The sequence below is a fragment of the Pseudomonas sp. Irchel s3f10 genome, from assembly GCF_900187515.1.
Taxonomy (GTDB): Bacteria; Pseudomonadota; Gammaproteobacteria; order Pseudomonadales; family Pseudomonadaceae; genus Aquipseudomonas; species Aquipseudomonas tensinigenes.
The window spans coordinates 1-113,358 of sequence record NZ_FYDZ01000014.1 but is presented as its reverse complement, the minus strand read 5'-3'; the positions used below and the strand labels follow the sequence as shown (position 1 = coordinate 113,358).

Annotated in this window: 105 protein-coding genes (1 of these 105 only partly in view); 48 read left to right on the top strand and 57 right to left on the bottom strand. The window is 60.0% G+C overall.

Annotation, left to right across the window (positions count from 1 at the left end):
- The 4 genes from CKW17_RS24170 to CKW17_RS24155 form a co-directional block, all read right to left on the bottom strand.
- A protein-coding gene (locus CKW17_RS24170) for a DUF2491 family protein (RefSeq protein WP_095122200.1) crosses the window boundary here: on the bottom strand, positions 1-294 show its start. 357 nt of this gene lie to the left of the window's left edge; the window shows 294 of its 651 coding nt (coding positions 1-294); it begins with the start codon at positions 292-294; its stop codon lies beyond the left edge, outside the window.
- A 200-nt stretch (positions 295-494) separates the two neighbouring features.
- Positions 495-1,193 carry a PspA/IM30 family protein gene (locus CKW17_RS24165; protein WP_095122198.1) on the bottom strand — a complete coding sequence of 233 codons (699 nt, stop codon included), beginning with the start codon at positions 1,191-1,193 and terminating at the stop codon, positions 495-497.
- Between the two features lie 17 nt (positions 1,194-1,210).
- Positions 1,211-1,879, bottom strand: a complete 669-nt coding sequence (locus CKW17_RS24160) for a YjfI family protein (RefSeq protein WP_095122196.1) — start codon at positions 1,877-1,879, stop codon at positions 1,211-1,213.
- Between the two features lie 145 nt (positions 1,880-2,024).
- Positions 2,025-2,579, bottom strand: coding sequence for a cysteine hydrolase family protein (locus tag CKW17_RS24155; protein ID WP_095122194.1), 555 nt, complete (start codon positions 2,577-2,579; stop codon positions 2,025-2,027).
- Positions 2,580-2,680: 101 nt separating this feature from the next.
- Here CKW17_RS24155 and CKW17_RS24150 point away from each other — a divergent pair, with 101 nt between their 5' ends.
- The 3 genes from CKW17_RS24150 (at position 2,681) to CKW17_RS24140 (ending at position 5,817) form a co-directional block, all read left to right on the top strand.
- Positions 2,681-3,682, top strand: a complete 1,002-nt coding sequence (locus tag CKW17_RS24150; protein ID WP_095122191.1) for a GlxA family transcriptional regulator — start codon at positions 2,681-2,683, stop codon at positions 3,680-3,682.
- A gap of 280 nt (positions 3,683-3,962) precedes the next feature.
- On the top strand, positions 3,963-5,072 hold the full coding sequence (locus CKW17_RS24145; RefSeq protein WP_095122189.1) for a DUF3182 family protein: 1,110 nt from the start codon (positions 3,963-3,965) through the stop codon (positions 5,070-5,072).
- Positions 5,062-5,817: a S9 family peptidase gene (locus tag CKW17_RS24140; protein ID WP_095122187.1), complete on the top strand. Its 756-nt coding sequence runs from the start codon at positions 5,062-5,064 to the stop codon at positions 5,815-5,817. Before CKW17_RS24145 ends, CKW17_RS24140 begins: the two co-directional genes overlap by 11 nt.
- Positions 5,818-5,910: 93 nt before the next feature.
- Here CKW17_RS24140 and CKW17_RS24135 read toward each other — a convergent pair whose 3' ends face one another.
- The 4 genes from CKW17_RS24135 to CKW17_RS24120 are packed head-to-tail and all read right to left on the bottom strand — an operon-like array spanning position 5,911 to position 9,888.
- A complete protein-coding gene (locus CKW17_RS24135; RefSeq protein WP_095122186.1) occupies positions 5,911-6,900 on the bottom strand; it encodes a lysylphosphatidylglycerol synthase domain-containing protein in 990 nt (329 codons plus the stop codon).
- On the bottom strand, positions 6,897-8,171 hold the full coding sequence (gene clsB, locus CKW17_RS24130) for a cardiolipin synthase ClsB (RefSeq protein ID WP_095122184.1): 1,275 nt from the start codon (positions 8,169-8,171) through the stop codon (positions 6,897-6,899). The genes CKW17_RS24135 and clsB overlap by 4 nt, the downstream gene beginning before the upstream one ends.
- Positions 8,168-8,965 carry an endonuclease/exonuclease/phosphatase family protein gene (locus CKW17_RS24125; RefSeq protein ID WP_095122182.1) on the bottom strand — a complete coding sequence of 266 codons (798 nt, stop codon included), beginning with the start codon at positions 8,963-8,965 and terminating at the stop codon, positions 8,168-8,170. Before CKW17_RS24125 ends, clsB begins: the two co-directional genes overlap by 4 nt.
- On the bottom strand, positions 8,962-9,888 hold the full coding sequence (locus CKW17_RS24120) for a DUF72 domain-containing protein (RefSeq protein ID WP_095122180.1): 927 nt from the start codon (positions 9,886-9,888) through the stop codon (positions 8,962-8,964). Before CKW17_RS24120 ends, CKW17_RS24125 begins: the two co-directional genes overlap by 4 nt.
- Positions 9,889-10,233: 345 nt before the next feature.
- On the opposite strand from CKW17_RS24120, the gene CKW17_RS24115 reads away from it, so the two are divergent.
- Complete coding sequence (locus tag CKW17_RS24115; protein ID WP_095122178.1) at positions 10,234-12,327, top strand: mechanosensitive ion channel family protein; 2,094 nt, start codon at positions 10,234-10,236, stop codon at positions 12,325-12,327.
- Positions 12,328-12,444: 117 nt separating this feature from the next.
- On the opposite strand, the gene CKW17_RS24110 is transcribed toward CKW17_RS24115, so the two are convergent.
- Positions 12,445-16,731: a DEAD/DEAH box helicase gene (locus CKW17_RS24110; RefSeq protein ID WP_095122176.1), complete on the bottom strand. Its 4,287-nt coding sequence runs from the start codon at positions 16,729-16,731 to the stop codon at positions 12,445-12,447.
- Positions 16,732-17,040: 309 nt separating this feature from the next.
- On the opposite strand from CKW17_RS24110, the gene CKW17_RS24105 reads away from it, so the two are divergent.
- Both CKW17_RS24105 and CKW17_RS24100 read left to right on the top strand, forming a co-directional pair.
- On the top strand, positions 17,041-17,925 hold the full coding sequence (locus tag CKW17_RS24105; protein WP_034155952.1) for a sugar nucleotide-binding protein: 885 nt from the start codon (positions 17,041-17,043) through the stop codon (positions 17,923-17,925).
- Positions 17,918-18,850 carry an NAD-dependent epimerase/dehydratase family protein gene (locus tag CKW17_RS24100; RefSeq protein ID WP_095122174.1) on the top strand — a complete coding sequence of 311 codons (933 nt, stop codon included), beginning with the start codon at positions 17,918-17,920 and terminating at the stop codon, positions 18,848-18,850. The genes CKW17_RS24105 and CKW17_RS24100 overlap by 8 nt, the downstream gene beginning before the upstream one ends.
- A gap of 467 nt (positions 18,851-19,317) precedes the next feature.
- Here the strand turns inward: CKW17_RS24100 and CKW17_RS24095 are convergent, their stop codons facing one another.
- From CKW17_RS24095 to CKW17_RS30625, 8 genes are all read right to left on the bottom strand, one after another.
- On the bottom strand, positions 19,318-20,016 hold the full coding sequence (locus CKW17_RS24095) for an OmpW family protein (RefSeq protein WP_077574716.1): 699 nt from the start codon (positions 20,014-20,016) through the stop codon (positions 19,318-19,320).
- Between the two features lie 221 nt (positions 20,017-20,237).
- Positions 20,238-20,756, bottom strand: a complete 519-nt coding sequence (locus CKW17_RS24090) for a DUF3299 domain-containing protein (RefSeq protein WP_095122223.1) — start codon at positions 20,754-20,756, stop codon at positions 20,238-20,240.
- 11 nt (positions 20,757-20,767) lie between these two features.
- Positions 20,768-22,033: an ABC transporter permease gene (locus CKW17_RS24085; RefSeq protein ID WP_095122172.1), complete on the bottom strand. Its 1,266-nt coding sequence runs from the start codon at positions 22,031-22,033 to the stop codon at positions 20,768-20,770.
- A gap of 1 nt (position 22,034) precedes the next feature.
- A complete protein-coding gene (locus CKW17_RS24080; protein WP_095122170.1) occupies positions 22,035-22,745 on the bottom strand; it encodes an ABC transporter ATP-binding protein in 711 nt (236 codons plus the stop codon).
- 158 nt (positions 22,746-22,903) lie between these two features.
- Positions 22,904-23,503 carry a DUF2796 domain-containing protein gene (locus CKW17_RS24075; RefSeq protein ID WP_095122168.1) on the bottom strand — a complete coding sequence of 200 codons (600 nt, stop codon included), beginning with the start codon at positions 23,501-23,503 and terminating at the stop codon, positions 22,904-22,906.
- A 158-nt stretch (positions 23,504-23,661) separates the two neighbouring features.
- Entirely contained in the window at positions 23,662-24,228 is a 567-nt protein-coding gene (locus CKW17_RS24070) for a hypothetical protein (protein WP_095122166.1), read from the bottom strand.
- Positions 24,225-25,172 carry a CHAP domain-containing protein gene (locus CKW17_RS24065; protein WP_095122164.1) on the bottom strand — a complete coding sequence of 316 codons (948 nt, stop codon included), beginning with the start codon at positions 25,170-25,172 and terminating at the stop codon, positions 24,225-24,227. The genes CKW17_RS24070 and CKW17_RS24065 overlap by 4 nt, the downstream gene beginning before the upstream one ends.
- A complete protein-coding gene (locus CKW17_RS30625; protein ID WP_256586291.1) occupies positions 25,169-25,750 on the bottom strand; it encodes a PAAR domain-containing protein in 582 nt (193 codons plus the stop codon). Before CKW17_RS30625 ends, CKW17_RS24065 begins: the two co-directional genes overlap by 4 nt.
- Before the next feature lie 125 nt (positions 25,751-25,875).
- On the opposite strand from CKW17_RS30625, the gene CKW17_RS24050 reads away from it, so the two are divergent.
- Complete coding sequence (locus tag CKW17_RS24050) at positions 25,876-26,232, top strand: hypothetical protein (RefSeq protein ID WP_016984106.1); 357 nt, start codon at positions 25,876-25,878, stop codon at positions 26,230-26,232.
- 112 nt (positions 26,233-26,344) lie between these two features.
- Here the strand turns inward: CKW17_RS24050 and trxA are convergent, their stop codons facing one another.
- The 3 genes from trxA to CKW17_RS24035 form a co-directional block, all read right to left on the bottom strand.
- Entirely contained in the window at positions 26,345-27,217 is an 873-nt protein-coding gene (trxA, locus tag CKW17_RS24045; RefSeq protein WP_095122163.1) for a thioredoxin, read from the bottom strand.
- A gap of 186 nt (positions 27,218-27,403) precedes the next feature.
- Positions 27,404-28,057 (bottom strand): methyltransferase, encoded by a 654-nt coding sequence (locus tag CKW17_RS24040; RefSeq protein ID WP_095122161.1) that lies wholly within the window; start codon positions 28,055-28,057, stop codon positions 27,404-27,406.
- The gene (locus tag CKW17_RS24035; protein ID WP_095122220.1) at positions 28,054-28,518 is read right to left on the bottom strand and encodes a YbaY family lipoprotein; all 465 of its coding nucleotides are present in this window, start codon (positions 28,516-28,518) and stop codon (positions 28,054-28,056) included. The genes CKW17_RS24040 and CKW17_RS24035 overlap by 4 nt, the downstream gene beginning before the upstream one ends.
- A gap of 128 nt (positions 28,519-28,646) precedes the next feature.
- Between CKW17_RS24035 and nrdR the strand changes: the two genes are divergently transcribed.
- From nrdR to CKW17_RS23975, 12 genes are all read left to right on the top strand, one after another.
- A complete protein-coding gene (gene nrdR / locus CKW17_RS24030; protein ID WP_176470114.1) occupies positions 28,647-29,111 on the top strand; it encodes a transcriptional regulator NrdR in 465 nt (154 codons plus the stop codon).
- Positions 29,108-30,238, top strand: coding sequence for a bifunctional diaminohydroxyphosphoribosylaminopyrimidine deaminase/5-amino-6-(5-phosphoribosylamino)uracil reductase RibD (ribD, locus tag CKW17_RS24025; protein ID WP_095122159.1), 1,131 nt, complete (start codon positions 29,108-29,110; stop codon positions 30,236-30,238). The genes nrdR and ribD overlap by 4 nt, the downstream gene beginning before the upstream one ends.
- A gap of 47 nt (positions 30,239-30,285) precedes the next feature.
- Positions 30,286-30,951, top strand: a complete 666-nt coding sequence (locus CKW17_RS24020; RefSeq protein ID WP_095122157.1) for a riboflavin synthase — start codon at positions 30,286-30,288, stop codon at positions 30,949-30,951.
- Positions 30,952-30,967: 16 nt separating this feature from the next.
- On the top strand, positions 30,968-32,059 hold the full coding sequence (ribBA, locus tag CKW17_RS24015; RefSeq protein ID WP_095122155.1) for a bifunctional 3,4-dihydroxy-2-butanone-4-phosphate synthase/GTP cyclohydrolase II: 1,092 nt from the start codon (positions 30,968-30,970) through the stop codon (positions 32,057-32,059).
- A 91-nt stretch (positions 32,060-32,150) separates the two neighbouring features.
- Positions 32,151-32,627: a 6,7-dimethyl-8-ribityllumazine synthase gene (gene ribE, locus CKW17_RS24010; RefSeq protein ID WP_003228649.1), complete on the top strand. Its 477-nt coding sequence runs from the start codon at positions 32,151-32,153 to the stop codon at positions 32,625-32,627.
- A complete protein-coding gene (gene nusB, locus CKW17_RS24005) occupies positions 32,624-33,124 on the top strand; it encodes a transcription antitermination factor NusB (protein ID WP_039761889.1) in 501 nt (166 codons plus the stop codon). The genes ribE and nusB overlap by 4 nt, the downstream gene beginning before the upstream one ends.
- Positions 33,125-33,142: 18 nt before the next feature.
- On the top strand, positions 33,143-34,108 hold the full coding sequence (gene thiL, locus CKW17_RS24000; RefSeq protein ID WP_095122153.1) for a thiamine-phosphate kinase: 966 nt from the start codon (positions 33,143-33,145) through the stop codon (positions 34,106-34,108).
- Positions 34,105-34,608 carry a phosphatidylglycerophosphatase A gene (locus tag CKW17_RS23995; protein WP_011336134.1) on the top strand — a complete coding sequence of 168 codons (504 nt, stop codon included), beginning with the start codon at positions 34,105-34,107 and terminating at the stop codon, positions 34,606-34,608. The genes thiL and CKW17_RS23995 overlap by 4 nt, the downstream gene beginning before the upstream one ends.
- A gap of 36 nt (positions 34,609-34,644) precedes the next feature.
- The gene (locus tag CKW17_RS23990) at positions 34,645-35,382 is read left to right on the top strand and encodes an ABC transporter substrate-binding protein (RefSeq protein ID WP_095122151.1); all 738 of its coding nucleotides are present in this window, start codon (positions 34,645-34,647) and stop codon (positions 35,380-35,382) included.
- Positions 35,383-35,627: 245 nt separating this feature from the next.
- Positions 35,628-36,245 (top strand): GTP cyclohydrolase II, encoded by a 618-nt coding sequence (gene ribA, locus CKW17_RS23985; RefSeq protein WP_016984117.1) that lies wholly within the window; start codon positions 35,628-35,630, stop codon positions 36,243-36,245.
- Positions 36,242-36,661, top strand: coding sequence for an MFS transporter (locus CKW17_RS23980; RefSeq protein ID WP_095122149.1), 420 nt, complete (start codon positions 36,242-36,244; stop codon positions 36,659-36,661). Before ribA ends, CKW17_RS23980 begins: the two co-directional genes overlap by 4 nt.
- Positions 36,661-37,461, top strand: a complete 801-nt coding sequence (locus CKW17_RS23975) for a cobalamin-binding protein (protein ID WP_095122147.1) — start codon at positions 36,661-36,663, stop codon at positions 37,459-37,461. The genes CKW17_RS23980 and CKW17_RS23975 overlap by 1 nt, the downstream gene beginning before the upstream one ends.
- A gap of 113 nt (positions 37,462-37,574) precedes the next feature.
- On the opposite strand, the gene CKW17_RS23970 is transcribed toward CKW17_RS23975, so the two are convergent.
- The 5 genes from CKW17_RS23970 to CKW17_RS23950 form a co-directional block, all read right to left on the bottom strand.
- Positions 37,575-39,461, bottom strand: coding sequence for a TonB-dependent receptor domain-containing protein (locus CKW17_RS23970; protein WP_095122145.1), 1,887 nt, complete (start codon positions 39,459-39,461; stop codon positions 37,575-37,577).
- 139 nt (positions 39,462-39,600) lie between these two features.
- Positions 39,601-41,499: a 1-deoxy-D-xylulose-5-phosphate synthase gene (gene dxs / locus CKW17_RS23965; protein ID WP_095122144.1), complete on the bottom strand. Its 1,899-nt coding sequence runs from the start codon at positions 41,497-41,499 to the stop codon at positions 39,601-39,603.
- Positions 41,500-41,590: 91 nt separating this feature from the next.
- Complete coding sequence (ispA, locus tag CKW17_RS23960; RefSeq protein ID WP_095122142.1) at positions 41,591-42,478, bottom strand: (2E,6E)-farnesyl diphosphate synthase; 888 nt, start codon at positions 42,476-42,478, stop codon at positions 41,591-41,593.
- Positions 42,475-42,717: an exodeoxyribonuclease VII small subunit gene (locus CKW17_RS23955; RefSeq protein WP_003228627.1), complete on the bottom strand. Its 243-nt coding sequence runs from the start codon at positions 42,715-42,717 to the stop codon at positions 42,475-42,477. The genes ispA and CKW17_RS23955 overlap by 4 nt, the downstream gene beginning before the upstream one ends.
- Positions 42,718-42,829: 112 nt before the next feature.
- A complete protein-coding gene (locus CKW17_RS23950) occupies positions 42,830-43,975 on the bottom strand; it encodes a Fic family protein (RefSeq protein ID WP_095122140.1) in 1,146 nt (381 codons plus the stop codon).
- Between the two features lie 278 nt (positions 43,976-44,253).
- Between CKW17_RS23950 and CKW17_RS23945 the strand changes: the two genes are divergently transcribed.
- Genes CKW17_RS23945 through CKW17_RS23920 form a run of 6 tightly spaced genes read left to right on the top strand, consistent with a single transcriptional unit; the run spans position 44,254 to position 54,435 of the window.
- Complete coding sequence (locus CKW17_RS23945) at positions 44,254-45,045, top strand: YfaP family protein (protein WP_095122138.1); 792 nt, start codon at positions 44,254-44,256, stop codon at positions 45,043-45,045.
- A 34-nt stretch (positions 45,046-45,079) separates the two neighbouring features.
- Positions 45,080-46,792, top strand: a complete 1,713-nt coding sequence (locus CKW17_RS23940; RefSeq protein ID WP_095122136.1) for a DUF2138 domain-containing protein — start codon at positions 45,080-45,082, stop codon at positions 46,790-46,792.
- Positions 46,777-47,427: a DUF1175 domain-containing protein gene (locus CKW17_RS23935; RefSeq protein WP_095122135.1), complete on the top strand. Its 651-nt coding sequence runs from the start codon at positions 46,777-46,779 to the stop codon at positions 47,425-47,427. The genes CKW17_RS23940 and CKW17_RS23935 overlap by 16 nt, the downstream gene beginning before the upstream one ends.
- Entirely contained in the window at positions 47,424-51,998 is a 4,575-nt protein-coding gene (locus CKW17_RS23930) for an alpha-2-macroglobulin (RefSeq protein ID WP_095122133.1), read from the top strand. Before CKW17_RS23935 ends, CKW17_RS23930 begins: the two co-directional genes overlap by 4 nt.
- 1 nt (position 51,999) lies before the next feature.
- A complete protein-coding gene (locus CKW17_RS23925) occupies positions 52,000-53,619 on the top strand; it encodes a DUF2300 domain-containing protein (protein ID WP_095122132.1) in 1,620 nt (539 codons plus the stop codon).
- A 3-nt stretch (positions 53,620-53,622) separates the two neighbouring features.
- Complete coding sequence (locus CKW17_RS23920; protein WP_095122130.1) at positions 53,623-54,435, top strand: YfaP family protein; 813 nt, start codon at positions 53,623-53,625, stop codon at positions 54,433-54,435.
- Positions 54,436-54,459: 24 nt separating this feature from the next.
- Here CKW17_RS23920 and CKW17_RS23915 read toward each other — a convergent pair whose 3' ends face one another.
- From CKW17_RS23915 to CKW17_RS23850, 15 genes are all read right to left on the bottom strand, one after another.
- Positions 54,460-54,894, bottom strand: coding sequence for a hypothetical protein (locus CKW17_RS23915; protein ID WP_007910907.1), 435 nt, complete (start codon positions 54,892-54,894; stop codon positions 54,460-54,462).
- 62 nt (positions 54,895-54,956) lie between these two features.
- The gene (locus CKW17_RS23910) at positions 54,957-55,463 is read right to left on the bottom strand and encodes a hypothetical protein (protein WP_256586290.1); all 507 of its coding nucleotides are present in this window, start codon (positions 55,461-55,463) and stop codon (positions 54,957-54,959) included.
- A gap of 178 nt (positions 55,464-55,641) precedes the next feature.
- On the bottom strand, positions 55,642-56,817 hold the full coding sequence (locus tag CKW17_RS23905; protein WP_095122125.1) for a diguanylate cyclase: 1,176 nt from the start codon (positions 56,815-56,817) through the stop codon (positions 55,642-55,644).
- 207 nt (positions 56,818-57,024) lie between these two features.
- Positions 57,025-58,110 (bottom strand): macro domain-containing protein, encoded by a 1,086-nt coding sequence (locus CKW17_RS23900; RefSeq protein WP_095122123.1) that lies wholly within the window; start codon positions 58,108-58,110, stop codon positions 57,025-57,027.
- A 64-nt stretch (positions 58,111-58,174) separates the two neighbouring features.
- Positions 58,175-58,852, bottom strand: coding sequence for a restriction endonuclease (locus CKW17_RS23895; protein ID WP_305883400.1), 678 nt, complete (start codon positions 58,850-58,852; stop codon positions 58,175-58,177).
- Between the two features lie 60 nt (positions 58,853-58,912).
- Positions 58,913-59,095, bottom strand: a complete 183-nt coding sequence (locus tag CKW17_RS30675) for a winged helix-turn-helix domain-containing protein (RefSeq protein WP_305883399.1) — start codon at positions 59,093-59,095, stop codon at positions 58,913-58,915.
- 504 nt (positions 59,096-59,599) lie between these two features.
- Positions 59,600-60,346 (bottom strand): helix-turn-helix transcriptional regulator, encoded by a 747-nt coding sequence (locus tag CKW17_RS23890; RefSeq protein ID WP_095122121.1) that lies wholly within the window; start codon positions 60,344-60,346, stop codon positions 59,600-59,602.
- 223 nt (positions 60,347-60,569) lie between these two features.
- Positions 60,570-61,097, bottom strand: coding sequence for an inorganic diphosphatase (ppa, locus tag CKW17_RS23885; protein ID WP_003205933.1), 528 nt, complete (start codon positions 61,095-61,097; stop codon positions 60,570-60,572).
- Between the two features lie 112 nt (positions 61,098-61,209).
- Positions 61,210-62,022 carry a zinc-dependent peptidase gene (locus CKW17_RS23880; RefSeq protein WP_095122119.1) on the bottom strand — a complete coding sequence of 271 codons (813 nt, stop codon included), beginning with the start codon at positions 62,020-62,022 and terminating at the stop codon, positions 61,210-61,212.
- A 4-nt stretch (positions 62,023-62,026) separates the two neighbouring features.
- Positions 62,027-62,677, bottom strand: a complete 651-nt coding sequence (locus CKW17_RS23875; protein ID WP_007910892.1) for a DedA family protein — start codon at positions 62,675-62,677, stop codon at positions 62,027-62,029.
- Positions 62,678-62,905: 228 nt separating this feature from the next.
- The gene (locus CKW17_RS23870; RefSeq protein ID WP_095122117.1) at positions 62,906-63,367 is read right to left on the bottom strand and encodes an N-acetyltransferase; all 462 of its coding nucleotides are present in this window, start codon (positions 63,365-63,367) and stop codon (positions 62,906-62,908) included.
- 115 nt (positions 63,368-63,482) lie between these two features.
- Positions 63,483-64,316: an ethanolamine ammonia-lyase subunit EutC gene (gene eutC / locus CKW17_RS23865; protein WP_371850967.1), complete on the bottom strand. Its 834-nt coding sequence runs from the start codon at positions 64,314-64,316 to the stop codon at positions 63,483-63,485.
- Positions 64,313-65,707, bottom strand: coding sequence for an ethanolamine ammonia-lyase subunit EutB (locus CKW17_RS23860; RefSeq protein ID WP_095122112.1), 1,395 nt, complete (start codon positions 65,705-65,707; stop codon positions 64,313-64,315). The genes eutC and CKW17_RS23860 overlap by 4 nt, the downstream gene beginning before the upstream one ends.
- A 52-nt stretch (positions 65,708-65,759) precedes the next feature.
- The gene (gene eat, locus CKW17_RS23855; protein WP_095122110.1) at positions 65,760-67,211 is read right to left on the bottom strand and encodes an ethanolamine permease; all 1,452 of its coding nucleotides are present in this window, start codon (positions 67,209-67,211) and stop codon (positions 65,760-65,762) included.
- A 179-nt stretch (positions 67,212-67,390) separates the two neighbouring features.
- The gene (locus tag CKW17_RS23850; protein ID WP_016984137.1) at positions 67,391-68,911 is read right to left on the bottom strand and encodes an aldehyde dehydrogenase family protein; all 1,521 of its coding nucleotides are present in this window, start codon (positions 68,909-68,911) and stop codon (positions 67,391-67,393) included.
- Between the two features lie 301 nt (positions 68,912-69,212).
- Here CKW17_RS23850 and CKW17_RS23845 point away from each other — a divergent pair, with 301 nt between their 5' ends.
- The 4 genes from CKW17_RS23845 to CKW17_RS23830 all read left to right on the top strand — a co-directional run bounded on the left by CKW17_RS23845 (position 69,213) and on the right by CKW17_RS23830 (position 73,647).
- Positions 69,213-71,126 (top strand): sigma-54-dependent Fis family transcriptional regulator, encoded by a 1,914-nt coding sequence (locus CKW17_RS23845; protein WP_095122108.1) that lies wholly within the window; start codon positions 69,213-69,215, stop codon positions 71,124-71,126.
- A 265-nt stretch (positions 71,127-71,391) separates the two neighbouring features.
- Positions 71,392-72,741, top strand: a complete 1,350-nt coding sequence (gene mpl / locus CKW17_RS23840; RefSeq protein WP_095122106.1) for a UDP-N-acetylmuramate:L-alanyl-gamma-D-glutamyl-meso-diaminopimelate ligase — start codon at positions 71,392-71,394, stop codon at positions 72,739-72,741.
- Positions 72,738-73,370 (top strand): flavin prenyltransferase UbiX, encoded by a 633-nt coding sequence (gene ubiX, locus CKW17_RS23835; protein WP_095122104.1) that lies wholly within the window; start codon positions 72,738-72,740, stop codon positions 73,368-73,370. The genes mpl and ubiX overlap by 4 nt, the downstream gene beginning before the upstream one ends.
- The gene (locus CKW17_RS23830) at positions 73,363-73,647 is read left to right on the top strand and encodes a YceK/YidQ family lipoprotein (RefSeq protein WP_095122102.1); all 285 of its coding nucleotides are present in this window, start codon (positions 73,363-73,365) and stop codon (positions 73,645-73,647) included. Before ubiX ends, CKW17_RS23830 begins: the two co-directional genes overlap by 8 nt.
- Before the next feature lie 107 nt (positions 73,648-73,754).
- Here the strand turns inward: CKW17_RS23830 and CKW17_RS23825 are convergent, their stop codons facing one another.
- The 3 genes from CKW17_RS23825 to CKW17_RS23815 all read right to left on the bottom strand — a co-directional run bounded on the left by CKW17_RS23825 (position 73,755) and on the right by CKW17_RS23815 (position 76,719).
- The gene (locus CKW17_RS23825) at positions 73,755-74,396 is read right to left on the bottom strand and encodes an oxidoreductase (protein ID WP_095122100.1); all 642 of its coding nucleotides are present in this window, start codon (positions 74,394-74,396) and stop codon (positions 73,755-73,757) included.
- A 27-nt stretch (positions 74,397-74,423) separates the two neighbouring features.
- Entirely contained in the window at positions 74,424-76,151 is a 1,728-nt protein-coding gene (locus CKW17_RS23820) for a C13 family peptidase (protein ID WP_095122098.1), read from the bottom strand.
- Between the two features lie 112 nt (positions 76,152-76,263).
- Positions 76,264-76,719: a MaoC family dehydratase gene (locus CKW17_RS23815; protein WP_007909575.1), complete on the bottom strand. Its 456-nt coding sequence runs from the start codon at positions 76,717-76,719 to the stop codon at positions 76,264-76,266.
- 194 nt (positions 76,720-76,913) lie between these two features.
- On the opposite strand from CKW17_RS23815, the gene CKW17_RS23810 reads away from it, so the two are divergent.
- From CKW17_RS23810 to CKW17_RS23800, 3 genes are read left to right on the top strand one after another with little or no spacing between them, the layout of a single operon-like run.
- Complete coding sequence (locus CKW17_RS23810; protein ID WP_095122096.1) at positions 76,914-77,276, top strand: CidA/LrgA family protein; 363 nt, start codon at positions 76,914-76,916, stop codon at positions 77,274-77,276.
- Complete coding sequence (locus CKW17_RS23805) at positions 77,276-77,992, top strand: LrgB family protein (protein ID WP_034153757.1); 717 nt, start codon at positions 77,276-77,278, stop codon at positions 77,990-77,992. Before CKW17_RS23810 ends, CKW17_RS23805 begins: the two co-directional genes overlap by 1 nt.
- Positions 77,993-78,002: 10 nt before the next feature.
- On the top strand, positions 78,003-78,593 hold the full coding sequence (locus CKW17_RS23800) for an LON peptidase substrate-binding domain-containing protein (RefSeq protein WP_095122093.1): 591 nt from the start codon (positions 78,003-78,005) through the stop codon (positions 78,591-78,593).
- A gap of 156 nt (positions 78,594-78,749) precedes the next feature.
- Here CKW17_RS23800 and CKW17_RS23795 read toward each other — a convergent pair whose 3' ends face one another.
- From CKW17_RS23795 to CKW17_RS23780, 4 genes are all read right to left on the bottom strand, one after another.
- Positions 78,750-82,247 carry a calcium-binding protein gene (locus CKW17_RS23795; protein ID WP_256586289.1) on the bottom strand — a complete coding sequence of 1,166 codons (3,498 nt, stop codon included), beginning with the start codon at positions 82,245-82,247 and terminating at the stop codon, positions 78,750-78,752.
- 118 nt (positions 82,248-82,365) lie between these two features.
- Complete coding sequence (locus tag CKW17_RS23790; protein ID WP_095122089.1) at positions 82,366-84,129, bottom strand: hypothetical protein; 1,764 nt, start codon at positions 84,127-84,129, stop codon at positions 82,366-82,368.
- A 635-nt stretch (positions 84,130-84,764) separates the two neighbouring features.
- The gene (locus CKW17_RS23785; protein ID WP_095122087.1) at positions 84,765-86,081 is read right to left on the bottom strand and encodes a bifunctional DedA family/phosphatase PAP2 family protein; all 1,317 of its coding nucleotides are present in this window, start codon (positions 86,079-86,081) and stop codon (positions 84,765-84,767) included.
- A 68-nt stretch (positions 86,082-86,149) separates the two neighbouring features.
- On the bottom strand, positions 86,150-86,845 hold the full coding sequence (locus tag CKW17_RS23780; protein ID WP_095122085.1) for a DNA-3-methyladenine glycosylase: 696 nt from the start codon (positions 86,843-86,845) through the stop codon (positions 86,150-86,152).
- A gap of 177 nt (positions 86,846-87,022) precedes the next feature.
- Here CKW17_RS23780 and CKW17_RS23775 point away from each other — a divergent pair, with 177 nt between their 5' ends.
- From CKW17_RS23775 to CKW17_RS23715, 13 genes are all read left to right on the top strand, one after another.
- Complete coding sequence (locus CKW17_RS23775; RefSeq protein WP_095122083.1) at positions 87,023-88,294, top strand: glutamate-5-semialdehyde dehydrogenase; 1,272 nt, start codon at positions 87,023-87,025, stop codon at positions 88,292-88,294.
- Entirely contained in the window at positions 88,263-88,985 is a 723-nt protein-coding gene (nadD, locus tag CKW17_RS23770) for a nicotinate-nucleotide adenylyltransferase (protein WP_095122081.1), read from the top strand. Before CKW17_RS23775 ends, nadD begins: the two co-directional genes overlap by 32 nt.
- A gap of 72 nt (positions 88,986-89,057) precedes the next feature.
- Positions 89,058-89,552 carry a ribosome silencing factor gene (rsfS, locus tag CKW17_RS23765; RefSeq protein WP_016986117.1) on the top strand — a complete coding sequence of 165 codons (495 nt, stop codon included), beginning with the start codon at positions 89,058-89,060 and terminating at the stop codon, positions 89,550-89,552.
- A 9-nt stretch (positions 89,553-89,561) separates the two neighbouring features.
- Complete coding sequence (gene rlmH / locus CKW17_RS23760) at positions 89,562-90,029, top strand: 23S rRNA (pseudouridine(1915)-N(3))-methyltransferase RlmH (protein WP_003185785.1); 468 nt, start codon at positions 89,562-89,564, stop codon at positions 90,027-90,029.
- Positions 90,030-90,039: 10 nt separating this feature from the next.
- Complete coding sequence (gene mrdA / locus CKW17_RS23755) at positions 90,040-91,935, top strand: penicillin-binding protein 2 (protein WP_095122079.1); 1,896 nt, start codon at positions 90,040-90,042, stop codon at positions 91,933-91,935.
- Between the two features lie 31 nt (positions 91,936-91,966).
- Positions 91,967-93,070 (top strand): rod shape-determining protein RodA, encoded by a 1,104-nt coding sequence (rodA, locus tag CKW17_RS23750; RefSeq protein WP_049802149.1) that lies wholly within the window; start codon positions 91,967-91,969, stop codon positions 93,068-93,070.
- A gap of 17 nt (positions 93,071-93,087) precedes the next feature.
- On the top strand, positions 93,088-94,098 hold the full coding sequence (gene mltB / locus CKW17_RS23745; RefSeq protein ID WP_095122077.1) for a lytic murein transglycosylase B: 1,011 nt from the start codon (positions 93,088-93,090) through the stop codon (positions 94,096-94,098).
- Positions 94,098-95,108 (top strand): septal ring lytic transglycosylase RlpA family protein, encoded by a 1,011-nt coding sequence (locus tag CKW17_RS23740; RefSeq protein ID WP_095122076.1) that lies wholly within the window; start codon positions 94,098-94,100, stop codon positions 95,106-95,108. The genes mltB and CKW17_RS23740 overlap by 1 nt, the downstream gene beginning before the upstream one ends.
- A 187-nt stretch (positions 95,109-95,295) precedes the next feature.
- Positions 95,296-96,453, top strand: coding sequence for a D-alanyl-D-alanine carboxypeptidase family protein (locus CKW17_RS23735; protein ID WP_016986121.1), 1,158 nt, complete (start codon positions 95,296-95,298; stop codon positions 96,451-96,453).
- Positions 96,454-96,538: 85 nt separating this feature from the next.
- Positions 96,539-96,814: a DUF493 domain-containing protein gene (locus CKW17_RS23730; protein ID WP_095122074.1), complete on the top strand. Its 276-nt coding sequence runs from the start codon at positions 96,539-96,541 to the stop codon at positions 96,812-96,814.
- Positions 96,814-97,461 (top strand): lipoyl(octanoyl) transferase LipB, encoded by a 648-nt coding sequence (gene lipB / locus CKW17_RS23725; RefSeq protein ID WP_095122072.1) that lies wholly within the window; start codon positions 96,814-96,816, stop codon positions 97,459-97,461. The genes CKW17_RS23730 and lipB overlap by 1 nt, the downstream gene beginning before the upstream one ends.
- A 25-nt stretch (positions 97,462-97,486) precedes the next feature.
- A complete protein-coding gene (lipA, locus tag CKW17_RS23720; protein WP_161986515.1) occupies positions 97,487-98,485 on the top strand; it encodes a lipoyl synthase in 999 nt (332 codons plus the stop codon).
- A gap of 172 nt (positions 98,486-98,657) precedes the next feature.
- Complete coding sequence (locus CKW17_RS23715) at positions 98,658-99,608, top strand: LD-carboxypeptidase (RefSeq protein ID WP_095122070.1); 951 nt, start codon at positions 98,658-98,660, stop codon at positions 99,606-99,608.
- Between the two features lie 115 nt (positions 99,609-99,723).
- On the opposite strand, the gene CKW17_RS23710 is transcribed toward CKW17_RS23715, so the two are convergent.
- The 5 genes from CKW17_RS23710 to leuS all read right to left on the bottom strand — a co-directional run bounded on the left by CKW17_RS23710 (position 99,724) and on the right by leuS (position 105,824).
- Positions 99,724-101,046, bottom strand: coding sequence for a lytic murein transglycosylase (locus CKW17_RS23710; protein WP_095122067.1), 1,323 nt, complete (start codon positions 101,044-101,046; stop codon positions 99,724-99,726).
- 61 nt (positions 101,047-101,107) lie between these two features.
- Complete coding sequence (gene arfA / locus CKW17_RS23705) at positions 101,108-101,272, bottom strand: alternative ribosome rescue factor ArfA (RefSeq protein ID WP_016986126.1); 165 nt, start codon at positions 101,270-101,272, stop codon at positions 101,108-101,110.
- Between the two features lie 175 nt (positions 101,273-101,447).
- A complete protein-coding gene (holA, locus tag CKW17_RS23700; RefSeq protein ID WP_095122065.1) occupies positions 101,448-102,485 on the bottom strand; it encodes a DNA polymerase III subunit delta in 1,038 nt (345 codons plus the stop codon).
- Between the two features lie 39 nt (positions 102,486-102,524).
- Positions 102,525-103,130: an LPS assembly lipoprotein LptE gene (gene lptE, locus CKW17_RS23695; protein ID WP_095122063.1), complete on the bottom strand. Its 606-nt coding sequence runs from the start codon at positions 103,128-103,130 to the stop codon at positions 102,525-102,527.
- Positions 103,131-103,217: 87 nt separating this feature from the next.
- Positions 103,218-105,824 (bottom strand): leucine--tRNA ligase, encoded by a 2,607-nt coding sequence (gene leuS / locus CKW17_RS23690; RefSeq protein WP_095122061.1) that lies wholly within the window; start codon positions 105,822-105,824, stop codon positions 103,218-103,220.
- A 254-nt stretch (positions 105,825-106,078) separates the two neighbouring features.
- On the opposite strand from leuS, the gene CKW17_RS23685 reads away from it, so the two are divergent.
- Both CKW17_RS23685 and CKW17_RS23680 read left to right on the top strand, forming a co-directional pair.
- Positions 106,079-106,402, top strand: coding sequence for a hypothetical protein (locus tag CKW17_RS23685; RefSeq protein WP_095122059.1), 324 nt, complete (start codon positions 106,079-106,081; stop codon positions 106,400-106,402).
- A gap of 104 nt (positions 106,403-106,506) precedes the next feature.
- Positions 106,507-107,268 (top strand): YdcF family protein, encoded by a 762-nt coding sequence (locus tag CKW17_RS23680; RefSeq protein WP_095122057.1) that lies wholly within the window; start codon positions 106,507-106,509, stop codon positions 107,266-107,268.
- Positions 107,269-107,355: 87 nt separating this feature from the next.
- Here the strand turns inward: CKW17_RS23680 and lnt are convergent, their stop codons facing one another.
- The 5 genes from lnt to miaB all read right to left on the bottom strand — a co-directional run bounded on the left by lnt (position 107,356) and on the right by miaB (position 112,733).
- A complete protein-coding gene (lnt, locus tag CKW17_RS23675) occupies positions 107,356-108,879 on the bottom strand; it encodes an apolipoprotein N-acyltransferase (RefSeq protein WP_095122055.1) in 1,524 nt (507 codons plus the stop codon).
- A 17-nt stretch (positions 108,880-108,896) separates the two neighbouring features.
- Positions 108,897-109,736, bottom strand: a complete 840-nt coding sequence (locus CKW17_RS23670; protein ID WP_007909641.1) for an HlyC/CorC family transporter — start codon at positions 109,734-109,736, stop codon at positions 108,897-108,899.
- 5 nt (positions 109,737-109,741) lie between these two features.
- Entirely contained in the window at positions 109,742-110,236 is a 495-nt protein-coding gene (ybeY, locus tag CKW17_RS23665) for an rRNA maturation RNase YbeY (protein ID WP_095122053.1), read from the bottom strand.
- Positions 110,229-111,227, bottom strand: coding sequence for a PhoH family protein (locus CKW17_RS23660; RefSeq protein WP_008081076.1), 999 nt, complete (start codon positions 111,225-111,227; stop codon positions 110,229-110,231). Before CKW17_RS23660 ends, ybeY begins: the two co-directional genes overlap by 8 nt.
- A 177-nt stretch (positions 111,228-111,404) precedes the next feature.
- The gene (gene miaB, locus CKW17_RS23655) at positions 111,405-112,733 is read right to left on the bottom strand and encodes a tRNA (N6-isopentenyl adenosine(37)-C2)-methylthiotransferase MiaB (RefSeq protein ID WP_095122051.1); all 1,329 of its coding nucleotides are present in this window, start codon (positions 112,731-112,733) and stop codon (positions 111,405-111,407) included.
- 133 nt (positions 112,734-112,866) lie between these two features.
- Here miaB and CKW17_RS23650 point away from each other — a divergent pair, with 133 nt between their 5' ends.
- On the top strand, positions 112,867-113,196 hold the full coding sequence (locus tag CKW17_RS23650) for a DUF1820 family protein (RefSeq protein ID WP_003185742.1): 330 nt from the start codon (positions 112,867-112,869) through the stop codon (positions 113,194-113,196).
- The last annotated feature ends 162 nt before the right edge of the window (positions 113,197-113,358 follow it).

Here is a 113,358-nt window from a genome sequence, read left to right as displayed (position 1 = left end):
GACCGATTCGATCTGATCTTCACCGGTGACGTGGATTTGTAGCCAGAAATCCTCGTCGTTCATGTAATAGCGGTGCAGTTTGTTGGACTGGCCGAGGTCGACCCAGCCGTGGCTCCAGATCGCCTGATCGAAGGGCACGCGCACCGTGGTCGAGCCATCGAGCAGCAGCGCCAGGGTTGTATCGAACCTGACGGCCTTGCCCTGAGCCATGCCAAGTGGGCCACTGGCAACGGTCGGTGTTGGCGCAGCGGTCTGCCAGTTGCTGGTGCCCAGCAAGTCTTTAAACCATCCCATGGGTACGTTCCTTGAAGCGGGTGGAGGTGTTCGTCGGCGAAAAAGCGTGGCTAGTGTACCGGGCTGAGCGATCAACGACACGCCACAAACCATGTAGGAGTGAGCCTGCTCGCGATGGCGGCGGTTCAGACAACACTGAGGTTGAATGTTCCGGCCTCATCGCGAGCAGGCTCACTCCTACAAGGGTTTTGTGCAAATGCTTACTGAGCGGACTTTTGCTTCAGGCGCTCAAGAATCGCATTGGCGCTGCCTTCGTTCGGCGTAATGCCGGCGTCGCGCAGTTTGCGTTCCAGATCGTTGCCGGTCGAGGCGTCAGCCAGCTCGTCCGCAGCGCTGAGTTCAGCCGCGCGTTGCTGCTGCTTGGCTTGCAGGCGGTTCAACGTACCGACGGCAGTTTCCAGTTTGCCATTGGCACCGCCGCTGGCGATGGAGGCGCTGACCTGGGCTTTCTGCACGCTTTCGCGGGCCTTGGCCATGTCCACTTGCTGGCGCAGGCTCTTGATACGCGACTCGGCCTTGCTGATGTCTTTGCGCATGTTTTCGGCGTAAGTGCCGAACTCTTCGCTCTGCTTTTTCTCGACATCCAGCTCGTTGGTCAGGGTCGAAATCGCTTCGGCCACTTCCAGCGCCAGGTCTTCACGGCCGGCGTTCAGTGCCGAGACAGCCTTGGCTTCCAGATCCTTGATCTTGGCGTCGTACTCGCTCACGCGGTCGGCAGCCAGTTTGTGCTTGGCCATGATGGTGACCAGTTCGCGACGAGCGTTCGACAGCGCGCTGTCGGCATCGCGGATTTCCTGGTCGAGGATGCGCAGAGCCTGTTGGTCCGCGATCGCTTCGCCGACTTCATTGGCGCCGCCGCGCAGTGCGGTGAACAACTTGCTCCAGATGGACTGAGTCATTGGATATTCCCTGTTGATTACTTGAAGAAGTGTTCGAAGGCTTCGCTCGCGCGCTGCACGTTGTCGACCAGGGTTTTCACCTCGGTCACCACGTTGGTCAGGCTCGAGTCGGCGCTGAGGGCGCCAAACATGTTGTAAACGGTCTGCCCGTTCGGCATCGACTCGATACCGATCGACGACAGCGGGAACATTTCCCGGCTGCGCAACACGGCGTCGTTGAAGGCCGCTACGTCCGAGATCGAATCGATGTCCACCAGCACGGTGTCGACGATGATCTGCTGGCCGGCCAGGGCGATGTGAATCGGCAGACCGCCGAATTCGTTCATTTCCAGCTTGATGCTGGGTTCGGAGCTCTGGATCAGCGACAGCGTGATCTCTTGCGAAGCCACCTCGTCCAGGGCCTTGAGGGCGTTGAAGAGGCTATCGATGGTCCAGTTGTTGCCTGCGCTCATGTAATTCTCCGACATGAAAGAGCCAGCCAGAATCGGTTGGCGTAGCTGTTGCTCCATTTGCTTGAGCAAGCTTCGGTTTTCGGGAAGCACCCAAGTTTCGTGTTTCACATAACCGGCAGCGGCCAGGCCCGCGCGCATCTGCTTCATATAGAAGCTCGACGGTTTTTTCGCCGACGGTTTCGCGCGCTCCCCCTTGGGACTCTCTGATTTCGCGGTGGGGGAACGGCTTTTCATGGCAATGGCTCGGTTATGGACATCTCACGCGTGAGCCACACTACAACCAATTCAAAGTGCCATCAATGGCTCACGCGTGAGATTTTTATGACAGGCGAAAAAAGACCCGCGGCAAGGCGGGCCTGGTGTTTTTGCAGAATATTGCTTAATGCTGGGCGGTGAGGAATTGATCAGTGGATACCACGCTGGCGTAGGCGAAACCGAGCGCCGACATGAAAGCAGCGTGGACGTGGGCCGCTGGCACCGTAAGCCCATTGAATTCCAGGTCACGGCTGGCGCAAGCGTCGTGAATCACCGTGACGGCGTAACCCAGATCCGCCGCCGCCCGGGTAATGCCGTCAACGCACATGTGGCTCATGCTGCCGACCACCACCAGTTCCTTGATGCCTTGTTCGTCGAGGATGGCCTGCAGTTCGGTTTCGCGGAACGAGTTGACGAAGTGTTTGAGTACCACTGGCTCGTCAGCGCGGTTGAGCACTCTCGGATGCAGCTTGGCGCCTTCCGAACCCGGGGTGAAAAACGGCGCGTCCGCTGAGGTGAATTCGTGGCGAATGTGTATTACCGAATCGCCGGCCTCGCGGAACGCGGCGATCAGCCGGGCGGCGTTGTCGGCAGCGGCATCGGCACCGGCCAGCGGCCACTTGCCTTGGGGGAAGTAGTCGTTCTGGATATCGACTACGATGAGCGCTTGCTTGGCCATGGGTGTGTCCTCGATGTGTTGGCTGGAAGTGGCTTCAGTATTGGCCTTGTTCAGCGCTTCGAGGATTGGCCGCACCGACAATAGACAGGGGAAAACTGACAATGGGCGCAGAAAGGGCTGCCATCGCTGAACTGGGCGTGCTGATCTATCCCGGCGCGCAGATGGCAGCGGTGCACGGTTTGACCGATCTGTTTGCGGTGGCCAACCGGATTGCTGCCGAACATCAGGCCGCGCAGTTGCCGGTGCTGCGGGTCAGTCACTGGCAGGTCGAAGGTGATCAGCCGCCAACGCGCACTTACGCCAGTCATGCGGGTGACGACAGCGCTTTGCTGGCGGTGCTGATTCCGCCATCGATCGGCGGGTTCTCGGCGGCGCAAGCGCCGGCCAGCCTGATGCAATGGTTACGCGATCAACATGCCCGCGGTGCGACGCTGGGCGGGGTTTGCGTAGGCTCGCTGATGTTGGCCGAAAGCGGTCTGCTCGACGGCCGCAGCGCCACCACCCACTGGACCTCGGCCAAGGCCTTCGCCGACCGTTACCCGAAGATCAAGCTCAAGGCTGATACCCCGATTGTCGATGACGGCGACTTGATCACCACGGCCGGATTGATGGCGTGGTCGGAACTGGGATTACGTCTGGTCGACAGGTTGCTCGGGCCGAGCATTGCCACCGGCACCGCGCGATTTCTGGTGATCGAGCACAGTGACAGCGCCAGTGAGTGCGGCAGTAACTTCGCGCCGATTCTCGGGCATGGCGATGCGGCGATTCTCAAGGTGCAGCACTGGCTGCAAAGCACCGGTGCGACGGATGTTTCGCTGACGGCGATGGCCGAGCGGGCCGGGTTGGAGGAACGCACGTTTCTGCGCCGGTTTCGTGCGGCAACCGGGTTGAAACCGACCGAGTACTGCCAGCATCTACGGGTGGGCAAGGCGCGGGAGATGCTCGAGTTCAGCAATGGCACGATTGATCACATTGCCTGGACGGTGGGCTATCAGGATCCGGGCGCGTTTCGTGCGATATTCAAGAAGATCACCGGGCTGGCGCCGAGTGATTATCGGGCACGGTTTGGTGTGTCCCCGATCCCGAAAGCAACGAACATCTAATGTAGGAGTGAGCCTGCTCGCGATAGCAATCTGTCAGAAAACCGTGAGGTGACTGACCCACCGCTATCGCGAGCAGGCTCACTCCTACAAGAGACCGCACAAGGTTCGGGATCGTGCAAATTGCCGGGGTTTGGCGAGCGGTCGTGCAGATTGAAACAGGCGTGGTGCCAGTATGATTCTGGCAAGTTACTGATTGGACTAGGATTTTCGTAGAGCGGCCGTTGGCCTGATCTCTGCACCTCTCACCGCTACAGTCATCGAACCGATGGAAGGGGGACGCATGACCCCGACACCCCGCAGGAAAATCGTCGTTGCCCACTCGGTGCGCGCCGACGCACCGCAACATGAAGTACAGACCAACAAGTCCCTGGCGCGCTGGTTGGCGCAGATTCTCGGATGCAAATTCGGTGGCAGTTACGACCCGGACAAACATCGCGGCCGTGATCTGTATCTGCTACCGACGCAAACTATCGTCGGCGCTGCCTGCGCTCATCAACTCGGTATCACAGGCCCTGACGATTTGTGGGGTGGCTTTGTCGAGCACGATTTCATCTGCACTAAAGCCATCAGCCACGGTTTGCGCAGTCATCTGGCTCATGCGCCGCGAGGCTGGTCGCCGTTATTTTCCGAGCGCGTGCGTAACGTGGTCCTCGATGGCCTAAGCGTTTTTGCGCTGGAAGACGCGCGGCCCGCTGCCGAGCACTTGCTGTACAACGGCCCGATCCGCTTGAAGCCGGTTCACGCCTGCGCCGGTCGCGGGCAGGAAGTGATCAAGAGTCTCGACGCTTTCGACGAAATCCTTGCCCGCCCTGACATTGAAAAGCAGTTCAGCGAAGGCATGGTGCTGGAGCAGGACCTGAGCGATGTCGTCACCCACAGCGTCGGCCAGTCATTCATCGGCGACAAAATGCTGAGCTACTGCGGTGATCAATACTTGACCAAGGATGCCCACGGCGAAGAGGTCTACGGCGGCTCGAATTTGCTGGTGGTGCAGGGTGGGTATGAAGAACTGCTGAAGCTGGATCTGCCCGACGATGTGCGTCTGGCCATTGAGCAGGCGCAGGTTTTCGACGCTGCCGCCGATGAAGCCTATCCGCGATTCTATGCCTCACGGCGTAATTACGACATTGCCCAGGGCCTGGACAGCAACGGCAAATCCCGCAGCGGTGTGCTCGAACAATCGTGGCGCATGGGCGGCGCCAGCAGTGCCGAAGTGGCGGCGTTGCAAAGCTTCGTCAACGATCCGGGAATGCGCGCGATCCGCGTGTCTTCGGTAGAAACCTACATCGATCAGCCGCTGCCGGCGGACGCTATCGAGGTCTATCGCGGGCCGGCTGAGAACAGTGAATTTCTCCTCAAATATGTAACGGTCAAATCCTATGACGGCTAGAAGCGAAAGCATTCAAATCGACATTGATGATGAGCAGATGAGCGGGACATTTCTCAGTCCCAAATCGAAAGTCCCGGGGGTGCTTTTTGTCCATGGCTGGGGTGGCAGTCAGGAGCGTGATCTTGAGCGCGCCAAAGGCATTGCCGGTCTTGGTTGCGTGTGCCTGACGTTCGACTTGCGCGGGCATACCGGCGGCACCGGGATCCCGCTGACTCGTGTAACGCGCGAAGACAATCTGCGTGATTTGCTCGCGGCGTATGACCGCTTGCTCGCGCATCCGGCGCTCGACACCTCGGCGATCGCGGTGGTCGGTACCAGTTATGGCGGTTATCTGGCGTCGATCCTGACCTCGCTACGCCCGGTGCGCTGGCTGGCGCTGCGGGTGCCAGCGTTGTACCGCGACGAGCAATGGCACACACCCAAGCGTGAGCTGGACAAGGCCGATTTGCGTGATTACCGCAGCACGCTGGTGCGGGCTGACACCAATCGGGCGCTGCATGCCTGCTCGCAATTCACCGGCGATGTGTTGCTGGTGGAGTCTGAAACCGACGATTACGTGCCACACGCGGCGATCATGAGTTACCGAGCGGCGTGTCAGCAGACCCATTCACTGACGCACCGGATTATCGACGGTGCCGATCATGCGTTGAGCGAGCCGGTGTCGCAGCAGGCGTACACCTCGATTCTGGTGGACTGGATTACCGGGATGGTCGTGGGTGAGCGGTTGAGCATTATCCAATCCTGAAGATCAAAAGATCGCAGCCTTCGGCAGCTCCTACATTTGAAATGTATTCTCCCTGTAGGAGCTGCCGAAGGCTGCGATCTTTTGATCTTGATTCTAATGTCTGGGTTTCTTCTCTATTCGCAGCGCCTTCGCCTTGGCCTCAACCACTAAATACATCACCACCGTGATCAACAACGGCAGCAGAAAATAAATCGCCCGATACGCCAGTAACCCCGCCACCAGACTGCCACGTGAAGCCTCGTGTTGCAGCAGCGCCACAAACACTGCCTCCAACACTCCAAGCCCCGCCGGAATATGCGTGATGACCCCGGCAATCGCACTGATCAACAACACGCCCAGCACCAACGGATAATCCAGTTTGCTCGGCAGCAAGGTGAAAATCACCGCCGCCATCAGCGACCAGTTCAACGCGCCCAGCAGCAGTTGCAGGACCGCCATGCGCAACGACGGCAGATTGATTTCCACCCCGCGAATCGACCACTCGCGGCGCTTGGAAAACTGACACGCGGCGAGATAGCCGACGCTGATCAGCAGCAACAGCACGCCGATGCCTTGCAGCGCACTGCTGCTGATTTTCCAGCCCGGCGGCATCGTCACCAATCCGCTGCTGAACACCACGCCGGCAATGGTCATGTAGCCAAACCAATTGGTCGCCAGGCTCAAACCGAGGATCTTGGCGATGTTGCTTTTGCTCACCCCAAGGCGCGAATACAGCCGATAGCGCATGGCGATGCCACCCACCCACGCGCTCAGATTCAAGTTGAACGCATAGCTGATGATCCCCACCGGCAGAATCTGTTTCCAGGTCAGGTCCTGACGAATGTAAGTGCGGCCGATCAGGTCGAAACTGGCGTACACAAGAAAACTCAGCAGGGTCAGGCTGGCGGCGATGATCAGCGTACGGACCTTGAAGTCGGCGAGGGTTTGCAGCACTTCGGCCCATTCGATGCGCGTGGCGAACAGCGTCAGCAACACGATCAGTGCGAGGAAAAACAGCAAGGTCAACGGGCGCTTCCAGCGACTCCATTTCGAATGGCTGGCTGGCGCCGCATGGCCGCTCGGGTGCGCTTCGGAGTGGCTCATGGCGTGTTCCCTCGAAATGGCTTGAGCCGCGGTTTATGTGCTGGCAACCATCCGGCCATCGCCGGGAAATGCCGCAGAAAGTGGAACACCAGAAAACCCACGGTCATGTGCCAGATGCGCCCACGCGGCGACTTGCTGGCGTCCATGGCTTTGCAGTGGTTCTGGCTGAGGTCTTCGAGGCGCTCGAACAAGTGCTGATTGAACGCGCGGTCGCGGATCAGTACGTTGGCTTCCAGGTTCAGCGACAGGCTCAGCGGGTCGAGATTGCTCGAGCCGACCGTGCTCCATTCTTCGTCGACCAGCGCCACTTTGCCGTGCAGCGGGCGCTGGCAATATTCGTGAATCTGCACCCCGGCCTTGAGCAAATAATCGTAGGTCATGCGCGCCGCCAGTTTGGCCACCAGCATGTCCGGTTGGCCTTGCAGAATCAGGCGCACCTCGACCCCACGCCGCGCTGCATTGCGGATTTCACGCAGCAAGCGATAACCGGGGAAGAAGTAGGCGTTGGCGATCACCACCCGGCGTTTGGCACGGCGCAGTACCTGCAAATACACATCTTCAATATCGGAGTGGTGCTGGTCGTTATCGCGGAACACCAGACGCACCTGACCGTCGTGGTCATCGAAAGCCATCTCCGCGCGACGCTGGCGCCGACGTTGCCACCAGAACCGCGCACGGCCCGGCCGACCACTTTGCAGCAGGGCGAAATGATGGATGTCGGCGACCGCCGGGCCCTGAATTTCCACCGAATAATCCTGCTTGGCTTCAGGGCCGAAATCAGCGAGGTGATCGCCGGAAAAGTTGATCCCGCCAATAAACGCGATCAGGCCATCGACCACCACGATCTTGCGATGCAAACGGCGGAACCAGTTGGTGCGAATGCCCAGACGTTTCGGTGCCGGATCGAAGATTTGCAGATGTACGCCGGCCTCGCTCAGCGCGGTCAGATAACCGGTGCTCAACTCGCCGCAACCAAAGCCGTCGAGGCTGACCGTGGTGCGCACGCCACGACGGGCAGCGTCTATCAGAATCTCCTGCAACTCGGCACCGACCTTGTCTTCGAAAATGATAAAGGTCTCGAGGAGGATTTCACTCTTCGCTGCGCGCATCGCCTCGAACACTCGCGGGAAATACTCCTCGCCGTTCTCCAGCAACTCGACGCGATTGTTGCCCTGCCAGCGGTACTCGACATCAACATGGCCCGGCTCGCGTATCGGCGGGTTGATGGCGACCGGTTCCACGGCGGATTTTTCCAGCGGCGCGCTGCTCATAGTTCGATCTCTACCGATAAAGGAACGTGGTCGGAAAGGTGCGACCAAGGCCGGTTCGCCAGAACTTTCGGCTGGCTGGCCTTGAGGTTGCGCACGTAAATACGATCAAGGCGCAGTGTTGGCAGGCGCGCGGGAAAACTGCGCGCCGGTTTGCCCTGGTGCTCGGCGAACACTTCGCGCAGGCCGCAGGGTTTGAGCTGCGCATCGGCGCGCTGGCGCCAGTCATTGAAATCGCCCGCGACGATCACCGGTGCGTCGTCGGGCAACTCCGCCAAGCGTTGCATGAGCAAGTCCAACTGGGCATTGCGATGACTTTCGCGCAGGCCCAGATGCACGCAGATCGCATGCACTTCGGTGCCGTCACCCGGCAGGCGCAGCACGCAATGCAGCAGGCCGCGGTTCTCGTGGCCGTTGATCGACACGTCGAGATTGTCGTGACGGATGATCTGGAATTTCGACAGCAGCGCATTGCCGTGGTCGCCCTCCGGGTACACCGCATTGCGCCCATAGGCGAACTGCGGCCAGAGGCTGTCGGCGAGGAATTCGTATTGCGGCATCGTCGGCCAATTGTTGTAGCGCTTGGGATGTTGTTCGTGGGTGCCGTGGACTTCCTGCAGGAACACCACGTCGGCGGCGACGCTGCGCACCGCTTCGCGCAATTCCGGAAGAATGAAGCGTCGGTTGAGGGCGGTGAAACCCTTGTGGGTATTAACCGTCAGTACGGTGAACGTCCGCACGGACGGCGCGACGACCGAGCCTTCATCGGTGAAGCCGACCGGTTCTGGAATACTCATGCCAACACTCCTTCGCCAGCGGGTTCGCCGGGGGTGGTGGCGAGGTCTTTATCCAATTCGAAACGATGCAGCAGATCACGGGCGTCGTACGGCGCGCGGACTTTGATGTCGTTGTCGAAATAGCAGAACACTTCGCGGGATTTGCGTGCGCGTGGCTTCAAGCGTGGTGCGATCAGGTGCGCGTCTTTGGGTTGCTCGCCGTGGTGCCAGGCGTCGATGCGTTCGGCCCAATGCTTGAGGGCTGGCGCGGTGTAACCGCTGGCGTAGAGCTCTTCGGCGCCGTGCAGGCGCAGGTAGACAAAGTCGCTGGTGAGGTCTTCGCGGTACGGCCATTTGTCGGCGGTGTCGGCGATCACCAGTGCGGTGTTGTGGCGTTTCAACAAGCGCACGAACTCGGGGTCGATGAAGCTCTCGTTGCGGATTTCCACGGCATGGCGCAGTGGTTTTTTGCGCCAGGCTTTGATGCTGGCGTGGCCGTGCAGATGCGAATCGTGTTGATGGGCGAGGGTGGCGGCGGCTTCGGTGTCGTGGGGCAATAATGCGAGGAAATGTTCAAAGCGCTCAGGCTCGAACTTGAAGTTTGGCGGGAATTGCCAAAGGATCGGCCCGAGCTTTTCCTTGAGTTCCAGCACCCCGGAGGCGAAGAAATTGGCCAGAGGCTTTTCGATCTCGCGCAAGCGGCGAATGTGGGTGATGAAGCGCGGCGCCTTGACGCTGAAGACGAAGTCGTCGGGTGTTTCGGCGTACCACTGCGCGTAACGTTCCGGCCGTTGCAGGGCGTAGAACGATCCATTGATTTCGATGCTGTTGACCGCCCGCGAAGCGAACTGCAATTCGCGTTTCTGCGCCAGTCCCTTGGGGTAGAAGTCCCCGCGCCACGGTGCGTAGCGCCAGCCGGAAATACCGATGTGAATCGTTGCCATGCCGCCCTCCCGTCGAAAGTCCTCGTGTTGCCGGTATCTTTTGATGACTGCGGGCGGGCCGGGAAAGTTTCGATGGCGTTACGGACGGTCACGTCCAAGGCGAAGATCAAAAGCGCTCCCCCTCACCCCAACCCTCTCCCCCAAGGGGGCGAGGGGGAAGGGAGCACATCTTCATGGTTTTCAGGATTTGAGTTCGACTCCGGACTCTCAGGTCGGTGTAACAAGATCAGGCAACTCGGTCGGCTCCCTCTCCCTCTGGGAGAGGGCTGGGGTGAGGGTGCTCTTGAACTTGCTGTGCAATTACCGATCAGTTCCTTACAGGTTCAGCCAAGGGAGATCGGAGTTTTGGTCAAGTTCAGGATCGCCATTCTGCTGGGAGCACTGCTGTTTCTCGGCGCCAGTGAAATTGACGCCGCCGCATTGCCGGGCGTCCCGGCCACCACCGAAGAAGCGGCTAAACCCGAACCGATTGTGCAGGGCGGGCTGCTCGGCGCGATCAGTTCGAGCATCGATGATGTACAAGACAAACTCGATCTCAACGAACACCTGGTCGACGCCTGGCGCCTGCGCGCCGATCGCGCCGCCGATGAAGTCGACAAACTGGTCAATCAACCGTCGAATCGCTCGGGCTGGAGCGTCGCCGGGGATTTCCTCTCTTTGTCCGGCACTTGGCTCGGCAGTTTCGCGCTGCTCACCGTACTGGGCAGTCTGTTGGCCAAGCGCCTGCGCGAGGGCCGCTGGTTGCTTACCCGCCAGCGCAGTCAGGACCTGATTGGTTACTTGCTGCCGTACACCGTGCCGGCGCTGATCTGCCTGCCGCTGACCCTGTACGTCAGCCATTTTCTGCAAGCCTCGGTTGGGCGCGCGCTGGCGCTGTGTCTGGCCTACGCCACCAGCAGCGGCATCTTTTCCACCTCGATGTTGTTGTGCGTGGTGGTGATGTTCAACGTCGGCCATAAGCGTCCGGCGGCGCGGATCATTCGTGATTACTGCCCGCGGCCGCTGTTCCTGATCGGCTTCCTCGCGGCTCTCAGTGATGCGCTGACCAGCCCGCAGATCGCCCGCCAACTGGGCGGCAATATCACCAGCAGCGTCGCGGTATTCACCGGGCTGATCGCCTCGATCATTTTTGGCTTGCTGGTGATTCGCCTGCGTCGTCCGGTGGCACACCTGATCCGCAATCGCTCGCTGAGCCAGCGGCTGAAACAGCCCTCGTTGCAGGAGTCGCTGCGGATTTTCTCGGGGCTGTGGTATTGGCCAATCGTGCTGATGGTGCTGGTCTCGGCGGTCAATCTGATCGGCATCGGCGAGGACAATCAGAAAGCCCTGCGCTGCGCGCTGTTCACCACGGTTTTGTTAATCGGCACGGTATTCCTCAGTACGATCCTGCAGCACTTGTTCAAGTCACGGAAGGCCGAAGCGATCCAGCGCAGCAGCGCCTACAAGGAACGTTTTCTCAGCCTCTTGCATGCCTTGCTGCGGATTGTCATCGCCATTGCCTTCATCGATATCCTCGGGCGGATCTGGGGCGTGTCGCTGCTCGATTTTGCCCAGAGCAGCACGGTCGGCCGGGCGATCAGCAATGCGCTGAGCAGCATTGGCCTGATCTTCCTGGTGACGTGGTTGCTGTGGGTGGTGCTCGACACGGCGATTCAAGAAGCGCTGAAACCGCCGCTCAGCAAACGCGCAGCGCGGCAGCCGAGTACGCGGGTAAAAACCATCCTGCCGCTGCTGCGCAACGCGATCAAAATCATCCTCGTGGTGATCTGCGCAATCACCACCATGGCCAATCTGGGGATCAACGTCGCGCCGCTGCTGGCCGGTGCCGGGGTGGTCGGTCTGGCCATCGGTTTCGGTTCGCAGCAACTGGTGCAGGACGTGATCACCGGGCTGTTCATCATCATCGAAGACACGCTGTCGATTGGCGATTGGGTGGTGCTCGATTCGGGCCATGCCGGCACCGTCGAAGGGCTGACCATTCGTACCCTGCGTCTGCGCGACGGTAAGGGCTTTGTGCACTCCGTGCCGTTTGGTCAGATCAAAGCAGTGACCAACCAATCGCGGCAGTTTGCCTTTGCGTTTTTCTCGGTGCAGTTCACCTACGACACGGACGTGGACAAGGCCATCGAGTTGATCCGCGAAACTGGCGATTCGATCCGCGAAGACCCGTTCCTCAAGTACAACCTGCAAGGGCCGCTGGATGTGTTTGGCGTCGACAAGATGGATTTGAACGGCGTGGTGCTGACGGCGCAATTCCGCACGGTGTCGGGGGGGCAGTATGCGGTGAGCCGGGCGTTCAATCAGCGTTTGAAGAAGCTTGTGGATAACAGCCCGGTGGTACATTTCGCGCAGACTTATCCACAGCAGGTTTTGTTGCCAAAGCGGCAGCAGGAGGGTGAGGTCGTGGCGAGCGAGGTGCCACAGGAATCGCGGACTTGACTGCCGGGTTTTGAGGTGGGATTACCGACGCCATCGCGAGCAGGCTCACTCCTACATTTTGGAATGCGTTCCCCTGTAGGAGTGAGCCTGCTCGCGAAGACGTTAGCCCAAACACCCTCAATGCCGGATCAATTTGCTGCGCACCAGCTCCATGCCGATCTGATCCAGCTCCAGCCAAAACTGCTGCTTACCGGCAATCTCCGCCGCCGCCGGCAACCCATCGCGATACACCAACCGATTGCTCACCAGCGCCGGCACTTTCACCCCCGGTAACAACGTCCCGGCCAGGTTCAGCGGATCCACCCCACACACCGCTACCAGACTGCCGTCATGCGGCCGCCGCCGTACTTCGCGCAACAACGGAATCGCCTCGGGCAAGGCAAACTGTTCCCCCGCCAAACCACTGACAAACCGCCCGCCACGAATCTCGCCGCGCGCTTCCAGCCGATGAAACGTGCGCAGTAATTCACGCCAACTCGGCAACCAGTCTGCCTCGCGCTCCAGCAAACGCCAGAACACCACGCCATAGCGCCGCAACAACGTCATCGCGACGTGCTCCAGCGTTTCGCTGTTATCCACAGCCGCCCCGCGCCGCAGCAAGGCCCAGCGCCCGGCGTCATCCATTCCACCGATAAAAGCGCCGCGCCCACGGCGACTGCTGCGCTGCTGGCGCTTGCTTGCCGGGGTGATCAATGCGCGCAGGCCTGCGAAGCTGTCGGCATTCACCAAACCGGCGCCGACCAGTTCCTGCAAGGCGATTTCCAGCTCGGTGCGCAGCAGGTGCGCTTCATGAATCAGCTCATCGAAAAACAGCGCGCCGTGCTGACTCAAAGCTTCAAATACCTTCTGGGTTTTCGGCGAGAGTTCGCCCACTGGGGTCTGTTCGGCCAGCGCACTCCATAGGCCGACCTGACTGCGCGGTAGCAACACAATCGGCGTGCTGCGCAATGCCGTGCCACTGACTTTTTGCCGGGCACTGAGGCGCGTCCACACCAGTTTGCCGTTGCGGCACAGCTCATCCAGCCAGCTCGGCGAATAATCCTTGAGCCGCGCCGGGAGAATGTCGCTGTCCCACGCTGAAGCCGCCGCCGCGTAACCTTCGAACTGGCCGACAATCGCCGGCAACACGCTGCTGCCCTGGCCGCGCGTCGCGGGCGACAGATGCTGCCAGTCGAACAGAAACCGCATGAAATCCTGCAACGCCACCGGTTCGATTTCCCGGCGCAGGCGCTTGACCGTGTAGCGATGAATGCGCGCGAGCAGGTGGCGTTCGCACCACTCCTCGACATTGAACCTAGGCGTGAATTGGCCGCGCAGCACATAACCTTCGCGCTCCAGCTGAGCGAGGGCTTGATGGACTTGAGTGGTCGGCAGCGCGAGCGGTTCGGCAATCGCGGATAACGGCAGCGGTCCGAAGGCACCGAGGCGCGCGCGGATCACTTCGATCAGTGCTTCATCGAACGTCCAGGCTTCATCGAACCCCGGTAACGCCTCCAGTTCGTCTTGCAATTTGGCCTGTGGATAAAGCGCTTGCAGGCAGGTCAAGCGTTCGCGGGCCAGCCACAAGCCATGCTCGGAGTCGATCTGCAAACGGCAGGCGCGCCCGCTGCGGGCCAGGGTTTCCAGCCATGCGCGCCAACCTTCGTTCGCTTGCACTTCTGCCTCGCTGATACACGCCAGGCTCATCAGCGCCTCATGCATTTCATCCACAGCGTTCGGTGTCGGCCAGGCTTCTTCGCGCACAGCGTTAATGGCGTCTGCATCCAGAGCGCCGAGATCATCGGTCGATTGCGGATCGCTCCAGCGGCGGTTGATCACCGCTTGGGTGCGACGTTCTTCCAGCGGCGCATCGTCGAGAAAGTTGTACGGCCGCGCACTGAGAATTTCTGCCGCGAGCGGCGAGGGTGCGGGCAAGTCGCGGCTGATCAGACGCACCTCGCCACGCTCCATGCGCCGCAGCAGATTCAGCCAGCCTTCGCTGTCCATCGCTTCATGCAAACAGTCGTCCAGCGTCTGCTCGATCAATGGATGCTCGGGAATTTCGCGTTCACCGGCGAGGTTTTCCAGGCAGGCAATCTGATCGGGAAACACGCTGGCGATCAGGTCTTCGCTTTTCATCCGCTGCAACTGCGGCGCAACTTTGCGCCCACCGGTAAAACGCGGCAACGCCAGCGCCACCCCGGCATTCCAGCGCCAGCGCACGCCGAACAGCGGCGCATCGAGTACCGCTTGAATCAGGATGTGCTCGGCGCTGTTGCTGTGCAGGTAGCGCCAGATCTCGTCGAGTTCAAAGCTGTGGCTGGTGGAAAGCGACAGGACGATCGCGTCTTCGCTGGCGGCAGCCTGCAATTCGAAGTTGAAGGTGCGGCAGAATCGCTTGCGCAGGGCCAGACCCCAGGCGCGGTTGATACGGCTGCCGAACGGCGAATGGATGATCAGTTGGGTGCCGCCGGACTCGTCGAAAAAACGCTCCATCAACAGCGTGTCCTGCGAGGGCAGGGCGCCGAGGGTCTGCCGGGCACGGGCGAGGTATTCGACCAGTTGCTCGGCGCTGGCGCGGTTGAGACCGAGGGTGTGCGTCAGCCAGTCGAGCGCTGGTTGCAGATTGCCGGGGCTGGCGCCGAGCAGTTCGTCGAGCTGTGCTTGCAGACGTGCCACGGCGAACGACAATTCATCACTGCGTCCCGGCGCTTCGCCAAGCCAGAAGGGAATGGTCGGCGGCTGGCCGTGGGCATCCTCGACGCGCACCTTGCCAGTTTCCACACGCAGGATCCGATACGACGTATTGCCGAGCTGGAACACATCGCCAGCGATGCTTTCCACCGCGAAGTCTTCGTTAACGCTGCCGATGTTCAGGCCTTGCGGCTCCAGCATGACACTGTAATCGGCGTTGTCGGGGATGGTGCCGCCGCTGGTCACGGCAGCGAGTTTCGCGCCACGCCGACCACGCAAGGTGCGGCTGACGGCGTCGCGGTGCAGGTAGGCGCTGCGGATGCCTTGGCGACCGTTGTAGCCCTCGGCGAGCATGCTCAGCAGGGCCTGATAGTGTTTTTCGTCGAGATCGCGATACGGCGAGGCTTGGCGGAACATCGCCAGCAAGGCGTCCTCCGGCCATTCCTGGCAACTGACCTCGGCGATGATTTGCTGGGCGAGTACATCCAGCGGTGCTTCGGGAATGTGCAGGGTGTCGAGTTCGCCACGGCGCACACAGTCGAGCAGGGCGGTGCATTCGATCAGGTCGTCGCGGGTGGTGGCGAACAACCGGCCCTTGGGCGTACCGCCGACCTGGTGACCGGAGCGGCCGACCCTTTGCAGAAACCCGGCTATAGAGCGGGGTGAGGCGATCTGGCAGACCAGATCGACTTCACCGATATCGATGCCCAGTTCCAGCGAGGCAGTGGCGATCAACACCTGCAACTCGCCGCGTTTGAGGCGTTGTTCGGCGTCGAGGCGAAATTCCTTGGCCAGGCTGCCATGGTGCGCTGCCACCGCGTGCTTGCCGAGGCGTTCGCTGAGGTGCCGGCTCAGGCGCTCGGCGAGGCGCCGCGTGTTGACGAAAATCAGCGTGGTGCGGTGCTCGCGGGCAAGTTCCGCGAGGCGGTCGTAGACCAGTTCCCAGACATCGTTGGCCATGACTGCCGACAACGGCACTGGCGGCACTTCGATGCCCAGGTCCCGTGGCCGCGCGTGGCCGATGTCGATGATTTTGCAGGGACGGTCGTGGCCGACGAGAAATTGCGCCACGGCTTCCACCGGTTTCTGCGTGGCGGACAGGCCTATGCGGGTCAGCGGTTCGCTGCATAACGCCTGTAGTCGCTCAAGGCTCAGGGCCAGATGACTGCCGCGTTTGCCGGCGGCCATCGCGTGGATTTCATCGATGATCACCGTGCGCGTGGTGCCAAGCATTTTCCGCCCGGATTCGGATCCGAGCAGCACATAGAGGGATTCCGGCGTGGTCACCAGAATGTGCGGCGCCGATTTGCGCATGGCCGCGCGCTCTTTCTGTGGGGTGTCGCCAGTGCGCACAGCGGTGGTGATGGCGAGCTCCGGCAGGTTCATCTGCCGAAGTTGCTCGGTGATTCCGGCCAGTGGATTTTGCAGATTGATGCGGATGTCGTTGGATAGCGCCTTGAGCGGCGAGACGTAAACTACAAGCGTTTCGTCGGACAGGCCGGCGGGATTTTCCAGGCCACGGTGCACGAGGTCGTCGAGCACGGCCAGAAACGCGGTGAGGGTTTTGCCCGAGCCGGTGGGCGCGGCGATCAGTGTCGAACGACGCTGGCGGATCAACGGCCATGCACGGGCCTGGGCGGCGGTGACCGTCGGGAAAGTCTTGCTGAACCAGGCGCTGACGGCGGGGTGAAAGCCTGCCAGGGCCGCGTCCGTGGGGATGGGCAGATTCATGGCTTAAGTTATGCGGGCGCAGGTGGGAAGATGCAAGTACCGCTCAGGATCTTCAGCGTCTGGCCGGCCCTCTTCGCGAGCAGGCTCGCTCCCACAGTGGATTTTTGTGCACCGCAAAATCCCATGTGGGAGCGAGCCTGCTCGCGAAGGGGCCGGTCGGGACGACACAAATCCCGGCGATCTACACTTTACGGATGACGGTTGCGCACTAAACCCGCAAAATGCAACGATTCCGGCAATTATCGACGACGGTTCCACGAGATCCGTCGCTAAAGCCATCGTTCCAATCAGACTGGGCCTGCTGACTCTATGCGAATGCGCCTTATGTTACTGGGCGGCGGAAATGCCCTTGGGCAGGCGCTGATTCGCCTCGGTGCAGAGGAAGACATCGGTTTCCTCGCCCCCCGCCCGCCCGAAAACGGCTGGGATGCCGCGAGCCTGACCCAATTGCTCGACGACACCCGTCCCGATGCGTTGATCAACCTCGCCTACTATTTCGACTGGTTCCAGGCCGAAACCGTCAGCGAAAGCCGCATGGCCGGGCAGGAACGTGCAATCGAACGTCTGGCCGAACTGTGCCAGCACCACAACATCGTCCTCGTGCAGCCCTCCAGTTATCGGGTGTTCGATGGTTCGCGTGCCACGGCGTATAGCGAAAAAGACGAACCGGTGCCGCTGGGGCTGCGCGGTCAGGCGTTGTGGCGGATCGAACAAAGCGTTCGCGCTACTTGCCCGCAACATGTCCTGCTACGTTTCGGCTGGCTGCTCGATGACAGCCCGGATGGCACCCTCGGGCGTTTCCTCGCACGGGCCGAGCAACCGGATGAATTGCTCTTGGCGGATGACCGCCGTGGCAATCCGACCCCGGTCGATGATGCCGCGCGAGTGATCATTTCGGTACTCAAGCAACTCGATTGCGCCGCGCCGTTGTGGGGCACTTACCACTACGCCGGCCACGAGGCGACCACGCCGCTGGCGCTGGGTCAGGCGATTCTGACCGAAGCGCGCAGCCTGCACGCCCTGGCCATCGAAGCGCCGACCGCCCAGGCTCACGCCGCGCGGCCGGACGCTGCCGAAGAGCCGCAACACGCTGTCTTGGCCTGCAAAAAAATTCTGCACACTTTCGGGATCAAACCGCGCGCCTGGCGTGCCGCACTCCCGGGCTTACTGGATAGGTTCTACCGTCATGGCTGAAGGGACTGTTTTAATCACCGGCGGAGCTGGCTTCATTGGCTCGCACCTGACCGATGCGTTGCTCGCCAAGGGACATTCGGTGCGCATTCTCGACGACTTGTCGACCGGCAAGCGCAGCAACCTGCCGCTGGATAATCCAAAGCTTGAGCTGATTGTCGGTGATGTTGCCGATGCGGCGCTGGTGGCCAAGGCCATGCACGGCTGCAGCGCGGTCGCGCACCTGGCGGCCGTGGCTTCGGTGCAGGCGTCAGTGGACGATCCGGTGAAGACTCACCAGAGCAATTTCATCGGCACGCTGAACGTCTGCGAAGCCATGCGTCTGGCCGGGGTCAAACGGGTGCTGTATGCCTCCAGTGCGGCGGTGTACGGCAACAACGGCGAGGGCGAGTCGATTGATGAGGACACGCCCAAAGCCCCGCTGACGCCTTACGCCTCGGACAAACTGGCGGGCGAGCACTATTTCGATTTCTATCGCCGCCAGCATGCCCTGGAACCGGTGATTTTCCGCTTCTTCAATATTTTCGGCCCGCGCCAGGATCCGTCCTCGCCGTACTCCGGGGTGATCAGCATCTTCAGCGAGCGCGCACAGAAAGGTCTGCCGATTACGGTGTTCGGTGATGGTGAGCAGACGCGTGATTTCCTCTACGTCGAAGATCTGGTCGATCTGCTGGTTCAGGGAATCGAAAAGCCTGAGGTCGAAGTCGGCCCGGTGAACGTCGGCTGGAATCAGGCAATGAGCCTCAAGCAGATGCTTGAAGCACTGCAAGCGGTGGTCGGTGAACTTCCGCCCGTCAGCTACGGACCGGCGCGCTCTGGTGACATCCGTCATTCGCGGGCGAACAACGCTCGCTTGCTGGAGCGCTTCAAGCTGCCACAGCAGACGCCGATGAGCGTGGGGCTGGCGCGGTTGTTGGGGCGTTCCTGAAAAGAGCCCCTCACCCTAACCCTCTCCCAGAGGGAGAGGGGACTGACCGTAGCGTTTGTGAGACATACGCCGACGTGAGATACCGAGTTGAGCTCAGATTTTGAAAAGCACACAAATCGGCTCCCTCTCCCGGGGGATAGGTGACTGATCGAGGTGTTCTTTCGAGTCACACCGACCTGAAATATCGAGTCGAACTCGGATTTGAAAAGCACACAAATCGGCTCCCTTTCCCCCTCTCCCTGAGGGAGAGGGCTGGGGTGAGGGGGGAATCCAGTTCACGCCACAGGTTTCCAGCGGACATGAAAAAGGCGCCCTTTGACAGGCGCCTTTTTCACGGCCGGAATATGTCGCTACTCCTGTGGCGAGGGGATGTTATCCCCCGATCAACTGCGTACGGTCGCCGTCAGTTCTATGCCTGCTCGCCACCAAGCCTCATTCACCACCACGTGAACGTTCGGTCAATCGACTTAGAACTTATAGCCCAAACCAACCATGTAGATGAACGGATCCACATCGACGTTGACCCGTGCACGAGTGCCCGGCGCAACCGCGTTGTTCTCGACGGTGGCGCGGGTATCGATGTCGATGTAACGCACTTGGGCGTTGAGCATGATGTTGTCGGTCAGCATGTAGTCAGCACCGACCTGCCAGGCCAGACCCCAGGAGTTTTTTGCCTTGAAGTTGCTGAAACCGTTGGCACTGGCTTCGCTGCCCACGTGTTCGTCGTAGATCCAAGTGTAGTTGATGCCGCCGCCAACGTACGGTTGGAAGGCCGATTTCGAATCCAGTGGGTAGTACACAACGCTGAGGGTCGGCGGCAGGTGTTTCAGGGTGCCGAGCTTGCCGTTGGCCGCTGGCAGGGCAGTGCCCTTGAGCTTGACGTCATGCTCGAACGGCGTCGCCGCAAGCAATTCGAGGCCGACGTGATCGGTGAGCATGTAGGCGAAGTTCAGACCCAGTTGAGTGTCGCTGCTCATGGTCGCCTTGCCGCCCAGATTGGTGCCGCTCAACGGGCCCTGATCGACCTTGACGCTGGAGCTGTCGGCCTTCGGGTTGACGGTGATCGCACCGGCACGAATGAGAATGTCACCGGCTTCGTGGGCGTGGGCGAGCGGGGCTGCGAGCGCGAGGGCAAACAGCGAGGCGCTGAGCAAGGACTTGTTCATGGGGGCTCCGAAAGGACGTTAAAAATGTCTGATGTCCTATGGTACGAAACCAACTGATACGGTCTTTTGACTCAGCTCAATGAAACAGTGACGGGGCGGGTTTCTGTGGAACCTTGAGGGCCTCTTCGCGAGCAGGCTCGCTCCCACCCTGGAATGTGATCACCTGTGGGAGTGAGCCTGCTCGCGAAGACGATGGATCAATCAACACAAAACCGCCGGATTCACTCCGGCAGCTCATACACATAAATCTTGTCGGCATCCATCTGATACCCGGCATCCGCCAGTTCGCTGCTCGACGCCTTGACCTGCAACGGCCCCTCGACCCAGTACGGCTGATACAGCTCATCGAGCTTCACGCCCAACTCGCTTTTCACATGCACAATCTGGTTCGACGGCGGAGGCGGCACGTGGATGCAGGCGCCGAAATACGGCACCAGCAAAAAGTCCGTGGTGCGTCCTTCTTCGTTGACTTCCAGCGGCACGATGTAGCCCGGCAAGCGAATATTCTGACCGTCGAGAGCCTTCACCACCGGCGCGTTCGGCAGGTCCTGCTTCGCCGCAGGGGCGGATTCAGCGGAGAGCGCGTCGCTCATCTTCGACATGTCGTGCAATGGCGTCATGTTCGGCACTTCCGGCGCGGCGTCCGGCGGGATCATTTCCGACCACGTCAGGTCTTTCGGTGCCGCTGCCCAGACGGGCAGGGCGATCAACAACAGCAGCGCGAGTGCAGCGCGGGGCATGGTGAACATCCTCATAAACGGATCGACAGGCCATCGGCCAGGGATTGGCGATAAGCGCGCCAGGCCGGCACGCTGCCCATCAGCAGCGCGGCGGCCAGAATGCCACCGAGCAGCGTCCATTCATACTCGCTCGGCCACGCCAGCGGCAGATACAAACCATAATTGGCCTGTACGTAGCCCTGCGCCGCAGCGATGCCGATGTACAAAAGTGCTACCCCGGCAATCACCCCGGTCAGCGCCAGTGCAAACGCCTCGAGCACCAACAGGCTCGCGATATGCCAAGGTCGCGCCCCGACTGAGCGCAGAATCGCCATCTCGCGGCGCCGCTCGTTGAGGCTGGTGAGAATCGCCGTGAGCATGCCGATCAATCCGGTCAGCACCACGAACAGCGAGACCACGAACAGCGCTTTTTCCGCAGTGCTCATCAGGCTCCACAATTCTTGCAACGCTACGCCCGGCAGAATCGCCAGCATCGGTTCGCCACGGAATTCGTTGATTTCGCGTTGCAGCGCAAAGGTGGAAATCTTGCTGTTCAGACCAAGCATGAATGCGGTGATTGCTTGCGGCGTCAGGTCCATGTTGCGTGCCTGATCCGCACTGATCCGCCCGTTACCCCGCGCCGGCACACCGTTGTGCCAGTCGATGTGAATCGCCTCCATACCACCGAGGCTGATGTGCAACGTGCGATCGACCGGAGTGCCGGTGCGCTTGAGAATGCCGACCACGGTGAACGGTTTGTCGTCGTGCTTGACCAGACTGATCGCCGCCACACCGTGGGCCAGCACCAGTTTGTCACCGAGCTTGTAATGCAGCGCATCCGCGACCTCGGCACCCAGCACCACTTCAAACGGATCGGTTGCAAACGCGCGGCCGTCGGCCAGTGCCAGGTGTTGCTGGCGACCGTACTGGTAATGCTCGAAATAGGCTTCGGTGGTGCCCATCACGCGATAGCCGCGATGGGAGTCGCCGAGGGACATCGGGATTGCCCACTTCACTTTCGGGTTGCTGGCGAAGTGTTCGAAGCTGTCCCAGCGGATGTTGTTGGTGGCGTTGCCGATGCGGAATACCGAGTACAGCAACAAGTTCACCGAGCCGGAACGGGCGCCGACGATCAGGTCGGTGCCGCTGATGGTGCTGGCGAAACTGGCTTTGGCTTCGGTGCGTACCCGCTCGACGGCGAGCAGCAGGCACACCGACAGGGCAATGGCGAAGGCAGTGAGCAGGGCGGTAAAGCGGCGGTTGGCCAGGCTGGCCATGGCCAGACGAAACAGATACATCTCAGACCTCGGCAGACGTGGCGGCGCGATTGAGCTCGGCCAGGGACAGGTGACGGTCGAATAGCGGCGCCAGGCTCTGGTCGTGGCTGACGAACAGCAGACTGGAACCGGCCTCGCGGCATTCGGCGAACATCAGGCGGATGAAGTTTTCCCGAGCGTCGTAATCCAGTGCCGAGGTTGGTTCGTCGGCGATTACCAGCTCGGGTTGGCCGATCAACGCGCGGGCGGCGGCAACCCGTTGCTGCTGGCCGATCGACAGCGAATCGGCACGACGACTGAGGATGCTTTCGTCTTTCAAGCCCAAGTGGGCGAGCAGGGTGGCGGCGGCGTGATCGACGCTGCCGTGGCGCTGTTTCGCCCGTTGCGCACGCAGTTTCGAGAAGTGACACGGTAGCTCAACGTTCTCGCGGACCGAGAGAAACGGCAGCAAGTTGAACTGCTGGAAGATGTAGCCGGTGTGATCGACGCGAAAAGTATCGCGAGCGCCGGCAGAGAGTTCGGTGAGTTCCTGGCCGAGCAGGCGAATGCTGCCGCGACCGGGTTTCTGCACGCCGCCGAGCAAACCGAGCAGGGTGGTCTTGCCGCTGCCGCTGGGGCCTTTGAGGAACAGGGTCTCGCCGGCTTCCAGACGAAACGCCGGGATGTCCAGCAATGGCGGGTGACCGGGCCAGTTGAAGCCCAGGTCGGACAGTTCGATGAGTGCTTGGGTCATGGCACCAGTTTCAAAGTTGTAAACAGAACCCCCTGTAGGAGCTGCCGAAGGCTGCGATCTTTTGATCCTGATCTTCTTGAAAGCAAGATCAAAAGATCGCAGCCTTCGGCAGCTCCTACATTGGATCGCGGTTGATCACAGGGGACTTTTCGGTGTGATCAGAATTTCAACGAGGCAGCCTTGGCCGTCACTTCGGTCCCTTGCTGGCCGCTGGCGCTGATCAGTTGTACCTGAATTTTCTGCGTCGCCGGGAAGGTATTGAAGACGTTGGCCAGATCCAGCGTCTTCAACGCACCCGGTGTGGCGCAGTTGAACTGATAGTGCGCATGGATTTCGCTGTGGTCGTGGTGATGCTCATGACCGTCCTTGTCCGCTTCATCTTCATCATGGTCGTCGGCATCTGGCTTGTCGCCAAACAACGGGCTCTCCAGTTCCTGGCTGAGCACTTTGCACCCAGCAGCGGCGGGCAGGCTGAACAGGGTCAAGGGTTTTTCCAGTTGCGTGCGAGCAGCAGCGACTTTGGCCTTGTCGGCATCCGTGGTCGCAACGTGTTCGAAACCGACGAGGTTCATCGCCGGGCTTTCCAGCTCCAGCTCCAGGGTCTGGCCGTCGAGCGCAGCGTTCAGGCGACCCACGCCATGTTCATGCGCGCCCAGGCTGCCGTGTTCATGGTCGTGATCGTGGTCATGCTCATCAGCCGCGTGGGCGACGACCAGCGGCAACAGGGCAAACGGCAAAGCGAGCAACAGACGACGCATGGCGGTCTCCGGGAAGTAAAGTGAAGAGTTTGTTATGTAATCTTATAACGAAAGTGCGCAGAGTTTGCCCGTGCGCTCCGCTTTGCGCAAGACATGACTGAGCACCGCCCAAGGTAGATTCCGGGGCGGTGCTTAGATTGGAAGTCACACTTTTATAGTCAGAAGCCTGCGCCGGGATAGTCGAACCAGTGGTGTCCCGATAGCACGCGACTGATCAAATTTGTGTCGAGCATGTTCGGTGCATCGCGAGTGAAGCGCTGGCGCCAGGCGGGTAGCCACCAGTAATTGATGGCCGTTCCACGCGGCAGTATTACCAGTTTCATCACCTCCTGATCGATGCTGTGCTCTGTGTAGAGTTGATGGCTACGATCCATGAAGCCCATGTACTGACTGATCGGCAACTGGAACATCAATACGGTGGTGTAGATCTTTTCGCTCTGACTGAAAGTCGGACTTTGCAGGATATGTAATGCTTCGCAGGCGTACGGCTGTGGCTGGCTGGCGATACTCTGGCCTTCGGGAGTGGAGAGAACATCGAAACGATCATCCATATCCCGCCAGTCTGTACGAAGGTTGCTCTCGAAGTAGTTGCGAATGAATACGCTAAGTGGTCCCGGTGCCGCGGTATCGTTTGTACAGGAAGAAAGATCGACAGGCGACCAGAAGCGCCACCCCATGATCAGCAGAAGGGGGATTGCAGGAAGTATCCAGAAAAGTCGTTTCATCTTGGCGTGCTGTGTTTGTACCGTCGAAAAATAGTGAAGTCATGGTCACCGCGTATTGCATTGCCTGCAGCGTTTCGAAAGCCTACATCGTTGACTTCGACTTTCTCTCGGCCAGCGGAAATACAGACCCCATGGGTTAGCACGAAACCGACATGACCGCTGGCGTTAGAATAAGTGACAGCATACGCACCGATATCGCCGGGTAAAGGTGAACGCTCCACTTTCCAGGTGGCGAGAAGGCGTTCATCGTCAGCCCATTCACCTGCCACAGGTGGACTGACCTTCATCATTCCGGGCAGAAATTTTGACTTGCCGTGTTCAATCCACGCGACATTGATGCCGATCGAGGTCAGTACGTCATAGACGAAGAGGTTGCATTTGTTGGTTTCGGCTGCAAATGTCACCGTTTTATTGATAGTCGGGTGTGGCAACGACTCTTTGCTCTTGCCATATGCCCATGTGGTGGAGCCACGATACGACAGCGCCGCCATCAATATTCGGCGCGGCATGTCCTGGATGACTACCTTGACGGTACGGGTCTCGTTCCTGCGTTTGACCCCGTACTCCACTTCGTAAAAAGTGTCATTTGAAACGGCACCGCTGGTGGACAAGGGCACTTTGACCCATGGCGAGACGGCGACGATCGACAAGGATTTTCCTTCGGTCAATGTGGCTGTGTGCATTGCCTTTGTCGCTCCCGATGCACCGACGATCTGGACAATAACTTCGTGGCTGTGGCGGTTTTTTATCGACGGCAATTTCTTTGTGCCCAAGGTTATTGCGGTTTGCTCCTTATCAGAGATGAGTGAGTAGATTCGGGGTTTGTCATCGTTCTGAATAATGTTGTCATCAATGACCAGCGCATCCACCAGCAACTGAAACTTGACTCCTTTGGGTGGCTGCATCAGAAAGTCTTTAAAGATCAGTTTGATTTCCGATTTCATGAAAGATCCTGATCAAGGGTTTCTTCGTAGGCGTAAAACGTCCATTCCGAGTCTTCACCGACCAACAGAGTGTCGTAATCCGCATGGTTTTCAACCGGGTGTTCGCAGCCTTCACCCGTGGCGTTGCAGGTGCTGTCCTGCAAGACGGCAACCTTTTTTCTGTCTTTGAGTTTGTACGCCAGTCCGGGTTTTTCGCTGTCGTCCAAGCGTTCAATGATCACTTGCAGATAAAGGTACGAAGTCATCGCGACAACTGGTGAGCCCATGTCGATGGGGGCAGGACGGCCTGTTCCGGCAAAACCACTGTGTTGTTGGGGAAGCAGCTTGTTGGACATGGGCGGGCAGCCGCAGGCGACATAGTCATCTACCAACGCTGCAGGGCCTGCAGGCAATATCAGTGTTCTTTCACCCACTGCCACGATCGGTCCCTTGCCGGGACCGCAAACCGGACAACTGGCGATTTGCCCGATGGAAGCGATGATTTTTCCTTCAATCTTGAGGTTTTCGTTTCCCTCAAGTATCACGCCGCCCGTCGAAGTCGGGCCTCCTTTTGACGCAAGCTTTCGTCCTGAAGACATGGGCATCCTTCCCATGGAAAAAACAAAAATGTAGTCGATAACTCTCGAACTGCCAGCTGCCTACACTTGGTGTTACACATGTCCCGTGGGAGCATGCAGGTCAGAAATGTACGGAGGCGAACTCAATGTTGCGGATACGCGGAACCGTCGGCGACGTGCCGGTGGATTTGACGGTGGAACTGGATGACAGCGACTGGGCGAAGCTGGGCTCAGCCCTTGGCGCACAGCCGCAGATAGCCCAAGCGGCGGCCGTGGCGGTGCCAGCGGCGAAACCGCAAAATCAGGACGATGCTTTGTGGCAGGTCGCCAGGGATTTACTGCGCAAGGCTGGCCAGCTCAGCGGGCCGGATCTGCTTGAGCAACTGGAAGGCCTGACCGGCAGCGCGGTGTCAGGCAAGCGCCTGCTGGTACGATTGCGCCACAGTTCGGACGTAAAAGTGGTGAGCGGCGGGGATACGCCGCTCTACAGCTGGATCGAGTGAACCGCAAAAGATCGCAGCCTGCGGCAGCTTCTACAGATGCAGCGTTCATCCGCAAAATGCGCGGTGAACACAATCCCGTGTAGGAGCTGCCGAAGGCTGCGATCTTTTGATCTTAATAAAGCGCAGCAAACATCTTGCGGCGGTACACCGTCACCAGCGGATGATCGTTGCCCAGCAGCTCGAACACCTGCAGCAAGGTTTTGTGCGGCAGACCTTCGCCATAACTGCGGTTGCGGATGAACAGCTTGAGCAGCGCCTCCAGCGCCGCCTCGTATTGCTGGCGCGCCAGTTGCTGAATCGCCAGTTGATACACCGCCTCATCGTCCAGCGGATCTTTCGCCAAACGCGCTTTCAGGTCAGCAGCATCCGGCAGATCACGCGCCAGGCCAAGGAATTTGATCTGCGCCTTGGCTCCGGCCAGCGCGGCTTTGTGTTCGTCGCTTTTGACCGCGTCGAGCACGGTTTGCGCTTCATCCAGTTCGCCGCGCTCGGTCAGGCAGCGTGCATAAAGAATCAGGGCCTTGGCGTTGGTATTGTCTTCGTTGAGCATCACCACCAGCGCTGCCTCGGCATCGGCGTAACGGCCGTCATCAAACAACGCCTGAGCCTGTTCGAACGGATCGGCGGCGGCCGGTGGCGGCATCTGCACATGTGGCTCAAGCAGCGCGCGCACGGCGGATTCCGGTTGTGCACCGGCAAAGCCGTCGACCGGTTGACCGTCCTTGAACAGCACCACGGTCGGCAGGCTGCGAATACCGAAGCGGGCGACGATGTCCTGCTCGATGTCGCAGTTGACCTTGGCCAGCAGCAACTCGCCCTGATAGCTCTCGGCAATACCTTGCAGCATCGGCATCAGCGCTTTGCACGGCGCACACCATTCGGCCCAGAAATCCACCAGCACCGGTTTGTTGAAGGAAGCCTCGATCACCGACTGGTCGAAATCGGCCGTCGTGGCGTCGAAGATGTACGGCGTTTGCTCACTCATGGGGGATCTCGTAGAAGCGTGGATGGGGCAACTATACGGCTTGGTGGGGTGTGGCCGGAAGCGGTCAGCTTTTGAGAGGTGTGTTGCATGTGCGGACGCCTTCGCGAGCAGGCTCGCTCCCACCCTGGAATGCATTCCCCTGTGGGAGCGAGCCTGCTCCGGGCGGCGTTCCGACGAAGCTTTTAATCAGCGCCGCGCGTGGTACAGGCTGACATGCCGAAATTCCTCAGGCTCCGCCAGATCCGGCAAGGTCATCGCCTCAAGCATTTCAATCCGCTCATACAACGGATGCCGAAAATCCCGAACCCGCGAATCCGCCACCAGCGCCTCACGGCCACGACTTAAAAACGCATCGAGCAACGGCAGATTCGTCCGGTCATACAACACGTCCGCCACCAGAATCAGATCAAACCGATCGGCCTCGGCAAAGAAATCCGTCGAATAACTCATTTGCACATCATTGAGCTCGGCGTTCGCTCTGCACGCGGCAATCGCCAGCGGATCGAGATCGCACGCCACCACTTCCAGCGCGCCGGCTTTCACTGCCGCGATCCCGGCAATCCCGGAACCCGCGCCGAAATCCAGCACGCGCTTGCCACGCACCCATTCGGGAAACTCCGCCAGATACCGCGCCACCGCCAGACCGCTGGCCCAGCAGAAACCCCAATACGGTGGCTCGTACAGAATTCGCTGAATTTCTTCTTGGCTGAACTCGCGATCCATGTTGTCGCCATCGATCAGCCATAGCTGTAAATCAGTATCCGGCAACGCACAGACCTTGAGTCTGGCGTCGCCGAGCAATTCACCTAACGCCTGTTGCAGGTCGAGCGGTGCATTCATGGTGCTTTGACAAATTGCAGTTGGCCCAGCGCCTGAGTGGTCGGTTGGGTGATGGTTTGCGACGGTAGATGCAGGATCAACTGACCGGACTGGCTGGCGCGACCGCGCAACTCGACCCGTGCGCCGGCGGGGAAGGCGTCCGGGTTGAAGCGCAGGCGGAACGGCAGAATCTGGTTGTTGCCGATCAGGCTGGAACTGGCAAGCAATTGTTGCGGGCGATCCTTTGCATCGATCACCAGCAGCGCCAGTTCGACTTCGGCACCGGCCGGCACGCCTTGCAGGGTGCCGCTCAGTTCGCGTTGATAAGCCGGCAGCGGGCCGAGGTCAGCGGCTTCCTTGGCTTTTTTCTGCGCCTGTTGCGGCGCAGGGCCCGGCGTTGGCGGCTGGGGCTTGGGTGCATCGCTGCCACAGGCCACCAGCAGGCTGAAAAGACTGAGCAAAACGAGCGGACGTAACGGCATTGGATGCTCCAGCAAAATGAAATCCATGGATCAAACGATCATGCCGTTCTGTATACCGCAAAGCCTATGGCTTGTCTTGCCACCGGGATGCGCTACCATGGCCCTCCCTTTTTTTGTTGCCAGCCACCATGCACTGTCCCTTCTGCGGTGCCAACGACACCAAGGTCATCGACTCGCGTCTGGTCGCCGAGGGCGAACAGGTGCGCCGCCGGCGTGAATGCCTGGCCTGCGGCGAGCGTTTCACAACGTTCGAGACGGCCGAACTGGTGTTGCCGCGCCTGATCAAAACCGACGGCAGTCGCCAACCGTTCGACGAAGAAAAACTCCGCGCCGGCATGCAACGCGCGCTGGAGAAACGTCCGGTGAGCGTCGAGCGCCTCGAATCCTCTCTGGTTCACATCAAGCACAAGTTGCGCGCCACCGGCGAGCGCGAGGTCAAATCCCTCGTGGTCGGCGAACTGGTCATGGCTGAACTGCAAAAGCTTGATGAAGTCGCCTACATCCGTTTCGCTTCGGTGTACAAGCGCTTCCAGGACCTCAACGAATTCCGCGAAGAGATCGACCGCCTCGCCCGCGAACCGGTGAAACAATGACCGCCGCCGAGCAGGCCATCCTCGACGCCCACTTCATGGCGCGTGCGCTGGAACTGGCGCGCAAAGGTCACTACACCACCCATCCCAATCCTCGCGTGGGTTGTGTGGTGGTGCGCGACGGGCAGATTGTCGGCGAAGGCTGGCACGAACGCGCCGGCGAACCGCACGCTGAAGTCCACGCCCTGCGCGCCGCCGGTGAGCTGGCCCGGGGCGCCACTGCTTATGTGACCCTCGAACCGTGCAGCCATCATGGCCGCACGCCGCCGTGCGCCGATGCGCTGGTGAATGCCGGTGTTGCTCGTGTGGTGGCAGCGATGCGAGATCCCAATCCGCAAGTCGCCGGACGTGGTTTGCAGCGCTTGACCGATGCTGGCATCGCCACTGAAAGCGGTGTGCTCGAAGCCGAAGCGCGCAAGCTCAATCAAGGTTTTCTGAAGCGCATGGAACACGGGCTGCCGTTCGTGCGGGTCAAGTTGGCCATGAGCCTCGATGGTCGCACGGCGATGGAAAGCGGCGAGAGCCAATGGATCACCGGTCCCGCCGCGCGTTCGGCAGTCCAGCGTTTGCGCGCTCAGGCCGCCGTAGTGCTGACCGGTGCCGACACCGTTCTGGCCGACGGGACGCGCTTGACTGTTCGCGCTGACGAACTCGGTCTGGACAGTGAGCAAACCGCGCTGGCCATGAGTCGCCCGCCACTGCGAGTGCTGATCGATGGACGCCTGCGGGTGCCGCTGGATGCGCCGTTCTTCAAGGCCGGCCCGGCGTTGGTCGCCACCTGCGTCGCGATCGAAGAGCAATACGCTCACGGCCCTGAATGCCTGATCGTGCCGGGTGATGACGGTCAGGTCGATCTGTATCAGTTGCTGATCGAGCTGGCCAACCGTGGCACCAACGAAGTGCTCGTCGAAGCTGGCCCACGCTTGGCCGGCGCTTTTGCTCAGATGGGTCTGGTCGACGAGTTCGTGATCTTCATCGCCGGCAAGTTCCTCGGCTCCACGGCGCGTCCGCTGCTGGACTGGCCGCTGGCCTATATGAAGGATGCGCCGGAGCTGAAAATCACTGAAATTCGCGCGGTGGGCGATGACTGGCGAGTCACTGCCATCCCTGCTCAAGCGGCGAGCGTATAATTCCCGGCCATTGCGTTAGCGCTGGCTTAGTTCTCAAGGAGAACCCCATGTTTACCGGCATCATCGAATCCATCGGCAGTATCCGCGCACTGACCCCAAAGGGCGGTGATGTGCGGGTCCACGTCGCCACCGGCAAGCTCGACCTGAGCGACGTCAAACTTGGCGACAGCATCGCGGTCAACGGCGTTTGCCTGACTGCTGTCGAGCTGCCGGGCGACGGCTTTGCCGCCGACGTCAGCCGTGAAACCCTCGACTGCACCGCCATGAATGACCTGAAAAGCGGCAGTCCGGTCAATCTGGAAAAAGCCCTGACCCCGACCACCCGTCTCGGCGGGCACCTGGTCAGCGGTCACGTCGACGGCGTCGGCGAAATCGTCTCGCGCATTGACAATGCCCGCGCCGTGGAATTTCGCATCCGCGCGCCGAAAGAGCTGGCCAAGTACATCGCCCATAAAGGCTCGATCACCGTCGACGGCACCAGCCTGACCGTGAACGAAGTCGATGGCGCCGAGTTCATGCTGACGATCATTCCGCACACCCTGAGCGAAACCATCATGGCTTCTTACAAGCCAGGTCGCCGGGTGAATCTGGAAGTCGACTTGCTGGCGCGTTATCTGGAGCGTCTGCTCTTGGGCGACAAGGCCGCAGAGTCGAGCGCTGGTGGCACGATCACTGAAAGCTTTCTGGCCGCCAACGGCTATCTCAAATCCTGACTGAAGGGGGTGCCTTGTGGCGCTCAATAGCATCGAAGAACTGGTTGAAGACATCCGCCAAGGCAAGATGGTCATCCTTATGGATGACGAAGACCGCGAGAACGAAGGCGACCTGATCATGGCCGCCGAATGCTGCCAGGCCGAACACATCAACTTCATGGCCAAACACGCCCGCGGCCTGATCTGCATGCCGATGAGCCGCGAGCGCTGCGAACTGTTGAAGCTGCCACTGATGGCGCCGCGCAACGGTTCCGGTTTCGGCACCAAGTTCACCGTTTCGATCGAAGCCGCCGAAGGCGTGACCACCGGCATCTCCGCTGCCGACCGTGCGCGCACCGTGCAAGCGGCTGCCGCCAAGGATGCCAAGGCTGAAGACATCGTCAGCCCGGGCCACATCTTCCCGTTGATGGCGCAGGCCGGCGGCACCCTCGCTCGCGCTGGCCACACCGAAGCCGCTTGCGACCTCGCGCGCATGGCCGGTTTCGAGCCGAGCGGGGTGATCTGCGAAGTGATGAACGACGACGGCACCATGTCCCGTCGCGCTGAACTGGAAGCTTTCGCTGCCGAGCACAACATCAAGATCGGCACCATCGCCGACCTGATTCACTACCGGATGATCCACGAACGTACCGTTCAGCGGATTGCCGAGCAGCCACTGGACAGCGAACTGGGCCAATTCAACCTGGTGACCTATCGTGATTCGGTGGAAGGCGACGTGCACATGGCCCTCACGTTGGGCACTGTTTGCGCCGAAGAACCAACCCTGGTTCGCGTGCACAACATGGACCCGCTCCGTGACCTGTTGATGGTCAAGCAACCGGGCCGCTGGAGCCTGCGCGCCGCCATGGCTGCGGTTGCCGAGGCGGGCAGCGGTGTAGTGTTGTTGCTCGGTCACCCGCTCGATGGCGACGTGCTGCTGGCGCACATCCGCGAAACCGGTGATCAGGCCGTGCCGAAAAAACCGACGACTTACAGCATCGTCGGTGCCGGCTCGCAGATCCTGCGTGACCTCGGCGTACGCAAAATGCGCCTGATGTCTGCACCAATGAAATTTAATGCGATATCCGGTTTCGATCTGGAAGTTGTAGAATACGTGCCCTCCGAATAATGACCGGTTGTTTCCGGACTCCGATTCGCGGCAAATAAATCACTGAGGGACGCGTAGCAGACGCGTCCCGGCTCTTTAAGAGAACTGACGAATGACCCTGAAGACCATCGAAGGTACCTTCATCGCCCCTAAAGGCCGCTACGCTTTGGTAGTGGGCCGTTTCAACAGCTTCGTGGTTGAAAGCCTGGTCAGCGGTGCAGTTGATGCCCTGGTTCGCCACGGCGTGAGCGAAAGCGACATCACCATCATCCGCGCACCTGGCGCCTTCGAAATCCCGCTGGTAGCGCAGAAAGTCGCCCAGAAAGGTGAGTTCGCAGCCATCATCGCCCTCGGCGCGGTCATTCGTGGCGGTACTCCGCACTTCGAATACGTGGCAGGCGAGTGCACCAAGGGCCTGGCCCAGGTGTCCATGGAATTCGGCGTACCGGTTGCCTTCGGCGTCCTGACCGTTGATTCCATCGAGCAAGCCATCGAACGTTCCGGCACCAAGGCCGGTAACAAAGGTGCCGAAGCTGCCCTGTCCGCACTGGAAATGGTCAGCCTGCTGGCACAGTTGGAGGCCAAGTGATTAGCGACGAAAGCGATCGTTTCAACCCGCGCGATCCAAAACCTGCGGATGCCGGCAAGCCCTCGAAAAGCGTCAAGCGTCGCGAAGCCCGTCAGCTCGCGACTCAAGCGCTGTACCAGTGGCACATGGCCAAGCAATCGCTGAACGAGATCGAAGCGCAGTTTCGCGTTGATAACGATTTCACCGATGTCGACGGTGCATACTTCCGCGAGATCCTCCACGGGGTTCCGCAGTTCAAGACCGAAATCGACACCGCCCTGACGCCTTGCCTGGATCTGGCGATCGAAGAGCTGGACCCGGTTGAACTGGCCGTTCTGCGCCTGTCGACCTGGGAACTGCTCAAGCGCGTCGACGTGCCGTACCGCGTGGTGATCAACGAAGGTATCGAGCTGGCGAAAGTCTTCGGTTCGACCGACGGCCACAAGTTCGTCAACGGTGTGCTCGACAAGCTGGCCCCGCGCCTGCGTGAAGCTGAAGTGAAGGCGTTCAAGCGCTGAAACGCGCTTGATACTTCAATGGGCGAGTTTGAGCTGATCCGCAATTTCTTCGCCGCCGCGCCCTGTGCGCAGGGCGGCGAAGGCGTTGCTCTGGGGATCGGCGACGACTGCGCCTTGCTCGCTGTTCCTTCCGGGGAACAGTTGGCGATCTCCACCGATACGCTGGTGGCCGGTGTGCATTTCGCCGACCCCTGCGATCCGTTTCTGCTCGGTCAGCGCTCGCTGGCCGTCGCGGTCAGCGATCTGGCCGCCATGGGCGCCACGCCCGTTGCCTTTACCCTTGCCCTGACTGTACCGACGGTGACCGCCGATTGGCTGCAAGCCTATGCCCACGGTTTGAACCGCATGGCGCAGAGCTGCGGCGTTGCGCTGGTCGGCGGCGATACCACGCGTGGGCCGTTGAGTCTGACGGTGACTGTGTTTGGTCGCGTGCCTACGGGTCAGGCATTGACTCGCAGTGGCGCGCAACCAGGCGACTTGCTCTGTGTCGGTGGTGAACTGGGCAATGCTGCCGGTGCCTTGCCGCTGGTGCTGGGGCAACGTGACGCCGAGCCAGAGGTCGCCCAACCGCTGCTCGATCATTACTGGTCGCCACAACCGCAACTTGCCCTCGGCCAGGCCCTGCGTGGCAAAGCCACGTCGGCGCTGGATATCTCCGATGGCCTGCTCGCCGACTGTGGCCACATCGCACTGGCATCGAAGGTGCAGCTTGAGATTGAACGCGAGCGCGTACCGCTGTCGGATGCATTAGTGGCGTTTCTCGGTCAGCGCGGCGCCGAGCGTGCAGCGCTGAGCGGTGGCGATGATTACGTGCTGGCGTTCACCCTGCCGTCCGTTGAGCTGCCGCCGCTGCTGGCCAATGGCTGGCCGATCCATGTGATCGGTCGTGTGGCGGAAGGTCAGGGCGTGATTCTGCTGGATCGCGAAGGGCACGACATCACCCCGCAAATCCGGGGCTATCAACATTTTCAGGAGACACCGTGACAGATCACCCGAAACAGGTTCCGGCCGAATTCGTTCCGCCGTCGGTCTGGCGCAATCCTTGGCATTTCCTCGCGTTCGGCTTCGGTTCCGGCACCCTGCCGAAAGCCCCGGGCACGTGGGGTTCGTTAGTTGCACTACCTTTTATCCCGTTGTGGCAGATGTTGCCCGACTGGGGTTACTGGCTGATGCTCGGGATCACCATGCTGTTCGGCTTCTGGCTGTGCGGCAAAGTCGCCGACGATCTGCGGGTACACGACCACGAAGGCATCGTCTGGGACGAAATGGTCGGTATGTGGATCACCCTGTGGCTGGTGCCGGAAGGCTGGTACTGGCTGCTCGCGGGTTTTCTGGTGTTCCGCTTCTTCGACATTCTCAAACCATGGCCGATTCGCTGGATCGACCGGCATGTCCACGGTGGTGTAGGGATCATGCTCGACGACGTACTGGCCGGTGTGTTCGCCTGGCTGGCGATGCAGGGTCTGGTGTGGGTTTTCGCCTGATTCCAAGGGATATCAGGGTCAAGTGAGGGACTAGGGATGGCTCGACGCTGGTTGGCGTTAATGGTTTTGGCTTTGCTGAGTACCGTGGCCGGTGCGCAGGAAGCTGCGCCGACGCCGGCGGTCATCCATCTGGCCAGCGAAGACTGGGAAGACTACACCGCCGCCGACGGCCATGGTCTTGGCTGGGACGTGTTGCGCAAAGTGTTCGAACCGGCCGGAGTAAAGCTGGATATCCGCAGCGTGCCATACACCCGTTCGGTCGGGCTGGTGCAGTTGAAGGAAGTCGACGCGCTGGTTGGCTCCTACCGCGACGAAGCCGAGCAGGTGCTGTATCCGCACTGGAACTTCGATTCCGACCACATCTATGCATTGGGGCTGGCGAGCAATCCATCGCCCACCGAGGCGACGCTGGGCAAGTATCGGTTGGCTTGGGTGCGCGGTTATCGCTACGAAAACTACCTGCCGAATATCAAGCGTTACAATCAGATCCAACGGCGTACCGGCATTTTGTCGATGCTCAAGCAGGGGCGGGCGGATTACTACATCGATGCGCTGACCGAGATTGAAGCTGTGGTGAAAACCGCAGCAGATCCGGCGCTGTATCGCTATTCACATCTGATCGAGTTGCCGTTGTTTCTCGGCTTTGCCGACACGCCACAGGCGCGAGCGCTGATGGCGCTATATGACCAGCGCATGGAGCAGTTGGTGAAGAGCGGCGAGTTGAAACCGATCTTCGAGAAGTGGAAACAGCCGTATCCGTTCAACTCGAACTGAAGGTCTGCACAAATCCCCTGTAGGAGTGAGCCTGCTCGCGATAGCGGTCTAACTCAGACATTGATTTAGCTGACACACCGCTATCGCGAGCAGGCTCACTCCTACAAGGGAGCCGCGGCGTCCATGAGGTAATTATCAAACTTTTTGATCGTTATGCCCGATAATTCAGCCTAAGCGTCTGCAGGAACCTGCTGTTACAATGCCGGCCTGCGAATTTTCAGACTCTTTAGATCAGGAGCACACCGGTGCCTGTCGTCTTTGTCGCCGCTTCCAAGCTGCCAACGCCTTTTGCGCAATTCACCATGCACGGTTTTCTCGATGAAGCCACCGGCCGCGAGCACGTCGTGCTGAGCCTGGGTGAAATTGCCGACGGCGCCCCGGTTCTCGGCCGTTTGCACTCCGAATGTCTGACCGGCGACGCCTTGTTCAGCCAGCGCTGCGACTGCGGCTCGCAACTCGAAGGCGCCCTCAAAGCCATCGCCCGAGAAGGCCGAGGCGTGTTGCTCTACCTGCGTCAGGAAGGTCGCGGCATCGGTCTGCTGAACAAGATCCGCGCCTATGAATTGCAGGACGGCGGTGCCGACACCGTTGAAGCCAACGAGCGTCTGGGCTTTGCCGCCGACCAGCGCGATTACGCCATGTGCCTGCCGATGCTCGAGCATCTGGGCGTGAAATCCCTGCGCCTGATGACCAACAACCCGCGCAAGGTCAAAGCCTTGACCGACATGGGCATCACCGTCGCCGAGCGCGTGCCGTTGCACACCGGGCACAACCCGCACAACAAGCTCTACTTGGCGACCAAGGCCAGCAAGCTTGACCACATGATGGGCAACGAGCATCAGGGCGAGGTTGATCGCGCGTGACACGGGGTCAGGTGCGGCGCCGGTTGTCGGTTGATTGGTGGAAATACCTCGCGCTGGCGCTGGTGCCGTTGTTTGTCCTCAACGTTCTGTTCGGTCAGGGCGAGGGGGTTCTGCCGGTACTGGCGATGCCGTTTTTCATTGCCGGCGTCGCGTCGATGTTTGTCAGCCTGAAGTTTTTCGGTCGCTATAAACATGCGCTGATCGCCACGCAAAAAGCCCTCGATACCCCGGATGAACCAGCAGCGTGGATTGCCCTCGCAGCCCGTCGTCGTGCGGCTTTTCTCGCGGCAGCCTTGCCAGCGTGGATCGGCGCACTGGCGGTATTTGTCGGTCTTGAAGCCGTACCGTTGATGCTGCTGGCGTTGTCCACAGCGGTGCTGTTTTATCTCTACCGTATCCCGCGTCAACTCGGCTGATGCGTCGTCTGTGGCTGGCGCTGCTGTTGCTGGCCGTCAGTGGTCCTGCGCTGGCGCAACTGCGGGTTGTCAGCCTCGCACCGTCCCTTTCTGAAATCGTCGTTGAGCTGGATTCGGCTGATCTGTTGGTCGGTGTGCTGGATGCCGGGGAGCGTCCTGCTGAAATTGCCAACGTCCCCTCTGTCGGCCGCTATGGCCAACTCGACATGGAACAATTGCTGAGCCTCCAGCCTGATTTATTGTTGCTGTGGCCCGGCAGTGTCGGCCCTGCGCAGCGTGATCAGCTCAAGCGCTTGGGCATCCCGACCTTCGTCGCCGAACCGCATTCTTTAGAACAACTCACCACCCAGATTGAAGCCATTGCCGCGCAATTGGGGCGACCTGAGCGTGGGGTGAAACGGGCGGCGGCGTTGCGCCAACAACTCGCGGAGCTGCGCCAGCGTTATCGCCGTGACGTGCCGTTGCGGGTGTTCTATCAGGTGTGGGACAAGCCGCTGTACACCGTCGGTGGCGGGCAGATCATCAGCGATGCGCTGGAGGTATGCGGGGCGCGGAATGTGTTCAGTGATCTGGCCTTACCTGCGCCACAAGTCAGCATCGAAGCGGTATTGCAGAGAGATCCGGAAGTGATTCTGGCGAGTGATCAGGCGCAGCTGAATGCGTGGAAAACCTGGCCACAGGTGGCGGCGGTGAAGCAGGAAAAATTACTGTTGGTCACCGACAAAGGCCTTGAGCGCCCCAGCGGCCAGATGATCGACGCCACCGCCAAGCTCTGCCAATTGATCGCGCCGAACAGGTGATTCTGTAGGAGCTGCCGAAGGCTGCGATCTTTTGACTTTGTTGTTTGACTGAGTCGGAAACGCCGAAGATCAAGATCAAAAGATCGCAGCCTTCGGCAGCTCCTACAGGGGGCTCAGTTGATTTCGGGAGTCCAGGTCACCCCAAACATCCACACCCGACCTTCCTCGCGATAGCCATACTGGCTGCCCTCATAGCTGTAGTTCGCGCGGCTGTAGCCCTTGTCGAAAAGGTTATCGACCTTCAGATCCAGCTTGATCTCGCGATTCAACGCCCAACTGCTGCGTAACCCGAACAGCGCATAGCCACCCAGCGCCTGCGTATTGTCCTTGTCGTCATAACTGCTGCTGACCGCCTGCCAACTGGCACCGAGGCTGACCTGGTCAAACTGGCGATCGAGATCCCAACTCAACGTGCGCCGCGCACGCCGCGCCAAGGTGTGCCCGGTATCGCGATCTCGCGGATCAATGATCGCCACGCCAAGGTTGCTCTGCCAGCCGAACAGTTCCTGCTTCAACGCCGCTTCAAAGCCGTTGATCCGTGCCGAAGCGACGTTCTCCGGGCGTGAATTGCTGCCGAAGATGATCGCGTCTTCCAGGTCGGTGCGATAAATCGACGCTTCCAGGCGGCTGCTGTCGCTCAACTGGCTGCGCCATTGCAGCTCGTAGCTTTTCGAGGTTTCCGGCTTCAGATCCGGGTTGCTGAAGTCCGGGTAGTACAAGTCGTTGAAGGTCGGCGCGCGGAAGCCTTCGCTGTAGCTCAGCAGCAAATCGTTGTCCGGGTTCAGCGGCAGGGTGAACGTGCCGCTCCAAGTATTCTGGCTGCCGAATTGCTGGTTATCGTCATGGCGCAGACCCAGTTCCGTGGAGAAACTGTCGGCCTGATAACGATGCTGGATGAATGCGGCACGGTTCCAGCGACTGTCTTCATCGAACGCGGTGCTGCTGTTGACCCGGTCTTCGTACCAGTCGCCGCCGAGGATCAGACTGTTGCGCGCGTCCAGTGTCAGGTCGTTCTGCCAGTTCAGCGAGTCGCGGTAGGTGTTGAACACGGTGCGTTCGTCGCTGAGCTTGTCGAGGGTCTTCTCGCGATTCTCGGTGTGGCCGAACTCGACGCGGGTTTTCCAGCGATCATTGACCCGGGCATCGACGTAACTACTGACGCTACTGACGTTGAAATCGCTGAAGGGCTGCTGCTGGTAGGACTGATCCGTCGCGAAGTCATATCTACCGAACGGGTTGTCGAACTCGCCCTTGCCACGGTTATCCAGCAGGTTGGCGCCGATTTCGATGTCATCGGTCAGTGCATGGCTGAGGCTCAGGCTGACGGATTTATTGCGGTAGGCGTCGTGATCGCCATCGCTTGAATACGACTCATGGGTACGGTCGATTCCGGCAGTCTCATCGAGGCTGGCGCCGAGATTGAAGCGGGTCTTGTCATCGCCTCCGGACAGGCCAAGGCTGCGCTCCCAGGTCTGATTGTTGCCGAACCCCAAGTGCATGCGGGGCTGCAAACCCTGCTCAGTACCGCGCCGGGTGAAAATCTGAATCACCCCGCCAATCGCATCGCTGCCGTAAATCACCGAACGCGAACCGCGCAGTACTTCCACGCGCTCGATCTGTTCGATATTCAGATGCTGCAGGTTGCTGTCGCCGGACGTTGAACTGCCGATGCGCTGGCCATCGACCAGCACCAGACTCTGCGCCGACTGCGTGCCGCGAATGTAGATCCCCGGCAGGCTGCCGCGCCCGCCGGCCTGCGCCACTTGCACGCCAGGGACGCGGCGCAGCAGATCAGGCACGTCGCTCGGTTGCAGGCGGTCGATGTCTTCGCGGGTGAATACCGTGTTGGCGGCGCTGCTGTCGTTTCGGGCTTCGACCTGGCGGTTGGCTGAGATCAGCGTGTCCGGCAGTTTCAGTGCCTGATCACGCTCGAAGGTATCGGCGAAAGCGTTGGTGGATGGCAGCAGAAGAAAGGGCAGGGCGAGGCGCGAGAGTTTCATGGAAATCCATCGGGAATTTCAGATGTGCACAAATCAAATGTGGGAGCGAGCCTGCTCGCGAATGCGGTGTATCAGTCAGCCCTGATTTGACTGACAGTCCGCTTTCGCGAGCAGGCTCGCTCCCACAAGGGTATTGCGTTTATTTGTCGAGTAAGGCCAGACGCTCACGTATCGACGCCTCGATCCCGGCCTCATCCAGCCCGCACTCGGCCAGCATCTGCGCAGGCTTGGCGTGCTCGACATAGACATCCGGCAAGCCCAGATGCAGCATCGATTTGAGGATGTTCTCCCGTGCCAGGAACTCACTGACTGCACCACCGGCGCCGCCCATGATCGCGTTTTCTTCGATCGTCACCAGCAATTCGTGGCTGTCGGCAATCTCGCGCACCAGCGCTTCATCCAGCGGTTTGACGAAACGCATGTCGACCACAGTGGCATCGATTTTTTCAGCGACTTTCAGCGCTTCGGCCAGTTGCACACCGAACACCAGCAAGGCGACTTTGCTGCCCTGACGACGGACGATGCCCTTGCCGATTTCGATCGGTTCGAGGTCTTTCTCGATGGTTGCATTCGGACCATTGCCACGCGGGTAACGCACCGCCGCCGGGCCGTTGTAGAGGTGACCGGTGGTGAGCATTTTGCGCAGTTCGTTTTCGTCGCTCGGGGTCATGATGACCATGCCCGGGATGCAACGCAGGTACGACAGATCGAAGCTGCCGGCGTGGGTCGGGCCGTCTTCGCCGACCAGGCCGGCGCGGTCGATAGCGAACAGTACGTCGAGGTTCTGCACCGCGACGTCATGTACCAACTGGTCGTAACCGCGCTGGAGGAATGTCGAATAGATCGCCACCACCGGTTTCGCGCCTTCGCAGGCCATACCGGCAGCGAATGTCACCGCGTGCTGCTCGGCAATCGCCACGTCGAAGTAGCGCAGCGGGAAGCGTTCGCTGAACGCCACCAGATCCGAGCCTTCCTTCATCGCCGGGGTAATCCCGACTAGACGTGGATCAGCCGCCGCCATGTCGCACAGCCATTCGCCGAACACCGCCGAGTATTTCGGCCCGCTGGCCTGCTTCGGTGCGGCGGCTGGAGCGTCCAGTGGTTCGAGTTTGGTAATGGCGTGGTAACCAATCGGGTCAACTTCCGCCGGGGCGAAGCCTTTGCCTTTCTTGGTGACGATGTGCAGGAACTGCGGGCCTTTCAGATCGCGCATGTTGCGCAGCGTGGCGATCAGCGTTGGCAAGTCGTGGCCGTCGATCGGGCCGATGTAGTTCCAGCCCAGCTCTTCGAACAGCGTGCCGGGAACCAGCATGCCTTTGGCGTATTCTTCGGTGCGACGAGCGATTTCCCAAGCGCCGGGCAGGCGCGACAGGACTTTCTTGCTGCCCTCACGCATGCTCGCGTAAGTGCGGCTGGAGAGGATCTTCGCCAGATAATTCGACAGACCGCCGACGTTGCGCGAGATCGACATGTCGTTGTCGTTGAGGATCACCAGCATGTTGGCGTTCACTTCCGGCGCATGGTTCAGCGCCTCGAAAGCCATGCCGGCGGTCAATGCGCCGTCGCCAATCACGGCAATCGCCTTGCGATCACTGTCTTGCAGGCGGGCGGCAATGGCCATGCCCAGCGCTGCGCTGATCGAGGTGCTGGAGTGGCCGACGCCAAAAGTGTCGTACTCGCTCTCGGAGCGACGCGGAAAAGCGGCGATGCCGTCCTTCTGGCGCAGGCTGCCCATGCGCTCGCGGCGACCGGTGAGGATCTTGTGCGGATACGCCTGATGCCCGACGTCCCACAGCAGACGGTCGTCCGGCGTGTCGAAGACGTAATGCAACGCGATGGTCAGCTCGATCACGCCCAGGCCGGCACCGAAATGTCCACCGGTCTGACCGACCGTGTAGAGCAATTCCAGGCGCAACTCATCGGCCAGGGTTTCCAGCTCGGCTTCGCCTAACCGGCGCAGGCCGTCCGGCGTATTCGCGCGGTCGAGCAGGGGCGTGGTCGGGCGCTTGCGGGGAATCTCATGAAACGTCGTGGGCATCAGGCGAATCGTTATAGGTATAGAAGATGCGGCAGTTTACCTGATGCATCGCCCCCTGCCCACGCGTTGGTCTTTTTTGGCGGATACGCCGTCAGTTGCGCCGCTCGACGATATACCGGGCCAGCTCGCGCAAGGGCTCGGCGGCCGCGTCAAACGGTCGCAGGGCGTGCAGGGCCTGATCGCGCAGTTCCAGCGCGTAAGCCTTGGCAGCGTCGAGACCGAGCAGCGCCGGGTAGGTCGGTTTGTCGCGGGCGATGTCGGCGCCCTGGCGTTTACCCAGGGTTTCGGTATCGCTTTCGACGTCGAGGATGTCGTCCTGCACCTGGAAAGCGAGGCCAATGGCCTGTGCATAAGTCTGCAGGGCGCGCAGTTCATCCGGCTCGGCGCGGCCGCTGGCCAGAGCACCGAGTTTGACGCTGACTTCGATCAGTGCGCCGGTCTTGTGCCGGTGCATCTGTTCGAGGGCTTTCTGATCGAGTTTGAGGCCGACCGAACCGAGGTCGATGGCTTGACCGCCGACCATGCCTGCCGGGCCGGCGGCGTTAGCCAGCGCGGTGACCATTTGCAGACGAATATCGCTGCTGCAATCGCTCAGGCGCGGGTCGAGCAGGGCGCTGAAGGCCAGACTCTGCAAACCGTCACCGGCGAGAATCGCGCAGGCTTCATCGAATTTTTTGTGAGTGGTCGGCTGGCCGCGACGCAGATCGTCGTCGTCCATCGCCGGCAAATCATCGTGAACCAGCGAATAAGCGTGGATCAGCTCAACCGCGCAGGCCGCGCCGTTGGCCTGTTCAGCCTTGCCGCCGAGCGCTTCGCACGCGGCGTAGGCCAGCAGCGGGCGCACGCGTTTGCCGCCGTTCATCACGCTGTAGCGCATGGCTTCGTAAAGCCGCGCCAATTCCGGCAACGGCGCGTTGAACAGGGTTTCCAGCGCTGCGTTAACCCGGGTCTGACTGCTCGCCGTGTACGCCGCGATCATTCTGGCTGTTCCGCGTCGAAGGGTTCCTCGGCGAGTTCGCCATCGCGCTCCAGCAGCACTTGCACCTTCTGCTCGGCCTGCGCCAGCGCTGCCTGGCAGTCACGGGTCAGACCGATGCCCTGCTCGAAAGCGGTCAGCGAGTCTTCCAGCGACAATTCACCGTTCTCCAGACGCTCGACCAGTGTTTGCAGGTCGGCGAGGGACTGTTCGAAATCCAGTGCAGCTTTTTTGCGGGCCATGGCGGCGATTTCCGGTTGACGTTAAACCGGCGCGACACTAGCAGATAGGGGGGTTATGGGCAAATGAGCGGGGCGGCTCTCAAGGGCAAACATGACTCTGTGGCGGTTGGGTTTAACGGGCTGCTCTGTCCGGATAATTGATCTGGTAGCGCGTGCTACGGCCACCTCCCGGCAAGCGTTGCAGGCAACCTTTCTCCAGCAACTCCGCAAGGTGTCGGGTTGCTGTGGCCTTCGACACTTTCGCCACCGCTTGATATTGCCCGGCACTGATGCCGTGCTCAAAGCCCCGCTCGCCGCCGTCGAGCAGACGATTGAGCATTTTGACCTGCTCCGCCGAAAGTTCGGACTCGCGGTGTGCCTGCCAGAAACGCGTCTTGCCCAGCACGCTTTCAATGCGGGTGATGGCTTGTTGCAGACTGCGTAGCAAGGTTTGCAGGAACCATGTGAGCCATTCAGTGATGTCCAGTGTGGCTTTTTGACTCGATTCCAGAATCCGATAGTAGCCGGACCTATCATCCAGAATGCTCGCCGACATGGCGTAGAAACGGATCGCTTGCGCTTCGCCCTGTGCCAGCGCCAGATCAGTGATGGTGCGGGTCAGACGGCCGTTGCCATCGTCGAACGGATGCAAGGTGACGAACCAGAAATGGGCGATGCCCGCACGAAGCATCGGGTCCAGTGCTGTCTGATGCTGGCTGGCCTCGAACCATTGGAGAAATTGCTCGAGCTGCTGCTCAAGACCTTGGCGAGGTGGCGCCTCGAAATGAACCGTTGGACGATCAATGCGACCCGATACCACCTGCATTGGCTCGTCACCCCGCAGCGCACCCACATGCATTGAGCGCGCAGTAAGGTCAGCCTCTTGATCGGGAAACAGCCATTGGTGCCATTCCAGCAAGCGTTCCAGCGTCAACGGTTCGGCAAATCGACGGGTGGCATCAAGCATGAGTTGCGCCAGGCCTTCACTGCGTTGGCTGACTTTATCGCCGTCGATCAACTCCAGGCCCAAACGTCGCGCCAAGGATGACCGCACGGAGCCGACATTCAGTTGCTCACCTTCGATGGCCGAAGACGTCACGATATTCTGCAAAAGGGCGTCCAGCTCGGTCTGAGCCCCCAAAGAGTCACCTACTGAACCGGCCATACCCATCAACTGACCTTGCGCCTGCACACACTCACGCAACAACGGTGCCAGGCGTTCTGCCTGCCAGTTGAAGTCGGGCCAATCGGGCTGCTGCCAGATCCAGTGAGTTGCCATTCGTTGCCTGCCTTGAGTCCGTGAGCCGAATAGAAAAGCTATTCGGCTCATTTTGTGAGCCGAATATGACGGCTATTCGGCTCACCGTCCACCGGATTGGCGTGATTCCTACAGCAAAAGCACATGTATCCGATTGTTAAAAAACCGCCAAATGGCTAATCTTCGCGCCTTCTACGACCCTATAGTCACGGGTCTTTCAGACGAAACGCAGTTTTCACCGCTGTGAAGTACCGAGGATCGGGTGCAAGGTTTCGTTCAGGCATGGCAGGAGGCATCACATGCGTTCATTTCTTTGGCTGCTGATCGGCCTGGCCTGCGCACCCGCGCTGCTGGCGGCGCCGAGCGCTGAGTTGTCGGAACCGGTGGGCGGCTGGCGCTATCACGGCTTGCTTGATCGCACGGAAAACCCGCAAGTCGCCTACCCGACGCCGCCGATCGATCGCGGCATTCAGCGCAATCGCACGATGATCCAGGGCCAGCTCAAGGCCATCGGCCATATGCGCCCGCCGCACAGTCTCGCGGTGAATGGCAATCCACTGAATCTGTACACCGACGACCAGGGCCGTTTCGCCCGGCCGTACGCGTTCGGCGCGGGCTCCAACAGCGTCGAAGTGATCAGCGCCGAGGGCCAGTCGCTCAAGCGTGTGCAATTTTATGAAGCAAACAATTTGCGCACGCCGGCGCGTATTCGTCTTGTCTTGGGATGGGACGATCCGAAAGCCGAGCTCGATCTGCACATTGTCACGCCCGACGGTCAGCATGCGTTCTGGGCGCGTCCGGCGTTGAACAATGGCGGCGGCCTCGACCCGGATGGCGTCGATGGCCCGGGCCCGGAAATGTTCACCATGACCGCGCCGCTGCACGGCACCTATCTGGTTTACGTCAACTATTGGGGCAACTTCGGCAACGGCGGCTATAACTTCGAGGAGACCAGCAACCAGAACGAGGTGATCACCTCGCAAATCACGCTGGTGCTCAACGAAAACACTGTCGACGAAAAACGCGAAACGTTCATCGTGCCCCTGCGGGCGATCGGTGATCTGCTGCTGGTCAAGACTTTCAACTATTAAGCATCCCGTCACGGATGAAACTGGGTTTGTGAAGATGAGCGATAACACTGTTACTCCGGCTGCCGACACGCCAGCGGCCAAACCTTCGCGGCGCTGGCCTTTGCTCCTGGCCGGGTTGTGCCTGGTGGCCGGCGTGGCGGGTGGTTTTGGCTGGCTGCTGCTCAAGCCCAAGGCGCCGCCGGCGGAATTGGCCAGTGACAAGCTTGGCCTCAGCCGCCCGGATGCGTTGCTGGAAACCCGCTCGCTGAGCCAGTTGCCCAAGGACTTGCTGACCGTGCCGTTCCTCAAGGCCACGCTCACCGAAGATTTCGTCTTCTACTACGAAACCCATGCTGATCGCCTCGGGCTGATCGGTAGCCTGCGCCGGATCATCTACGAGCATGATCTGAAGCTGCAGGACAGCCTGATCGAGCAGCTTTTCGATCAGCCAGCCGACGTCGCGCTGTGGCGTGGCGCGGATGGTCGCTTGAAGGATTTTCTGTTGGTGATGGATCGTGGTGGGCTGGCGAAACTGCTGGAGCCGCTGGCGAAAGTAGCGCTGGATGACACGCAGCTCAGTCAGATGGGCGAACTCAAGGTCGGCGGCGATAGCGTGCCGCTGTACCAATTGACCTATAACGCCAGCAAAGCCCTACTGTTCGCCTCCCACGGCGACAAGCTGGTGGTGCTGTCCAATCCGGCCAAATATTACGACCCGGAAAGCGGCGCGTCTGAAGAGTCGGGCCATGTCTCGCCACAAGCACTGGCGGCGCTGCTCAACGGCGAAAAACTATTTCCTGAAGCCTTCGGTCTGCCAGCGAAAACCCCAGAAACCAAGCAGCGTCTGTCGGTCAATTCCAGCGTTCTCGCCATGGGTTATCAGCGCTTCATCCCGAACTTCGCCGGGTTGCGCTTCGACATGGACGACAAGGGCTGGCACAGCTACCTGGCCATGGACGAACTGGAAAACCAGCCCGACTTCGATTTCAAACCAGTCTGGCAAGCCATGCCACTCGGCGCCAGTGCCTGCGTAACCTTGCCGGTCGCCGCCGAACCGCAAAAACCACTGCTGGTAAAACTCGGCGCCGAAGAAGCCGTGGCGCAAACCCTCACCGAACACGTGGCCGGCGCGGCGGGCCTGTGCTGGTACGCCGATTCGCGTTTGTACACGCCGCTGTTGGTGGCCAGTCTGAAAGACGAGGACAGCAGCAAACTTGATGGCGATCTCGGCAAGCTGTTCGGTTCGATGGTCGGCGCATTCGAAGCCAACGTCGAAGAAAACGTCTTCCCCGTGGTCGAGAAACAAGAAGGCCAGAACCATGTCTGGCAGCGTCAGGTCAGCTCCAACTTCGGCCCGTATGCGGCGAAGACTGCCGAGAATCCGGACGCAATCAGCGGCAAGGCGTTCATGAAAGTCAGCCTCGCCCGTCACGGCTCGACACTGCTGTTTTCCCTCGACGACAAATTGGTCGACAAGGCCCTCGGCACCCTCGACAAACGCTTCCCGCCGATGGCCGATGTGCTGCCCAAAGATGTGCTGATGCCGATCTACTTCGGCCCGGATTCGATGGCGCAACTGATGCAGCAGGAAACCCTCGACAGCCTGCCACAGGATATGGAGCCGGTCTTCTATAACGCCGCGCAAACCTACCTGATTCCGAAACTGCGCACCCTCGGCGGCTATGGCAAATATGCCCTGACGCTGCCGGAAGGCAGCGAGCCGGATGGCCACTGGCAGTGGTTGCCGCTGGAATGGAAAGCGCTGTGACGACACTGATCCGTAGCCTCGGCCTGCTCGCGCTGTTGCTCAGTGCGGGCGCCCGTGCCGTTGAAGCACCCGCACTCGATCCGGCGCAGTCCCAGGTGTTTCGCGCGTGGTTTGTGCGCATCGCCCAAGAGCAACTCAGCCAGGGCCCGAGCCCGCGCTGGTATCAGCAGGATTGTGCCGGGCTGGTACGTTTTGCCGCCAACGAAGCGCTGAAAGTCCACGACGACAAATGGCTGCGCAGCAATGGCCTGTCCAATCGCTACCTGCCGCCCGAGCTTTCGCTGAGCGATGAGCAACGCAAGCTTGCCCAGCAATGGCAGCAGGGCGGCGGCAAGGTCGGGCCGTACGTCAACGCGATCAAACTGATTCAGTTCAACAGCCATCTGGTCAGCCGCGACGTGTCGCAGGCGCGGCCCGGTGACTTGATGTTTTTCGATCAGGGCGACGACCAGCACCTGATGATCTGGATGGGCCGCTACATCGCCTATCACACCGGCACCACCACCCCGACTGACAACGGCATGCGTTCGGCAAGCCTGCAGCAACTCATGACATGGAAGGACACCCGATGGATACCCGACGCAGCCAACCCCAACTTCATCGGCGTCTATCGACTGAACTTTCTCTCCCAATGACCGGTGCCCGCATGTTGCGACTCTGCTCCCGAATTCCATTGCTGCTGGCGCTGTTGCTGCCACTGGCCACCGCCAACGCTGAAGATTCGGTCGAGCCGAGCGGCTACACGCCAGTCTCCGGTGAAAGCTTCTTCCTGCTCGCCGACAGCAGTTTCGCTGCCGATGAACAGGCAATGGTGCGCCTCGAAGCGCCGGGCCGTGACTATCGTCGTTTCCGCATGGAAACTTACGGCGGCGCCGACATTCGCGTTTACCGCATCGACAAACCGCTGGATTTCCTCAAGCGCCAGAAGAATCTGCACCGCGTGGTCAGCGACGGCCAGTTCAAGGGTGAAGGTCTGTCCAACACGCTCGCGTACCTGTGGGACAACTGGTACCGCAAATCCCGTCGGGTGATGCAGCGCGCGTTCTCCTATGAGTCGCGCAAACAAGTCACCGAGGAAGTGCCGGAACTGAAGATGGGCAACGCCATGGTCGCGCCTACTCCGTATGACGCGCAGCCGCAATTTGCGCTGATTCCGGGTCTACCGGTGGTCAGCCAGTTCCGTTATCCGTTGTGGCAGGCCAAGCCGATTCAGCCACCGGCCGGGGTCAATCTGGCCGGCTCCTCCAGCGATTTCGTCAGTGTCGCGCCGGGCAACGTTTACATCCCGTTGGGCAATCTGAAGCCGGGTCTGTATCTGGTCGAAGCATTGATCGGCAAGTACCGCGCGACCACCATGGTGTTCGTCTCCAACACCGTCGCAGTGAGCAAGATTGCCGGTGATGAATTACTGGTCTGGGCTGCGCGCAAACATGAAGGCAGTTCGGTGCCGAAGGTCAATGTGCTATGGACCGATGGCCTCGGCGTGATGAGCAGTGGCGCGACTGATGCCGATGGCTTGCTGCGCCTGAAACACGTCAGCCCTGAACGTTCGTTCGTCATCGGCGAGGACGAAGAGGGCGGTGTATTCGTCTCGGAAAACTTCTATTACGACAGCGAAATCTACGACACCAAACTCTATGCCTTCACCGACCGGCCGCTGTATCGCCCGGGTGATTGGGTGTCGCTGAAGATCGTCGGCCGTGAGTTCAAAAATGCGCGGGACTCGGTGTTGCCGGGCGCTGCAGATGTCACGGTCAGCGTGCTCGATGCCACCGGTACCGAGCTGCAACACCTTGACCTGAAACTCGATTCGAAGGCCGGCACTCAGGGCCGCTTCCAGTTGCCGGACAACGCCGTCGCGGGCGGTTACGAGATTCGCTTCAACTACAAGGATCAGGCCTACAGCAGCGCCTTCCGTGTGGCGGAGTACATCAAGCCGCACTTTGAAATCTCGCTGAATCTGGCCAAGCAGGATTACCGCACCGGCGAACCGGTGAAGGGCAGTCTGGTGTTGCTCTACCCGGACGGCAAACCGGTGGCCAACGCCAAACTGACCCTGAGTCTGCGTGCCCAGCAACTGTCGATGGTCGATAACGAGCTGCAATACCTCGGGCAATTCCCGGTGGAACTGACCAGCACCGAACTGACCACCGACAGCAAAGGCAATGCAACCCTCGACCTGCCTGCCGCCGACAAACCGAGCCGCTACATGCTCACTGTGTTCGCCAGCGATGGCGCGGCGTATCGGGTCAAGACCACCAAGGAAATCCTTATCGACCGTGGCGCGGCAAGCTTCCGTCTGAGTGCACCGCAACGCTTCAGCGCGGTTGGCGACAAGGTTGCGTTCAGCTACGCCAACGAGGGCGGCACTGAACAAAGCAAAGCGGTGACGCCGAGCACGTATGGCTGGGTGCGTCTGGAAGACCAGAGCACCGGTGAAGGCAAACTTGCGGCGACGGACAAGGGCTTCAGTCTCGCTTTCGAACGTCCGGGCACCTACAACCTGACCTTGAAAGATCAACACGGCCGCGTCCTCGGTGCCACCGGGCATTCGGTCACCGGCGATGGCGTCAAGGCAGTGCCGGGCACCGTGGAAATTGTCCTCGACAAGCCTGAGTACAAGGCTGGCGATGAAGCGCTGGCGTTGATCACGTTCCCGGAACCGGTCAGCGACGCTCTGCTTTCTCTGGAGCGCGACAAGGTCGAAGCCACCGCGCTGCTGGCCAAGGGCGGCGACTGGCTGAAACTGGAGAAACTCAGCGACACCCAATACCGCGCACGCATCCCGGTGAAGGACAACTTCGCGCCGAATCTGACCTTCTCCGTGCTCTACACCAAGGGCGGTCAGTACAGCTTTCAGAACGCCGGGATCAAAGTGGTCGCGCCGCAAATCGACGTAGCGATCAGCACTGACAAATCGGTGTATTTGCCTGGCGACACGGTCACGGTTGACCTGACTACGCAGTTCGCCGGCAAAGCCGTTCCGGCGCATCTGACCGTTAGCGTCGTTGACGAGATGGTTTATGCGCTGCAACCGGAAGTCGCGCCGACCATCGACCAGTTCTTCTATCACCCGCGCCGTAACAACGTGCGCACCAGCGCTAGCCTGTCGTTCATCAGTTACGATGTCGCGTTGCCGGGCAGCCCGGGCGCGCCGGGCAAAGCCAACCGCAGCGAGCGCGGGGTGAAAGTGCTGGAGCGGCCGCGTCGTGAAGACGTCGATACCGCTGCGTGGCAACCGGAGTTGTTGACCGGTGCCGACGGCAAAACCCGCTTCACTTTCAAAATGCCGGACTCGTTGACCCGCTGGCGCATCACTGCCCGCGCCATCGCCGATGACGGTCAGGTTGGGCAGAAGAAGCAGTTCGTTCGCTCGGAAAAACCGCTGTACCTGAAGTGGAGCGGCCCGAGCAAATTCCGCAAGGGCGATCAGCCGCAACTTGGCGTGTTCGCGTTCAGTCAGGCCGAGAAACCGGTCAAGGCTGAACTGGTCACTCACTACGCTGGCGTCGAACAACGCCTGCCGGTGACCCTGAACAACGGCATCAACTACCTGCCGCTGCCGGCGTTCACATTGGCTTCTGGCGAGTGGACGGCGGAGCTGGTGCAGGACAGCAAGACCGCCGATTCCCTCGCAGTGCGCCTGAGTGCGACCGGTGACGGCTGGCAAGTGACGCAGACGCAAAGCCTTGATGTCGCCAGTGGCGACACTGCGCTGAGTCTGCCGGCGGATGCCACCGATATTCGTCTGCGTCTGGATGACAGTCCGCAAGCGTTGTTCCGCTCGGCACTCGATGATCTGCTGAGTTATCCGTACGGCGGCGTCGAGCAGACCGCCAGTCGTTTGCTGCCGCTGAGCATTGCTTATCCGTCGCTCGCGTCGAATCCGCAGATCCGTGATCGCTTGCGTCTGATCATGCAGAACAGCCGTCTGCGTCTGGTGCAAATGGCCGGGCCATCGGCGAGTTTCACCTGGTGGGGTTACGACGGTGAGCCGGATGCGTTCCTTACTGCCTACGCCTATTACGCTGACTTTAACGCCAGCCAAGTGCTGGAACTGACCTTGCCGCCGGAGCACTGGCAGCGAGTGCTGGAGGTGTACGCCAAGCAAGCGCCGAACACGCCATTACTGCAACGGGCGCTGATTCTGTCGTTCGCCAAGCAGATGCATTTGCCGGTGAACACGCTGCTTAGCGGCTTGATGGACGATCTGGCCAAGGCCGGTGAAGGCAATGCAGAAACGCTGATGGACGATGGCGAAGACAGTCTGGTGATGAGCGATCCGGATTCGGCGCTCGGACTGGCGGCGGCGCGGGTGTTGACCGCCTCTTTGGCCACGCAGTCGAAAGTCGCCTTGCCGGACGCGTTCAATCGTCAGGTGGGCGCTGCACAACAGCTTCTTTCGGTCAGCTCGCAGCCGTTTGCCGAAGCGCTGAACCTGTCGTTGCAACCGTTTGATCAGGCGCGTGCGCAAGCGCTGTTGCAACGACTGTTGCCGCAGCAATCGACCCTCGAACGTGCGCTGGCGCTGACCTGGTTGCAACGCAGCATCGCTCAGGCTTCGCCGACCATCGCATTGACGCCGGGTGAAGGCTGGAAGAAAAACTACGGCGCCAGCGGCGAAATGTACTGGACGTGGCAAGGCGCGGCGCCAGTGCCGAGCGTGCTGACCGTGTCGGGCACGCAAGAGCGTCCATTGCGCGCGGCGTTGAGCTTCCAGACCCAGCAACCGCCAGTCGATCCAATGGCCGTGACCATCACCCGTCGCCTGTCGCGACTGGTGCCGGGCGACGAAGCGTTCACCTTCAAACTCGAGCCAGTCGGGACCAAGCCGCTGTCCAGCGACAGCCTGTATCTGGACGAAGTGATCCTCACCAGCAAAGCGCCGAAACCCCTGCGCTATGGCATGCTCGAAGTGCCGCTGCCACCGGGTGCCGATGTTGAGCGCACGACGTGGGGCATCAAGTTGCAGGGCAAGGAAGGCACCGAACCAACGGCGCTGGAGAAGGCGCGCTTCGAACCGGGGCAACTGGCTTACGCGGTGCCCGTCGATGCGTTGAGCGGCGAGCTGCGTCTGCGCCACTTGGTGCGCTTCTCGCAGAAGGGCCAGTTCAACTTGCCGCCGGTGCGTTTCAAGCAAGTTTACGCGCCGCAGCATCAGGCCCAGGAAGCGAAAGCCGCCCTCGGTCAGGTCACGGTCAACTGACATGAGTCGGCCGCTGCTGTGGCTGCTGATGTGTGTGATGCCTGCGCTGGCGACGGCGCAGGACGAGCCGTTGCGCGTGGCCTATAAGGGCGAGTTGTTGTCGTTGAGTCAGACGCAACTGATCAAGCGTGAACCGTTGCCGTCATCGCTGGATACGCCGCTGGGCAGTCTGTGGAAGTTGTTTGTCTACGCGTGGCTGGTGGACATCGGCGCGCGTGAGCCTGCGTATGAATGTCGCGGACAGTCGAAGGAAGAGGTTTATTGCTGCTCGGCGGGCGGCAGGATCGAGCGTGATCAAGCGTTGGTGAAATCCTGCGGGTTGTACTTTGAGCCAGCGCGGTTGGGCATTTCTGCTGCTGAGTGGCGGACGTATTGGCAGGCGCGGCAGGCGCCGTCGTGGTTGCTGGATTTGCCGTTAGTGCAACCGGCTCAACGGGTTTCCGTGGTTGAGTTGCTGAAGGTTCTGGCCTCGCTACCGGCGCAGGATCAGGCGCGTCGAGTGCTACTCGACGTGGTGCTGAACGCGGCGGACGGCAATGTCGTTGGTGAACTGGGCGGGCGCTTGCGGGTGAAAACCTGGAGCTGGCTTGGCGATCAGGATCCGCAGTCGCGGCAGGGTGGGTTTGCTGGTTGGACGGCAGATGGCGCGCCGGTATGGGCGGGTGGGCGAGGCACCAGTCAGATGGTCTTGCGGCATTACGGCCAAGCATTGGCGACCGTGTTGCCGGCAGCCTGGCCCGCGGAGGCGGGGCGTTGTGTCGAAGTCAGCCTGTTTTCGAAGTACCCGGTTTCGAAGGTGTTAGCGGGTGATCGCCTCGCGACATCCGGCCCGTTGCAGGGCGACTACCGCGTCGAGTTCGCCAACGGCAACGCGCTGGATATCCACAGCGATGGCGAACTGTTTCTGCTCAACGACAAACTCGTCGCAAGGCTTGATCGCGAAGAGTACGTCGCCCGCGTACTGGAGCGCGAAGCCAAACCGGAACCTGCCGAAGCCGCGAAAGCCCTCGCCGTGGCGATTCGCACTTATCTGCTGCAAAACGCCACACGCAACGGCGACTGCCTGAGCATCGATGACAGCAGCAATCGCCAGCGCGTCGCACCACGGCCAGCTTCGATGGAATCACGCAACATCGCGGCGTGGACCGCAGATCTGGTGTTGGCCGGCAGCACCGTCACCTATCACTCCGATCAACCCGGCCCGGACAAACTCGCTTGGCAACAAGCCGTCGAGCAAGCCAAGGCCGGTCAACGTTACGACGCGATTCTGCTGCACGCCTATCCGCGCGCCAGCCTAAGTCGCTGGGACAATCCGGTCGCCTCCTGCGAAGCATTGCCCGCAGCCCAGGACTGGCTGCAAAAACAGCGACGCGGCTGGCGTCCGAAGCTGGAAAGCGAAACCGGCTACAACGAAGTCAGCACATTCGCCGTGTGCAAACTGGCGTTCGGCAGGCCCTTCGTCGATCGCGAACGCCAACGTATTTACGTGCGTGGCGTACTGACTCTGCAGGATCGCCTCGACCTGACCCACGAATATCTGCACCTGGCCTTCGAAGCACACCCCAAGGGCCAGGATGAAACCTACATCGAAGGGCTCGCCCGTCATCTTTTGCTGGAATAGACCATGACACTCCGTTATCCACAGGTCTTGCTGCTGCTCTGCACCTTGACTGCGTTCTCGCCGGCCATCGCTGCCGACGGCGTCAAACTCGACACCCCAGTCGGCGGCTGGCGCAGCGGCGCCCCCGAAGGCGAAGGCGAGAGCTTCCGCCAGACCGTCAACTACCCGGCCTCATCGGTCAACACCCCGGTCGGCCAGGCCAACACCGCGCGCATCAGCGGCGAGATCAAAGCGGCGCGAAAGGACAACCAACCCGGCCGCCTGATCGTCAATGGCGTGAGCATGCCGCTGAAAATCGACGCCAGCGGCCGCTTCGACCGCCCGTTCTCGTTCCCCAACGGCAGTAACAGCGTCGAAGTGCGCAGTCCCGACGGCCAGCAACGTCATCGTACGCAATTCCTCAACACCAGCGGCGGCGCCACCCCGGCCAAACTGCGCGTACTGCTGGCGTGGGACAGCGACGGCACCGACCTCGACCTGCACCTCGTCACCCCCGACGGCGCGCACATCTGGTACGGCAACCGCAGCGCCGCCAACGGCGCCGCGCTCGACGTCGACGTCACCACCGGCTACGGCCCGGAAATCTTCGCCATGCCTGCTCCGATCAAGGGCCAGTATCTGGTGTATGTGAATTATTACGGCGGTGGCTATCGCGGGGACGACGAGGGCGGCGATGAGGCGGTGCAGGCGCTGACCACGGCGCAGGTGACGGTGATTACCGAAGAGGGCACGCCGAGCGAGAAGATGGAGACGTTTCTGATCCCTATGCGCGCGGTGGGAGAGCTGACGCTGGTGAAGTCATTCAGTTATCCCTGAGCAGGTACTCGCTCAGGGATAGCACTAGAAACCGGGCGGAATGTAACCGGGTACGAACGGAACGTTGATGCATTTGCCATGAATGATTTTTCCGTCCTCGATCCTGAACAGTACGATCTTTTTGGCTTTATTGACGGTCGCTTCCAGTTTGCAGTCAGAGCTATGCCCGACCGTCTCGTAGTACTCGGTGTACACCATGCCGTTGCCGGTGTGATTCATTGAAGTGCCGGCAGCTTCGGTGGTGGTCCAGCTGGAGGATTTGAACCAGGTCAGGACGGCCAGATTTTCGCCGTTGGCACCGGTCTGTTTTTTCATTGAGTCGGGTTTACCGAACAGATCGAGTGCTTCCTGAACATCCCGTCCTTCCCAGCGCGACTGTGCAATCAGGTGGCAGCCATTAATCATTGAGACTGTGGCTGTTATCAGCAACGTCAGTAACGTTTTAGTCCATTGATTCATCATGACTCCCGGTGTCATGTGCGAGACGAAATAGCGCGCTGCAGCGCCCAGAAATCAGGCTGTTACTTGTTGCCCAGTATCGCGTCGAGGTTGTCCATCATCTGGCCTTTCTCTTGAATCGGTGCAAGTTTGAAAAACATCTGCTGCATGCCCTGAATCATCTGCAAGTGCTCCATCTTGCCCACTGCAATCATGTCTTTTTTCTCTGGAGTGCAAACGAAAGCCAAAGCGCGCTGCACCCAGAACTCCTTCGGCTGTTGCCATTGCTCGTTCACTTTCAGGTGCCGCAGCATGTAGGCAATTCGATCCACCGATTGGCCATTAACAAACCGCACCTTGTTGGTCTTGCACTGAACTTCCAGGTTGTAGGCATCGATCATTGGCTTGCCCGGCTCTTCATACACCAGCGTCACCGCCAGCATTTGCGCACCCTTGGTACGCGTCGACGGCACCACGGATGTGCTGTCGGCGACATACATGATGTTCTTGTGCGGAACGCCGTTGCCGTAAATGATCCACCAGTCGCCGACGGGGTTCGGCTCTTCCGCTGACGCTGAGGTGGCAGTCAAGAGTGCAGTCAGTAGAGCGAGGGATTTACTCAATCTGAAAAATGATGACATGGTGTTGCTCCATTCCTTGGCGCTTTTGTAATGCACAAAAACAGAATGGAAATTTAGTGGCGGGTGCCGGCTGGGGCAATTAGGGCGGATGTGCTAATGGCTTATTGAAATGGCCGTTTGTTGGGCATTAATTATCGGCAAGGCTCAAGTACAGCGAACGCAACGTCTGTACACGATTACGCCCCTTGTCTTTGGCGCCGTACAGCGCCTGATCGGCTTCCGAGAGCAGACGTGACAAGTCGTAGCCGGATTCGCGGGTAGTCACCACGCCGATGCTGACGCTGAGCAGACCCGGCTCAAGAATCGACAATTGCGAGAACGAACGGCGGATCCGTTCGGCAATTTCCAGTGCAGTCTGCTCATCGCAATCGTTGAGCAGGCAGGCAAACTCCTCACCGCCAATCCGCCCGCAAACATCGTCCTTGCGCAGGCTCTCGACCACGATCCGGCCGAACGCGATCAACGCCTGATCCCCAACGGGATGGCCATAGGTGTCATTCAGACGCTTGAAGTTATCCAGATCACAAAGCAGCAACGCCGCCGGTTCTGCGTGTTGCTGGCTTTCAGTAAGCAACTGGCCGGCGTTCATCATGAACGCGCGACGATTGCCAATGCCCGTCAGCGGATCGCTGAACGCCGCCGCTTTGAGCTTGAGCTCTGCACGTTCCTTGACCATCGCCAGGGTGATGTAGGCAATGCCGATGACATACAGCATCGACTCGAACAGCATGAACGAGAAAAACGGCACACCCTCGCCAGTGCCCAGCAGCGCCTTTGTCACCGGCAGCCCTTCATCGGTCGCACTGCGAACGGCGTAGAACACAGTGTGCAGAACGGTCAGCACCAGCGCCGGCATAAACGCGACGTCCAGAGTGTGGCGGCTGCGCCAGAGCTCCAGCGTTGTCAGCACGCCGTAACCGAATGCCAGCAAGGAGTAGATCAGAACCCGATTTGGCATCGACTCGTAGAAGGCGGGAATCAGACACAAGGTCAGCCAGGCGAACGCGCCTGCCAGAATGCCGGACACTGACGGTCTGCGCCCGACCAGCGTGCGCATGGCCGTCCAGTTCATCGCTGCACTGAGTAACAGAACAACATTGCCGAACACAATGGGAATGAAGTCGACCCCTCGATCACGCCAACTGACCAATACCACGCCCAAGGCGCCCAGCAGCATCATGCTGCCGAGGTACGCCAGCGGCGGCTCACGGGTTTCGCGATACCAGGCGTGCAGCGTCAAAAGCCCCATCAAAAAGAAGACGAAGACTGAAACGACCAGCAGGGTCGGGATATGCAGGGCCATTCCGTGGATTCCCGTGAGGCTCAATACCGGAATCCGGCCGGTGGCGGGAATGCGGGTAAAAACAGAGGGGGTGGTTATAAGGCGGGATTTAGCACTGTGGGGGATGAGGCTGGCAAGTGTTTGCGTGTGGACCTGAGGATTGCCTATGCCATTGCGATAGGCAGCAGAGCAATTGTCCTGCTGCAATTGCCCTGTTTCGCTCCATGGTCAGGCCGCCATGTTTGGACTGAAGCTGCTGGAAGTCAGGCGTTCGATCGCGATAGTCAGAGCTTGATCGTCGAACAGCTTGTTTTTCCGCGCTGCAGCGCTGGAGCCACCATCCCATTTCATCAGTGCTTCGCGTAAAGCCGGAACGGTTGGCGCAACACCATCATGAATCAGCAACCAGTCGACCGTCGCTAGCAGCTCCATGCCAAAAGGAGATTCAAAACCATCGATCAATTCGGCCGTGCGCTCCAAAGCCTGGGAGTATTCCTTGGCTTCAGTCTTGAGGTAGGTCTGCAAAAAGGCTCTGCGATCTTGATCAAACCAAATCACATCAGTGTTCTCCGCATCACTGATGCGCTTGGCGCAATGCAAATAGCTGCCATCCAGATTGTTGAGCAGATGCTCCAATCGATTGGCATAGGGTCCGAATTTATGAGCGACGAATTTGAGATTCAGCGGGTTCTCAGTTCCCGGAAGTTTCTCGATTGCACGCTCAAGAAACCACGCCAGTTTTTGAATCTCGAGCAGGCTGCATTCCATGCCCAGAACCCAATAACGTCGCACCAGTTCTGCAATCAGCGCCCGTGCCGGAGTGAGCTGCTCCACACCGCTGCGTTTAGCGACGTTCAGATACTGATTGGAGGGTTCGAACACTAATACATCCACATCCAGATCACTCAGTACCTCAACTATTTGCTCGCGAACCTCGGGCCACTTCAGTCCACCATTACCAGCACCTAGCGGTGGGACGGCGACGGACTTCACGTCGTTTTCTATCAAGAAACGACGCAAGTCATGCAGACCTTCGGTTATCCAGGCCATTTGCGAGGGAGAGCGCCAGTGGCGTTTGGTAGGGAAGGTCACGATCCAGCGCGGGCCATCGAGTTCATTGGTGGCCGTCACGTGCATTTTGCCGGTTTCTACTTCACCGGCCTTGCACGCTGCTGCATACAGACGGTAATTCTGCGCAAAGCGTTCTTTGAACATCAACGCGATGCCTTTACCCATCACACCCACGGTGTTCACCGTGTTGACGAAGGCTTCGGTTTTGGCTTCCAACAGGTTGCCTTGGGTGAATCTGATCATTGGAAAACCATTTGGGGCGCGCATGGACTAGCAGAGCAAGAGCCAGATCAGAGAGCGGCAAACCTTATTCCTCATCAAAGTAATCGCGATCCAGCGTCGGCAACCGCAACAAGCGCGATGTCACGCCCACCTCATGATCCATCATCAGATGCACCAGTCGCGTTCCGTCTACCAACACAATGCCATCCACCGATTTAGCGAAGTCAACAGCGTGCGCGGTAAAGCCAGACGTGGTGATGAATACGCCGCGCTTGGCTTTTTGCCCGGCGAGTGCTCCGTAGAACGCCTGCAGTTCAGGCCGGCCAACCGTGTTTTGCCAGCGTTTGGCCTGAACATAAACCTTCTCCAATCCCAATTTATCGAGCGAGATAATGCCGTCGATACCCGCATCACCGGAACCGCCGACACGTTGCAGATCATTGCGACTGGCGCCATACCCCAGTCGATGAAGCACATCCAGCACGATCACTTCGAAACGGTTGGGGCTAACTTGCAGCAAGTTATCCAAAAGGTCCGCCGCCGTGGCATCGCGCAATTCCTTCAGCGCTCGCTCCAGTCGGTCGTCAGGGCTTTCGGTGGCGGAGGTCAGGTCTGGCTCAATGTTTGGTTGGTCGTCTAATGGTTCAGCATCAGGCGCGACCTTCAGCTTCACATTCATGTAGCCGATTGCCAAATGCTCCACGTCCTTGGCCGACAGTGGAAATGCATGCTCCTTGGCGTATTGCGCGCCTGCATCGGTCAATTTCCAATACCCGCGTTTGGCACTGCTGGAAAGACCGGCACGTTTGAGTCGATCGTGCGCCTAACCTGAACGGTTTTTGTAGGTAGCCTGACCACTGGCGATCAATTCTTCGCGCTGTGCTTCGGTCAGTTGCAGTGTTTTTGCTGCCGCTTCGTGAGCGTCCCGAGCAATCGCACCCTCGGGTTTTGTGGCGAGAAAACGAAGAATCGGTTCGATGAACTGATCGTAGGTTGGAACGGACATAGGCGCATCCCTGTGCTGAAGGTTTTTAACTAACCGGCGGGCGAGTATAAATTAACGCTCGCTGAGGATGCCTTGGAGAGTAAGCACTGTTTGCGTGAAAACGTAAGTCGCTATGTCTCAGTTCGCACATATGTCGAATATCTGGCTGGTTCACTTTCTCACAGGCATTAAAAAGCCGGCTTGTGGCCGGCTTCTCGGGGACTGGCTTGGCCTATTTTTGGTAAGCCTTGCCAGCCTTCAAAACGTACATCCGGATCTGCGTCCGGCTGTGGGACTTGGTCAGACGTTGGTCTGCCGCGTCGGGCGCTGTCTGGGCCGCAGGGCGGGTCGATGCGCAAATGTGGGGCGCAGGATACTGAGTTTTGCTTGGGATTCCCAGTCTGAAGTGCGGTTTAGAGCGACTTCTACGCCAGAAATCCGGGATTTGTACCGAATGTCCGGGCCTCTTCGCGAGCAGGCTCGCTCCCACAGGGATCGATGTAAGACGAGAGACCTCACCGTTTTCTAGAGAAACGGCACCACCGGCCGCCGCTTGCTCACTGTCGACCACCAGAATACCCAGCCCAATATATGTATGCGTTGCTCCTCGATCTGCGCCGGGCGGAAGACTTCGTCCGGGTATTCGGCGCTGTTGTGGCTGCGCAGGCGCAGGCCGTTGCCAGGCATACGGTGCAGGTATTTGATGCGCAGCATGCCGTCGTGTTCGATGGCATAGATCTCGCCGTCCACCACTTGAGTCAGGCCGCGATCGATGGCGACGATGGAGCCGTCTTCAATGCGTTCGGCCATGCTGTTGCCGATCATGTGTGCACAGATAGCGTCGGCGGGGCGGATTTCCAGTTGATCAAGGGGCGCGCGCAGCAGCCGGATGGAGAGATCCGTATCCTGAATGACGTGGGTTTTGTCGGAGCCGTTGCTCAGTGGTGTTTCTTTGAAGAAGGCCAGTTCGATGTCGTTGGGATGGATGAATCGATAGGCGCCTTGGGGGTCGTGGGCATCAAAGCTGTCGCCATTGCTGGCAGGCTGATTCAGGCTCGGCGCTTCTTTTATGCCTTCGCCGGTTTTCAGCCATTCGCTGTTGACGGACAGCAGGCGTGAGACTTCTTCCATGCGATACGCCGGGACGCCCCGGGTGTACCAGTTGTGGACATTTTGGGCTTCCGTGCCCCAGAACTTTGCGAAACCCGTCGTGGAGATGTTCGCTGCTTCCAGGAGTGCCTTGAATCTTGGACCGCTAGTGTTCTTTCTCATAAACACGGAGTCTACGGCCGTGCCAGAGCGGTTTGAATAAACCGGGCGTTCAAAAACGGACTGAATTTTGCGACGGGATGTAAGACGTTCTTGTGGGAAATTACACAAGATAAAACTTTTCTGTAGTCCGTCATAAACACTATGTTTAAGGCGGCTTTTCCCGAGCACAAAAAACCCCGGATCAACCGGGGTTTTCTTCAAGCATCACGCGTAGCGCAGGTGCTTAGCCTTTGTAGGCGGCAACCGACTTGGTGATCGCTTCGCGGGCGGCGTCAGCACCGGCCCAGCCTTCGATCTTGACCCATTTGCCTTTTTCGAGATCTTTGTAGTTCGCGAAGAAGTGCTCGATCTGCTGGATCAGCAGTGGCGGCAGGTCGGTGTATTCCTTCACATCGACGTACAGCTGGGACAGCTTGTCGTGTGGCACTGCGATGACTTTGGCATCGCCGCCGCCGTCGTCAGTCATGTTCAGGATGCCGACTGGGCGTGCGCGGATTACCGAGCCTGGAGCAACCGGGTAAGGGGTCACAACCAGCACGTCGAGGGGATCACCGTCGTCAGCCAGGGTGTTCGGGATGTAACCGTAGTTGGCCGGGTAGAACATTGGGGTGGCCATGAAACGGTCAACGAACAGGCAATCGCTGTCTTTGTCGATTTCGTATTTGATCGGCGCGTGGTTGGCCGGGATCTCGATCGCGACGTAGATGTCGTTCGGCAGGTCTTTGCCAGCCGGAATCTTGCTGTAGCTCATTGGGCGTTGCCCCCGTAGTTGACCAAAAACACTTGGCCGGATTGACCAAAAAGTGGCGGCGATTATAGGCATATTCTGCCGTCGACGCCATGTACCGAAAGTCGTGCAGAGCTTAGTCGTGCGCTTGATAGACCGGGTCTGTGGCCTGAAGTTGCCGCAACCGGCTCAACGGATCCTGACGGTAGAAAAGCTGTAACTGCGCATACACCTGTGGATAAGCCTCGTGCAGCAGATCCGGGGCGCTGAAGAAATATTCGCTGGTGACCGCAAAGAATTCCGCCGGGTTCTCGGCGGCGTAGGGATCGATGGCGGTTTCGGCGTCCGGGTCATGGTCGAGCTGGCGGTTGAGGTCGTCGTAGGCGTGTTGCATCACCTCGGCCCAGTCGCTGACGCGCATGTCGGTGTGCAGCGGCGGCAGGCCGTTGGCGTCGCCGTTGAGCATGTCGAGTTTATGCGCCAGTTCGTGGATCACCAGGTTATAGCCTTCCCAGCCACCACTGGCCATGACGCCGGGCCAGGCGAGGATGATCGGCCCCTGCTGCCAGGCTTCGCCGCTGTGTTCGCCGTCCCACTCATGCTCGACACCGCTGGCGTCACGATGACGTTGCGGGCTGAGGAAATCGTCGGGATACAGAACAATCTCGTGAAAACCCTGATACCAATTCAGGTCGCCCAGATTGAGCAGTGGCAATTGCGCCTGGGCGGCGAGCAGCAGGCGTTGTTCCTGATGCAGTTCGACGCCGGGCAGGGCGCTCAGGTGTTTGTCGTCGAGGAACAGCACGCTGGCTTCGCGCAGCCACTGGTCTTCGGCTGCACTGATACCGTCAAGGAAGCTCAGGTGATGGCGCACCCGTTGCCACATGTCGTCGGCAATCGGATACTTCGCCAGAATGCGCTGGCGACGCCAGGCGCTCAGCGACCACATCGGCTTAGTGCGATTGCGCTTTGGTGCCGCCGAAACGGCTGCGAACCACACCGAGGATCATCGGCACCAGCGACAACAGAATGATCGCCACTACCAGCAACGACAGGTTTTTCTTGATGAACGGTACGTTGCCGAAGAAGTAGCCCAGCGTGACCAGACCGCCGACCCAGAGGATGGTGCCCAGCACGCTGAAACCGAAGAAGCGCGGGTATGGCATCTTCGCCACACCGGCGACGAACGGCGCGAAGGTACGGATGATCGGCAGGAAGCGCGCCAGCGTTACGGTCTTGCCGCCGTGTTTGTCATAGAAATCGTGGGTTTTTTGCAGGTAATCGCGACGGAAGATTTTCGAGTTCGGGTTGCTGAACAGTTTTTCTCCGGCCGTTCGTCCGATCACGTAGTTGGTGCTGTCGCCCAGGATGGCCGCGAGCATCAGCAGTCCGCCCAACAGCACCGGATCCATGCCGCCGCCAGCGGCAACTGCACCGGCGATGAACAACAGTGAATCACCCGGCAGGAAAGGCATCACGACCAGACCGGTTTCACAGAAAATCACCAGAAACAGGATGGCGTAGATCCATGGCCCATAGTTGTTCACCAGCAAATCGAGGTAAACGTCGAGATGCAGGATAAGGTCGAGCGGGTTGAAATCCATGGGGGCACCTGTTTGACGGCCCGACTCGGCAGGCCTGTGCGGATGACTTCGTGTAAGCCTACAGCGGGGTGTAGTTTTTCTTACAAGCCGGAAAGCTCGGGATTATACGGTCTGAGGGATGAAAAGCGTGTTGGTTTTGTAGCGAGGGATGTCGAGGTGTGAACAATTGTCAGGAAGCATTCGGGTGCCTGAGGGAGCGGGCTCCCTCATCACACGTTGCCTGTGCAGTCAGAGCTCTTCGCTGATCGGCAGCACGTAGCTCTTGAACTCGGTGTCTTCCTTGAACCCGATGGACTCATAGGTTTTCTGCGCCACTTCGTTGTTGCTGCTGGTGGAGACGCGCATGCGCACGGCCTGGGTTTCCTTGGCCATTTTCTTCGCGGTGCGGATCAGGTTGTCGGCGACCAGTTGGCGACGGGCGTCTTCGGCGACATAGATGTCATTGAGGATCCACACGCGTTTGAGCGACAACGAGGAGAAACTCGGATAGAGCTGACAGAAGCCCATCAGTTTCTTGTCGTCATCATCGGCCAGGGCCAGGTAGATCACCGATTCCTTGCGGCGCAGGCGTTTTTCGAGGAACGCGCGGGAGGAGTCCGGGTAAGGCAGGGAACCGTAGAACTCGCGATATTTGACGAACAATGGGGTCAGCAAATCCAGATGTTCGAGGGTCGCTTGAATAATCCGCATGATAGGTCTCGTCTTCAAGTGGCTGTCTTCAACTGCTCTGACGGCGATGGGAAACCCGTGCGGCCGTGCTTCGATCCTGCCTTAAACCGGCGCAGAAACGCAATGCGGAAACGGTTCAGGTTGGGGGCGGATCGAGTAGGAAATTGCCTTTCATGTCTACACCGGCGTCCGATTCCAGCGTCTGAACCTGTGCTTCGTCCTTCAGGTTGACCCCCGACAACTGCCGCCGACAGGCTTCGCGCATCAGATAGAGCAAGCGGTGCGCCGCCATGCCGTAGCTCAAGCCTTCGAGCCGCACATTGGAAATGCAGTTGCGGTAGGCATCGGTCAGTCCGACCTTTGGATTGTAGGTGAAATATAAACCGAGGCTGTCCGGCGAACTGAGGCCCGGGCGCTCGCCGATCAGCATTACCAGCATTTTTGCGCCGAGCAACTGGCCGATTTCATCACCGACGGCAACGCGTCCCTGTTCCACCAGAACCACGGGCGCCATCGACCAGCCGTCAGCGCTCATTTGCTCTTCCAGCCGATTGAGAAACGGCAACGTATGCCGATGCACCGCCAACGCCGAAAGGCCATCGGCCACGACAATCGCCAGATCGACACCGCCGGGATGCGCCGCCGCGTAATCACGCAAGGCCTGCGCCGATTCATCGCTGAGCTTGCGGCCCAGATCCGGGCGTTGCAGATAACTGTTTCGATCCGCAGCGGCGCTGTGCAACAGCAGGCTTTCGCGCCCGCGTTCATTCAATTGCGCACTGAGTCCGGCATGATCAAAAGGCAGATGCACAGCATCGCGCGCTTGCGCGTGGGCAAACTGGAAATCCAGCTGCGCGTTGGTCGGCAGGCTGGTGCCGCTGCGGCCGAGGGCGATGCGCGCCGGGGTCAGGCGGCGCAGTTCCAGCCACGGGTTTTGCGGGTCCACGGGCGGTTTTTCCATGTGACTCATCCCAGTTGCGCCAATGCCTGGCGGAAGGCCGGCGGCAAGTTGTTGCCAAAGCGAACCTTGCCGTCCGCTTGCGTGAAGATGCCCATGTTCGCCAGCCATTGCTCGAACTCCGGCGCCGGTTTCAAGCCCAGGGTCTGGCGGGCGTAGAGCGCGTCGTGGAATGAAGTGGTCTGGTAGTTGAGCATGATGTCGTCGGAGCCGGGGATGCCCATGATGAAGTTGATCCCGGCCACACCCAAGAGGGTCAGCAGGGTGTCCATGTCGTCCTGATCGGCTTCGGCATGGTTGGTGTAGCAGATGTCGCAGCCCATCGGCACGCCGAGCAGCTTGCCGCAGAAATGGTCTTCGAGGCCGGCGCGGATGATCTGTTTGCCGTTGTACAGGTACTCCGGGCCGATAAATCCTACGACGGTGTTCACCAAAAACGGCTTGAAATGTCGCGCCACGGCGTAGGCCCGGGTTTCGCAGGTCTGTTGATCGACGCCGTGATGAGCATTGGCCGATAGTGCACTGCCCTGTCCGGTTTCGAAATACATCAGGTTCTGCCCGAGGGTGCCGCGATTCAGGCTCAGGCCGGCGTCGTAGCCTTCCTGCAAGACATTCAGGTTGATGCCGAAACTGGCGTTGGCCGCTTCGGTGCCGGCGATCGACTGGAATACCAGATCCAGCGGCACGCCACGGTTGATCGCCTCGATGGAGGTGGTGACGTGGGTCAGTACGCAGGCCTGGGTCGGGATGTCGTAGCGCTGGATGATCGCGTCGAGCATTTCCAGCATTGCGCAGATCGAGGCGATGCTGTCGGTGGCCGGGTTGATGCCGATCATCGCGTCGCCATTGCCGTAGAGCAGCCCGTCGAGAATGCTCGCGGCGATGCCGGATGGCTCGTCGGTGGGGTGATTGGGTTGCAGGCGCGTCGACAAACGTCCGCGCAGGCCAAGGGTGCCGCGAAACTTCGTTACGACACGGATCTTTTGCGCCACCAGCACCAGATCCTGCACGCGCATGATCTTTGATACCGCCGCGACCATTTCCGGGGTCAGGCCGGGGGCGAGGTTACGCAGGCTGGTTTCATCGGCGGCGTCGCTGAGCAGCCAGTCGCGAAAGCCGCCGACGGTGAGGTGGCTGACCACGGTGAAAGCTTGCTTGTCGTGGGTGTCGATGATCAGCCGGGTGACTTCATCGGACTCGTAAGGAATCAGCGCCTCTTGCAGGAAATGCGTGAGCGGGATGTCGGCCAGCGCCATTTGCGCAGCCACCCGCTCGCCGTCGTTGAGGGCGGCGACACCGGCGAGGAAATCCCCGGAGCGCGCCGGGCTGGCCTTGGCCATGACGTCCTTGAGGCTGTCGAAGCGATAGGTCTGGGCGCCGACCGTGTGAGCGAAACTGGCCATACACAATTCTCCGTGACGGCGCAGACCGAGCCTGCGCCGGGATTGTCGGCACTCAGTGCAAGGCTTGCTCAGCCTTCTGGATCGCCGCGAATTCTTCTTCCGGCGTGCCTGCTACCAAGTGATGTCGACTGTAGAACGCAAAGTAAGCAATTAACACTCCATAGATGACGGCGGCACCGATTACCACCCGTGGATCGACCAGGAAGCCTGCGACCACGGCGATGCACGCCAGCACCAAGGCCACGCCGGAGGTGAAGATGCCGCCCGGTGTGCGGTACGGCCGGTCCATTTTGGGGCGGCGAATCCGCAAGGTGATGTGCGCGGCCATCATCAGCACGTAGGAAATGGTTGCGCCGAACACCGCCACCAGAATCAGCAGATCGCCCTGGCCGGTCAGCGACAGGCCGAAACCGATGATGCCGGGAATCACCAGCGCCAGGACCGGTGCCTTGCTTTTATTGGTTTCGGACAGTTTGCGTGGCAGGTAGCCGGCCCGGGACAGCGCGAAAATCTGCCGCGAGTACGCGTAGATGATCGAGAAGAAACTCGCGATCAGTCCGGCCAGCCCCACGAGGTTGACGAAACTGCCCATCCAGGTCGAGCCGCCATAGGCTTTGCTCAAAGCTTCGACCAACGGGTTACCGGAGGTCAGCAGCGAGTTGGCACCCGCACCGCCGGGACCGACGATCAGAATCAGCAGGGCAAACATGAGCAGCACCAACATGGCGCCGATCAAGCCGCGCGGCAGATCACGTTTGGGGTTCTTGGTTTCCTCGGCGGCCAGCGGCACGCCTTCGACGGCAAGGAAGAACCAGATCGCATAGGGAATCGCCGCCCAGACGCCGACATAGCCGAATGGCAGAAACGGACTGGCACCCGCCGCGGCAGTGACCGGAATGTCGAGCAGGTTGGCGACGTCGAAGTGCGGCACCATCGCCACCAGAAACACCCCCAGCGCCAGCGCGGCGACGGCGGTGATGACAAACATCAGCTTGAGCGCTTCGCCGACCCCGAATATGTGGATGGCAATGAAAATGATGTAGAAGGCCAGATAGATCATCCAGCCGCCGATGCCGAACAGCGATTCGCAGTAGGCTCCGATGAACACCGCGATAGCCGCAGGGGCAATGGCGTATTCGATGAGAATCGCGGTGCCGGTGAGAAACCCGCCCCACGGCCCGAATGCACTGCGGGCAAAACCGTAGCCACCGCCGGCGGTGGGGATCATCGAAGACAACTCGGCCAGAGAAAAGCACATGCACAGGTACATGGTGGCCATCAGCAGCGTCGCCAGGAACATGCCGCCCCAGCCACCCTGAGCGAGGCCGAAGTTCCAGCCGGCATAGTCACCGGAAATCACGTAGGCAACGCCCAGACCCACCAGCAGTACCCAGCCGGCGGCACCTTTTTTCAGTTCGCGTTGTTGAAAGTAATCCGATCCGACTTTTTCAAAGTCGACGGAGGTGCCGGACGCCGGAGCGCCAGCCGGGGATTCGCTAGGCATAGGGTTTACCTTTCTTATTGTTGTATTGGCCCGGCTTTTTTGCCGGTGGGTAGCATGATCGTCCCCACGCTCTGCGTGGGGATGCCTCAACGGACGCTCTGCGTTCGGCTTTTGGTGGGACGCGGAGCGTCCCGGGCGGCATTCCCACGCAGAGCGTGGGAACGATCAGTGCTGCGGGTTTAGAAGAAGCCCAACGGATTGATGTCGTAGCTCACCAGCAGGTTTTTCGTCTGCTGATAGTGATCGAGCATCATCTTGTGAGTTTCACGGCCAACGCCGGACTTCTTGTACCCGCCAAATGCAGCGTGTGCCGGGTACAGGTGGTAGCAGTTGGTCCACACACGACCGGCCTTGATCGCGCGGCCCATGCGGTAGGCGCGGTTGATGTCGCGAGTCCACAGACCGGCGCCGAGGCCGAACTCGGTGTCGTTGGCGATGGCCAGGGCTTCGGCTTCGTCCTTGAACGTGGTGATGCTCACCACCGGGCCGAAGATTTCTTCCTGGAACACGCGCATCTTGTTGGTGCCCTTGAGCAGGGTCGGCTGGATGTAATAACCGGTCGACAGATTGCCCTCGAGTTTTTCCACCTTGCCACCGGTCAGCAGCTCGGCGCCTTCGCCCTTGGCAATTTCCAGGTACGAAAGGATTTTGTCGAATTGCTGCTCGGACGCCTGCGCGCCGACCATGGTGTCGGTGTCCAGCGGATCGCCGCGCTTGATCTGCAGGACTTTCTTCATGACGACGGCCATGAACTCGTCGTAGATCGATTCCTGCACCAATGCGCGGGAAGGGCAGGTGCAGACTTCGCCCTGGTTGAAGAACGCCAGCACCAGGCCTTCAGCGGCTTTCTCGATAAAGGTCGGTTCGGCCTGCATGATGTCTTCGAAGAAGATATTCGGCGATTTGCCGCCCAGTTCCACAGTGGACGGAATGATGTTTTCGGCGGCGCATTTCATGATGTGCGAGCCAACCGGGGTCGAGCCGGTGAAAGCGATTTTGGCGATGCGTTTGCTGGTCGCCAGCGCTTCGCCGGCTTCCTTGCCATAACCCTGGACAATGTTCAGCACGCCCGGTGGCAGCAGGTCGCCGATCAGTTCCAGCAACACGGTAATGCCCAGCGGGGTTTGCTCGGCAGGTTTGAGTACTACGCAGTTACCGGCAGCCAGCGCCGGTGCGAGTTTCCACGCGGCCATCAGGATCGGGAAGTTCCACGGGATGATCTGGCCGACCACGCCCAGCGGTTCGTGAATGTGATAGGCCACGGTGTTGCCGTCGATTTCGGCAGCGCTGCCTTCCTGAGCGCGCAGGCAACCGGCGAAGTAGCGGAAATGGTCGGCGGCCAGCGGGATGTCGGCGTTGAGAGTTTCGCGAATGGCTTTGCCGTTGTCCCAGGTTTCGGTGATCGCCAGCAGCTCGAGGTTCTGTTCGATGCGGTCGGCGATTTTCAGCAGGATCAGCGAGCGCGCCTGCACGGAGGTCGCGCCCCACGCGTCGGCAGCGGCGTGGGCGGCGTCCAGTGCCTTGTCGATGTCTTCGGCAGTGGAGCGGGGGAATTCGGCAATCGGCTGGCCATTCACTGGGGAGGTATTGGTGAAGTACTGACCTTTGACAGGCGCGACGAACTCGCCGCCGATGTAGTTACCGTACTTGGCTTTGAACGAGACTTTGGCGCCTTCAGTACCGGGGTGAGCGTAACGCATGATGATGTTCTCCTTGGCTTTGTACTTATTAGAGAAACGCGCAAGTGCGCTTGCTATAAGCGTAGAGCAAAGGTCGGGCCACTGCCGTGCAGGGCAGGTAAATCAAGGGCTTGGGTGGTTTGTCTCGGACGAGCGGATGGCGTCTGTGACGGTTTCGGTACAGCTCGGGTGACAGTTTGTACCGCTTTCGGCACAGCCGGTGACCGGGCAGTCTTGCCAGCATTGCAATGCGTCGGTGGCTGGAGGATGCTGGGCGTCACCTCAGCATTGGGCCGTCGAGCCTCGGGGAGAACAATAAGAAATGCACGACAACCATTTGAGTCGCCATGCCCAACAGGTTCTCACTGCTACCCAGGGCAAACCGCACCTGCACGGGCCCGGTGCCGATCCGTCGATTGCCCGTTCGTGGCTGCGCTGTCTGGAGGACTACCACCTCGACCCGGCGCTGAGCATGGCGCCGACCGTGCTCGAACACGGCCGGGTACTGGAAAGCCGCGAACGTCTGCAACAGGTGTTGCAGATCGCCGGCAATGAAATGAGCAGCCTGCATCAACAACTCTCCGGCGCCGGCCACGCGGTATTGCTGACCGACGCGCGCGGGGTGATCCTCAACTGCGTCACCGCGCCGGCCGAACGCAAGATCTTCGAACGCGCCGGCCTGTGGCTCGGTGCGGACTGGAGCGAGGCTTGCGAAGGCACCAACGGCATCGGCACCTGTCTGGTCGAGCGCCAGGCGCTGACCATTCATCAGGATGAACACTTTCGCGGTCGCCACACAGGGCTGACTTGCTCGGCGAGCCCGGTGTTCGACCCGCATGGCGAACTGCTCGCGGTGCTCGACGTGTCTTCGGCGCGCCACGATGTCTCGCGGCAAAGCCAGTTCCACACCATGGCGCTGGTCAATCTGTCGGCGAAGATGATCGAGAGTTGCTACTTCCTGCGCTGTTTCGATAACCAATGGTTGCTGCGCTTTCATCTGCAGGCCGAATCGGTCGGGTTGTTCAGCGAGGGCTTGCTGGCGTTTGACGGGGAAGGGCGGATCAGCGCGGTCAACCAGAGTGCGCTGAATTTGCTCGGGCATATTCGTGGCGGCTTGCTCGGTAAACCGGTGGAGGCGTTTTTCGATTGTTCGCTGGATGAATTGCTTGGCCGCGCCAGTGCGAATGCCAGCGCCAGTTGGCCGCTGCGCACCCGTGACGGGCGGTATCTGTTTGCCGTGTTGCGCGGGGAATCGCGCAAAACTGTACCGATGGTATCGACGCCGGTGGTCGCTGAGGCGCCGCGCCTGTCGGGCATTTGCCTCGGTGACGAGGCATTGCAGGCCGATTTCCGCAAAGCCCTGCGCGTCTTCGAACGTGATGTGCCGCTGCTGATCAACGGCGAAACCGGCTCCGGCAAGGAAGCCTTCGCCAAGGCTGTGCATCAGGCCAGTCAACGCTCCGCCAAAGCCTTCGTTGCACTCAACTGCGCGGCGATTCCGGAAAGCCTGATCGAGAGCGAACTGTTCGGCTATCGCGGCGGCAGTTTCACCGGCGCACGCAAGGACGGTATGCGCGGCAAGTTGCAGCAGGCCGATGGCGGCACGCTGTTTCTCGATGAAATTGGCGATATGCCGCTGGCCTTGCAGACTCGTCTGTTGCGGGTGCTGGAAGATCGGCAGGTGGTGCCGATTGGCGGCGAGCCGGAATCGGTCAACGTGCGGATCATCAGTGCCACCCACCGCAATCTGCTGGAGCGGGTAGCGGATGGCAGCTTTCGCGAGGATTTGTATTACCGGCTCAATGGGCTGGAAGTGGGGTTGCCGGCATTACGCGCGCGCAGTGATAAATCGCAGTTGCTGGATTTTTTGCTGGCCGAGGAGGCGGGCGGTGAAGCGATCCTGATCGACGAGGCGGCGCGTCAGGCTTTGCTGGCGTTCAATTGGCCGGGCAATGTGCGGCAGTTGCGCAATGTGTTGCGCACGCTGGCGGCGTTGTGTGATGACGGGCGGATCGGGATTGAGGATTTGCCGGGGATGATTCGGCAGGGGCGGGTGCCGATTTTTCAGCCTGATTCATCTGAACATCCACTGGAAGACGCCGAGCGGATTGCGCTGCTTAAAACGCTGGAGCAGACGCGGTGGCACATGACGCATACGGCGGAACAGCTTGGGGTCAGCCGTAATACGCTCTATAGAAAACTGCGTAAGCATGGCATTGAGCGTCGTGTCAGTTAGAAGGCCATCACCCTAGCCCTCTCCCAGAGGGAGAGGGGACTGACCGAGTCGCTCTACTGATCTACGCCGACCTGAGTTATCGAGTCGAACCCAGGATTAGAAAGCAACGCAGATCGGCTCCCTCTCCCTCTGGGAGAGGGCTGGGGTGAGGGCGGCAGTCTGCAGTCGAGTCGAGATGTTACGGCCCACCCACCCCGCCCCTCACCTAAAGAGTGCGATTTCCCCCTCCCTACGCTAACCTGCGGCCATGTTTACGAGGTCGACTATGCACATTCATATTCTGGGTATCTGCGGGACTTTCATGGGCTCGATGGCGGTGTTGGCCAAAGAGCTGGGCCATCACGTGACCGGCTCCGACGCCAACGTCTATCCACCGATGAGCACACAGCTGGAAGCCCAAGGCATTCAACTGACGCAGGGCTATGACCCGGCGCAGCTCGATCCTGCACCGGATCTGGTGGTGATCGGCAACGCCATGTCCCGCGGCAACCCGGCGGTGGAATATGTGCTGAACAAAGGCCTGCCATACGTCTCCGGCCCGCAGTGGCTGGCTGACCATGTGCTGCAAGGTCGCTGGGTCTTGGCGGTGGCTGGCACGCACGGTAAAACCACCACCAGCAGCATGCTCGCTTGGGTCCTGGAACACGCCGGCATGAGCCCGGGCTTCCTGATCGGTGGTGTGCCGCAGAATTTCTCGGTGTCGGCACGCTTGGGCGGTACGCCGTTCTTCGTGATCGAGGCTGACGAATACGACAGCGCCTTCTTCGACAAGCGTTCGAAGTTCGTTCACTACCGTCCGCGCACCGCGATCCTCAATAACCTTGAGTTCGATCATGCCGACATCTTCCCGGATCTGCCGGCGATCGAGCGGCAATTCCATCACTTGGTGCGCACCATCCCAAGCGAAGGTCTGGTCATCCACCCGACCACCGAGCCAGCCTTGCAGCGTGTGATCGAAATGGGCTGCTGGACCCCGGTGCAAACCACCGGTGCCGGCGGTCAGTGGCAAGTCAAACTGCTCAGCGAAGACGGTTCCGCGTTCGAAGTGATGTTCGAAGGCGTGTCGCAAGGCACCGTCGAGTGGGAGCTGACCGGTCAGCACAACGTCGCCAACGCCTTGGCTGCATTGGCGGCTGCGCGCCATGTTGGCGTAGTGCCGTCGATGGGCATCGCCGGGTTGAGCGCGTTCAAGAACGTCAAACGCCGCATGGAGAAAGTCGCCGAAGTCCGCGGCATCACCATCTACGACGACTTTGCCCACCACCCGACTGCGATTGCTACCACCCTCGACGGTTTGCGCAAACGCATCGGCGACGCACCGCTGATCGCGATCATCGAACCGCGCTCCAACTCGATGAAACTTGGCGCGCACCGTGACGGTTTGCCGGACAGTGTGGTCGATGCCGATCAAGTGATCTGGTACGCCCCGGCCAACCTCGGCTGGGATCTGGCCGGCACTGCCGCGTTGTGCACCGTGCCGTCGATTGTCAGCGACTCGCTGGAAGGCATTATCGAACGCGTGAAGAGCCAGGCTCAGCCCGGCACGCACGTGGTGATCATGAGCAACGGCGGCTTCGGCGGCCTGCACGGCAAACTCGCCGAGGCGCTGGTATGAACAATGGCCCCGAACGCATCACGCTGGCGATGACCGGCGCGTCCGGCGCGCAATACGGTCTACGTCTGCTCGATTGTCTGGTGCGTGAAGATCGCGAAGTGCACTTCCTGATCTCCAAGGCCGCACAACTGGTCATGGCGACCGAGACCGATGTCACGCTGCCGCCCAAGCCGCAAATGATGCAGGCCTTCCTGACCGAATACACCGGGGCTGCCGCTGGGCAGATCCGCGTGTACGGCAAGGAAGACTGGATGTCGCCGGTGGCCTCGGGGTCTGGCGCTCCGGCGGCGATGGTCGTGGTGCCATGCTCCACGGGCACGCTATCGGCAATTGCCACGGGCGCCTGCAACAACTTGATCGAACGCGCCGCCGATGTGACGTTGAAGGAGCGCCGCCAGTTGATTCTGGTGCCGCGTGAAGCGCCGTATTCGAGCATTCATCTGGAGCACATGCTCAAACTGTCGAACATGGGCGTGACGATTCTGCCGGCCTCGCCGGGTTTCTATCATCAGCCGCAGACCATCGATGACCTGATCGATTTCGTCGTGGCGCGGATTCTCAATCTGCTGGGTATTCCCCAGGACATGTTGCCGCGTTGGGGTGAGCACCATCTGAGCAGCGATGAATAAGCTGCTGGTGATTGGGCTGGTGTTGTTGCTGACCGGGTGTGCGACAGCGCGCACGCTGGATGCGGCCAAACCGGGGGCACCGGTGGTGTACTCCGGGACGCGTCTGGATCTTTATGCGCTGAATGGCGGGTGCTGCGCGATGGATCGGTTCGGGGCTGAGGCGCCAAGTTATCCGGGGGTGGACCTGCCAGCGAGTGCGTTGCTCGATACGCTGTTGCTGCCGTTGTCATTGCTGACGGTGATTGGCGTGGGTTTTCAGGCGACTGGTGGATTGTAGGGGAGCGCTGCGCACTCCATTCGCGAGCAGGCTCGCTCCCACAGGGGGATGCAGTGCAAATGTGGGAGCGAGCCTGCTCGCGAAAGCTTTCTTCCTGACGCGATAGATTATTTGCCCAGCTTGCGCAGCCCATCCGACTCGATCACCCGTACCCCGTCCTGCTCTTCCAGCGCCAACCGCCACATCGCCCGCGCCAAATGGCACGCTTCGATGCCACGGTATTTACCTGGAATCAGCTTCGACAACGGCCCGGCCAGTTGTTCGGCCAGACGCGGTTCTGTCCGTTCACCCAACAACAGTGAAGGCCGGCAAATGGTCAGTTGTGGCCAGTCCTGCGCACGCAGTGCCTGCTCCATTTCGCCTTTGACCCGATTGTAAAAAACCGATGATTTCGGATCGGCGCCAATCGCGCTGATCACAATCAGATGCCGCGCGCCCATCTCCCGCGCGCGTTTGGCGAACGCCACGACCATGTCCAGATCCACCGCGCGAAACGCCGCTTCCGAGCCTGCTTGTTTGATGGTGGTGCCGAGGCAGCAATAGGCGATATCGACCCGGCCGCTGAGTTGCGGCAGAAACACCTGCGGGTCGCCGACGGGGTTTTCCAGGTGCGGATGTTCGGCCAAGGGGCGACGGGAAGGGGCGAGCACGCGAGAAATCGTTGGCTCGTTGAGCAAACGGTCGAGTAGATGTTCACCGGTCAAACCGGTGGCTCCGGCAAGCAATACGTGCTGAGGCGTCAAGTACATAGTGTCTCTCCCTTGATACTGTTCAGCTTAGTTGCTCTTTATCGCTCCGTCGTTCAATGCAGCACTTTGCAAAGCTTTTCTTGCTTGCTGTTTGCGCAACAGTTGCCAGTGCGACAACACGGTTTTCGGCGCCCAGATCTGCGGCTCCGAGGCTTCGAAATTGTCCGCCAGTTCCCGTTCGGCGACGGTGGCCTTGGCCAGTTTGAAGGCTTGCTCCAGATCATCGGTCTGGTTCAGCGCCTGGGCGAACAGGGCGTCGCCGAAATAGGTGAAGTTGGCTTCTTCCGAACAGCCGAAGGACACCCGATCGGCGCGCGAGGCGGTCATGATCAGCGTGCGTTCGTCTTTCAGCGCCGGGATGAATCCACCGGAATAGCACGAGGAAATCACGATGATTTTGTCGCGGTTTTTCAGCGGTGCCAGCACGGCAGCGAGTTCATCGGCAGGCAGGTCGGCCAGCTCCATGCGCGGTTGGTCGAGCACCAGTTCATGCTCGGCGGTGCCGTGGCTGGTCAGGTAGATGAACAGCAGATCTTCCGGGCCGCTGCGTTCGGCGAGGGTTTGCGCGGCGCGGCGCAGGTTTTCGCGGGTGGCCATCGGCCGGTCGCCGAGGTGATCGCGGTGATTGACCAGACGAATCTGGCCATAGGCGCCGAAGCGCGTGTTGAGCATGTTGGCGACGTAATCGGATTCGCGCAGGAACACGCTTTGCTTGCCGTCGCCACCGAGGGTCAGGGTGTACAGCTCGACCGCTGGAGTTGAAGCGGGAATGGCGGCCAAGGCGTCATCAAGCAGACGGCCCTGAGCGAGCAAACCGAGTTCGAGGATATCGGGCAGCAACTTGCCATCGGCATCGCGCACGCGCTGGCCGTTGATCCAGGTGCCACTCATCACGCTGCCATCGGTCAGCACCAGGGTGCCGCGTCCGGCGTAGCTGTCGTTGTCAAAGCCGCCGATGTAGAAGCTGCCATCAGGCAGGTTCAAACGACCCTGACCGCTGAAGCGCCAGTCGCTGAACGCGCCGATGTAATGGCTGCCGTCGGCGCCGATCAACTCGCCCTTACCAGTCAGCGCGCCTTCCTTGAACTGGCCGAGCCAGACATCGCCGTCGGCGTTTTCGTAGCGGCCCTTGCCATGCAGTTGGTTGTTCTTGAAACCGCCGACGTAGATATCGCCGTCAGCGCTGTTGAAGGTACCGTTGCCTTCCAGCTGCCCGTTGACGAAATGCCCGGTGAACGAGTTGCCGCTGGCGTCGCCACGCTGGCCTTCGCCGTTGGGTTTGCCGTGGGCGAACTGGCCTTGATAGGAGCTGCCGTCGTCCATTTCCAGACGGCCGAGCCCGGAATACTGATCAGCCTTGAATTCGCCACGGTAGGTCATGGCGTTTTCTTTCAGGGTGCCTTCGCCTTCGCGGCGTCCCTGTTTGAAGCCGCCGGTGTAGCTGCTGGCGTTGGTGGTCAGGCTGCCCTGACCGTCGAACAGGCCTTGCTGAAACTGTCCGCGATAGACCTCGCCGTTGCTGCCATGCCATTCGCCCTGCCCATGCCACTGGCCTTTGTCGAACTGGCCGGCGTACCAACTGCCGTTGGGGTAGTCGACACGGCCCTGACCTTGCAGCAAGCCATCGACCAGTTCACCGCGATAGCGTCCGCCGTCGGGCAGGCGCGCATCCGGCGGCAACAGCGATTCGCCGTCGCCGCAAGCGGTGAGCATCAGGGTCAAGGCAAGGGGTGCAAGACGAGCAAGTGAGCGCATAGCGGGATCCGGGCAATTAGGCGACCGAGTATGCCGCAGCTATGTGACCTAATGCAGCCGGTAAAACCAGTGTTGACGCGAAACAGCGTGCGCTGCTTCGCATCCGGAACGATCAGACGAAGCAGAGCGACAGTGGCTCGGCGATATAGGCCGGTTTGTCCGAGCCTTCTATCTCCAGTGTCGCGGTGGCTTTGAGCAGCCACTGCCCAGGTTTTTTCTCGGTCACTTCGCCCAGATCGACCTTCAGGCGGACTTTGGAATTGACCTTCACTGGCTGGATGAAACGCACGCTGTCCAGGCCGTAGTTGACGACCATCTTCACGCCTTGCGGCAGGATCAGGATGTCTTCCATCAATTTGGGGATCAGCGACAACGACAGGAAACCGTGAGCAATGGTGCTGCCGAAAGGTGTTTGCGCGGCTTTGACCGGGTCGACGTGAATGAACTGATAATCCCCGGTGGCTTCGGCGAACAGGTTGATGCGTTCCTGATCGATGGTGAGCCATTCGGAACGTCCGAGTTCCTTGCCGACATAATCTTTGAGCTCTGCAACGGGAACATAGGGCATTGAGACTCTCCTTGGGTTCATCGGTTTTATAGTTTTTCAGGTGGGGGGATTTGACCTCCCTGCGAACCACTGTAGATCATCATGGCGATTTGCTCCGGTCAACCGACCATGCTTTTGGCGAATGCCGGTCCATAGCGCAGGCGTGCTTATAATGCGGGCGACTTGCACAGTGGAAAGTAAGACGGAGATGTCGGATGTTGCTACGTGGCCTGACCATGCTGGTGCTGTTCCAATTGCTCGGTACGGCGCTCAATCATTTGCTGTTGCCGGTACTGCCGGGGCCGATCATCGGTCTGCTGCTGTTGCTGGTCTTTCTGATCATTCGCGGTGAAGTCGGCGAACCGCTGAATCTCGCGGCCGGCAGCCTGCTGCGTTATCTGCCTTTGTTGTTGGTGCCGCCGGCCGTGGGCGTGATGGTTTATGCGAGCGACATTGCCGCGGATTTCTGGGCGATTGTCGGCGCGCTGGTGCTGTCGCTGATCCTGTCGATGGCTTTTGCCGGCGTGCTGATGCAGCGTCTGGTCAAACGTCACGTGCCTGCGTCGGAGGAGTCCTGATGCTTTTCGACTGGCAGGGCGCCTGGGCTTCGGTCATTCATCACCCGCTGTTCGGCATCGGCATCACCCTCGGTGCCTATCAACTGGTGCTGGCGGCGTTCGAGAAAACCCGCTGGATCTTTCTGCAACCGGTGCTGGTCTCCATGCTGTTGGTGATCGGCGTGCTGGTCGGCTGCGGCCTGACCTACGCCGAGTACCGCAAGAGCACCGAGATCCTCAGCATTCTGCTGGGCCCGGCGACGGTGGCGCTGGCCGTGCCGCTGTATCTCAACCTGCGACGTATTCGGCAATTGTTCTGGCCGATTTTTACTACGCTGGTGATAGGCGGTGTCGTGGCCACGGGCATGGGCGTGGCGCTGGGCTGGTGGTTCGGTGCCGAGCACATGATCCTGATGACCATGGCGCCGAAGTCGGTGACCTCGCCGATTGCCATGTTGGTCGCCGAGCAGATCGGTGGTGTTGCGGCACTGGCCGCTGTGTTCGTATTGATCACCGGGGTGATTGGCGCGATTTTTGGTCCGACGCTGTTGAACCGCCTCGGTGTGCACAGCCCGGAAGCGCGCGGCATGGCGCTTGGCATGACCGCCCACGCGGTCGGCACGGCAGTGGCCATGCAGGAAAGTGATGAGTGCGGTGCCTTTGCGGCGCTGGCGATGAGTCTGATGGGCGTGGCCACGGCGGTGTTCCTGCCGTTGGCGGTGTCGATGGTGGTGTAAGGAAATGTCTATGAGTCTGCCGCTTTTCCCGCTGAACACGGTGCTGTTTCCCGGTTGCAATCTCGATTTGCAGATATTCGAGGCGCGCTATCTGGACATGATCGGCCGCTGCATGAAACAGGGCGCAGGCTTCGGCGTCGTGTGCATCCTTGAGGGCCATGAAGTCGGCGCTGCCCCTGAAGGTTTTGCCTTGGTCGGATGTGAGGCGCGCATCACCGATTTCCAGCAGCAGGACAATGGTCTGCTGGGGATTCGGGTGCAGGGCGCTCGACGTTTCAACGTGTTACGCACCGAGGTGCAGCGTGATCAATTGATCATCGCCGATGTCGAGTGGCTGGACGAGGAGCCCGAGCAACCGTTGCAGGACGAAGACGCCGACCTGATGGCACTGCTCAAGGCATTGGCGGAGCACCCGATGGTCGAGGCGCTGAACATGGGCATCGAAGCGCTGGGGCAGCAGTCATTGGCCAATCAATTGGCCTATCTGTTGCCTTTCGCTGAAGAAGACAAAATCGACCTGCTACAACTCGATGATCCGCAACAGCGACTCGATGCAATCCAGGCATTGCTCGATGAGTTGCAGGGCGAATTGTTCGCATAGTTACACTTCGATGAGCCCCTGCCATCTGCCCGCAGTGTTTGGGCTTTGCTTCGGCAAGACTCACAGGAACTCGTTGTCGGGCCCAATAATGGTCAGGCTCCGATGTGACGAGGAACATCACATCGGGCGCTTGGCATCAAGCAGCTTCGGTCAGGGTCAAGAGGCGCTGGCCGGCGCTATGACCAGGTCTTCGGGTTTGATCCGCAAGGCCGGGTTGCTGTCGATTCCCCAGTAGTCTTTTGTCGAGTTGTAATACAGCGTGCCGTCCAGTTTCGTCGTCACGCCAAGGTTCTGGACAATGATTCTGGCGGCCAGCTCATTGCGTTGCCGGTGCAGGCGAATGTCGGCCAGCAGGCTATCGACGCTCGAATAGCTCTGAGCGTTGATCAGGTAAAGTTGCAGCACTTCAAACAGCAAGGCGACCTCATAGATGTTGCCGGAGCGGGTCACTACGCTCACCGACTCGACCGGCATGTCATCTTCTATGGTCGGCAACTCGATCAGGGCACTCCCCACCCACAGGCGCTCGGCGTCCAGTTTGATGTCATCGCGGCTGATCGCCTCGGTCATTCGGGCGGTGAACAGATTCCAGGTCGAGGCATTGCTCGTTCTTGCCTGGGCTCCCGGAGTCATCAGGCGAATGATCATGTTGCTGGTCAGGTAGATGTCGTAGGACGAACTTGCGCCTTGGAGAACATAGATGCCGTTGTGGGATGCGGTCTCTATATCGACCCGGTTGGGTGTGGCTGGCAGCGCGATGGTGCGAGCAATCGTTGGCCGGGAAAACAGATATTCACCATGTCTTGGCTTCAGGCAGCCAGCGGCCTTGCGAATCTTGCTGCCCGGTTCCATGGCGTCCGAGAGATAGGGCAGATCGGGCAGTTGCAGCCGGTAAGAAACGCCGTCCTGCATTACCACGGCAATGTCCTGTGCCAGATGAGCAGTCGTGACCTTCAGGCTGTTTTGGCCGCTGTAGCCATTGGCGTACGTCGATGTCTGGACGACGCCCTTGAGTGTCACTATTTTCTCCGGAAGCAACAGCGAGATATTGATGTCGCTGTAGTACAGGTGGGAGTTGAGCGATACGCCCGCGCGCTTCTCGACATGGTAATTGACGACCACATCGACCATCTCGGCATCCTTGTAATCCAGATAGATGACTCTGGAGGTTTTGGGCAGGTCGGGCCCGGCAACGAATTCGACCCTGCGCTCGGTGCGTGCCACAAAATGCCGCTTCGATCCCTGCTCCGTGAGCGTGACCGTGCCGCCATTGATGATCTCGGTGGCAGCGGATTTGCCGATGACACTGACGACCACTTCAACATCCTGCGCCGGCGCCCCTTGCATCAGCGATGGCAGGGCAGGCAGCAGTTCATAGCCGTCCTGAGTCTTGAACAGCAATTGGCCATTTTTCAGGTGACGTTGACCGTCGACCCATTGGTAGATGTTTTCGATAGTCAGGACATGCTCGGGGTCCTCACCATCCCGGCCACGCAATGAACTGACGAGCAGTGAGGTGCCGACGATCTGCCAACGCTGGATCCATTCGATGGGCCAGCCCAGTTCGATGACACTCGACTGCTCACCGTCTTCAATGATCGTGGTCCTGGCTGAGGTGTCCGCGATGTAGTAGCGATCCAGGCCGAGACCTCCGTCAACACGGCAATCGGCACCGCGGATGGCAATGGTATCGTCACCGTCACCGGCCGCGATGTGATCATTGCCATTGGCCGAAATGCGATTGGCCTCGCTGCTCCCGGTGACCAGACTGACACCATTGCGCAATGTCGAGATGTTTTCGATCGCGCGCACGTGTGCGATCTCGATCGCAGTCGTGGTCTGGTCATGGCTGCGCAGGGCGACCTTGCCGGTCTGCAGATTGATGTTGTAACCGAGGTGGCGAGTATCAGTGACGGGGCGGCGGCCTTCAAAGGCCAGGGTGTCGGAACCTTCGCCGCCATCGAGCGTGCTGATACCGGATGGCGCTGCTTGCTGATTGAGCAACTTGTCGGTGGTTTCGAAGTAAAACTCATCGGCCTTGCTGCCCCCGGTCAGGGTCTTCGTGCCCTCCCGATAGCTGAAGAAGTTAGGTTTGTCCTTGACCCCGACGACCTGGTCGTTGCCGTCATCGAGGCGCCAGAACACGCCTTTGTCATCGCCGGGCGTACCTTTGACGCTACCCGCGAGGTTTGGCGGTATGCCGTCGCGGGCATCAATGATGTCGTCGCCGCCGATGATGACTGTTTCGCTGTCGAGCTTGAACGCTTGCTCTCCGGCGCGCTCATTCCATTGGTGACGCCAGATTTTCAAGGGTTGCAGTTCGACACTGAAGCTGCCGTTGACCACATATTCCGCAAAGTTCTTGTAGGCACCTTCCAGCAAGGCTTTGGTCGAGACCTCCCGTTGCCGGGTGTAATCACTGAATGCCTTGGAGATTTTGAAGCGGTCCAGCACTTCTTGATCCAGCTCCTGCCCGGTGAAGGCGAACCAGCCGGAGCGCAAGCGTTCATGGGCGCTCAGTTCGATGTAATCATCAATATCGTCGACCACTCGCGCGGCCTGGTAAATCATCGATCCGAGAATGAGGATGGCCGCTGCGGCCAGGCCCAACGGACCGGCGACACTGCCAAAACCGGCCAGCGCCGCTGCGCCCAGCGCCAGGCTGATGCCCGCACTGGCGACACTCAGAGCGCCGGCGACGTAGTGATCCTGTGCCTCCTTGCCGCTGGTCGCCGCGGCCGCATTGAACGAGGACACGGCGTCGTTGATGTCGAATGGCAGGGTGATTGCGCTGGCAAAGAGGCCGGCACCCCGACTCAGGTATTTGCCGGCCGACGTCAGCGGGAATCGCCCAAACGCCCTCGAACCGTTTCTGAGCATCGCTTCGCCGGTTTTGGTCAGGCCGCGTTCGATGATCAGAGAACCCAATTCGGCAGCAATCGAACTCCCCTGGTAGACGGCTTCCAGGGTGTGGCCTTTTTTGATGGCATCCATCATCGCCATGTAGCCGCTGTAAATCCCGAATGCCTGCAAGCCGACACCGGCACCACTCATCAGGTAGCTTTTGGATTTGCTGACCCAGCCCGGTGCGTTTTCAAACGAATCGACGCGATGAATGTCCAGGGTTTGTGCCGCGTGGCTCAGTTGGTTCAGGCGATCCATTCCGCTGCCGGCGGGCAGCGGTCTGGCGCTGACGAACAGCGCCGAGGCATCGCTGGAACGTTTGCAGGCAATTTCAAAGAAGAGGGTGGCCACGACCCCGCTGTCGGCGATGTCCGCGTGTCTGACGCGTGTCTCGACCGTTGCCGAGTTGAAGTTGAGTGCATTCAGAAAGGCCTGGTCCGGTGTTTTCATGCTGGCGTTCGCCGCACTGATGACCTGGCCGTTGACCGTGGCGCCCAAGGCCTTGAGTTCCACACGGCTCACCCAGACTTCACCGATGCGCAGGGGGCCGAAATGTTTATCGAGGGATTTGAGTGTGTGTTTTACGCCATCGCCTTCAATGAGTGTGTCTGTTGTTATGTTTGAAAGTGTGGAAGTGGCTTCAGTATTGTTGGCTGCAGGCGCATGAGTATTGGCCGAACGACTGATTGCGGTGACCTGCAGAGTGGGGCCAAGAGGTATTTCGATTGCCGGTTCTATAAGTTTTGCCACGAATTGATCCTTTTAATGATAAGCGTTGTGCCGCCCCGGTTTCCGTACCGGTTTGAATAAGGCGTTTAACTGATTTGAATCAGGAAAAGTTGTTGCGAGTACAGGCACTCAGGCGCATTTATTCAGGCCAGGTGATGTCATCGCCGAACTCGTCTTTATTGCCGGAAAGTTTGAGTATCGGTTTGCCCGCCGCTTGCGCGGCATCGATCAGTCGATCGTATTCATGGTGGTTGGCACGCCCCGCGTGGGTTGCCGCTTCGATGCGTTCGGCGTTTGCGCCGGCCTGTTCCTGGATGTCGTAAACGTTCGCCGCTTTGCTCAGGGTTGAATCCAGCAACCAGACGCGCTTGGCGTCCAGACCTTTTTTGGTCACGGAAATCAGGCCTTCGTGATCATCCGAGGGAAACCGGGTGGTCGGAGCGTCGAGGGCAGACGAGTTGAACAGATAGTTCACTTCATGGGGGACCACTTCCAGGCCTCGGGTGTCCAGTACATAGATAAACATTTGTGTCTGGCGCTCCCGGGTCCGTTCGTAGTTGCGTTCACGGTCCATCGCGACCGGACTTGCGGCATCCGACCAGTCGGAAGAGGCGCTGCTGTCGCTGCTGTTACCGGCATCGCTGTCAGGGGACGCATCGTCTGCGGCTCTGCCGGGATATTTGTTGGTCTGGCTGTTGAATCGCAGGTATTCCGGGTCCGGTGCGCTGGCATACATCTGCCCTTCCTTGAGGCTGAACGTGGCGCTCATCGGTTTATGCGTGGAGGCTCCGGGACTGTGTGCGTAGCGGGGCAGCATAGTGTCGTCATTCGCCAATTCGAACGGTGTGCGTTCATCCCCGCGAAACAGCGCCGGCACGTCGGTTCGATAAAGGCAGTTGTGCTGGTTGCGCAGGTAACCCAGTTTGGCCAACAGCGCTTCGCGCAGCTCAACGGTCAAAAGGCGTTCCGGGTCGTACCAGTCATGGCGCGGGTGGCGTTTCAAATGCAGTTCGCTGATAGCATCCTGACTCAGCTGGTCGAGGCGATGCGGGTTGCCGATGTCTTGCGTCAGACGTTTATGCGCCGTTGCCCACGCCGGCATCGTCAGCTCGCTTTTGAGGTGCTGCTGCAAGCGGGTCAACTGGCCTGGCAGCAAGTTGTATGACTGCAGGAATGTCTCGCGTTCTGTCGCGGTCATGGACGGATGCAGCCAGCGCAGTGAACTGCCTACCAATGCCTCGACCGCGTTCGGCAGGTCTCGTGGCTCGGCCCAGCGTGGCGGGCCGCCCGAAGCCTGGGCCTCGATCCGGAATCGCGCGATGTCCTGGCCTTCCACGGCGTACGCCTGCCATATCTGATGATCGGTCCATTGCTGCAAATGCGTGGCGGGGGCGCCAAACCCGTTGACGGGCGGGGCGACCTGAATCCATCGGGCGTATTGATCGCGGAACGCAAACAGTGTGTCGGTTCGCGTTGAGCCCGGTCTCGGTTCAAGTTCGTAGTAGCCCTGAGCATCCGGAGAACGATCCGATGGCCTGTAGCGGTTCGGGTCGATGAATGTCGGCGCCTCCATCGTGCGCGGTTGTTTGGCAGCAGAGGGCTGATCGATCTGTTCGTCCGTGAATGCAGAGCGACGCTTGGGAGCAGGCTCGCCTGCCGTTTGTGCGGTCTGGCGGACACGGTTGGTGGCGATGTCGTCGGAGGTCAGGCGCCAGGTTGGCCGCCCTTCATTTTTGTAGATGATCGGGCCAAGTGCATGACGGTCTTTGAGCAGTTTCAGCCGATAGACTTTGAGTTTTTCGTCCAGATCGACATGCGCGGTGCGCAGGCCTCCGTCGTGTTCGACATCGACAAACCGGCGGCCGACGATGAAACGCCAGCCCTCATCGTTGGCAGATTGCATTCCCCGCAGGAAAGGGGCGTGAAGCCAGTATTTATCCACAGGGTGTTCGTTCGCGTGGCCGTCAATGCTCCGTGTCGGCATTTCGCTGATGTGCAACGTGGCTGGCGGGGGGTAATCGATGGCCGGATCAGGCGTCTGGGGGCGAGTGGGGTGTGTTGAAACACGGGAATCGAAAGGCCAGTGTGCACGTGTAGAAGCGAAGTCCGGCTGGCGCGCGGGTGGCGTAATGGATTCGATGGGTTGCGACGATACAGTGGGTGGTTTGCGCGGTGTTTTTGGACTCATGGATTACTCGGAGTTGATTGGGCTCATGGGGGCTTTAAGTTGCTGGTTGAGTGCGTGGGATGTTGTGTGTTGCATGTGAAAGTTTGTCAGTGGTTGTTTGATTGTTTTGGTTTGAAGTTCTGGCGGTTTCAATGTAATTGATTTTTTGTCGGGCAGTGGGCGCGTTGTTACGATGCTGCGGTTAAATATGTAACTTGAGTTTTATAGAGTGGGGTGATGTAGGTAGTTGGAGTTATTAAGCGAGGAATACTTACCGGGAAGGTATTAAGGGGGCGTAGGGAGATCGCGCCACTCTTGTCGGAATAATCCTCAAAGAGTGGCGGATAGGGGAAAGGGACAAACAGGTTTAATCAGTACGCGTAACGCAATAGTGTGTGGGGCAGGTGGCGAAACGCGAAGAAACTGAACAGTGCCACCAGTGCCGGCAGAATCAGCCACCAGACTTTGAAAGGCATTGCATTGAGGGGGCCCTGGCGCTGGTTCAGCCACAGGCTTGCAGCACAGACACATGCCGCCAGCATCGCGCCGGCCAGCACATCGGTCGGCCAGTGCGCACCCAGGTAAACCCGTGAAAGGGCAATTGCCAGGGCCGGAATGCAGCCAACCAGCAGCCAGGTCAAGCGCATGCGGGGTGGTTGGCCGCGGCCAGCGAGGACGCCCAGGGTCAGGAATAGTGCGAACGAACCCGAGGCATGGCCACTGGGCATGCTGAAGCTGGTAATCGGGTCGGTCAGTATTTCCGGACGAACCCTTGCGAAAAACAGCTTGGTCACCGTGTTGGCCAGCGCCGTGCACAGCAGGGTACTTGCGGCAAAAATCGCCTGACGCCACTGGCGGCACAGCAACAGCAGACCTGTCAGCAGAATGCTGAACATCAGCATGTTGCGGAACTCGCCGATCAGGGTAAAGGTGACGGCGATTTCATCCAGCAGCGGTTGGCGATGTTCCTGCACCAGCGTCATCACGCCTTGGTCGAGGGCTGTCAAATACGGATAGCCGATGAACAGACCGAGCAGAATCAACAGGCTCATGCTGCTGATCCACAGCGTCGCCCGGCGGTGACGGCGCAGGCTGCTGTTCGCGCTGAGACCGACCATGACCGCGATGCTGGCAGCGACGATCCCGGCCTCAAGCCAGAAACCCTCCGGCAATGGCAAGCGAAACGCCGCGCCGGTGGCCCAACCGGGCAACAGATAGGCCAGGCTCCAGCCTGCGGCGGCCAACAAGCTGACGGCGGCGAAGCGTGGGAAGGGCATGTCGCACATCCCGGCGACCATTGGCAGCATCGGGCGCAGTGGGCCGATAAAGCGTCCTACCAACAGGCTGGCGATCCCGTAGCGCTGGAAATAGGTTTCGGCGCCGGCCATCCATTCCGGGTGATGGCGCAGTCCCGGCAGTCGTCGGATGTTCTGGTGGAAATGTCGGCCGAGAAAGTACGAGATCAAATCGCCAAGGATGCCGCCGAGGAAGCCCAGCAACAGGGTTTCACTCAACGACAGCGCGCCGCTGCCAGCCAGTGCGGCCACGGCAAACAGCAGCACCGTGCCAGGCACGATCAGCCCCGCAATCGCCAGGCATTCGACAAAGGCAACAATGAATACCGCCGCGGCCAGCCACTGTGGATTGGCCGCCAGCCAACCGGTCACGCTATCGAGCCATGGGCCCATACAGAAAAACTCCAATCATTGATTAACCCTGTGTAGGAGCAGCCTTCGGCAACTCCTGCATTGGGGAGTCACAGCAAGAAATAATCCCGGCCTTCGACCTGGCCGCGTCGAAGCGGGTTCCGCGTGCACCATTGCGCATAAGCTGAGTCGACGAAGCGGTACATCAAGTGCTCGTCACGGCCATGGGGAATGCCCAGGCGTGTGGTTTGAATGATGTGCGACGGCGCAGGCCCGGTGTCTTCTACCAGAAGTAATTGGTGATCGAAACGTTTGGCGTCCCACATCGGAACTTTCAAGCCCAGTGCTTTGCACAGCAAGGTCTGACCGGCGCAGAGCTTCTGCGACGGGCGCGGACGTCCCTGGGCATCCGGATTGTTCAGCAGCATCTGCGCCAGGCTCGCCGGGCCGCTGATTTCATCGACCCACGGATAGGCGGATTTGATCAGTACGGCATTGCCCGGCCCCTGTGCGCTGAAGTTCAGGGAGTCACCCCCGCGGGCGTAATACATATAGATGTGTCCGCCATCCAGAAACAAAGCCTTACGTTTTTCTGTATAGCCGAGGGAGGCGTGACTGCCTTTTTCTGCGCAGTAATACGCTTCGGTTTCAATGATTCGCGCACTGAGCCAGAGGTCGCCGATCCGATGGCGGATGACTTTGCCGAGCAGATCGCGGGCCAGCACTTGCGCGTCACGGTCGAAAAACGTGTCCGGGAGCCCCAGCGGCAGGCGTTCGGCGCGGTTGCGAACGGTCAGGTTGGACATGGCGGGCAATGTTTATCCAGGCTGAAGAGGTCGAGATGATAACAACGCACGGCTTAATTGAGCCTGAACACCGGCGAATCAGCGTTCATTTCGACCATCCGCCCGTCACCGCTGTTAGTCCCGGGACGCGACAGCTATAATCTGCCGCTTTCCTCTTTGCCAAGACCCCAGCAGACCATGACTGAGTCCGTTCTTGACTACATGACCCGATTGGGTCGCGCCGCCCGCGCAGCTTCCCGGGTCATCGGCCGTGCCAGCACCGCGCAGAAGAACCGCGCCTTGCAGGCTGCTGCCAATGCCCTGGACGCCGCGCGGGCCGAGCTTGCCGCCGCCAATGAGCAGGATCTGGCTGCCGGTCGCGCCAATGGTCTGGAGCCGGCCCTGCTGGAGCGTCTGGAGCTGACCCCGGCGCGCATCGACGGCATGATCGTCGGTTTGCGTCAGGTCGCCGCGCTGCCGGATCCGGTCGGTGCGATCCGTGACATGAGCTTCCGTCCGTCGGGGATTCAGGTCGGCAAAATGCGCGTGCCACTGGGCGTGATCGGGATCATCTATGAATCCCGGCCAAACGTGACCATCGATGCCGCCAGCCTGTGCCTGAAGTCCGGCAACGCGACCATTCTGCGCGGTGGCTCTGAAGCGATTCATTCCAACCGGGCGATTGCCGCGTGCATTCAGCGCGGTCTGGCCGAGGCCGAGTTGCCCGCCGCCGTGGTGCAAGTGGTCGAAACCACCGACCGTGCCGCCGTTGGCGCGATGATCACCATGCCTGAGTACGTCGACGTGATCGTGCCGCGCGGTGGCCGTGGCCTGATCGAGCGCATCAGCCGCGATGCCCGGGTGCCGGTGATCAAACATCTGGACGGTATCTGCCACGTCTACGTCAGCGCCCATGCCGATCTGGCGAAAGCCCAGCGCATCGCCTTCAATGCCAAGACTTATCGTTATGGCATCTGCGGTGCGATGGAGACCTTGCTGGTTGACGAAACTGTTGCGCAGGATTTCCTGCCGTCGATGGCGGCGCAGTTCCGCGAAAAAGGCGTCGAACTGCGCGGCTGCGAACGCACTCGGGCGATCATCGACGCCGTTGCCGCCAGCGAAGACGACTGGAACACCGAATATCTGGCGCCGATCCTGTCGATCCGTGTGGTCGACGGTCTGGATCAGGCCATTGAACACATCAACCATTACGGCTCCCATCACACCGACTCGATCGTCAGCGAAAACCTCGCCGACACCCGCCGGTTTGTGGCGGAAGTCGACTCGGCGTCGGTGATGATCAACACACCGACGTGCTTCGCCGATGGATTTGAATACGGTTTGGGTGCCGAGATCGGCATTTCTACTGATAAGCTGCACGCCCGTGGCCCGGTAGGTCTCGAAGGACTGACTTGCGAGAAGTATGTCGTGGTCGGTGATGGCCAGTTGCGCGGCCAGGCGCCGGTCTGACTTGACCGACCTCGACCTGACAGCGCCGCAAACCGGCAGCGAGCCCCGCCCCCGTCGTATCGGCGTACTGGGCGGTACGTTCGACCCGGTGCACATCGGCCATTTGCGTGGTGGGCTGGAAGTTGCCGAAGCGCTGGCGCTCGACGAGTTGCGCCTGATGCCGAATGCGCGGCCGCCACATCGCGGTACGCCGCAGGTGTCGGCGCAGGATCGCTTGGCGATGGTCGAGTGTGCGGTGGCCGGATTGCCGTCGCTGGTGGTGGACGCCCGCGAATTGCAGCGGGACAAGCCGTCCTGGACCATTGATACCCTGGAGTCGATGCGCGCTGAAATGCCCGCCGAGACCCAGGTTTTTCTGCTTTTGGGCTGGGACGCATTTTGCGGCCTGCCCACTTGGCACCGCTGGGAAGAGTTGCTCCAGCATTGCCATATCCTGGTGCTACAGCGCCCGGACGCCGACAGCGAACCGCCGGATGCCTTGCGCAACCTGCTGGCAGCGCGTTCGGTGAGCGACCCGCTGGCCCTGAAAGGGCCGAGCGGACAGATTGCATTCGTCTGGCAGACACCGCTCGCGGTTTCCGCCACCCAGATCCGTCAACTGCTGGCCAGCGGTAAGTCGGTACGTTTCCTGGTGCCCGACGCGGTCCTGGCCTACATCGATGCGCACGGTCTGTACCGTGCGTCGAACTGAACAAGGCGTGCTTCACTGATACGAATCCACGTGTCGCCAAGCCGCCGAATATACGAGCAAAACGAGTTTTATATGACTGACAAAGACCAAACCAAAGTAAAGCGCAAAGGCACATTCAAGAGCGCCCCGCTGCCAGAACCGGTCAACACCAATGAGCCGCTGAAGGGCGACGAGCTGGTCAAGCTGGCTGTAGCTGCGCTGGAAGACGTCAAGGCACAAGACATCCAGATCATTGATGTTCGCGACAAGCAGAGCATCACTGACTACATGATCATCGCCACCGGTACGTCCAACCGCCAGATCAACGCGATGCTCGACAAGGTTCGCGAAGAAGTCAAAAAGCAGGGCGCCAAGCCGCTGGGCGAAGAAGGCAAGGGCGACAGTGACTGGGTGCTGCTCGACCTGGACCTGGTAATCGTGCACATGATGACTGCCTCGGCACGTCAGTTCTACGATCTGGAGCGCCTGTGGGCCGGTGCCGAGCAAAGCCGTGCGGCCGACGCCAAGCACCACAGCCCGGAAAACACCCACGAGCATTTCACCAAGCTCAACAAAGACCAGCTGTAAGGGATTGCTGTGCGACTGCGCCTGATCGCCGTCGGTTCACGCATGCCCAAGTGGGTGGAAGAAGGCTGGCATGAATATGCCAAGCGTCTTCCGTCCGAGCTGGCGCTGGAACTGGTGGAAATACCGCTCAATACCCGTGGCAAGAATGCCGACGTGGCCCGATTCATCCGCCAGGAAGGCGAAGCCATGCTGGCCAAGGTCGGGCCGAACGAGCGGATCGTCACGCTGGAAGTCCACGGCAAACCCTGGAGCACCGAGCAGCTGGCGGTCGAACTCGACCGTTGGCGGCTGGATTCGCGCACGGTCAATTTCATGGTCGGTGGCCCGGAAGGGCTGGCGCCGGAAGTCTGCGCCCGTGCCGATCAGCGCTGGTCGTTGTCGCCGCTGACGTTGCCGCACCCGTTGGTGCGGATCCTGATCGGCGAACAGTTGTATCGTGCCTGGACCGTGTTGTCCGGTCACCCTTACCACAAGTAATCCAGCCCTCATGTCTCAGCCGATCCGCATCAAGGACCACGAAAAGGACGCACGCCTGGTGCGTAGCCGCGTCGTGTTCGGGGCCATTGCGATCATGCTGTTGATCGGCGTGCTGATTGCGCGGCTGTATTACTTGCAGGTGATCCAGTACGAGTACCACTCGACGCTGTCGGAAAACAACCGCGTCCATGTGCAGCCGATTCCACCGACCCGCGGGCTGATTTTCGACCGCAATGGCGTGGTGGTGGCGGACAATCGTCCAAGTTTCAGTTTGAGCATGACCCGCGAGCGCTCCGGCGACTGGCAGCAAGTGCTCGACGTGATCGTCGAAGTGCTGGAGCTGACGCCCGAGGACCGGGTGATCTTCGAGAAGCGCATGCGTCAGGGGCGCCGGCCGTTCGAGCCGGTGCCGATTCTGTTCGAGCTGAGCGAAGAGCAGATCGCCCGGATCGCGGTGAACCAGTTCCGCCTGCCCGGCGTGGAGGTGGTTGCACAACTGGTTCGTCACTACCCGCAGGGCGCGCATTTTGCGCATTCGGTCGGGTACATGGGGCGGATCAACGAGAAAGAGCTGAAGACCCTCGACCCGGTCAACTACAGCGGCACCCATCACATCGGCAAAACCGGCATCGAGCGTTTCTACGAGCCGGAATTGCATGGTCAGGTCGGTTACGAAGAAGTCGAGACCAACGCCCGTGGCCGCGTGCTGCGAGTGCTCAAACGCACCGATCCGATTCCCGGCAAGGACATTGTGCTGAGCCTGGACATCAAGTTGCAGGAAGCGGCCGAGGCTGCGTTGGGTGGACGTCGTGGTGCGGTTGTGGCGCTCGATCCGAAGACCGGCGAAGTTCTGGCAATGGTCAGCCAGCCGAGCTTCGATCCGAACCTGTTCGTCACCGGCATCAGCTTCAAGGCGTATGCCGAGTTGCGTGATTCCATCGACCGGCCATTGTTCAACCGCGTATTGCGCGGTCTGTACCCGCCGGGCTCGACGATCAAACCGGCGGTAGCAATTGCCGGCCTCGATTCCGGCGTAGTGACGGCGTCCAGTCGAGTGTTCGACCCGGGCTACTACATGCTGCCCAACTACGATCACAAATACCGTAACTGGAACCGCACCGGTGACGGCTTCGTCGACCTCGACACGGCGATCATGCGGTCCAACGACACCTACTTCTATGACCTGGCCCACAAGCTCGGCATTGATCGGTTGTCGGCCTACATGAACAAGTTCGGCATCGGCCAGAAGGTCTCGCTGGACATGTTCGAAGAATCCCCCGGCCTGATGCCATCCCGCGAGTGGAAGCGGGCGACGCGCAAACAGGCGTGGTTCCCGGGCGAAACCCTGATCCTCGGGATTGGCCAGGGCTATATGCAGTCAACTCCGCTGCAACTGGCCCAGGCCACGGCGCTGGTCGCCAACAAAGGCATCTGGAACCGTCCGCATCTGGCCAGATCCCTCGAAGGGGTGAAACCGGTGGATGAAAATCCGATGCCGGACATTATCCTGCGTGATCCGTCGGACTGGACCAAGGTCAACCACGGCATGCAGCAGGTAATGCACGGCGCTCGTGGTACCGCGCGCAAAGCGGCCATCGGCGCGCAATACCGCATCGCCGGCAAATCGGGTACGGCGCAGGTCGTGGCGATCAAGCAGGGTGAGAAATACGACCGCTCCAAGGTTCAGGAACGCCACCGCGACCACGCCTTGTTCGTCGGTTTCGCCCCGGCCGATGACCCGAAAATCGTCGTGTCGGTGATGGTCGAGAACGGTGAGTCCGGCTCCGGCGTTGCCGCGCCGGTGGTGCGTCAGGTCATGGACGCCTGGCTGCTCGATCAGGACGGACGTTTGAAGGCCGAATACGCCAGCCCAATCAGTGCGGAGGCTACGGCCCGTGATGAATAACTTTGATCGCATGCTCTCCAGTGAGGATGTGATGCGTCGCCGCGCGACGTTGCTGCAAAGACTGCATATCGATGGCCCGTTGTTGATCCTGCTGCTGATCCTCGCCGCCGGCAGCCTGTTCGTGCTGTATTCGGCCAGTGGCAAAAGCTGGGATCTGTTGGCTAAACAGGCCACTTCATTCGGTATCGGTCTGGTATCGATGATCATCATCGCCCAGTTCGAGCCGCGTTTCATGGCGCGTTGGGTGCCGCTTGGTTATGTGATTGGCGTGGTGCTGCTGTTGGTGGTGGACATCATGGGCCACAACGCGATGGGCGCCACCCGCTGGATCAACATCCCCGGGGTGATCCGCTTCCAGCCCTCGGAATTCATGAAGATCCTGATGCCGGCGACCATCGCCTGGTACCTGTCCAAGCGCACGTTACCGCCACAACTCAAGCATGTCGGCATCAGCCTGATGCTGATCGGCGTGCCGTTCGCGCTGATTGTGCGCCAGCCTGACCTCGGTACTTCGCTGCTGATTCTGGCGGGCGGCGCGTTTGTGCTGTTCATGGGCGGGCTGCGCTGGCGCTGGATTCTCAGCGTACTGGCGGCGGCGATTCCGGTGTCGGTGGCGATGTGGTTTTTCATCATGCACGACTACCAGAAGCAGCGAATCCTGACCTTCCTCGACCCGGAAAGCGATCCGCTGGGCACCGGCTGGAACATCATTCAGTCGAAAGCCGCGATCGGTTCCGGCGGCGTCTTCGGCAAGGGCTGGCTGCTCGGTACTCAGTCGCACCTGGACTTTCTGCCGGAAAGCCACACCGACTTCATCATTGCCGTACTCGGCGAAGAGTTCGGGCTGGTGGGCATTTGCGCGCTGTTGCTGATCTACCTGCTGTTGATCGGCCGAGGGCTGGTGATCACCGCGCAGGCACAAACGCTATTCGGCAAATTGCTCGCCGGGGCGTTGACCATGACGTTTTTTGTTTACGTTTTCGTCAACATCGGTATGGTCAGTGGCCTGTTGCCGGTCGTAGGGGTGCCGTTGCCGTTCATTAGCTACGGAGGAACTTCGCTGGTGACACTGCTGTCAGCGTTTGGGGTTTTGATGTCGATCCATACCCATCGCAAGTGGATCGCGCAGGTTTGAATAAGGTGAAGAGTTCAATGCAAGTAATGCGTGGCTGGGCGACTCGATGCGCGCCGCTGGTTGGCCTGATGGGCCTCCTGGGCAGTGTGCAGGAAGCGCTGGCCGGCGAATACGAAGGCTCGCCGCAGGTGGCCGAGTTCGTCGGTGAAATGACCCGCGACTATGGTTTCGCCGGTGAACAACTGATGGGGGTGTTCCGCGAGGCAGAGCGCAAGCAGTCGATTCTTGACGCCATTTCCAAGCCCGCCGAACGGGTCAAGCAGTGGAAAGAATACCGTCCGATGTTCATCACTGACGCGCGCATTGCTCGTGGTGTGGACTTCTGGCGTCAACACGAGGCGACCCTGGCCCGTGCCGAGCAGGAATACGGGGTACCGGCACAAGTCATCGTGTCGATTATCGGCGTTGAAACCTTTTTCGGACGTAATACCGGTAATTTCCGGGTGATCGATGCATTGTCCACGCTCGGTTTCGACTATCCTCCCCGTGCCGAATTTTTCCGCAAGGAACTGCGTGAGTTCCTTCTGCTGGCGCGTGAAGAACAGGTCGACCCACTGACCCTGAAAGGCTCGTACGCCGGGGCCATGGGCTTGCCGCAGTTCATGCCGAGCAGCTTCCGCGCTTACGCGGTGGATTTCGACGGTGACGGCCACATCAATATCTGGAACAACCCGGATGATGCGATCGGCAGCGTCGCCAGTTACTTCAAACGTCACGGCTGGGTGGCCGGCGAACCTGTGGTCAGCCGCGCCGATGTGCGTGGCGAGCAGGTCGATGAAGGCCTGACCACCGGCATCGAACCGACAAAGACCGTCGCAGAGTTGCGAGCGCTGGGCTGGTCAAGTCATGATGCGCTGCGCGATGATATGCCGGTTACTGCATTTCGCCTCGAAGGCGACAACGGCCCCGAATACTGGATGGGCCTGAAGAATTTTTACGCGATCACGCGTTATAACCGCAGCGTGATGTACGCCATGGCCGTACATCAACTGTCTGAACAGCTGGTACAAGCACGGGGCGTCAAGTAATGCGGGCATTGCCTAACAATAAACCCCTGAAGCTGGTGGCTTTCGCTGCGTTGGCGGTGTTGGTCGCCAGTTGTACGACCAGCCGTGCGCCGACTCAGAAAACCTCTTCGACCGCTGTGCGTGCGCAGCCGGGCCTGGACATCAACCGCGCACACAAAGATGGCGCGCCGTGGTGGGACGTCGACGTGTCGCGCATCCCCGATGCCACCCCGACCCTGCACACCGGGCCCTACAAGGCCAACCCGTATACCGTGCTGGGCAAGACCTACTTCCCGTTGCAAGAGTCCAAGACCTACGTCGCTTCGGGTACGGCGTCCTGGTACGGCACCAAGTTTCACGGTCAGAACACCGCCAATGGCGAGGTCTACGACCTGTACGGCATGAGTGCCGCGCACAAAACCTTGCCACTGCCAAGTTACGTTCGGGTGACCAACCTGGACAACAACCGGACGGTGATCCTGCGGGTCAATGACCGTGGGCCGTTCTACTCTGACCGCATTATCGATTTGTCCTACGCGGCGGCGAAAAAACTCGGTTACGCCGAAACCGGCACCGCGCGGGTCAAGGTTGAAGGCATCGATCCGCAGCAGTATTGGGCTGCCAAGGGCCGTCCGGCACCGCTGATGCTCAACGAGCCGCAGGTCGCGCAGAACAGCGCTCCGGTGATCACGGCATCGGCCGGCACCGTCGAACAATGGACGCCGCCGCCGCAGCAACATGCCTCTGACACCGTCCCGGTGCCGATGAGCGCAAAAAAAAACGCTTCTGCAACAGCGTCTGGCCAGTATCTGCAGGTGGGCGCGTTCGCCAACCCGGACGCTGCAGAACTGCTGAGGTCGAAGCTCAGCGGGATGGTGAGCGCTCCGGTGTTCATCAGCTCGATCGTGCGCAATCAGCAGACTCTGCATCGGGTACGCCTGGGGCCGATCGGCTCGCCGGGTGAAATCGCCCAGGTGCAGAACAGCGTGCGCCTGGCCAACCTTGGTTCGCCAAGCGTGGTCACCGAGTAATACGTAGAACTTGATTGACGGTTCACTTGCGGTATCGGGGGGTGAACCAGGTTGTTGGCTCGTCGAAGAACAAAAGCCCGGCAAGGGTGACTGGAGTGAGCAACTGAACACGCGATGGCTCGTTAGAAAGTCATCTGATTAAATTTTGTCCGCAAGGACAGTTTCCATTAGCGATTTCGAGAGACGGATGAACATCACCACCTTTGCCAAACGCCTGTGTCTGCTAGTCCCGCTGCTCCTCTCGCCAGCCGCCTTCGCGGCCGAGATGATGCCGTCGCCACCGCAACTGGCCGCTAAAGCCTACGTACTCATGGATGCCGCCAGCGGCAACGTGCTGGTAGAAAACAACGGTGACCAGCGTTTGCCACCGGCCAGCCTGACCAAGCTGATGACCGCGTACATCGCGACCCTGGAAATCCGTCGTGGCCAGATCGGTGAAAACGATCCGGTGACCGTCAGCGAGAACGCCTGGCGCACTGGCGGTTCGCGGATGTTCATCAAAGTCGGCTCGCAGGTGACTGTCAGCGACCTGCTGCACGGCATCATCATCCAGTCCGGCAACGACGCCAGTGTGGCGCTGTCCGAGCACATCGCCGGCAGCGAAGATGCGTTCGCCGATCTGATGAACAAGACCGTCACCGATCTGGGCATGACCAATACCCACTTCATGAACCCGACCGGTCTGCCAAATCCTGAGCACTACTCGTCGGCCCACGACATGGCGATTCTGGCGCGCGCGATCATCCACGAAGACCCGGCTCACTACGCGATCTACTCGCAGAAAGAGTTCTTCTGGAACGGCATCAAGCAACCTAACCGCAACCTGCTGCTGTGGCGTGACAAGACCGTTGACGGTCTGAAAACCGGTCACACCGATGAAGCCGGCTACTGCATGGTGTCCTCGGCTGTACGTGATGGCCAGCGCCTGATCGCCGTGGTGTTCGGCACCAACAGCGAAGTGGCTCGCGCCGCTGAAACCCAGAAGCTGCTGACCTACGGTTTCCGCTTCTTCGAAACCCAGACCTTCTATCAGAAGGGCACCGAACTGGCTCAGGCCCCGGTGTGGAAAGGCACCACCAATCAAGTCAAGGCCGGCCTGGCTGAAGACCTGACCATGACCCTGCCAAAAGGCCAGCTGAAGAAGCTCGCTGCCAGCATGACCATGAACCCGCAACTGACCGCGCCAATCGCCAAGGGCGACGTGATCGGTAAAGTCGAAGTCAAACTGGAAGACAAGGTCGTGCACAGCGCTGACCTGATCGCTCTGGATGGCGTCGAGGAGGGTGGTATCTTCCGCCGCATGTGGGATAGCATCCGTCTATTCTTCTACGGCTTGTTCAACTGATTTGTGTTGACCTGCATGGCCCCGCCCCGATCCGGTGCGGGGCCATGCGCGTTATCACGGCTTGCGCTCAAGAGGCCGTTACGCCATGACCGATACCGAAGTAAAGGCGCCAAAGATCGAATTTCCCCAGACTGATTATCCGATTAAGGTGATCAGCGATACGGGTGTAGGTCACAAAGACAAGATCATCGAGATCGTGAAGAAATTCGCGGAGATCAACGATGAGCGTGTCGACGAACGTTCGAGCAGCAACGGCAAATACACCACGATTCAGTTGCACATCGTCGCGACCGATCAGGATCAGCTGTACAACATCAACAGCGAACTGCGGGCGACCGGTTTCGTACACATGGTGTTGTGATGCCGGGCACGCTGGGCTTTCGCGAACTTGGCCAGTTGGCTTACGAGCCGGTCTGGCATGCCATGCAACGCTTTACCAACGAACGCGGCAGCGATGCCGCCGACGAAATCTGGCTCGTCGAACACCCGCCGGTGTTCACTCAGGGCCAGGCTGGCAAGGCCGAACACTTGCTGCTGCCGGGAGACATCCCGGTGGTGCAGGTCGATCGTGGCGGCCAGGTGACTTATCATGGCCCCGGCCAATTGGTGGCTTACCTGTTACTGGATGTGCGCAAGCTGGGTTTCGGCGTGCGTGATCTGGTCAGCCGCATGGAGCTTTGCCTGATCGAACTGCTGGCCAGCTACGGCGTGACCGCGGCAGCCAAGCCAGACGCTCCCGGCGTGTACGTCGATGGAGCGAAAATCGCTTCTCTGGGTTTGCGGATTCGCCACGGTTGTTCCTTTCATGGCCTGGCCCTGAACGTGGATATGAACCTGGAACCGTTTCGACGGATTAATCCCTGCGGCTATGCCGGGCTGGCGATGACCCAGCTGAGCGAGCACGCAGGATCGATTGAATTTGCCGAGGTAAGTGCCCGGCTGCGCGCGCAGCTCGTCAAACACCTCGACTATGCTGAGCAGACGACCCTGACGGGCGGAATCGACTGATATGACTACTGATGCAGTGCAAACCATGATCCCGACGCTCGACGTGACCGAGCGCCCGGCCCCGCGTCCCAAGGTAGAAGCCGGCGTCAAGCTGCGCGGTGCCGAGAAGGTTGCACGCATCCCGGTAAAGATCATTCCGACCACCGAGCTGCCGAAGAAACCTGACTGGATTCGTGTGCGCATCCCGGTTTCGCCGGAAGTCGACCGCATCAAGAGCCTGCTGCGCAAACACAAACTGCACAGCGTCTGCGAAGAAGCCTCCTGCCCGAACCTCGGCGAATGCTTCTCCGGCGGCACCGCGACCTTCATGATCATGGGCGACATCTGCACCCGTCGCTGCCCGTTCTGCGACGTTGGCCACGGTCGTCCGAAGCCACTGGACGTCAACGAGCCGGAAAGCCTGGCCATCGCCATCGCCGACCTCAAGCTCAAGTACGTGGTGATCACCTCGGTCGATCGCGACGACCTGCGTGACGGCGGTGCCCAGCACTTTGCCGATTGCATCCGCGAAATCCGCAAACTGTCGCCGAATGTGCAGCTGGAAACCCTGGTTCCGGACTACCGTGGCCGCATGGACGTTGCGCTGGAAATCACCGCCGCCGAGCCGCCGGATGTGTTCAACCACAACCTGGAAACCGTGCCGCGCCTGTACAAGGCTGCGCGTCCGGGTTCGGATTACCAGTGGTCGCTGACCCTGTTGCAACGCTTCAAGCAGATGATGCCGCACATTCCGACCAAATCCGGCCTGATGCTGGGTCTGGGTGAGACCGATGAAGAAGTCATCGAAGTGATGAAGCGCATGCGCGAACATGACATCGACATGCTGACCCTTGGCCAGTATCTGCAACCGTCGCGCAGTCACTTGCCGGTGCAGCGCTTTGTGCACCCGGACACCTTCGCCTGGTTCGCCGAGGAAGGTTACAAGATGGGCTTCAAAAATGTTGCCTCGGGCCCGCTGGTGCGTTCTTCGTATCACGCCGATGAGCAAGCGAAGCTGGTCAAGGCTGAGCTGCTGGGTTCCTGATCCGGCGCTGAATGAAAAAATGCCCGCCGAGGTTTTAACGCCCGGCGGGCATTTTTTTGCCCGTCTTACATAAGATGCTGATTTTTCCTGCAACCTGCGGCGTGGCCGAACCTCTTCTGTTTGCCCCCGTTCCTGACTACTGTGTGTGCATGACTCACAGGGAGATCCAAGGATGACCGTTCGACCGACCCACACACTTTGCCCGCACAAAGCCGTGCCCGCGTTGCCCTCAGAAGGACTGATCGGCGTCATTGCACCTGCCGGCCCCGGTGCTTTGGACACCGATAAGGCGCTGCAATGGATGCGCGCCCGCGGCTATGGTTTGAAGGTGTTTCCCGGCGTCTACGAGAAGGACGGCTATCTGGCCGGCAGTGACGATGTGCGCCTGCGCGATCTGCACGCGGCGTTCGCTGACTCCGAAGTCGACGCGATCATTTGCCTGCGTGGCGGCTACGGTACGCCGCGCTTGCTCGACCGTATCGACTACGATTTGCTGAGCCGCCACGCCAAGCCTTTCGTCGGCTACAGCGATATCACCGCGCTGCACCTGGCCATCAGTCGTTATGCCGGATTCGTGACCTTTCACGGGCCGCTGCTCAATGCTGACCTGCTGGGTGACAAGGAGCCGCCGACGGTGACTTCGTTCTTCGCCATGCTGCGCGGGCAATTGAAGGCGGGGAGTGTGCTGAGCCATCCGGTGGCTTATCCGTTGATCACGGTAGAGCCAGGTGTCGCGCATGGGCGCTTGCTCGGCGGTAATCTGTCGATGATCGCTTCGACGTTGGGTACGCCTTACGAAATCGATGTCGAGGGTGTGATTCTGCTCATCGAAGACATCAACGAGCCGCTGTATCGCATTGATCGCTTGCTGACGCAGATGCGTCTGGCCGGCAAGTTGGCGAAGTTACGTGGGGTGTTGGTCGGGGATATTGCCGGTGTCGATGTTGATGCATTGAACCGCTTGCTCAAGCAGACCTTTGAACCGTTGCGGATCCCGGTGCTTTCGGGGTGGCGTAGCGGGCATTGTGATCCGAACCTGACATTGCCGATGGGCGCGTTGGTGCGGCTCGATGCCGGGAAGAAGGAATTGATGCTGGAGCAGGATGTGGTGATCAAGGCTTAAAGGCTATTGCCTGACAGTCAGTCTTCGCGAGCAGGCTCGCTCCCACATTTGGAATGCATTTCAATGTGGGAGCGAGCCTGATCGCGAAAGCGATATCAGCCATACGGCATTCGTTCTATTGGGTACGCAGGCTTTCCAGCAACTTGTGCGTCGGATAACCATCCGCCGGCCAGCCAAGCGCCTGCTGTGCACTGCGAATCGCTTTGCGCGTATTGGCGCCGATAATCCCGTCCGCGGTGCCGGCATCGTAATTGCGCGCACTCAGCAGGGTCTGCAATTCCATACGCTCGGTACGGCTCAGCGGCAGATCATCTTTCGGCCAACTGCCGTTGATCAAGCCACCACCGTTGAAACGCTCGGACAACAGGCTCACCGCCAATGCATACGACGACGAGTTGTTGTACTTGAGGATCGCGCGGAAATTATCGAGGATCAGGAACGCCGGCCCACGATAACCAGCCGGCAGCAGCAGGGCGGCAGACAGCTGTTCAGAGCCTGCTGGCACCTGACCGCCATTCGGCAGAGTCACGCCCAACTGACGCCATTCGGCGACACTCTTGCGAATCGCGCCATCAGCCAGGGTGTAGTTGAAGCTGCTCGGCAGCTGCACTTCAAAACCCCACGGTTGACCACGTTGCCAGCCGGAGCTTTGCAGGTAATGCGCGGTCGAGGCCAGTGCATCGGCAGGGCTGCCCCAGATATCGCGGCGACCGTCACCGTCGAAGTCCACGGCGTGAGTGTTGTAGGTGGTCGGAATGAATTGGGTCTGGCCCATGGCGCCGGCCCACGAGCCAAGCATTTTCTCCGGAGTGATATCGCCCTGCTGCAGGATCTGCAAAGCAGCGATCAATTGCGCATGAGCAAAGCCCGGACGGCGCCCTTCGTAAGCGAGGGTAGCCAGCGAGTTGATCACCGACTTGCTGCCCTGGAACTGGCCAAAGTTGCTTTCCATGCCCCACACCGACACCAGCGCCTGACGGTCGACGCCATAACGCTGCTCGATGCTTTGTAGAATATCGGCGTACTGGCTGATCAGCGCCTGGCCCTTGCGCACGCGCAGCGGCGACAGCGCGCCGTCGAGGTATTCCCACACCGGGCGGGAGAATTCCGGCTGACTGCGGTCGGCACGAATCACGCTGGCGTCGAAGCTGACATTGGCAAACGCCCGGTCAAACAACTCCGCGCGAATCCCGGCAGCCAACGCATCTTTGCGAAAGCCCGCCTGCCATTCGGCAAAGGTCTGGGTCGGCTGCAGATCGAGAGGGTCGGCGGACGGCACTACCGGCGGGATGATCGCTGGGGCCGTGGCAACAGGGGCGGCTTGAAGGGGTTGCGCATCGGCGGCGGTCGGTTTTTCCGCACAAGCGACAAGCAGAATGAAACTGGAGGCAGCGATCAATTGGCGGACAGGCCAACGATGGGAAAGACTAAAGGGCATGCACAGGTCCAGGGGATACGAATCAGGTGCAGACCTTAACATGACCGGGGGGTACTGCGCTTCAAGCAGCCAGAAAGTAAGAAGCCTCCCAGCTGTCAGACTGGAAGGCTTCGCGGCGGTAGCTGCCTTTACCCTTGGTTGGTCGTTCCTGGCGACTGCGGAACAGGGGCTGGGCGACGATGGATTTGGCCTTGTTCGGGCCATGTTTCGATGGCTTTTTGCTCATGAGGGTTCTCTCGAGTGAGTGGGTTTTGCGCGGCAAATAATCTGCCGATGTCGGGCATCTGTCTATAGTGCAAATGCAGGCGTGCATTGTAGGAAACAAGATCAAAAGATCGCAGCGTGCCGCAGCTCCTACAGGGATTGGTGTAGGAGCTGCCGAAGGCTGCGATCTTTTGATCTTATTCGGCAGGCAGTGAAAGACGCTGGCCAGCCATCAATAGAGCCAGACGACTCAGGCTCATCCACGGCGAACCGGCGGCTTGGCCCTTGATTTGCGCATCGATCCGCTGTGCTTCGAGCAACAACTGCGCCCAGCGTTGCGCCGAGTAGCGTTGCAGGGCTTTGCTCATCAGTGGTTTGCGCTTGTCCCAGACTGGCGGTTTTGCCTGGCTGAAACACTTGTCCAACGGCGTGCCCTGGCTGTATTGCAACGAGATGTTGGCCAGCAACCGCAGCTCTCGCGCCAGTGCCCAGAGAATCACCGGCGGTTCGACACCTTCGCCGCGCAGCCCTTCGAGCATGCGCAAGGCGTGAGCCGGTTCGCCGTTGAGCACGGCATCGGTCAGGCCGAACACGTCGAACCGTGCACTATCGGCCACTGCAGCCTGCACGGTTTCGACGGTGATCTGCCCACCTTCAGCCATCAGCTTGAGCTTTTCGATTTCCTGCGCGGCGGCGAGCAGGTTGCCCTCGACGCGTGCGGCAATCAATTCGACGGCGTCCTGGCTGGCCGATAACCCGGCCTGCGACAGACGCTGACGAATCCAGCTCGGCAGTTGATTGGCATCGACCGGCCAGATCTGGATGAACTGGGTTTGCTGGCCTTCAACCAGGGCCTTGCCCCACTTGGTCTTCTGCGCACTGCCATCGAGCTTGGGCAGGCTGACCAGCAGCACCGTGTCTTCAGCGGGACGCGAGCAGTATTCGATAAGCGCCGCGGCACCTTTGTCACCCGGTTTGCCCGAAGGCAGGCGCAGTTCCAAAAGGCGTTTTTGTGCGAACAGCGACATGCTGGCGCCGGCCTGCAACAACGTACCCCAATCGAAACTGGCATCGGCAGCGAACACCTGGCGCTCGTCGAAACCTTGCTGACGCGCAGCGCTGCGGATGGCGTCGGCGGCTTCCTGGCACAGCAGCGGGTCATCGCCACTGATGATGTAGACCGGCGCAAGGGCGCCTTGCAGATGTTTGCCGAGTTGGGCGGGAGCGAGCTTCATAAGAAAGGTCGAACGGGGCGCGTGAGCGCCCCGAACGTCTTACTGCTGCGGGATTTCGAGCGGCGACTGGCGCGGTGTTTCCGCTTCAGCCTTTTGCGCCGCTTCGAGCGCGTCAGCTTCAGCCTTGGCGCGGTTGTTGGCAGCTTGCTGCAGTTGCTCCAGTTGACCTGGGGTCAGCTGTTGCAGGCGCAGCATCATGCGCTGAACCAGCTCGCGACGGATATCGCGACGGGCGTCGTTGGCTTCCTGGTCGGAGCCGACGAGGTTGTTACCGTCGTGGATAAACACTTTCTGCACTTCAAGCTTGTCGCTCAGCAGCGAAAGGTTTTTGTCGCCACGGATGTCGTAGCTCAGGACGGTAGTGACCTGATACTCGCCCGTACGACCTGCACCGGCGTAGCTGAGGATGCGCTGGTTTTCCTGCTCGTCAGCCAGGAACAGCTTGTACGGTGCACCGCTGTAAACCTTGACGCCGCTGGACTCAAGCAGCTGACGCAGTTGAGTGACCGTCTCGCCGTAGGCGTTACGAGCGCTCAGGTCGAGTTCCTTGATGGTGAGTTCGGTAGTGCCAGTACCGCGCAGCTGGAAACCACAGGCGCTCAGAAGGACGGCGAGGCCCATCACCAGCAGATTGCGTTTGATCATTGTGTTGCTCCCCTTGAAACCACGTGGGCCGACTGTACGGCCCGAAAGGTTTTACTTGGCGCCAGGCGAACCTGACGCCCGATCCAATTAGCTGGCGACGATGTTGACCAGTTTCCCCGGCACAACGATCACTTTACGAATAGTCAGGCCGTCGACAAAGCGCAGCACGTTCTCGTTGATGCGAGCAGCCGCTTCGACTTCTTCACGCGTTGCGGTCGCCGGCATCTCGATCTGCCCGCGCAGTTTGCCGTTGACCTGGATGACCAGGGTCAGGCTGTCTTGTACAAGCGCGGATTCGTCGACCACAGGCCAGCCAGCGTCGATCACCGGATCGCTGTGACCCAGTTGATTCCACAGCTCGTGGCTGATGTGCGGCGTGATTGGCGCGAGCAGCAAGGTCACGGCTTCCAGGCCTTCGTGAACCAGTGCGCGATCCTGTTCGGTGCCTTGTGCGGCCTTTTCCAGCACGTTCATCAGCGTCATCACCTGAGCGATGGCGGTGTTGAATTTGTGGTTCTGGCCGACGTCGTGGCTGGCTTGCTTGATGGCCACGTGGATCGAACGGCGCACGGCTTTTTGCTCGTCGTTCAGGCTGGCGATGTCGAGTTTGCCCGGCAGACCCTGGCTAACATGGGCTTGCGCCAGACGCCAGACGCGCTTGAGGAAACGGTGCGAGCCTTCAACGCCGGAGTCCGACCATTCGGCGCTCATGTCTGGCGGCGAGGCAAACATCATGAACAGGCGGCAAGTATCGGCGCCGAACTGATCGATCATCGACTGTGGGTCAACGCCGTTGTTCTTCGACTTGGCCATCTTCTCGGTGCCACCGATTTCCACCGGCAGGCCGTCGGATTTCAGCTTGGCGCTGATGACCTTGGCTTTGCTGTCACGCTCAAGTTCTACGTCCGCCGGGTTGAACCAGGTGTAAGCACCATTGGCTTCGCGACGGTAGTAAGTCTCGGCGATTACCATGCCTTGGGTCAGCAGGTTCTTGAATGGCTCGTTGGAGCTCACCAGGCCTTCGTCGCGCATCAGCTTGTGGAAGAAGCGCGCGTAGAGCAGGTGCAGAATCGCGTGTTCGATACCGCCGATGTACTGATCCACCGGCAGCCAGTGGTCAGCCGCGGATTTCTCGACCAAGCCACCTTCAAAGTGCGGCGAGGCATAACGGGCGTAATACCACGACGACTCGACGAAAGTGTCCATGGTGTCGGTTTCACGCTTGGCAGGCTGGCCGCATTTCGGGCAAGCGCACTCGTAGAACTCAGGCATGCGCGCCAGCGGCGAACCGGCGCCGTCCGGCACCACGTCTTCCGGCAGGACGACAGGCAATTGATCTTCCGGCACCGGCACGTCACCGCAAGTATCGCAATGGATGATCGGGATCGGGCAGCCCCAGTAGCGCTGACGGCTGATGCCCCAGTCGCGCAGGCGGAACTGGGTGCGCGAGGCGCCCAGTTCTTTCTTGATCAGGGCCACTTCCATCGCGTCGAACGCGCCAGCGAAGTCGAGACCGTCGAACTCACCGGAGTTGATCAGCGTGCCGTGCTCGCCGTAGGCGTCTTGCCACGGGGCCGGATTGGTATCGCCGGAGCTGGTACGCACCACCGATTTGACCGGCAGGTTGTACTTGTGGGCGAATTCGAAATCGCGCTCGTCGTGCGCCGGTACCGCCATCACAGCGCCATCGCCGTAATGCATCAGTACGTAGTTGGCGACCCACACCGGGAGTTTTTCACCGGTCAGCGGGTGCTCGACGAACAGGCCGGTCGGCAGGCCTTTCTTTTCCTGCGTGGCGACGTCGGCTTCAGCGACGCTGCCGCCCTTGCATTCAGCGATGAACGCTTGCAGCTCGGTGTTGTTCTTTGCGGCCAGGGTGGCCAGCGGGTGCTCGGCAGCCACGGCGACATAGGTCGCGCCCATCAGGGTGTCCGGACGGGTGGTGAAGACTTTCAGAGTGCCGGCTTCGCCGATCGAGTCGACGTTGTACGGGAACTGTACTTCCATGCCGCGGGATTTGCCGATCCAGTTGCGCTGCATGGTCTTGACCTGTTCAGGCCAGCCGGTCAGCTCGTCGAGGCTCTCCAGCAGCTCATCCGCATAAGCGGTGATCTTGAAGTAGTACATCGGGATTTCGCGCTTTTCGATCAGCGCGCCGGAACGCCAGCCGCGACCGTCGATCACCTGTTCGTTGGCCAGAACGGTCTGGTCGATCGGGTCCCAGTTCACGGTGCCGTTTTTGCGGTAGATCACACCTTTTTCGAACAGGCGAGTGAACAGCCATTGTTCCCAGCGGTAGTAATCAGGCTTGCAGGTGGTGACTTCGCGCGACCAGTCGACCGCCAGACCCAGGCTGCGCAACTGGGTTTTCATGTAGGCGATGTTTTCGTAGGTCCACTTGGCCGGAGCGACGTTGTTTTTCATCGCGGCGTTTTCCGCCGGCATGCCGAAAGCGTCCCACCCCATCGGTTGCAGAACATTCTTGCCTTGCATGCGCTGATAACGGGAGATCACGTCGCCGATGGTGTAGTTGCGCACGTGCCCCATGTGTAGCTTGCCGCTGGGGTAAGGGAACATCGACAGGCAGTAGTAAGTCTCCTTGCCTGGCTGTTCACTGACTTCAAAGGACTTTTGCTCGTCCCAGAACGACTGGGCGGCGGCTTCGATTTCACGGGGCTGATATTGTTCGTGCATGGCTACTTTTGTACTGGATAGGGGTGGCCTAATCCTCTTCAACGCGGCATTCGGGATGGCCCGGACGAGCTGGAAGTGGAATTACAGGAAGCGCCGTAGCATACATGACCGCGCTTGGCCTAGGGAAACCCTGATTACAGCTGTTTGGTACGGCGAATCCATGACGAGGGCCGTTGGTCGCGGCGTGCAGCCGGTTTGTGCAGCGAAGCTAAGCTCTAACTGGGGAGTGAGTCTTATCTTCAATGAGGTGAGGGATGGTGGAGCAACGGCAGAAAAACGTCACGAAACCTGAGTTGTACGAGCGGTTGATGAACCGTCTGGGCATGGCCCTGGATGCTGCCAAAACCGCTGACCGGCTGCGCGACGAGCGCCCCCTGGAACTGGAATTGCGTGGCTTGAGTCCCGCCGAGTTCAAACTGGTCAAGGCCTATCTGGATCGTAGTGAACGTGAAACGCATGGATGCTTGTCGCAGGCAGTGAAGCAGCTCGATGCAGCACATTCGGCCAAGGTCATCTGGCTCAAGGACAAGGTGCCCGGCAGAGATACCGTCAAGGTACGGGCTTTGCAGGCCAAGTAAGCGCATGGCAGGTCAAGAACCGGATCTTTTTCAACAGGATCCCACCTATCGGTTGTAACGCTTTATTAACACTCTTAGGCTTCGGGCATCTTTGGAGATGCTCGATGCCTTTTCGTTATTTCATCAAACAACTTTTATTGCCGCCCGGCATTCTTTTGCTGCTGTTGCTGGCTGCGTGGTGGCTGCGTCGCTCGCGGCCGCGCCTGGCTGGTGTGTGCTTTGCGCTTGGCTTTGGCGGATTGTGGCTGATGAGCTTGCCAGTGGTCGTGCAGTGGGGCGCAAAAGCGCTGGAGCGCGAGCCACCGTTGGCCCGTGAAGAGTGGACAACGCTGGCGCAGCGAGCTGACGCCATTGTGGTGTTGGGCTCCGGTCGTGAGCGCGGCGATCTGGCGTGGGGCGAGGATCAGCCGACCGGCGTGGGTCTTGAGCGTCAGCGATATGCCGCACGGTTGGCCAAGGCGTCGGGGTTACCGATTCTGACCACAGGCGGGCTACATTATGGAACGCCGCCGACCGAGGCAAAGCTGATGGCCGATTCACTGCGCGACGATTTCGGCGTAGCGGTGCGTTGGCAGGAAGGCGAAAGCCGCACCACGTGGGAAAACGCTAAATTCAGCGCCGATATCTTGCTGCCGCAGGGGATCAAGCGCGTGGTTGTGGTGACCCAGGCTTGGCACATGCCGCGCTCGGTGTGGAGTTTTCAACAGGCGGGGTTTGAAGTGGTGCCGGCGCCGGTTGGCTTTCTGGGCACTGATAATGCGCGGCCGTTTGGTGGCTGGTTGCCGGAGTTCAAGTCGATCTGGCAGAGCGGGCAGTTGCTGAATGAGGCGGTGGGGCAGGTGGGGTATTCGTTGTTTTACCGCTGAAGATCAAAAGATCGCAGCCTGCGGCAGCTCCTACATTGGGATTTGCGTTTTCCCTGTAGGAGCTGCCGCGGGCTGCGATCTTTTGCTTTAAAGGGTTTTCGACATCCGGCTGGCCATCAGTGCCCAGCCAAACAACAACACGCACAGGATGATCAGCGGCCACGAACGCCATTGCAGATACGGCGTCAGGTTGTGCATCGGCACCACTTCGCCGTACAGAATGCCCTGTTCGAACTGCGGAATCTGCTCGGTGATCTGCCCGAACGGGTTGATCAACCCGGTCACACCGTTGTTGGTCGCGCGAATCATCCAGCGGCCCGCTTCCAGCGCTCGCATCTGCGCCATTTGCAAATGTTGCAGCGGGCCGATCGAGGTGCCGAACCAGGTGTCGTTGCTGATCGTCAGCAACAGATCGCTGCGTGCCGACAGGCCTGCGGCGAAGTCCGGGTACACCACTTCATAGCAGATGAACGGCGCAACCTGATAACCCTTGGCCTGCAACAGCGCCTGATCGGCTGGGCCGCGGGCAAAGTCGGACATCGGCAGGTCGAAGAATGCGATCAAACCACGCAGGATGTCCTGCAGTGGCACGTATTCACCGAATGGCACCAGTTTTTGCTTGAGGTAAGTACCGTCGCCTTCGCCCACCACGGTGATACCGTTGAAGAAGCGTCTTTCATGACGGACCATTTCGCGAATCGGCACGCCGGTGATCAGCGCTGATTTACGCTCGGCGGCGAAGCTGCCCATCATGCTCAGGTAGCCCTCGGCGGACTCTTTCAATACTGGCACGGCGGTTTCCGGCCAGATCAGCAGATCCACTGGTTTTGAGCGAAAACTCAGATCGCGGTACAGGGCCAGCTGCGCGTTGAGTTCGGCCGGATCCCATTTCATGCTTTGCGCGACGTTGCCCTGAATTGCAGCAACGCTCAGTGGCGCGCCCGACGGACTGGTCCAAGCGTGGCCCTTGAGCGCAATGCCCGCTGCCCACGGCCCGATCAGCAGTACCAAACCCGCCACCGCAAAACCTTTGCGTCCGGTCTGCAGCAACCGGGGAGCGTTGTAGATCAGCGCCGCGGTCAGCGCCAGAGTGAACGACACCAGCCACATGCCGCCGATCGGCGCGAGCCCGGCCAGCGGGCCATCGAGTTGGCTGTAACCTGAGTACAGCCACGGGAAACCGGTGAGAAACCAGCCGCGAAACATTTCCTGAGCGACCCACAGCGCGGCAAACGCCAAAGCATCGGCCAGCGGCGCTTCATTGCGGCGCAGCCAGCGCGCCCAAATCCAGGCCGGCAGGGCGAAGAACCAGGCAATCGCGGCGGTAAACAGCAGCATCAGGAACCCGGCCAGCAGCACCGAAGCGCCACCGAAGTGGTGAATGCTGTAATAGATCCAACTGGTGCCGGCGCCGAACAGGCCGAAACCGAAACACCAGCCACGGCCCAGCGCCTGACGCGAGTTCAGTTCACGCAAACCGGCATAGAACAGTCCGACCGCCAGCAAAGCCAGCGGCCAGATGTTGAACGGTGCCAGAGCGAAGGTGGTGATTGCACCGGCCGCCACGGCCAGCAGGTTACCGGGCCAGCCGGGGCGGGTTGTCCAGCGCATTTCAATCCTTAGAGGTATTACCGGGCGATAGGGGTCAGTCGCAGCAAATGAATCCGACGGCTGTCGGCGTTCAGGATGCGGAAACGATAGGCGCCGATTTCAGTGATTTCGTTGCGTTTTGGCAAGTGCCCGAACGCGCTCATCACCAGACCGCCGACGGTGTCGAACTCGTCGTCGGAGAACTCGCTGTCGAAAAACTCGTTGAAGTTCTCGATCGGCGTCAGGGCCTTGATCAGGAAGTCGCCACTGGGCAGCGGCTTGATGTAGCTGTCTTCTTCGACGTCGTGCTCGTCTTCGATGTCGCCGACGATCTGTTCCAGCACGTCTTCGATGGTCACCAGACCGGCCACACCGCCGTATTCGTCGATGACGATGGCCATGTGATTGTGGTTGGCGCGGAATTCACGCAGCAACACGTTCAGACGCTTGGATTCCGGCACGAAGGTGGCCGGGCGCAGCAGGTCCTTGATGTTGAAGCTGTCGCCGTTTTCCTTGAGGATCAACGGCAGCAGGTCCTTGGCCAGCAGCACGCCCATCACGTCATCATGGCTTTCACCAATGACCGGATAGCGCGAGTGGGCCGAGTCGACCACGGCCGGGAGGAATTCACGCGGTGTCTGGGTCGCCTTGATGCTGATCATCTGCGAGCGCGGCACCATGATGTCGCGTACTTGCAGGTCAGCCACCTGAATGGCGCCTTCGACGATGGCCAGCGCTTCGCTGTCCAGCAGTTTGTTCTGATGTGCATCACGCAGCAGCTCGAGGAGCTCCTGACGGTTCTTCGGCTCGTGGGCAAAAGCCTGGGTCAGTTTACCCAGCCATGACTTCTGCCCGTTGCTCGATCGATCTTCGCTCATAGCGATTACTCTGAATCCTTTGTTGTAACGATAGGGGATGTTTCGGGTTCGTCGTCCGCGTACGGATCGGGATAGCCCAATTCGGCAAGCAACTCGCGTTCCAGTGCTTCCATTTCCTCGGCTTCTTCGTCATCTATATGGTCGTAACCGAGCAGATGCAAGCAGCCGTGAATGACCAGATGTGCCCAGTGGGCCTTTAGTTCCTTGCCTTGTTCGGCAGCTTCGCGCTCAACCACCGCCACGCAGATCACCAGATCGCCCAGCAGCGGGATGTCGAGAAACTCGTCAGGCACTTCAGCCGGGAATGACAGGACGTTGGTCGCGTAATCCTTGTGGCGCCAGGTGTGATTCAGCTCGCGGCCTTCTTCCTCGTCGACCAGACGAATGGTCATTTCCGAGTCGGCGGTGCGTTGGCGCAGGGCCAGTTCGCACCACAGACGGAAGTCGGCTTCACTCGGCGCGTTCGCGTCAGTCGCGATTTGCAGGTCTAGCTCAAGCATTTCGCGAGGTGTCCTTGGGTGCTTCGTCACGGTTTTCGAAGCGCTCGTAGGCTTCGACGATCCGCTGGACCAAAGGATGGCGTACGACGTCTTTAGGCTGGAAGTGGGTGAAGCTGATACCCGGCACGTCTTTGAGCACTTCGATCACATGATGCAGGCCCGACTTGGTGCCTTTCGGCAGGTCGACCTGGGTGATGTCACCGGTGATAACCGCTGTAGAGCCGAAGCCGATCCGCGTGAGGAACATCTTCATCTGCTCGACGGTGGTGTTCTGACTCTCGTCGAGAATGATGAAGCTGTTGTTCAGCGTGCGACCGCGCATGTAGGCCAGTGGCGCAACTTCGATCACCTGACGTTCGATCAGCTTGGCCACGTATTCAAAACCGAGCATCTCGTAGAGTGCGTCGTAGAGCGGGCGCAGGTATGGGTCGATCTTCTGCGACAGGTCGCCGGGCAGGAAGCCGAGTTTTTCACCCGCTTCAACCGCCGGACGCACCAGCAGGATGCGGCGGATCTGCTCGCGCTCCAGGGCATCGACAGCGCAAGCGACGGCCAGATAGGTCTTGCCGGTACCGGCCGGGCCAATGCCGAAGTTGATGTCGTTGCCGAGGACTTCCTTGACGTAACGCAACTGATTCAAGCCGCGCGGGCGAATCATGCCTTTCTTGGTGCGCAGGGCAACGGAAGCTTCGGCGGGGGCGTGGTTGTCCAGCTCGACCACGGCCGATTCCTGCAGGAACAGGTGCACCGTATCTGGCGACAGCTCTGAACCTTTGGTTTCCCGGTACAGGCGACGAATCAGATTTTCCGCAGACGTGGTGTGTTTGGGGTCGCCGATCAGCTCGAACTGGTTTCCGCGGTTGCGGATCTCGATGGTCAGGCGCTGTTCGATCAAGCGCAAATGCTCGTCGAATTGCCCGCACAGATTGGCGAAGCGGCGAGCCTCAAAAGGCTCGAGGATAAAACGATGTGGTTCTATGGGTGCGTTCAAGGTCGTATTTAGCCGCCCTGGGGCAATTAAGATGAAATCAAGGATAACGCCAGAGGCCTGGGTGCGAAAGCTCTTAAATATTCTTGGCGTCGAGACCGCCAAGATCGCAGCCTCCGGCAGCTCCTACAGGGGAATGTAATCCATGTAGGAGCTGCCGAAGGCTGCGATCTTTTGCATTTATTGGATCAGCGAGCCACGCAGCGAGTGCGGTTGCGCCGCATCGATGTGCACGTCGGCGAACTGGCCGATCAGGGTTGGATTGTCGCAGCGGAAGTTGACGATACGATTATTCTCGGTACGCCCCTGCAACTCGCCCGGGTCTTTCTTCGAATAATCGGTCACCAGAATCCGCTGGACCGAACCGACCATTTGTCGGCTGATCTCGAAGCCTTGCTGATTCAAACGATGCTGCAGCGCGTTCAGGCGCTCCTTCTTCAGCTCTTCCGGGGTGTCGTCGGCCAGATCGGCAGCCGGAGTGCCCGGGCGCTGGCTGTAAACGAACGAGTAGGAAAAGTCGAAACCGACGTCGGCAATCAGCTTCATGGTCTGTTCGAAATCTTTCTCGGTCTCGCCAGGGAAACCGACGATGAAGTCCGAACTGATGCAGATCCCCGGTACCGCGGCGCGCAGTTTGCGCAGTTTGGATTTGTACTCCAGCGCGGTGTGATTGCGCTTCATCGCCGCGAGAATCCGGTCGGAACCCGATTGCACCGGCAAGTGCAGGTGTTTCACCAGCTCCGGCACATCGGCGTGGGCCTGGATCAGGCTGTCGGAGAACTCCAGTGGATGCGAAGTGGTGTAGCGGATGCGGTCGATGCCATCGATGGCGGCGACAACGCGGATCAGCTCGGCCAGATCGGCGAGACGACCGTCGTGGGTCGTACCGCGATAGCCGTTGACGTTCTGCCCGAGCAGCGTCACTTCACGCACGCCGTTTTCGGCGAGGTGGATGACTTCGGCGATCACATCATCGAACGGTCGGCTGACTTCTTCGCCGCGGGTGTAAGGCACCACGCAGAATGTGCAGTACTTGCTGCAACCTTCCATCACCGATACGTAAGCGCTCGGGCCATCGATGCGCGGCTCGGGCAAGTGGTCGAATTTTTCGATTTCCGGGAACGAGACGTCGACTTGCGGCAATTTGGTGATGCGCGCGGCGTCGATCATTTCCGGCAGGCGGTGCAGGGTCTGCGGGCCGAAGACCACGTCGACGTACGGCGCGCGATCGCGGATCGCCGCGCCTTCCTGGCTGGCCACGCAACCGCCGACAGCGATGACCATTTCCGGGTTGGCCAGTTTCAGTTCGCGCCAGCGGCCGAGCTGCGAATACACGCGATCCTGGGCGCGCTCGCGGATCGAGCAGGTGTTGAGCAGAATCACGTCGGCGTCTTCCGCGCGAGCGGTGACTTCCAGGGCCTGATGTTCACCCAGCAGATCGACCATGCGCGAGCTGTCGTACTCGTTCATCTGGCAACCGTGGGTTTCGATGTAAAGCTTCTTGGCCATGGATTAGGGTCATCACGTGATTCAAAGAACCGCGCATTATAGGGAACAAGCCCTCAGGTTCCTACCGCTGCGCGTCCGGTGGCTATGCTATAGTTTGCGCCCTCATTTTTATCCCCGATGTTATCCCCCCGCCATGACCAAACGCGAAGCTCCAATCTATAAGGTGATTTTTCTCAACCAGGGCCAGGTGTTCGAAATGTACGCCAAGCAGATCTATCAAAGTGATCTGTGGGGCTTTCTGGAAGTGGAAGAGTTCGTCTTTGGCGAGCGCACGCAAGTGGTCGTCGACCCGAGCGAAGAAAAGCTCAAGGCGCAGTTCGAAGGCGTGGTGCGCAGCTTTGTGCCGATGCATTCGATCGTGCGTATCGACGAGGTGGAGCGTCTGGGCACCCCGAAAATCAGCGAAGCCCGTGGCGCGGTCGGCAATGTGATGCCGTTTCCGATGCCGATGCCTGAGAAGTAACAGCAGATTCTGGATGCTGATCGTTCCCACGCAGAGCGTCACTAGTGTCCGGTAAAAACTGAAGGGGGAGCTTGCTCCCCCTTGCTGTGCCTGCTTCCTGAGCAATAATCAGGTTTTTCAGACTCGATTTTCGACTATGTTCAGCAGCACCCGATTTGCGCA

Coding starts and splice junctions, on each gene's coding strand:
- CKW17_RS23710 (WP_095122067.1), bottom strand. CDS start 101,046: ATGCCCTTTAGTCTTTCCCATCGTTGGCCTGTCCGCCAATTGATCGCT.
- CKW17_RS23815 (WP_007909575.1), bottom strand. CDS start 76,719: ATGCCCTATGTTCCCGTTGCAGAGCTCAAAGATTATGTCGGCAAGGAA.
- CKW17_RS23975 (WP_095122147.1), top strand. CDS start 36,661: ATGCGTCGTCTGTGGCTGGCGCTGCTGTTGCTGGCCGTCAGTGGTCCT.
- CKW17_RS23805 (WP_034153757.1), top strand. CDS start 77,276: ATGCTTTTCGACTGGCAGGGCGCCTGGGCTTCGGTCATTCATCACCCG.
- dxs (WP_095122144.1), bottom strand. CDS start 41,499: ATGCCCACGACGTTTCATGAGATTCCCCGCAAGCGCCCGACCACGCCC.
- CKW17_RS23950 (WP_095122140.1), bottom strand. CDS start 43,975: ATGGCAACTCACTGGATCTGGCAGCAGCCCGATTGGCCCGACTTCAAC.
- CKW17_RS23785 (WP_095122087.1), bottom strand. CDS start 86,081: ATGGGCCCATGGCTCGATAGCGTGACCGGTTGGCTGGCGGCCAATCCA.
- CKW17_RS30625 (WP_256586291.1), bottom strand. CDS start 25,750: ATGTCTTCAGGACGAAAGCTTGCGTCAAAAGGAGGCCCGACTTCGACG.
- CKW17_RS23730 (WP_095122074.1), top strand. CDS start 96,539: ATGACCGATACCGAAGTAAAGGCGCCAAAGATCGAATTTCCCCAGACT.
- CKW17_RS23775 (WP_095122083.1), top strand. CDS start 87,023: ATGACTGAGTCCGTTCTTGACTACATGACCCGATTGGGTCGCGCCGCC.
- ybeY (WP_095122053.1), bottom strand. CDS start 110,236: ATGCTTGAGCTAGACCTGCAAATCGCGACTGACGCGAACGCGCCGAGT.
- mltB (WP_095122077.1), top strand. CDS start 93,088: ATGCAAGTAATGCGTGGCTGGGCGACTCGATGCGCGCCGCTGGTTGGC.
- mrdA (WP_095122079.1), top strand. CDS start 90,040: ATGTCTCAGCCGATCCGCATCAAGGACCACGAAAAGGACGCACGCCTG.
- miaB (WP_095122051.1), bottom strand. CDS start 112,733: ATGGCCAAGAAGCTTTACATCGAAACCCACGGTTGCCAGATGAACGAG.
- ribE (WP_003228649.1), top strand. CDS start 32,151: ATGACCCTGAAGACCATCGAAGGTACCTTCATCGCCCCTAAAGGCCGC.
- CKW17_RS23735 (WP_016986121.1), top strand. CDS start 95,296: ATGAACATCACCACCTTTGCCAAACGCCTGTGTCTGCTAGTCCCGCTG.
- lnt (WP_095122055.1), bottom strand. CDS start 108,879: ATGCGCTGGACAACCCGCCCCGGCTGGCCCGGTAACCTGCTGGCCGTG.
- rodA (WP_049802149.1), top strand. CDS start 91,967: ATGCGTCGCCGCGCGACGTTGCTGCAAAGACTGCATATCGATGGCCCG.
- CKW17_RS24095 (WP_077574716.1), bottom strand. CDS start 20,016: ATGAACAAGTCCTTGCTCAGCGCCTCGCTGTTTGCCCTCGCGCTCGCA.
- CKW17_RS24135 (WP_095122186.1), bottom strand. CDS start 6,900: ATGAGCCACTCCGAAGCGCACCCGAGCGGCCATGCGGCGCCAGCCAGC.
- CKW17_RS23780 (WP_095122085.1), bottom strand. CDS start 86,845: ATGTCCAACCTGACCGTTCGCAACCGCGCCGAACGCCTGCCGCTGGGG.
- CKW17_RS23845 (WP_095122108.1), top strand. CDS start 69,213: ATGCACGACAACCATTTGAGTCGCCATGCCCAACAGGTTCTCACTGCT.
- CKW17_RS23970 (WP_095122145.1), bottom strand. CDS start 39,461: ATGAAACTCTCGCGCCTCGCCCTGCCCTTTCTTCTGCTGCCATCCACC.
- CKW17_RS24140 (WP_095122187.1), top strand. CDS start 5,062: ATGACGGCTAGAAGCGAAAGCATTCAAATCGACATTGATGATGAGCAG.
- nrdR (WP_176470114.1), top strand. CDS start 28,647: ATGCACTGTCCCTTCTGCGGTGCCAACGACACCAAGGTCATCGACTCG.
- CKW17_RS23740 (WP_095122076.1), top strand. CDS start 94,098: ATGCGGGCATTGCCTAACAATAAACCCCTGAAGCTGGTGGCTTTCGCT.
- CKW17_RS24150 (WP_095122191.1), top strand. CDS start 2,681: ATGGGCGCAGAAAGGGCTGCCATCGCTGAACTGGGCGTGCTGATCTAT.
- CKW17_RS30675 (WP_305883399.1), bottom strand. CDS start 59,095: ATGTCCGTTCCAACCTACGATCAGTTCATCGAACCGATTCTTCGTTTT.
- CKW17_RS24040 (WP_095122161.1), bottom strand. CDS start 28,057: ATGAATGCACCGCTCGACCTGCAACAGGCGTTAGGTGAATTGCTCGGC.
- CKW17_RS24075 (WP_095122168.1), bottom strand. CDS start 23,503: ATGCGTCGTCTGTTGCTCGCTTTGCCGTTTGCCCTGTTGCCGCTGGTC.
- CKW17_RS23935 (WP_095122135.1), top strand. CDS start 46,777: ATGGAAAGCGCTGTGACGACACTGATCCGTAGCCTCGGCCTGCTCGCG.
- CKW17_RS23905 (WP_095122125.1), bottom strand. CDS start 56,817: ATGGCCCTGCATATCCCGACCCTGCTGGTCGTTTCAGTCTTCGTCTTC.
- CKW17_RS23825 (WP_095122100.1), bottom strand. CDS start 74,396: ATGTACTTGACGCCTCAGCACGTATTGCTTGCCGGAGCCACCGGTTTG.
- ribD (WP_095122159.1), top strand. CDS start 29,108: ATGACCGCCGCCGAGCAGGCCATCCTCGACGCCCACTTCATGGCGCGT.
- lptE (WP_095122063.1), bottom strand. CDS start 103,130: ATGATCAAACGCAATCTGCTGGTGATGGGCCTCGCCGTCCTTCTGAGC.
- ppa (WP_003205933.1), bottom strand. CDS start 61,097: ATGAGCTACAGCAAGATTCCGGCTGGCAAAGACCTGCCGAACGACATC.
- nadD (WP_095122081.1), top strand. CDS start 88,263: ATGGCCAGTTGCGCGGCCAGGCGCCGGTCTGACTTGACCGACCTCGAC.
- CKW17_RS23670 (WP_007909641.1), bottom strand. CDS start 109,736: ATGAGCGAAGATCGATCGAGCAACGGGCAGAAGTCATGGCTGGGTAAA.
- eutC (WP_371850967.1), bottom strand. CDS start 64,316: ATGAGTCACATGGAAAAACCGCCCGTGGACCCGCAAAACCCGTGGCTG.
- CKW17_RS24035 (WP_095122220.1), bottom strand. CDS start 28,518: ATGCCGTTACGTCCGCTCGTTTTGCTCAGTCTTTTCAGCCTGCTGGTG.
- CKW17_RS24165 (WP_095122198.1), bottom strand. CDS start 1,193: ATGACTCAGTCCATCTGGAGCAAGTTGTTCACCGCACTGCGCGGCGGC.
- CKW17_RS23800 (WP_095122093.1), top strand. CDS start 78,003: ATGAGTCTGCCGCTTTTCCCGCTGAACACGGTGCTGTTTCCCGGTTGC.
- ubiX (WP_095122104.1), top strand. CDS start 72,738: ATGAACAATGGCCCCGAACGCATCACGCTGGCGATGACCGGCGCGTCC.
- CKW17_RS24160 (WP_095122196.1), bottom strand. CDS start 1,879: ATGAAAAGCCGTTCCCCCACCGCGAAATCAGAGAGTCCCAAGGGGGAG.
- leuS (WP_095122061.1), bottom strand. CDS start 105,824: ATGCACGAACAATATCAGCCCCGTGAAATCGAAGCCGCCGCCCAGTCG.
- CKW17_RS23715 (WP_095122070.1), top strand. CDS start 98,658: ATGACCGTTCGACCGACCCACACACTTTGCCCGCACAAAGCCGTGCCC.
- CKW17_RS23850 (WP_016984137.1), bottom strand. CDS start 68,911: ATGCGTTACGCTCACCCCGGTACTGAAGGCGCCAAAGTCTCGTTCAAA.
- CKW17_RS24020 (WP_095122157.1), top strand. CDS start 30,286: ATGTTTACCGGCATCATCGAATCCATCGGCAGTATCCGCGCACTGACC.
- CKW17_RS23650 (WP_003185742.1), top strand. CDS start 112,867: ATGACCAAACGCGAAGCTCCAATCTATAAGGTGATTTTTCTCAACCAG.
- trxA (WP_095122163.1), bottom strand. CDS start 27,217: ATGAGTGAGCAAACGCCGTACATCTTCGACGCCACGACGGCCGATTTC.
- ispA (WP_095122142.1), bottom strand. CDS start 42,478: ATGATCGCGGCGTACACGGCGAGCAGTCAGACCCGGGTTAACGCAGCG.
- CKW17_RS24065 (WP_095122164.1), bottom strand. CDS start 25,172: ATGAAATCGGAAATCAAACTGATCTTTAAAGACTTTCTGATGCAGCCA.
- CKW17_RS23925 (WP_095122132.1), top strand. CDS start 52,000: ATGAGTCGGCCGCTGCTGTGGCTGCTGATGTGTGTGATGCCTGCGCTG.
- CKW17_RS23875 (WP_007910892.1), bottom strand. CDS start 62,677: ATGGATTTCAACCCGCTCGACCTTATCCTGCATCTCGACGTTTACCTC.
- clsB (WP_095122184.1), bottom strand. CDS start 8,171: ATGAGCAGCGCGCCGCTGGAAAAATCCGCCGTGGAACCGGTCGCCATC.
- CKW17_RS24100 (WP_095122174.1), top strand. CDS start 17,918: ATGGCTGAAGGGACTGTTTTAATCACCGGCGGAGCTGGCTTCATTGGC.
- mpl (WP_095122106.1), top strand. CDS start 71,392: ATGCACATTCATATTCTGGGTATCTGCGGGACTTTCATGGGCTCGATG.
- CKW17_RS24090 (WP_095122223.1), bottom strand. CDS start 20,756: ATGCCCCGCGCTGCACTCGCGCTGCTGTTGTTGATCGCCCTGCCCGTC.
- arfA (WP_016986126.1), bottom strand. CDS start 101,272: ATGAGCAAAAAGCCATCGAAACATGGCCCGAACAAGGCCAAATCCATC.
- CKW17_RS23915 (WP_007910907.1), bottom strand. CDS start 54,894: ATGAATCAATGGACTAAAACGTTACTGACGTTGCTGATAACAGCCACA.
- CKW17_RS24070 (WP_095122166.1), bottom strand. CDS start 24,228: ATGAAACGACTTTTCTGGATACTTCCTGCAATCCCCCTTCTGCTGATC.
- thiL (WP_095122153.1), top strand. CDS start 33,143: ATGGGCGAGTTTGAGCTGATCCGCAATTTCTTCGCCGCCGCGCCCTGT.
- CKW17_RS23880 (WP_095122119.1), bottom strand. CDS start 62,022: ATGTGGTCGCTGAGCGCCTGGCGTCGCCAGCGCATTCTGGCGAAGTAT.
- CKW17_RS23860 (WP_095122112.1), bottom strand. CDS start 65,707: ATGGCCAGTTTCGCTCACACGGTCGGCGCCCAGACCTATCGCTTCGAC.
- CKW17_RS23890 (WP_095122121.1), bottom strand. CDS start 60,346: ATGAGAAAGAACACTAGCGGTCCAAGATTCAAGGCACTCCTGGAAGCA.
- CKW17_RS24145 (WP_095122189.1), top strand. CDS start 3,963: ATGACCCCGACACCCCGCAGGAAAATCGTCGTTGCCCACTCGGTGCGC.
- CKW17_RS24125 (WP_095122182.1), bottom strand. CDS start 8,965: ATGAGTATTCCAGAACCGGTCGGCTTCACCGATGAAGGCTCGGTCGTC.
- CKW17_RS24110 (WP_095122176.1), bottom strand. CDS start 16,731: ATGAATCTGCCCATCCCCACGGACGCGGCCCTGGCAGGCTTTCACCCC.
- CKW17_RS23820 (WP_095122098.1), bottom strand. CDS start 76,151: ATGCGCTCACTTGCTCGTCTTGCACCCCTTGCCTTGACCCTGATGCTC.
- CKW17_RS24085 (WP_095122172.1), bottom strand. CDS start 22,033: ATGTATCTGTTTCGTCTGGCCATGGCCAGCCTGGCCAACCGCCGCTTT.
- CKW17_RS23930 (WP_095122133.1), top strand. CDS start 47,424: ATGACCGGTGCCCGCATGTTGCGACTCTGCTCCCGAATTCCATTGCTG.
- holA (WP_095122065.1), bottom strand. CDS start 102,485: ATGAAGCTCGCTCCCGCCCAACTCGGCAAACATCTGCAAGGCGCCCTT.
- lipA (WP_161986515.1), top strand. CDS start 97,487: ATGATCCCGACGCTCGACGTGACCGAGCGCCCGGCCCCGCGTCCCAAG.
- lipB (WP_095122072.1), top strand. CDS start 96,814: ATGCCGGGCACGCTGGGCTTTCGCGAACTTGGCCAGTTGGCTTACGAG.
- CKW17_RS24105 (WP_034155952.1), top strand. CDS start 17,041: ATGCGAATGCGCCTTATGTTACTGGGCGGCGGAAATGCCCTTGGGCAG.
- CKW17_RS23680 (WP_095122057.1), top strand. CDS start 106,507: ATGCCTTTTCGTTATTTCATCAAACAACTTTTATTGCCGCCCGGCATT.
- CKW17_RS23830 (WP_095122102.1), top strand. CDS start 73,363: ATGAATAAGCTGCTGGTGATTGGGCTGGTGTTGTTGCTGACCGGGTGT.
- CKW17_RS23685 (WP_095122059.1), top strand. CDS start 106,079: ATGGTGGAGCAACGGCAGAAAAACGTCACGAAACCTGAGTTGTACGAG.
- CKW17_RS24120 (WP_095122180.1), bottom strand. CDS start 9,888: ATGGCAACGATTCACATCGGTATTTCCGGCTGGCGCTACGCACCGTGG.
- CKW17_RS24080 (WP_095122170.1), bottom strand. CDS start 22,745: ATGACCCAAGCACTCATCGAACTGTCCGACCTGGGCTTCAACTGGCCC.
- CKW17_RS23900 (WP_095122123.1), bottom strand. CDS start 58,110: ATGATCAGATTCACCCAAGGCAACCTGTTGGAAGCCAAAACCGAAGCC.
- CKW17_RS24050 (WP_016984106.1), top strand. CDS start 25,876: ATGTTGCGGATACGCGGAACCGTCGGCGACGTGCCGGTGGATTTGACG.
- CKW17_RS23920 (WP_095122130.1), top strand. CDS start 53,623: ATGACACTCCGTTATCCACAGGTCTTGCTGCTGCTCTGCACCTTGACT.
- CKW17_RS23955 (WP_003228627.1), bottom strand. CDS start 42,717: ATGGCCCGCAAAAAAGCTGCACTGGATTTCGAACAGTCCCTCGCCGAC.
- CKW17_RS24155 (WP_095122194.1), bottom strand. CDS start 2,579: ATGGCCAAGCAAGCGCTCATCGTAGTCGATATCCAGAACGACTACTTC.
- CKW17_RS23940 (WP_095122136.1), top strand. CDS start 45,080: ATGAGCGATAACACTGTTACTCCGGCTGCCGACACGCCAGCGGCCAAA.
- rsfS (WP_016986117.1), top strand. CDS start 89,058: ATGACTGACAAAGACCAAACCAAAGTAAAGCGCAAAGGCACATTCAAG.
- CKW17_RS23810 (WP_095122096.1), top strand. CDS start 76,914: ATGTTGCTACGTGGCCTGACCATGCTGGTGCTGTTCCAATTGCTCGGT.
- eat (WP_095122110.1), bottom strand. CDS start 67,211: ATGCCTAGCGAATCCCCGGCTGGCGCTCCGGCGTCCGGCACCTCCGTC.
- CKW17_RS23990 (WP_095122151.1), top strand. CDS start 34,645: ATGGCTCGACGCTGGTTGGCGTTAATGGTTTTGGCTTTGCTGAGTACC.
- CKW17_RS23870 (WP_095122117.1), bottom strand. CDS start 63,367: ATGCGGATTATTCAAGCGACCCTCGAACATCTGGATTTGCTGACCCCA.
- CKW17_RS23790 (WP_095122089.1), bottom strand. CDS start 84,129: ATGCAATCTGCCAACGATGAGGGCTGGCGTTTCATCGTCGGCCGCCGG.
- CKW17_RS23945 (WP_095122138.1), top strand. CDS start 44,254: ATGCGTTCATTTCTTTGGCTGCTGATCGGCCTGGCCTGCGCACCCGCG.